This window comes from Listeria sp. MAN/IMW/UF464 (assembly GCF_058683955.1).
The window spans coordinates 230687-346029 of record NZ_JBZWZP010000003.1; the positions used below are offsets into that span (position 1 = coordinate 230687).

Consider the following 115343-nt stretch of genomic DNA (forward strand, 5'->3'; position numbering starts at 1 on the left):
TAATAAAATCGCCTTGGTAGATGTCATTTTTTTATGACCTAAAAGTGCATAGATTAGCGCTACAAGTAAAACTGGTACCAGTGAAGGCATAATTTGATCGAGCATGTCTTGCATTTTCAGTTCTACTTTTCCTGATTTATAAACGAATGGGACCGTTGCTTTGATTACGGTTGGTATGAGAGCCCCGACGACTGTGACACCGAGTAATATTGCTGCATCGGTTAACGCGTTAAGTCGGTCTGCAAATTCAGTTACCAGTTTCGCCCCTTGCTTATATCCAAGTGGAAGTAAGGTAAATCTAGCTCCTACAACCAAAATATTAACTAAAACCCAGATAACTACACCCGTTACATTACCTTGAAGGCCCATATACGCTGCAATTGATCCAAAAATGGTTGGTAAAATAACCCCGAAAATCGTATCACCAACACCAGCAAAAGGTCCCATCAAACCTGTTTTCAAACCTGTTACGACCTCTTTTGACGCTTTCTTTTCTCGCTCTTCAATCGCCATATCCATCCCTAAAATCAAACCGCCAACCATAGGATTCGTATTGAAAAATTGGTTATGCATATTCATCATATCTTTTAAATCATCGTCTGTTTTATAAAGTTTGCGAAGCGTTGGCAAAATACTATAAAGATAACCAGTCGACATCATTCGCTCATAGTTCCAACAGATTTGGCTGGCAAACAACCAACGAAAGTTTGCTGCTATTAAATCGCGTCTCTTGAGGACTTTCTCAAAATCCTGCTCAGTCTTCGTATTCGCCATCTTCATTCTCCTCCCCAACTAGCGCTGCACCATTTGCTCCGGCAGCCACTGGATTTTTGAAATTTTGTTTGAAGTAGATGATTGCCAAAGCCACGCCAATTAGCGCCACACCTAGCATTGGTACTTTTAAATAAGCCGCTGCTACAAAACCGATAATTAAATAGGCGACGAATTTGTTTGTTGGCAAATAACGAAGAAGAATCGCGATACCAACTACTGGAAGAATTCCCCCAGCTACACGAAGACCGCCCATTAGCCATTCTGGAATTTCATTTAGAATAAAATCAACCACGCTTTGCCCGAAAGTCAACATGATAAATACCGGAACTGCGCGTGATAAAGCCCATGGTAGCGCCCCATACCAAATGTTCCTTTTTACCGCCGAAATGTTGCCCGAAGCGATATTAGAATCAATCCGATGTAAGAAAAATGTATTTGTAAATCTTGCTAAAATGTCTAATTGAACCATTAAAAGCCCCACTGGAATTGCAAGTCCAATCGCAAATTCCGCATCTTGACCAGATAAAACAGCAAATACTGTTCCTACAATTGCTCCCGTTGTAAAGTCAGGAATCGACGCGCCGCCGTATGTACCGACACCAAGCACCATCAGCTGTAACGTTGCCCCAATTGCAAGTCCGAGCACCATGTCACCCATAATGATTCCAGCAAGTGTTCCTGTTATTACAGGGAAATTAAGTCCTATTACTAAAGTTAAAGCATCAAGAATGGTACAAGCCGCAAGTATAACTAACAATATAATCTGCCAAACCGCTAAATCCATTGTAGTTCTCCCTTCTTATTACTTATTTTTTTAATAAACTTGCAAAATCAACTGCATCCTCACTAGGCACCATTTGAGCGGTGATTTTAATCCCTTTTTCAGCCAAATAATCAAAATCTTCCAAATTTTCATCTGTCACGCTTACTGATTTTTTGACTTGGCGGCTTCCTGCTTTGGTTGACATATTTCCTACGTTGATTTGGGGAAGTTCTACACCCGCATCCACTAAACCGCGAAGTGCATGTGGCGATTTTACGATTAAGAAAACTTGCTGACCTACGTACTTATCGTTATTAATATTATTTGCAGCACCTTTTACTGTCAAAATACTTAGTTTTACCCCAGCTGGCACTGCTGTTTTTAGCGCAATTTTTTCCATGTCATTTTTTACAACGGCATCGTCAACAATCATGATTCGAGTTGCTTTTATTGTATTAGTCCACATTGTCGCTACTTGGCCGTGAATTAGTCTTTCATCTACGCGAACGTGTTTGATTCCGTTACTTCCCATCAGTCCTCTTCCTCCCCATCATCGCTTATTATCGTATTATTTACTTTTAATTCCACAAATTGAATATTTTCTTGCGCGCCAAGCATTGCTCCTTCTAAAGTTTCCCCTAGACTAAGCGGAATGATTAATCCGAGTGACAACCCAGACACAACCTTCACTTCTGGGTGTTTTGCATGAAACATTTGCGCGGCATTACACGGAGTTCCACCGACAATATCCACAATGATAGCGGTTTCATTTCCAGGTGAATAAACTGCCGCGTATGCTTCTAATACATCTTTCACCCCCATTTCTTCAGTAAAAGTAACTGCTTTGATATTCGTTGTTTGGCCAGTAATCATTTGGCAACTATTCTTCACTTCCTGCGCGTACCGGCCATGTGCTGCGATAATATAATCCAAGTAATTAACTCCCTTCTATTGTTTTTTCTTTTCGATTTCAATAGAGTAAAAATTATGCCGTAAATAACTTTCAATATATTCATAGGGTTGCCCCTCTGGCACATAAGTTATTCTTTCAATGTGGTAAAGCGGTAGTTCGGAGTCAATTTCGAGTAATTTAAAATTATTTTTGTCTTTTACTGGAAATTCGACTTGAATTCGCTCTTTCATCGCTTCGTGCAGAATATTAATACCATAAAGCTCTTTAATTACTTCTGATAAAGAATTAAATCTTTCGAAATTGGTTAAATCTACGTTGATCAAATTGGATTTTGCCATATAGTTGTTTTGTACTGTCCAAGGCACATCATCAATCAGACGAATTCGTTGAAAATGAACAATCATGTTTTCAGGTGGAATTTGCAAGTTTTTGGCAATTCTCGCATCCTGAATTTCATTAATAGCTACAACTTTTGTGTGCTCGTTAGCAATTTTTGTTTTTCGGTTGAATTTACCATTAGGAACGGTCGTATATTCATTAAAAATAACTTCTTCGTTAATAATAGATTTACTAACATAGGTTCCTTTCCCTTGATAACGCGCTAAAATTCCAGCTCTTACTAATTCATGTAAAGCGCGAACAACTGTAGTATTACTAACATTGTATTTCTTTTTCAGTTCATCTTCTGAATAAATTTTTTCTCCTGGCTTAAAAGTTCCGTCACTAATTAATCGCTTAATATCATTGATTATAATAGCGTATTTTGGTTCTGCCATAACAATTTCCCCCTAAAGCATCCCGCGCGTTAACACGTTAAGTTTTAGGTTAATGGTACCATGATACATTTTTGATTGCAAACTTGAATTCGCCTGCTATCACTGAACTTTATACTAATAACCGGTTAACACGTTAAGTTCATTTTCATAGTACCACGGCCATTCTATTTATGCAAGCGTTTTCTTTTCATTTTAAAAAAATAGGGTATAAATAAGTAATCTGAATCAGAGGGGGATATAATGGGGACTTTTTTTGGTAAATGGGGGAAATGGATACTTGTTCTTGGGTTAGTTTTAAGTGTATTTAGTGTAGCAACGACCGGTCAGGCAGCGGCGAAAGAAACTGTGATTAATAAACAAATGGTAACAACCGCAAGCCTTAATGTCCGTTCAACTAATGCGACATCTGGGAAAGTTATTGGTTGGCTTAAAAATAATACTAAATTTAAAGCAATCGCAAAAACATCCAACAACTGGTATCGCTTTAGTTTTAAAGGGAAAAATGGCTATGTATCTGGGAAATATGTAAAAGCCGCAACCGCTGCACCTACACCAGCGCCATCAACGCCAAAAATTGTACAAATGAACGTGCCATTAATTGTTCAGCGTCCACAATTACCAACGGGCTGTGAGATTACTAATATTGCGATGATGCTGCGCTATGCTGGGAAAAATGTCGATAAAGTCAAACTTGCCAAAGAAATGAAACGTCATAAATCCAATCCAAATTATGGTTTTGTTGGGAATCCGTTCTCTAAAAGTGGCTGGACGATTTATCCACCGGCTTTAGTTAATCAAGTAAAAAAATATACTGGTACTGCGAAGAATATGACTGGGACAAATTTAACTGGTATTAAAAATCAGTTGAATAAAAAACGTCCAGTTGTAGCTTGGGTTAGTAAATTCCACGGTTTTTCCGTTCACGCGATTACTATTACCGGTTATGATAAAAACAATTTTTACTATAACGACAGCTGGTCTGGTCAAAAAAATGCGCGAATTTCGCAAAGTTACTTTAATACTTGTTGGAGCAAACAAGCAAAACGCGCGATTTCATATTGAGAAAAACGCTGCTATCATAATAAGATAGCAGCGTTTTTACTTATCTAATTTGAGAGAAGCTTTGGAGTCATAGATTAAATTTTCATTTGGAACAATTTGATAGCTACGATATTGTGTCATCCATTCTTTTACAGCGTGCCCTGTTTTAGACTCAAATGAGTGCTCCATTTGCATTACAATATCCGCATAATCGGCAAGTAAATCTACCCATAACTGGTCAATTCTTGCTAACTCCTGTTTACCATCTTCTATTATTTCCGTTACTTTTTTAGGGACTTCTGAACGTAAATGTTGCTTCTGCATTTGTCTTTCTAGTGCTCGTTGCGCGGCAATAATATCCGCTCTTTCTTGACTACTTAATTCTTTATCCTTATTGTCTAATTTAGCCTGAAGTCGCTGTTGCTCTTGTTTCGCATAATAATCATAGCTCTCTATTTTGCTTGATCTTGGTGAACTCCCGTACATATCTACCATCCTTTACTGTTTTCTTTTATCCAACTTCCTAGCTCTTTATCTTTTTTATTAAAGGAAAGTGCAGCATTAATTACTTCTTCTTTAAAACCACTTAATTTTTGAATTGCTTTTCGATTTCCATCATAAAATTCTTCAAATTTATCTGTGTCGTGAAATCTATATATACCATCTTTATATTTCCGCGAAGCTTCCGTAAGAACATCATCTACATCCCAAGTCGTTAATTCGCTGTATATGCCACCTTCCCAGGTTTCTTCATCCAGCCAAGATCGTAAGCGTTTTGACTGACTTTTCTCCCATTCTTCATAATCTTGCATGATATTTTCTATTTGGCGCATTTTCATAAAAATATCATCTAATCGTCTAATTTGATTGATGATTTCATCAGGTTTAACTAATAATTCAGCTGAACCATCTTCTCCAAAACACCCTGTAAAAGTAGACTGCATATGTCCACCAATACCTAGTTTATCTAATTTATTTTTACTCGTATTTCGTTTCATTAAAAATTGCTGGTAAAAAACGGTTGCATTAGGAGGTAACATCCCAACAACATCATCTGAGTGGTAATAATCTTTTATTAAGTCCCAGTATTCTCCCCGTAGAGCTTTTTCTTGCTCTTCTTCTGTTAATTTGTTAAACGAGCGCACAGCAGCAAATGTTACGGCAGGCTTTAAATGTTTGACTGCTTCATATTGAGCCAACCCACCACCTAAACTATGGCCGGTGAAACTATAATCCATCGTTCTATATTTTTTCAGTGTTTCATTAACAAATTTATCATAGGATTTAAACTGACTTTGCTTACTACCATCCTTATCAAGCAAACCTACATTTTCTTTCCAATCATCTAACTCTTCTGAACCTCTTGAAACAAAAATAATATGATTATATGCTTTTAAATTTCCGTTATTATAGTTTTTGTAGTCTTTTAAGGGCACCACCGCAATTGCTTGAAGACCGTTGTTTTGGTTTGTGGAGTTGATTGTTACCCAGGTTTCATCATTTTCTAAAGGTAGTATACTGCCCAGTTTCAAATATTTATCCTCATACGCTGCATCCGCTAAATAAAAGTTTGTATTATCTTTCACTTTCACATCCATCTCTCCCTAATCTATGTTATTATTTTTATGAGGTGAAGAATATGAGAAGAAAAAACATTCTAATTTTTTCAACTATTATTATTATTATAATACTTAGTTTTATTGGAGGCTACTTTATTATGCAAAATTATAAAAAACAAGAAGCTGCAAATCAACTTTTAAAAGCAGAATCCCCACGAATCGAAAAATATTTAAAATATAACTATAATAATATTGAGAACGTAACCTTCACTAAGGTTGATTATACAGGGATGGGTACTCCATACATAGAAGGATATGTTAATGGTGATAAGGATCTATACTTCACGACTTCTATTTATAACGATCATTTTGAAAAAAATGTTGGAATGCCAATAGAAATGTATGAATGGGCTAAATATCCCGTAGATAAAACGGTAACCGAAATCCAACAAGAAGAAAACTCAAAAAAACAATAAAACAACCCCCACCTTCATCACCGAAAGTGGGGGTTTACTATATCCTAGTCGATATCTTTACCATTTGTTTCAATTACTTTTTTGTACCAGTCGAATGATTTTTTCTTCGAGCGGTTTAGAGTTCCGTTGCCTTTGTTATCGCGGTCAACGTAGATGAAGCCATAGCGTTTTTTCATTTCGCCAGAGCCAGCGCTGACAAGGTCGATGCAGCCCCATGGTGTATAACCAAGAAGTTCCACGCCATCCTCGATTGCTTCGCCCATTTCGCGAACGTGTTCACGCATATAGTCAATTCTGTAATCATCATTAATTGAGCCGTCTTCTTCCACAGTATCCACTGCACCTAAGCCATTTTCAACGATGAAAAGAGGTTTTTGATAGCGGTCATAAATTGTATTCATTGTAATACGTAGACCTAGTGGATCAATTTGCCAACCCCATTCGCTTGCTTTTAGGTATGGGTTTTTTAGTGTTGCGAAAACGTTGCCTTCTGTTTCTTTGTTTTTCTCTGGATCTGCGCTTGTTAGACGAGAAGAATAGTAGCTGAATGCCACATAATCAACTGTGTGATCGCGTAATGCGTCTAAGTCGCCATCTTCCATTTTGATGTTGATGTTGTGTTCTTTGAAGAAACGTTTAGTGTAGCTTGGGTAGTATCCGCGTGCTTGAACGTCAATGAAGAAGTAGCCTTCACGGTCCGCCTCGATAGATTTCCAGACATCTTTTGGATTACAAGTCATTGGATACGTGTTACCCGCTGCAAGCATACAACCGATTTGATTTTCAGGGTTGATTTCATGACCAAGTTTTGTCGCTAAAGCAGATGCAACTAATTGATGATGCGCAGCTTGATATTTAACTTCCTCTGGATTAGCTTCTTTAGTAACGTCTAAACCTCCACCAATGTATGGAAGATGAAGAATCATGTTGATTTCATTAAATGTCATCCAATATTTTACTTTATCTTTATAACGCGTGAAAATTGCTTCACAGAAATTTAAGTAAAAGTCGATACATTTACGATTTTTCCAACCACCATATTTTTTGAAAACTTCAAGCGGAGTATCAAAATGGTTGATTGTAACAACTGGTTCGATGCCATATTTATGACATTCATCAAAAACTGCATCATAAAACGCTAAACCTTTTTCATTTGGTGTCGTTTCGTCACCATTCGGGAAAATACGTGGCCAGCTGATGGACATACGGAAACATTTGAATCCCATTTCTGCCATTAATTTAATGTCTTCTTTATAGCGATGATAAAAATCAATTGATTCGTGACTTGGATAAAAACCATAATCTGTAGCAAGCGCTTTCGATGGATTGAATAAAGCTTCCCAGCGCCCATCCTCTACTGTTGGAAGGATGTCAACAAGTGAAAGTCCTTTACCGTCTTCAAGATAAGCTCCCTCACATTGGTTGGCAGCAACTGCTCCGCCCCATAAGAAGCCTTTAGGAAATTTTGATTCTGTCATTTTTGTGTATCTCCTCTCACGGATATAATTTTACTTCTCCACTATAGAATATGTAATGCATTACATAGCAAGCAATAATTTTAAATTTTTTTAGAAAAGCTGTTAACCCCTTTAAAAATGCAAAAAAACTGGCACAGAAAATGAATTCCATACCAGCCTTTTTTAATTATAACAAGTGATTCATATGGCCAATTTCCATTACCCAATATGAACCAATAACTACGACAATCGCAATAAATGCTGCGAATAAAATATTACCAATTTGAATTTTGCCATCGCGGCCTTCAGTCATATGCATGAACATCAGAAGCTGTAGGGCTGCTTGAATGAACGCAAAGATGAAAATAATAACTACCTTAACATTTGTTGTTAGCGTCGAATAAATGGCTACCCAGACTGCTAGAAGCGTCAAAATAATTGATAGCGCGAAACCAACAATATGTTTCCAAGGAATGCCACCTTCAGCATGAGCTGCATTTGATTTATTATTTTGTGCCATATTAGTTCACCATCCCTAGCAAATAGACACCGGTGAAAATGAAAATCCACACAACATCAAGAAAATGCCAGTATAAACTGGAAATAAATACTTTTGATGCTGTTTTTGGCGTCAAACCATGCATTTTAATTTGAATTAGAATAAAACTAATCCAGAAAATCCCGACTGTTACGTGAAGTCCATGTGTCCCTAGTAGAACGAAGAATGCTGACCAGTAAGAACCGATTTGCATTGTAACGCCCTCTGTCACATAGTGTGCAAATTCATAAAGCTCAAAGCCAACAAATCCCGCACCAAGAATTAATGTGATAATCGAGTAAATCGTCAACATTTTCACATTGCCTTTACGCATCTCACCAATTGCTAGACCACACGTAAAACTACTTGCTAATAGTAAAAATGTCATTATTAGTACTAGCCAAAGTTCGAACATTTCTGCTGGCGGATGACCCGCATTCGAGCCAGCCTTTCTCATAACAAAGTAAGTCGCAAAAAGCGTCGCAAACAATGCAATTTCGGCGCCAAGGAAAATCCAGAATCCAAGAATATTTAATCGACCTTGTTCTGATCTATATTCAATTGGCAGATTTTTATTTGTTTCTACAGATTCCATGGGTTACCCTCCTTCACACCAGTCGCAAGTTCGCGCGCATTATGTTCTTCTGTTGCTTTAATTTCGTCCACTTCGACGTGGTAACCATCGTTATTTTGGAACGAACGATAAATCATACATCCTAAAATACCAACTAGACCAAGAATTCCCATCCAGTACCAGTAGAAGACTAGTCCGAAACCTGCAATGAAGAAGAAGACAGACATTACAAACCCAACCATGGTATTACTTGGCATATGGATTGGTTTATAATTTTTATCATTTACATATGGATCGCCTTTTTGTTTTCTATTCCAGAAATCATCCAAGTCATTCCATTCTGGTAAAACAGCAAAGTTATATTTTGGAGGAACTGCAGAACTTGTAGCCCATTCAAGCGTACGAGCATCCCACGGGTCACCAGTAACTTCACGTTTAGAGTTTTTATAGCTGTAGTAGATGTTGTAGCAAAGAACTAAGAATGCTACACCCATCAAGAATCCGCCCACTGTGGAAATAAAGTTAAGCGTTGTCCAGCCATCACCTTGTACGTAAGTGTAAATACGACGCGGCATACCATCTAGTCCTAGGAAATATTGCGGGAAGAAACAAACGTTAAATCCAACAACGAAAATCCAGAAGAACCATTTACCAATTTTTTCATTTAGTCTGTAACCGACCATTTTTGGATACCAGTATGTAAGCCCAGCAAAGCAGGAGAACACGGTTCCAGCAATTAATACGTAGTGGAAATGGGATACTAAGAAGTACGTATTGTGATATTGATAATCGGCCGCAGCCATCGCAAGCATAACCCCAGTTACCCCACCGACAACAAAGTTAGGGATAAAGGCAAGCGACCAAAGCATTGGCGTTGTAAAGGTTATTCGCCCTTTGTACATTGTAAAGAGCCAGTTGAATATCTTAATCCCGGTCGGTATCGCAATCATCATCGTTGTAATGGAGAAGAAGGAGTTAACAAGCGCCCCTGATCCCATTGTAAAGAAGTGATGGACCCAAACTAGGAAACTTAGTAAAGAAATAACTGCCATCGCGGCAACCATCGCCGGATAACCGAATAATTTTTTCCTGGAGAAAGTAGAAATAATCTCTGAGAAAATACCGAAAGCTGGCAAAATAACAATATATACTTCCGGATGCCCCCAAACCCAGAACAAGTTGGCCCACATCATTGGGAGCCCGCCATTCGTGAGTGTGAAGAATGCTGTCCCAAACAGTCGATCAAATGACATCAAAGCAAGTGCCACTGTTAAAACTGGGAAAGCGAAAATAATGATCAAACTTGTAATTAATGAAGACCAAGTAAACATTGGCATTTTCATTAACGTCATACCTTTTGTACGCATTCTTAAAATCGTAACGAAAAAGTTAATCCCCGTCATCAGCGTACCAATACCAGCGATTTGAACACCTAGAAGATAGAAATTAATTCCATATCCAGCGCTAAAATCTGTCGCAAGTGGCGCATAGTTTGTCCAACCAGCATCTGGTGAACCACCAATTACGAATGATAAGTTAAATAGCATCGCTCCCATAAAGAACGTCCAAAAACTTAAGTTGTTTAAAAATGGAAATGCTACATCACGCGCACCAATTTGAAGTGGTACGGCAATGTTCATCAACCCAATGATAAACGGCATCGCCATAAATAAAATCATAATCGTTCCATGTGTAGAAAAAACTTCATTATAATGCTGTGCGTCTAAAAATTTCATATCCGGTAAAGCGAGCTGGGTACGCATCATTAGCGCATCCACACCGCCACGGAAAAACATTAAGACAGCAGCAAGCAAGTACATAATACCTATTTTTTTATGATCAACGGAAGAAATCCACTCTTTCATGAGCCACTTCCATTTTTTTGTATAAGTTAGTAACGCGACAACACCAATACTTACAAGTACGATAGAAATCTGCGCACCTAAAATCATCGGGTCACCAGTTACGATAAACTCATTCCATTTCATGCCTTATGTCCCCCCTTTTAGTTCCCTGCGTCATCCGATTCTTTTTTATTGAATTCATTTGTTTGGATGTCTTCTTCCATTTTCTTCATTTCATCTTCGCGGTGTTTATCCTCATGGTAACCTTCGCCGTTTTTAATAATTTGTGGCTTCATATCATGACGCTCAAATTGCGGATTAGTCACTGTCACAGGACGAACCGGAAGCATTGGTTTATCAGAGATGGTTGATTTTGTGTTCGGATTATGTGGATTTGTCATTTCATAACCAAAACGTTTGTAGGCATAGAAAACATACTCTGGATCAGCTGCTACATCAACAAATGCTAAATGCGTACCAGAATAAGTCTTTTTCTTGGAGCTTCCAGGAATTAAAAGACGGTCATATGTGTCTTGCGTAATAACTGGCGAGTTCGCTTTTGTTTCTTTTGCCCATTTCTTGAAATCTTTTTCAGATTGAGCTACTACGTCAAAGCGTTGATCCGCAAAACCTTCACCATTGAAGTTTGCGTTACGGCCTTTATACGTACCAACCTCATCTGCTTGTAAATATAAATTCATCGTCATTCCAGACATCGCATATTTTTGTCCACCTAATTGTGGTACCCAAAAACTTGTCATTGTATCTGCCGAAGTTAATTTAAACAGTACAGGACGGTCGGTTGGAATATTTACATAGTTGACTGTTTCAATTGACTCATCTGGATAACTAAAAATCCATTTCCAGTCTGCACTTGTTGCGTAAATAACAATTGGATCTTTATGCGAAGTCACTTTTGGTGCTTCTTCCCCTGCATAAATTGTTTTTACAGTCGGAATAGCCAGAGCAATAACGATTGCAACTGGAATCAATGTCCAAAAAATTTCCAGTTTTTTACTACCTTGCATATCCGGCTCATAGTTTGAAATGTCTTTCCGTTCGCGGTATTTAACCAACATAATCGTAAACAATACAAAAATCGTCAAAACAATAACCAGCATAAATATAATCGAATAAATAATTAAGTCCGACTGACCTTTTGCAACTGGTCCTTTTGGATTAAGTACCGTCAAGTCACCACAACCACTTATAAGGCCGGTAACCCCAAGTAGTGCCGTAAGTAGCAAAGATTTAAGTACCTTTGACACCCGAATCCCCTCTTTTCCTTTTGATGTTTTCTAATGTGTATTTTTGCGCAAAAATACCATTACCGGAGTGCTGAAAGAAGCTTTTTAGAACTCCTATGTAACTGAAAAAATGCTTTACTATTTGATTCTTTTAAAAAAGCTCACAAACTTTTTTCTGAACTGATTAGCATTTTTAGAATCACTATGTTCATACTCTAACTCATTATATCTGATTTAATACCTTAGTTCAAAAACCTGATATATTAAATATTTCACAAACTTTTATTCTGTTCACTATTCCCTAGTTTGTGAAATTCGAAACAAAAAAGCAACAAACTATTTATTTTAGTTTGCTGCTTAAAATTTATTCAGTAATTTGAACTCTCCCTGTATGGAAAGGTAAATGTTTAATACCAAGCTTTTCCCACTCATTGACAAGTTTTTCGGCTAGTTCTTTCGTTTTCGAGAAAGCTATTCCGCAGTCGCCGCCACCAGAGCCAGATGATTTTCCTGCGCCGCCCATGTTTTCGGCTGAGTCCGCGAGTTCTTTTAGCAAGCTTGTTTCAATATTTACGCCAGCTTTTGTTCCGAGTTCTTGAAGAATACGCCGATTTTCTTTAATAGATGAATAGAGCAATTCCTCGTCTTTCGTATGGAAAGCTTGAATTATTTGCTTCATAATCTCATTATTTCTAGTTAAAAAATGTTGATAATTCTTGCTATCTTCTTGCTTAAATGCATGAATTTGCGAAACTAGTTTCCCGGTACTTACAGGTGTGCCCGTCCAACCTACAGAAAAAGTCGGTACTGGTTCTTCTAATGTTTCAATTTGAAGCATTGGCCAAGGCTCTTTCATAAACCATTCGAGTGATTTATAAGCTAAACGATGCTTCACCCATTCCTGATCAAACGTCGTATAAGCAATCCAGCCACCATACATACAAGAAGCAATATCACCACAAGAACCATTACCTTGCACAACTAAATGTGAAAGGGCAGCTAGTTTGAATTTTTTAAGCATTGATATTTCTGGATAAAATTTCGTCATTAACGCGTTAATTACAGCAACCGTAGCCGCTGCGCTTGAACCGAGTCCATATTTTGCGCCAGATTGGTCGATTAGTTCTGTTTCAATGACCATCTTCACAGGAGTTAGTTCTATACCTTCTGATTTTAGGAAAGTTGTCGCGATATTAATTGCTTCAGCTGTAAATGTCCAATGTTCCCCGTCTGGTTTAAGTTCTCCGCCAATTGGCCATGAAACTGGATTTTCATAATGTGGAATCCATAATTCATTGCGTTCACTATCTTCAAGAGTTAGCGTTATATAACGATTAACTGCAGTTAGAATGGCTGTGTGACCGGATTCTACCACCGCATACTCACCAGCAACATATAATTTTCCGGGTATTTTAACCTGTAGTTTATTTTTCATCTGATATAACACTCGCTTCCTTACCAGCGTGGCAAATTAGAACGTTTTTAGCCAAACCTGACAACTTCTCTGCTACAATATTTTCATTTTCACGCTCACAAATAACTTTAACATTTGGACCAGCATCCATTGTGAAATAGGCTGGTATGCCGTTTTCACGCAATTCTCTAACTGCATCCATTATTTCTAGCGACAAAGGTTGAAAATAAGTGAAAGGAGGCTCTGCACCAAGCGTTGTCGCATGCATTTTCATTCCATTTCGCTCTGTGATTTCGCCCACTTTGATGAAATCTTCATCCAAAATAGCTTGCTTCATTTCTTCTAAGTCTGTTTCAGCAGCAGAAACCCATTTTTCGAAAAACGGAGATGTTTCCACAGTTAGGCGCATTCCATCCCGACTAGAAACTTTCTTTTCTTTATCAGAAACGACTGCGACTACAAGAGACATTTTATCACATAATTTATTGGTGAAAGGTACTGCAAATGAATCACTACCGTCCGCGCGTTCACCTTTTTCCCAAATGACAAAATCGCCGAAAACGGAACGAGAAGCAGAACCAGACCCGAAACGAGCCAGTCTGGAAATATATTCTTTTGTGTCTTTTCTGCCAGCAGCACTAGATCCAGCGAGCGCGAGAGCTGCAAATGCAGAAGCCGATGAAGCAAGCCCGGCCGCAGTTGGAACGTGATTTTCGGAAGTGATTTTTGCTTTTGCTGAAATACCGAATTCTTCACGCATTTTATCTATAAAACGAGCTACTTTTGCATCCGTTTTTTGTTCATTATTTAAAATAAATGTATCCTGGGCTAAGTTTTCGTCCCATTCTACCGTTGTTTTTGTATAAAATTTATCTACCGTGAAGGATAAACTACTGTTTGCAGGTAGAATCAAGTGTTCATCGCGTTTTCCCCAGTATTTAATTAGCGCCACATTCGTGTGTGCGATGGCTGTCGCTCTCATAACTACCTTCTCCAATCGTAAAAATCCATTCTTGTGCAGCTCCAGCATTATGAAGCGCCGTCGTTATTTGTTTAGCGATTTCTTGATTTTTTGCTACAGCGATAATACATCCGCCTCTACCGCCACCTGTAAGTTTCGCCCCGTCCGCGCCATTACTTCTAGCTACTTTAATTAATTTCTCTAAACTGCTATCACTCACTGTCAAAGTTTCCAAATAAGATTGAGCTTTATTCATTGCAGCACCTATCTTCACAGTGTCAGCATCGCCTTCTAAATGCAACTTTATTTCCCGGGAAATATCACCGAGTTGGTGGATTATTTTCCCTATTTCAGCTTGATTTTCTTTGTATAAAATTTGCACATCTTTTACTGCATCTCTGGTTTCACTTGGAACGCCAGTATCTGCTACTACAAAAGTAATTTTTTTAGGAAAATGCATAATTTCTAGTTTTCGATCTCGCTCATACCATACGGGCTTTTCACTCACGACTGTAATCGCATCAACTCCACTAGCATTTCCGTGGGCAATTTTTTCTGCTGCATTTACAATTGCTAATAGTTTTTTAGAGTCTAATTCTTGATTGAAATATTTATATAAGCCACGCGCAATACTTGTTGCTACTGCAGCACTTGAACCTAATCCTCGGCCAATCGGAACGCCTGAAGTTACATGAATAGATACATTTTCACCATTACCAATTTCATTTAAAACATCTACTACTAATGCTTTGATTCCTGCTAAGAAATCAGGCATATTTTCTAAATCACCTGTAAAAAATGCCGAAGAAAATTTGGTTTTTGTAGAAGTTTCTACATTTGTCGTTACTATTGCTTGTGTAAATGGGACTGAAATCGCCGGTTCTCCGTATACAACTGCATGTTCTCCGCATAATATCATTTTAGCTGTCCCAATGCCTGTAGCCAATGCACGCCAATCCTTTCTCCATCAAAATAATACAAACTTTAATACTTCATGATACCATAATTTTTTCACTAAAACCTTATTATAGAACTTTTTTTGACCCAAAACAATGACTGGCGCAACTTTTCCCACGCCAATCACCTTTTAAATATCCATTTCTTGATATTGATGTTGAAAAATACACATTCGAATTGCATCGTGGTATGTTCCATCAACAAAAAATTCATCAATTAGCTCGCCTTCACGAATAAAACCAACTTTTTCATAGACATGAATTGCTTTTTCATTTACTTTATCAACTACTAAATATAGTTTATGCAGGTTTAGTACGTGAAAAGCATATTTCATCGCGAGTTTTGTGGCAGAAACAGCGTAACCATGCCCCTGAAACTTAGGATCAATAATAATTTGAAATTCCGCTCTCCGGTGAATATAATCAATTTCCATCAATTCGACAAGTCCAACCATTTGACCATCTAATTCTAAAATAAAACGGCGCTCTGATTGGTCGTGAATGTGCTTATCATATAGCTCCTGAAGCTCGACAAATGCCTCATATGGCTCTTCAAACCAGTAAGACATAATTTTCGCATCATTATTTAACCGGTGAACAAATTTTAAATCTTCTCGTTCAAGCGGTCTAAGTTTTAAATCTCCACTCATTTTTCCACTCCTAAATTATAAAATTGGTGATAGTAAACTGGATAGAACTTCTTTTATACGAGTCAATAATGGTTTATTTTCCATATCTTTCATCGTAAATAGTCGGCTATCTTCAAAATCTTTCTTAAAGTCACGTTTTAAATGAAGCATAGCCTCACTTTCATCATATAAGAATACCATTAATTCATGATTCAATCTAAAACTACGCACGTCAAAATTGGCAGTTCCAATAGCCGCACGTGTTCCATCTACAAGCATTGCTTTAGCATGAACAAAAGAGTCATCGGCATAAGCATACATTTTCGCGCCTGCTTCAATCATCGTTTTTACATAAGCATTACTTCCGTGGAATGAAATCCCGCGATCGCCTTTTCCAGGAATAATAACTCGCACGTCGACACCACTCATTGCAACCCGGCGAATAACCGCAAGAGCCTCCTCATCTGGAACAAAATAGGGCGATACAATCCAAACTGATTCTTTAGCGGAATCAATCAAATCAAGCATCGAATCACGAACCCATTTTTCTTTATCATATGGTCCGCCGTATATCACTTGCGCCCATTCATCACCTACATCAACTGGTGAAAAATATTGTTGTAATCCAGCTTCACTAATAAATTGATCTGCAGCACCAGCTTGGTTTTCCATATAAACCCAATCATTTAGAAAAGATTCTTGGAGTTCGATTACAGCTTGGCCTGTGATTTTAATATGTGTATCACGCCAGACACGAAAATCTGGTGTATTAGAGCGATATTCTTCCCCAATGTTAAGTCCACCTGTAAAGCCAATTTGTCCGTCAATCACAACAATTTTACGGTGATTTCTTAAGTTGGCTGTTCTTACAATCCAAGGGGAGGCAATTGGGTCAAATGCGTGAATACTAACTCCAGCTTCTTTCAAAGGAGCTAAAAAGGCTTTACTCAGTTTGCTTGATCCAAGACCGTCAAACATAAACCTAACCTCAACACCGGATTTCGCTTTTTCCACCAAAATATCACGAATCTCTGTAGAAATCGCATCCGTTTTAAAAATGTAATATTGAATGTGAATATGGTTTTCAGCCTTTCTAAGCGCGTCTAGGAGCATTGGAAAAGTTTCCTCACCATTTGTTAATATTTCAATTTTATTTCCCTTAATCGGCTCTATGGACGTTAAATGCGCAATTCTTTTAGAAAGCCTTGGTAATTTTTCATTGGTGTTGTTTGGAATTGCATGAATCGCATTAATTAATTTAGCTTTTTCCATCACTTGAGCTGTACTGAATTTTCTAGTTGCTGGATTTCTACCAAACACAAGGTAACTAATTGTTCCAAGCACTGGCAAAATGAAAATAACGGCAATCCAAGCGACTTTTGAGCTAGTATTCCGCTGATCGAACAGAAGTAGCCGAATTGCGATAATAACCCCGCATAGTTGGATGATTCCACTTGTTATTAAGAATAAGATAGCTGCTTGGTTGATTAAAACATATTCCACTAAAAATAAAACTACTGCTATAAACAGAAATTGGACCAGTTTGCGCATTTTTTCAACTCTTCTCTTTTTTAGACGTATTAAAGATATTATACATAAAATACAGCCAAAAAGCGCTTTTTAATGCTGAAAAAAAGCTGGAAAATCATTCTAATTCATAAATTAGAGTCATTTCCAGCTTCGTTTTATTCTTCTATGTCGCTTCCAGGAGCATCTTCAAAACTTTCATCAGGAACTTGTGTGATTAGAGTTTCGTCGATTTCTTCCTCAAGCTCAACTTCATCTTCTTCTTTTGGCACTTTTGCAACAGTAGCTACTTTTTCATCTTCATCAAGGCGAATTAGTTTGACACCCATTGCGCTACGACCAGTTTGAGAAACAGTATCGATTTCAAAACGAATTAATACGCCACTCACGGTCATTAACATTAAGTCCTCTTCACCAGTAACAGTTTTCATTGCTACTAAATTACCGTTTTTCTCAGTAATTGTAACGGTTTTAACACCCATACCACCACGATTACGTAGCGGATACTGGGAGGCTGGCGTTTGTTTACCATATCCTTTTTCTGTTACAACGAGTACTTTTTCATCGTCTTCTAGTACTTCCATACCGATAACTTCATCGTCTTCACGAAGTCTAATACCACGGACACCGGCAGCTGTACGGCCCATTACGCGGATATTTTCTTCTGGGAAGTAGATAGATTGGCCATGTTTCGTTGCGATAATCATGTTTTTGCTACCATCTGTCATTTGAACAGAGATTAGTTCATCGTTTTCGCGAAGTTCTACAGCACGAAGACCACTTTGACGGATTTTCGCAAATTGAGAAAGGGTGGTACGCTTCACGACACCGTGTTTAGTAGTGAAGAATAGGTAGCTGTCATCAGTGAATTCGGATAGATTTATCACGGCATTCACTTGTTCTTGGCTTTCGATTCCAAGTAAGTTGATGATTGGAATACCTTTCGCGGTACGACCGTATTCAGGTACTTCATAACCTTTTGAACGGTAAACTTTACCCGTGTTAGTGAAGAATAGTAACGTATCATGCGTGCTCGTTGCAACAAGGTGCTCTACGAAATCATCTTCATGAGTAGACATACCTTGAATACCACGACCACCTCGACGTTGGCTGCGATAAGTTGATAATGGTAAACGTTTAATATAGCCACGTTTAGTTAGCGTAATCGCCACTTCTTCTTCAGGGATTAAGTCTTCATCTTCAAGGCTCACTAAATCACCAGCCAAGATTTCTGTACGACGTTTATCCGCATATTTAACTTTGATTTCTTCTAATTCTTCACGAATAATTTCAAGAATACGCTCATCATCAGCTAAAATGGCTTTTAAATCGTTAATTAATGCCACTAAGTTTTGATATTCTTCTTCAATTTTTTCGCGTTCCAAACCTGTTAAACGTTGCAAACGCATATCTAAAATGGCTTGCGCTTGTTTATCAGAAAGGTTGAATTGAGTCATTAAGCCTTCTTTGGCTACATCAGAAGTTTTTGATCCACGAATTAATTTAATAATCGCATCAATATTATCAAGCGCAATTCGTAAACCTTCTAAAATATGAGCACGCGCTTCTGCTTTACGAAGCTCAAATTCCGTACGGCGACGAATAACTACTTTTTGATGTTCTAAATAATGATAAAGGATTTCTTTTAAATTAAGTACTTTTGGATGATTGTCGACAAGTGCCAGCATATTAATACCAAAAGTGGTTTGAAGTGCTGTCATTTTGAATAAGTTATTCACGATAACACTTGCGCTAATATCACGACGAACTTCAATAACAATGCGCATTCCGGAACGGTCAGATTCATCGTTTAGGGAAGTAATTCCGTCAATTTTTTTCTCACGAGCTAGTTCGGCAATACGCTCAACTAGGCGCGCTTTATTTACTTGGTAAGGAATTTCAGTGATAACGATTGTTTCTTTACCATTTTTCTTTTCTTCAATATCAACACGACCGCGAACGGTAATAGAACCACGACCGCTTTCATAAGCACGGCGAATTCCGCTACGCCCCATAATCATCCCAGCAGTAGGGAAGTCGGGTCCTGGAATATGTTCCATTAGATCACGAATACTAATTTCTGGATCATGACTAAGGGCTAAAACGCCGTCAATTACTTCACCTAGATGATGAGTAGGAATATTCGTAGCCATACCAACCGCAATACCTGACGAACCATTGACAAGTAAGTTAGGGAAACGTGCTGGCAAAATAACTGGCTCACGTTCTGAACCATCATAGTTATCAGCATAATCAATTGTGTCTTTGTTAATATCTCGCAGTAGTTCCATCGAAATTTTTGACATACGTGCTTCCGTATAACGCATCGCTGCCGCCATATCACCATCGACAGAACCAAAGTTACCATGTCCATCAACTAGCATATTACGATAACTAAAATCTTGCGCCATCCGAACCATTGTAAAATAAACCGCTGTATCGCCGTGGGGGTGATATTTACCAATAACTTCCCCAACAATACGTGCTGATTTCTTATACGCTTTATCAGAAGTCATACCTAGGTCATTCATCGCATATAAAATTCGACGGTGAACTGGTTTTAATCCGTCACGAACATCTGGTAGGGCGCGGGCAACAATTACACTCATCGCATAGTCTAAGAATGATGTCCGCATTTCTTTATTCAAGTTTATCTCTGTTATTCGTTGATTTGGTGTTTCTGCCATTGTTAGAGAAACCTCCCTTTCAAAAGTAAGGCTGAATCTAGTTCATACCTTTTAAAAACAATTAATAACCCAATTATTACCCGGGAAATATTTATTAAACATCCAAGTTTTTAACGTATTGCGCGTTGTCTTCAATGAATTTACGACGAGGTTCCACGCGGTCACCCATCAACATTTCAAAAGTTTCATCGGCATCAATAGCGTCTTTGATATTCACTTGAAGTAGTGTACGGTGTTCTGGATTCATGGTTGTATCCCAAAGTTGCTCTGGGTTCATTTCTCCAAGACCTTTATATCGTTGAATGCTGTATTTAGTGTCTCCATCAAGGCTTGCTAGATAATCTTCTAATTGTCCGTCACTATATACGTACTCGATTTGTTTACCATGCTTAATTTGATAAAGCGGTGGTTGTGCAATATAAATATAACCTGCATCAAGCAGAGGACGCATATAACGATAAAATAGCGTAAGAAGTAGTGTACGAATATGTGCACCATCAACGTCGGCATCAGTCATAATAATTAATTTGTGGTAACGAGATTTAGAAACATCAAAATCTCCACCAAAACCAGTACCCATCGCTGTAAAAATAGTTCGAATTTCTTCGTTAGCTAAAATACGGTCTAAACGAGCTTTTTCCACGTTCAAAATTTTACCACGAATCGGCAAAATCGCTTGGAATAAACGGTCACGACCTTGTTTAGCTGAACCACCAGCTGAGTCACCCTCAACGATGTAAAGTTCGCTAATTTCAGGGTTACGGGAAGAACAGTCAGCTAATTTACCAGGTAAGCTAGAAATTTCTAGACCACTGCTTTTACGAGCAACTTCACGGGCGCGCTTAGCAGCCAGACGTGCACGAGAAGCCACAACGCCCTTCTCAACGATTTTTTTAGCTACATCTGGGTTTTCCATCATAAATTTATTTAAAGCCTCAGAAAACAGCTTATCCGTGATAGAACGAGCTTCTGAATTTCCAAGTTTTGTTTTTGTTTGTCCTTCAAACTGTGGATCTGGGTGTTTGATGGAAATAATAGCAGTTAAACCTTCACGAACATCTTCACCGGAAAGATTATCATCACTATCTTTAAATAATTTATTTCGGCGCGCATAGTCGTTAATAACCCGCGTTAAAGCCGTTTTAAATCCAGATTCGTGAGTTCCGCCCTCATACGTATGAATATTATTCGCAAATGAAATGATATTACTTGAGAATCCAGTATTATATTGCATGGAAATCTCAACCATAATGTCATCGCGTTCGCCTTCCAAATAAATTGGTGGCTCATGGATAACGTCTTTTGCTTTATTTAAATGCTCCACGTAAGAACGAATTCCGCCTTCATAGTGGAAATCTTTACGAACTTTGTGCTCTTCACGTTTGTCTTCAATCGAAATAGTTAAGCCACGATTCAAGAAAGCAAGTTCGCGCGTACGAGTACGAAGCGTATCAAAATCAAATTCTGTTGTTTCAGTGAAAATTTGTGGATCTGGCGTAAAGTGAACAATAGTTCCACGGTAATCTGTTTCACCTTGTACTTCCATATCCATGACTACATCACCGCGTTCAAAACGTTGGTAATATTTTTGTCCTTCACGGTGAACGTATACTTCAAGGGATGTGGAAAGGGCATTAACTACCGATGCACCAACTCCGTGAAGTCCGCCTGATACTTTATATCCGCCGCCGCCGAATTTACCGCCGGCATGAAGAACTGTAAAGATTACTTCTACTGTTGGACGGCCGATTTTTTCGTTAATCCCAGTTGGAATTCCACGTCCGTTATCGCGAACAGTAATGCTGTTATCAGCTTCAATTGTAATTTCAATTTCAGTACAGAAACCAGCAAGGGCCTCATCGATTGCATTATCAACAATTTCCCATACAAGGTGATGGAGTCCACGTTGGCTAGTTGAACCAATGTACATACCAGGTCTTTTTCTTACTGCTTCTAAGCCTTCTAGTACTTGTATTTGATCTTCGTTATAATCTGAAGCACTTTCATGTACATTTGTAATATTTTCTTCTGACATTAATTATTCCACCGCACTTTCTTTTTCATCAAATTATATTAACCTAAATTAGGATTTTTTTACTGTACCTTTTTCTACATAAAATGTTGTTGCTTGTTTAAGCGTATTATGGTCGATTCCGCTCGTACTTGTGGTTGTTACAAAGGTTTGTACTTTTCCTTCAATAGCTCCGAGCAAATGCGATTGACGATAATCATCTAGTTCACTGAGCACATCATCGAGTAAGAGAACCGGATATTCACCAGTTTCTTCATGGATAAGGTCGATTTCCGCTAATTTCACAGAAAGTGCCGTTGTCCGCTGTTGGCCTTGTGAACCAAAATCTTGCACATTTTGCCCATTAATATAAAACAGAGAATCATCCCGATGTGGCCCAATAAGTGTGACACCACGGTCGATTTCTCTTTGTTTGATTGATTCCATTTTTTGAAGTAAATCAGCTTTCCACACTTCGGGATCGTCCCCATTAAGGGTGACAGAAGCTTTATACTCGATTTTAAGTGTCTCTAATCCTCGTGAAATTTGGTGATGAATTGGCGCTGCATATGCCTCTAGTTTTTGAATAAAATCAGCGCGTCTTTTCGTCAAATTAATGGCGACATCTGCAAATTGCTCTGTTAAAATATCAAGCAACATTGGATCAACTTTACGTTTCATTTGCAACATCTTCAAATATTGGTTTCGTTGCTGCAAAATCCGCTGATATTCACTTAAATTATGCAAATAAATCGGCTGCATCTGTCCGATTTCCATATTTAAAAATCGGCGCCTAACTCCTGGAGCACCTTTCACAAGCGATAAATCTTCTGGGGCAAAAATAACCACATTTAAATTACCAACATATTGGCTCAATTTCTTTTGTTCCAAATGGTTGACCTTAGCTCGCTTGCCTTTTTGGGTGATAGCAAGCTCTAGAGGCACTGTTTGCCCGCGCTTCACTACTCGCCCTTCCATTTTGGCTTCTTCTTTTTCCCACATAATAAAATCTTTATCATTGGTTGTCCGATGTGATTTTGCAAGAGCAAGCATCAACACAGCTTCCAAAAGGTTGGTTTTACCTTGTGCATTCTCTCCAAGGAAAACATTCACAGACGGGGAAAATTCTAGTTCTAAGTTTTCATAATTACGGAAATTTCTTAAAACAATGCTTTCTAAATGCATCTGCTATTATCCTTGCTCAATTTTCACTTTTCCAACACCAGGAACTAAGATAACATCGCCATTACGAAGCTTTTTCCCCCGGCGATTATCTTGCTCTCCGTTGATGTAAATCGTATTTTCACTAAGGTACGCTTTTGCCATTCCTCCAGTTGAAACTACATCAATCATTTGTAAAAGTTGACCAAGCGTTACGAACTCACTATTTATCTTTACTGTTTCAGCCAAAAATTTCACGCCCAATCTTTTTTTATCACTACCTTCTATTTTACTAAAGTTTTGCTAATAATACAAAGAATATTTTCATATATTCGTTTTTCAGCTTTTTTTAGCAAAACTAATGGGGGGATATTATTTATTAAAAAAAAGAAAATATGAGCTTCTGTGGCGTTTTTTTATTAAAATGGTTATTTTCGCCGAATAACTGCCTTTTTTTGCCAAGCTCCTGATTTATATCGCCATACTCCGAGCATCGTCGCAGTAATCCAAGCAACTGGGGTCGCCCACCAAAGCCCAACATAACCAATATAAAGGGATAAAATAAATCCGATAGCAAGCCTTGAAACTAACTCGAAAATCCCCATTGCTAAAGGTACCATCGCATCTCCAGTACCACGCAAAGTTTCCCGCACAACAAATAAAATCCCTACAACGACGTAAAATAGCGACACTATAAGTAAGTAACTCACACCAATATTAATAACTTCTGTCTCGCTAGAATCTACAAATAGTAATAAAAATTGCCGAGCGAAAAGTTGAACTAAAATCGTTATTCCAATGCTGATGGCTGTAACTACTTTTATTCCTGACCAAAAACCTTCGCGAACACGATCAATTTTTCCAGCACCGATATTTTGACCAGCAAACATCGAGGAGGCAGCTCCAAAGGCAATTCCTGGTTGATATGTAAGTGAATCAATTCGACTCGCTGCAGTATATGCCGCAACAACGGACGAACCAAAACCATTAATTAAACTTTGAAGTGCCATATTCCCGATAGAAATAAATGATCCTTGTAAACCAGAAGGAAGCCCAATTCGCACCATTTCTTTAAGTAGTGGGGTAGAAAGCTTGAATTTGGCACGCTCTATTCGCATAAAAGGCACGTGGCAATAAGCATAGTAAATAACGGCAATTGCTGCAGCTGTTTGGGATAAAACCGTTGCAATCGCAGCACCGCGAACGCCCATACCCATATAAACAACAAATAAAAAATCTAATGCAATATTCATTAAAGACGATAAAATCAAAAAAATCAGCGGTGTAATCGAATTTCCAAGAGCTCGAAGTATCGCGGCCATCCCGTTATACAGACTCATCGGTAAAATCCCAATAAAAAGAGTGGTTAAAAAGATAGTAGAATCATCCAAAATATTAGCAGGTGTTCTCAGTAAAATAAGGAGTGGCTTCGCAAGTAAAACGCCAGCAATAGTTAAAATAATCGCCGAAAAAACCACCGCATACGTTGCAGTAGCAATTACATCTTTTAAACGATCATAATCTTTAAAACCAAAATACTGCGCCACCACGACAGAAATACCGCTCATAAGTCCAATAATCAAAGAAATCATAAAAAAATTGACTGAGTTTGTCGCCCCAACAGCAGCAAGGGCATCTACACTTACAAATTTCCCGACAATAACGGCATCAATCATCGTATAAAATTGCTGAAATAAGTTTCCAATCAACATCGGCATCGCGAATAAAAAGATTAATTTTGTCGGGTTACCTGTTGTCATGTCTTTCATCATGCTAAGAATTACCTCCATTTGCATAAATATACATTTTTATTCAAAATCTGTACTATAACAAAAAAAGAATCCGCCTTGAAACCAAGACGGATGTGCTTTTTTGCGAGATTAGTAAGTTCTAACCGGCGTGATTAATTGTAAAATTTCATTTGGATTAGTAGCATCTTTTGGTCGAAGTACGAAAGGTCTCATTGTGCCAGAGAAGGAGATTTGAATATCATCGCCTTCAAATGCGCGCAATGCATCCATCATGTATTTACCGTTAAAGGATATTTTAATTTCTTCACCAGTAAAGCTTTGACTAAAGACATTTTCCGAAACATTCCCAACTTCAGGAGAGTTAGAGGATACTTCAACTTGTCCATTTTCAAGGGTCATTAATTTAATAACGTTATTACGGTTTTCGCGAGCAAGTAGGGAAGCACGGTCAATCGCTTGTAAAAATGCTCTGGAATTAATGACAAGTTCTGATTTAGTATCAGTTGGAATTAAGCGTGATGTATCTGGGTAACTACCTTCCAGTAAACGAGAATAAAATAATAAATCTTTTAATTTAAATAGGATTTGATTATTTGCGAGTGTCATTTCAATGGATTCACTTGCATCGTCTAAAATTTTATTTAGTTCAGCTAAGCTTTTTCCTGGAATAACAATGTTGTATTCTTCATCAATATTTGTTTCAAGTGGAATTTCACGTAATGCTAAACGATGACTATCGGTTGCAACTGCGCTAAGTTTGTTATCTTTAATAATCCAGTTAACACCTGTAAGCACTGGGCGAACTTCGATAGCAGAAACAGCAAAAACAGTTTGTCTAATAATGTTTTTAAGGACATTTATAGGAATTTTAATATTTTTACCATCTGTAACTTCTGGTAATTTAGGGTATTCCATTGGATCTAAGCCGTTTAGTGTAAAGGAAGCTTGGCCAGAACTAATGTTAGTTTGATAATTTGTAGTAACTTCAATTTCGACATTTTCTTCAGGTAAACGACGAACAATATCACCGAAGTACTTGGATTGAAGAACGATACCACCAAAACTTTCAACTTCTACAATTACTTCATCATTTTCGATTAATGGAATAAATGCTTCGATGGAAATATCAGAATCGCTACCGGTTAAAGTAACACCTTCATCATTTACGACTATTTTTATCCCCGTTAAAATTGGAATCGTTGTTCTTGCAGAGATGGCACGAGTAACTTCATTGACTGCTTGGACAAGACGATCACGCTCAATAACAAATTTCATGAGTATCCCCCATTTTTTTATATTTTGTAAAACCTCAAAAACCTTTAATTAATTAATAAAAAATCGTAGTAATAGTAATAGGCACTGTGGATTTGTGGATAAGTATGTTTTAAGCTATGCGACATAAAGTTTTCCACATGTTGATAACTTGTGGGTAAGTATGTTCCAGTTATCCACATTGTACACAGGTCTATTAAAACATATTTTGTGACTTTCTTAAATTTTTTTCAATTTCAGCAAGGTCATTTTTCAACACTTGATCGGTTTTTAGTAGTTGCGATATTTTTTCATGTGCATGGATGACGGTTGTATGATCTCGTCCACCAAATTCATCACCGATTTTTGGTAATGAGGCATCTGTAAGCTCTCTTGATAGATACATTGCGATTTGGCGCGGGAATGCAATACTTTTCGTCCGTTTTTTTGCTTTAAAATCTTCCAAACGAACGTGGAAATATTCGCCCACTGTTTCTTGAATCCCACTAATCGTAATAACTTGTGATTTAGAAGAGGGGATAATATCTTTTAAAGCCTCAGCCGCAAGACCAGCTGTTATATCTTTATTAACGAGGGAAGAATAAGCAACTACTCGAATGAGTGCACCTTCTAGCTCGCGAATATTCGAATCAATTTGGTTTGCAATATAAAGCATGACTTCATTTGGAATATCAAGTCCGTCTGCTTTTGCTTTTTTACGTAAAATGGCGATCCGTGTTTCTAAGTCTGGTGGCGTAATATCAGTAATTAAGCCCCATTCAAAGCGGGATCTAAGCCGATCTTCCAGTGTAGGAATTTCTTTTGGTGGTCGGTCACTGGAAATAATAATTTGTTTTTGTTCATCATAAAGCGTATTAAATGTATGGAAAAATTCCTCTTGCGTTCCTTCTTTACCGGCTAAAAATTGAATATCATCAATAAGTAAGACGTCAACATTCCGGTATTTTGTACGGAATTCTTCGGTTTTATTATCTCGGATGGAGCTAATAAACTCATTAGTGAATTTTTCGCTGGAAAGGTACATTACTTTGGCATTATCTTTATGTTGTTGAACGTAATGGCCAACTGCGTGCATTAAATGTGTTTTACCAAGGCCAACTCCGCCATAAATGAAAAGCGGATTATACGCTTTCGCTGGTGCTTCGGCTACTGCAAGTGATGCTGCGTGGGCAAATCTGTTCCCTGAACCAATGACAAATGTATCAAAAACATAACGCGGATTAAGCATATGTTTTCCAATTTCAATACCATCTTCATCTAATGCTGGATTTGGTTTAATCACAGTGTATTCAAAGTTTTCTTCCTGCTCGCCATCAATAAAGCGGACATCAAATAAGCGACCAGTTATTTCTTGCAAAATGTTAGCGATAAATTGTGTGTAGCTCTTCTCTAACCAATCGCGTACAAAATTATTGGGCGCTGAAATAATAAACGTGTTACCTTCAAGTGAATGAGCGGTTGTTGATTTCATCCATGTATCGTAACTAGGTTTACTCATATTTTTTTTGACGATTTGCAGTGTTTCCTGCCAGATGTCTTCAATTGATTGCACTAGTAACCCCCCTTTTTTGTGTAATGTAAATGGATGCTCTAAAGTTATCCACAGATAGAAAAAGCCATGGATAAGGTTATCCAAACACTGTTAAAAAATTATCCACAAAGTGAAAATGTATTGTGGATAACTTTATTTTTCCCCAGCTATATTTCTATTCGACAGGAATTATAATATCAGAAAATCACTCTGATAGCAAGGACTTACAAAATCTATCCACAAAACTGTCCAGATGTGAAAAACGGTTGTCCACAGCCAGTTAACTTGTGTATAACTTGTGTGTAAAGAAATCTGTAACGAAATTGTTAGAATTAATTATCCACAAGTCAATGTGTGTAAATAACCACTAATTGTGTATAAGTTTAAACTTAAATAAAAGGTTATCCACAATAAAAAGCCGTTATTAACTACTTATCCACACTTTCTGGGAAAGGATTTCATTGCGACAATGTGTTAAACTATTTAGCAGAATACGAAAAAAAAGACAAAAGATGAGGTTGTGAAAAATGATATTTCAACGGCTTTTGAAAACAAGAGATACAGAGTTTTACCGAGTTATCCAAAACGGGAACATTGATGACGTGTTTGGTTATTTACTTATTCACGACAAACGGGAACCAGCAGAAATTGATGATTTTAAAGTATTTGCGAAAAGTAATATAAATAAAGAAGCTTTTTCCGTAAATATTAAAAAAAATCATGTTTACACGATGTTTTTTCACTTTACTGATTTAGAAGAAGAGCAGGAAATTCCGAAATTTACCAAAGTAATTCGTTTTATAGAAGGACTTCTATCTTTTCAGCCTGAAACGAGCCATTATGTCGATAATTATTTAATAGAGGAAAAACTAATTTTTGAATATCCTGCTGAATTTGAGAAAATTGGTGAGTTTGCGCGATATTTAGTAGAGGTTTCTGGACGTAAAATAGCTATTCCGGATACTACTAGAGAAAAATATATCTATTTGACACAATAAATTTAGAAAAATGGTTTTTCTCTCTATAAAAATATGATATGATAGTGAACGGAGTCTAAATAGAAATTCGTCTAAATAGTATTGACAAAAATGACCAGTTCACGTACAATATCTAAGACTGTCTAATAGATAAATTCGATTGGACCCTTTCATGGGAGGTGTAATTAATGAAAAGAACATATCAACCAAGTAAACGTAAAAGAAAAAAAGTGCATGGTTTCCGTACGCGTATGAGTACTAAAAACGGACGTAGAGTTTTAGCAAGTCGTCGTCGTAAAGGAAGAAAAGTTTTATCTGCGTAGACCACTGAAAACGACTCAGTGGTTTTTTTTTTGAAAAATCTCTGAGTCAAACGGCCTTATACTAAGATATGTAAGAAGATGGAGAATGTATGAAAAAAAAATATAGAATTAAAAAAAATGACGATTTCCAAAAAGTATTCCGAAGAGGAAAATCTTTTGCTAACCGTCAATTTGTTGTTTATACTTTAAAGCAAGAAGAAGCAAGTCATTTTCGAATTGGTTTATCCGTTAGTAAAAAAATTGGAAACGCTGTCTGCCGAAATAGAATCAAACGATACATAAGACAATCTTTCCATGAGCTAGAAAGCCAAATCAATCCTGAAAATGAATATATTATCATCGCCAGAAAACCGGCGGCCAATATGGATTTTCATGAAGTTAAGAAAAGTTTGATTCATGTTTTAAAAGTAGGGCGTGTTTTAAAACAAAAACCAAACAATTCAAAATGAGTGGGAATTTGAAAAAGGCGAAATTGGAGGTTACATCAATTTGAAGAAGAAAAAGCGATTCAAACAGAAGTTGCTCATCGCAAGTCTTGTAATCGGATTAGTAGCTGTACTTTCGGGTTGTGGCTATTCAACTGATCCAATTACAAAAGATTCAACTGGATTTTGGAGTCACTACATCGTGTTTCCGTTATCTTGGGTTATTACATGGTTTTCCGATTTATTCGGGGGAAATTATGCAGTCGGAATTATTGTCGTTACAATTTTAATTCGACTACTAATTATGCCTTTAATGATCAAACAGCTGAAAAGCCAAAAAGCTATGACCAGCTTACAACCGAAAATCAAAGAACTACAAGAAAAATACTCGTCTAAAGATAATGAAACAAAACAAAAATTACAACAAGAAACAATGCGCCTATATCAAGAAAATAGTGTAAATCCAATGATGGGTTGTTTACCATTATTGATACAAATGCCTATTTTACTAGGATTTTACCAAGCGATTAGTAGAACTGCTGAAATTAAAACAGATACATTCTTATGGATGCAACTAGGAAATCCGGATCCATATTATATCTTGCCAATCGTAGCAGCACTAACAACATTCTTATCATCAAAAATTTCTATGATGGGGCAAACACAGCAAAATAAATCAATGGCGATGATTGTTTATATCATGCCAGTAATGATTCTATTTATGGGTATCACATTACCTTCTGCACTTGCTCTATACTGGATTATCGGTAACATTTTCACCGTATTCCAAACACTTTTAATAAATAATCCTTTTAAAAACAAACGTGAACAGGAGGCGCTGGCGGCTGCTCAACTTGAAGAAGAACGTTTGAAGAAAAAAGCAGCTAACATGAAAGCTTCCAAAAAAGGAGGTAAGAAAAGAAAGTGAGAGATATAACTGCGCAAGGCTCAAATGTTGAAGAAGCAATCCAAAATGCATTAGCGACTTTAGAAACAACACGCGACAAGGTCGAAGTAGAAGTTCTAGACGAAGGTAAAAAAGGTATTTTCGGAATTGGTTCAAGACTAGCTATGGTAAAAGTAATTGAAAAAGAAGATGGTATCCAAGTAGCGATTGATTATCTTTTAGATGTTGCTACCAAGATGGGTGCAGTAATCACGATTGATGTAGAAGAAGTAGGTAAAGACGTGAAGTTGCAAATTAAAGGTGAAAGTCTAGGAATGCTAATTGGCAAACATGGACAAACTCTTAATGCACTTCAATACTTAACACAATTAATTGCTAATAAAACAACGAGCCAATACAAAAACATTATTGTTAATGTAGGGGACTATCGTGAAAGACGTCATGAAACGTTAGTACTTTTAGCAAATAAAATGGCGGATAAAGCTCTTAAAACGAAGCGCGCTGTTCATTTAGAACCAATGCCTTCATTTGAAAGAAAAATTATTCATGCTATTTTAAGCGAGAATGAACAAATTGAAACGCATTCTGAAGGACGCGATCCTTATCGTTATATTGTGATTAAGCCAGTGAAAAAATAAAGCTAAGACTGAGGTTTTTAGGAATCTCAGTCTTTTTTTTAGGAGGAGACTTAAGTGACAATATATAAGAATTCAGTTAATGTAATGTGGCAGAAATATCGAGCAGAAAACCCGACAATCTCAAATAAGTTTGAAGCTTGGGCGTTCGGAAATTCTCCTAGTATGGCGGATGAACTTGGTAAACTTGTTATGAATGGAATTAAAACAGGGACTAGCAGCTTGTTTTATTGGTATGACCAGGGCTTGGAACCAATGCCTTCAGTTGGTTCGCACGTCGTTCTTTTAGATGGTGAAGAAGAAGCGATGGGTATTATTAAGTTAATAGGAGTCAAGATTATGCCTTTTAATGAAGTACCTGAAACATTTGCTTATTTGGAAGGAGAAGGTGACAGATCGCTAGAATATTGGCGTAAAGTACATACTTCCTTTTTCACGAATGAATGCGACGAGCTTGGAATTCCATTTGAAGAAGATGCTTTGGTGGTTTGTGAAGAGTTTGAGGTTGTTTATAAATAGAATGTTTCACGTGAAACATTTATAAGAGTACTGCGACTAATGCAGTACTCTTATTTTTTATTGCGCACTTCGTTGGGTAAAAGATTAAATGTTTTTTTGTATAAGGAGTAAAAGTAAGTCTTGTTACTAAAGCCAACTTTTTCAATAATCAACTCGATTGGAGTGGAAGTGGTTTCGATTAAAAGATTTGCTGCGAGCATTTTTTGTTTATTGACTAGTTCGGTAAAAGTGAAATTGGTATTTTTTTTAATAAAGTTACTGAGATAATTTTTATTGTAACCTAATGTATCCGCGGCACTTGTTAGTGTGATTGTCCGATAGTTAGATTCTATCAGCTTGATGACTTCGAGCATGGTGGAAGTGGTGCTTGATTGTGCGCTGGTAAGATCATCAGCTAAATATGTATCGCATTTACGGACTAATTCAGTGAATAGGATTGGTAAATAGAGAGTGATAATTCGCGATGAAAATTCTTCTTCTAAAAAATATTCCGTGATAATTTGGTTTAAAATTTGTTGGATATGCGGAATTTGCGCACTTTGAAAAATAATATATTTCTTTAAAGATTGCTCGCTTACGCTGGAATGAAGAAGAAAGTCGAATAGAAGGCTGTTTTTTTTCTTTATACTCGTTAGCCATTCTAGGCTGATTTGTTGGTCACGGAAAAGGATGTTGATGAGAATGTCTTTTTCGCCTGTTGCTTTGATGGAATGGTGGCAGCCGCTGTCTAAAAGTAAAAGTTCTCCTTCATGTAAAGTTTCTTTATTTCCTTCAATGACTTGTTCGGAGCTTCCTGAATACATGTAATTTAGTTCAAGAAATTGATGTGTATGATAAGGGTAGTCCGCAAATCGGTTGTGTTTGCTTATATAAATGTCTTTGTTTTTGAAGAAATAATCATTTAATAATTCCATGCTGCCGTTCTCTTTTAAAAAGGATCCATTGGGTAAATCGGGAACAAAAGTGCCAGTGCTTTTTTGGATTTTTTCTTTTGAATTTAGACGAAATAATTTTTTGTTAAGCGCTTCCATTTCACAATCTCCTTCTGTAAATTTGATACTTTAATTATAAACACAGGATATTGTAAAGCGCAATCATTAATTGTTTAATATAAAGTAAGCGCTTAACTAAAATAAGTAGGAGGGTTAAAAGAATGGCTGGATCGAGTACAAGTAAAAAAGGAACGATAGCGGTATCTTTGACGAACTATTTAGATTCTGGATGTATTGTAGCGGGAGCAAGTGGACTAACTTTGTGGGCAACACAATTCGGACTTAGCAGTTTTGCAGTGGGATTACTTGGGGCGGTGAGCGCAAATGCGTTTGGTTCTGCAATTGGCGCACTTATTGGTGGTCATTTAGCAGATAAATATGGACGGAAATTTATTTATACGTATAACATGTTGGTATATATGCTTGGGGTTACAATCATTATGTTTGCGATGAACTTCCCAATGCTATTAATTGGATTTTTAGTTACAGGTCTTTCTGTTGGGGCTGGAGTTCCGGCTTCATGGACATATATTTCTGAAATGGCGGACCCTAGTATAAGAGCTAGAAATATTGGTATATCTCAATTTGCTTGGTCATGTGGGCCAGCAATTATCTTTACTTTAGGAATTATTGTATCTCCACTTGGACTTTTAGGTAACCGCTTACTTTTCTTATCTTTATTGATTGTAGCGTTTGTGGCTTGGCAGTTGCAACGTAAATTAGAGGAGTCGAAGGACTGGGAAGCGGAGCAAGTGAAAATGAAAGAAAGTGGTAATCGTTTGGAACATCCTTTTAAAACAGCATTTTCTAGTATGGTAAATGTAAAATCAGTACTTTTCTTAGTGGGTGTGTACTTGTTTTGGAATTTAGTAGCAGGTGCAATGGGATTCTTTATGCCGTTTGTATATGAAACGGTGGGTGGTCTTTCTAATACACAAGCGAATTTATTGCAAGCTGTATTATGGATACTCACAGCAGCTTCTACATACTTTGGCTTTGCTAAATTTGGTGATCGAGTAAGTCATCGTGGGTTGTTTTTTGTAGGGGCTTTAATGGCAGTTGCCTCTTGGGTTGTACTTACTTTTGTTGGAATGTCTTGGGTTGGCTTATGGACATTTGTTATTTTATGGGGTATTTCAGCAGGGATTGGTGCACAAGCTTTTTACGCACTTTGGTCAACAGAACTTTTTCCAACAAAATATCGTGGTGGGGTTCAAGGTGTGATGTTTTTCTTAGTTCGTGGTAGTACAGGTGTCTGGTCGATTGTGTTCCCAGTGATCTTGGCGAATCTTGGCTTTACTGTGGCGGGTACAATCATGATTGGTTTACTTACAGTGTCGCTTTTAATTGGTGTAATTTGGGCGCCGAAAACACGTGGCAGATCACTTGATGATATTACGAAGGAACGTTACGGAAATACAATTGATTAAAGAAAAGGAGCTAGACCAGTGAAACATTATGTTGCAGTAGATATTGGTGCATCAAGTGGTCGATTAATTCTAGGAAAATTGGTAAATGAAAAATTACAATTAGAAGAAATCCACCGTTTTAAAAATGGCTTTACGTACCGAGATGGGCACGAACGCTGGGAAATTGATCAATTGATGCAGGAAATTTTTATTGGCTTGGAAAAAGTAAAACAACTGGGGATTTCGGAATGTGTGCTTGGAATTGATACGTGGGGCGTTGACTATGTTTTGATAGGTGCTTCCGGAGAAAAGTTGGCAGACCCAATTAGTTATCGTGATAAACGAACTTTAAATGCGGTGCAGAATTTAACGAGTGAGTATCCACGAGAATATATTTATAAAAAAACAGGTATTCAGTTTATGGAATTAAATACTCTATACCAGCTGTACGTGGAAGAGCGGAATTTACTAGAACGAGCGGAGAAAATTTTGTTGATTCCTGACTATATTGGTTATGTGCTCACGGGAGTTAAGGTGGCAGAAACAACAAATTCATCGACTACTCAAATGCTTAATTTGCGAGAACAATTATTTGATAAGGATTTACTTTCGCATTTGAACATTGATGTGGAAAAATTTGCACCACTGACGGATGCAGGGACGTATTTAGGTAAAGTAAAAGCGGAGTGGCTAGAGGAGTACGATATTCCTAATTGTGATGTAGTGACAGTGGCAACACATGATACAGCTTCGGCAGTGGTTGGAACTCCGGCAGAAGGAGAAAACTGGGCATTCTTGAGTAGCGGGACATGGTCGCTAATAGGGATGGAGCTAATCGCGCCAATTAATAACGAAGCAGCTTTTAAAGAAAATTACACGAACGAATGGGGCGCATATGGAACTTATCGCTTTTTAAAAAACATTATGGGACTTTGGATTGTTCAAGAAATTGCGCGCATGGACGACTATAAGCATAGTTTTGCTGAGATGGCTGAGGAAGCGAGTAATTATCCTTATTTCAAGCAAATTATTAATGTCAATGATGCGCGGTTTAATAACCCGGAAAACATGGTGGATGAGATTAAATTGTATTGCCAAGAAACTGGACAAACTGTACCGGAGACAATTGGCGAACTGACAAATTGTGTGTATGGAAGTCTAGCACTCTATTATGCACTAGAATTGGAAAAAATGACTGAAATTACTGGTAAGAAAATCGAAAAACTTTATATTGTCGGTGGTGGAAGTAATGTAGCTATGCTAAATCAATTAACAGCTAAACTTGCAGGGATAGAAGTGTTTGCGGGACCTTCAGAAGCAACGGCGATTGGAAATTTAGTTGTACAAATGATTAATCAGGGTGAAATCGAATCCATGCGTGCAGGAAGAAAAATTATTCGAAATTCATTTGAAATTGGCGAATTTTCTTGTGGCGATGTGAGATTTGAGGAAATAAAAGAAAGATTTACTAAGGTACTTGAATTTAATTAGGAGGCTTTTAGAATGGGACAAGAAACAGAAATTAGTAAACGATATCAAGTGGCGAAAGAACGTTATCAAGCAATTGGAGTTGATACGGAAAAAGCACTTAAAACACTGAAAGACATTAAAATTTCGATGCACTGCTGGCAAGGCGATGATGTTAAAGGTTTCTTAAATCCAGACGGCGAACTTACAGGCGGAATCATGGCGACTGGGAATTATCCGGGTGCTGCTCATACTCCTAAGCAATTACGCCAAGATTTGGAAAAAGCTTATTCACTTATTCCCGGAAAACATAAACTTAACTTACACGCAATTTACGTAGATACAGATGAAAAAGTAGATTTAAATGAAATTGAACCTAAACATTTCACTCCATGGGTAGAATGGGCGAAAGAGCAAGGATTGGGGCTCGATTTCAATCCAACTTTCTTTTCACATCCAATGTTTAAAGATAATTATACTTTAGCTTCACCAGATAAAGAAGTTCGCGATTTTTGGATAGAGCACGGGAAACGCTCGCGGAAAATTTCTGAGTACTTTGGGAAAGAACTTGGTCAAACAAGTATTAATAATTTCTGGGTGCCGGATGGTATAAAAGATTGCCCGATTGATCGCTACACCCCGAGAAAACGTTTGATGGAAGCTTTAGATGAAGTTTTTGCAGAAAAATTAGATGAAAAATATACCCAAGAAGCTGTAGAAAGTAAGTTGTTTGGCTTAGGCGCAGAGGCTTATACAGTTGGCTCGCATGAATTTTATATGGGTTACGGAATTACGCGGGACAAATTGATTTGCTTGGATGCGGGACATTTCCATCCAACTGAAGTTATTTCTAATAAATTGTCTTCTTTAGCACTTTTCAGTAAAGGTGTAATGTTACATGTGAGCCGTCCAGTCCGCTGGGATAGTGACCATGTGGTGATTATGGATGATGAATTAATTGAAATTGGTCGCGAATTGGTGCGCAATGATTTACTCGGAATTACAAATATTGGTCTTGATTTCTTCGACGCAACAATCAACCGAATTGCTGCATGGGTTGTTGGGACTAGAAATACGCAAAAATCATTACTTAAAGCCCTTTTAGAACCTACAGCTGATTTGAAAAAAATGGAACTGGAAAATGACTTTACATCTCGTATGGCAATTACAGAAGAATTAAAAGACTTCCCATTTGGCGATGTATGGAACTACTTCTGTGAAATTAATGGTGTCCCAGTTGGTCTTGACTGGTTGAAGGAAGTAAAAGCTTATGAGAAAGATGTATTACTAAAAAGATAGGAGATAGTGACGATGACAAAGGATATACTTGATGCTGATTTTATTAAGGAAATGGCAAAAACTACTTCAAATTTATACCGGTTAGGCTGGGATGAAAGAAACGGTGGCAATATCACTTATTTGCTTGATGAAAAAGAAGTTGCGGAATACTTAGATGTAAAACAAATCATCCGCACAATTCCAATGGACTTTGACGGTGAAAAGCTTGCTGGCAAGTATTTCTTAGTAACTGGTTCGGGTAAATATTTTAAAAATGTTGAAGAAGCTCCAGCTGTGAATTTAGGTGTAATTCAAGTGAGTGAAGACGGGAAAGCTGTTCATTTGTTGTGGGGATACACAGACGGCGGACTGCCAACGAGTGAACTTCCAGCGCATTTTATGAGTCACATTGCAAGACTTTCTGTGGATCCGGAAAACCGCGTTGTTATGCATTGTCACGCTACTCATTTGCTCGCGATGACATTTACACATGAGCTGACTGAACGAGCATTTACAAGAACTTTATGGCAAATGTGTACAGAATGTTTAGTCGTTTTTCCAGAAGGTGTTGGGATTATTCCTTGGCTGGTTCCTGGTACGAATGACATTGGAAAAGCTACATCAGAAAAAATGAAGGAAAATCGTTTAATCGTTTGGCCTCATCACGGGATTTATGGTGCGGGACAATCAATGGATGAAACATTTGGATTAATTGAAACCGCCGAGAAAGCAGCAGAAGTTTATACTATTGTGATGTCACAAGGCGGTATTAAACAAGCGATTACAGATGAACAATTGAAAGCACTGGGTGAAAGATTTGGCGTTGAAGCAAAGGCAGGTTATTTAAATAATTAGGAGGTAAGAATAATGGAACGAGTGGCATCTATTATGTATTTATATCCTGGTAATCAAGAAGAATATAAAAAAAGACACGACGAACTTTGGCCAGAAATGAAAGAGGCCTTAAAAGCGCATGGAGCAGCTAATTATTCGATATTTTTAGAAGAAAAAACGGATACATTATTTGCTTATGTGGAAGTCGAGGATAAAGCCATTTATGACAAAATAGCAGAAACAGAAATTTGTCAAAAGTGGTGGAAATATATGGCTCCAATCATGAAATCAAATCCTAATAATAGCCCGGTCGCGGTTGATTTAAAAGAAGTTTTCTATTTAGCATAAGAAAAGAGACATGACTTTAACTCAAAGTCATGTCTTTTTTCTAAATACTTTTTGGTAAGCGGAATATGAGTAGGAAACAAACTACGAGTAGAAAAATATTAACGTACATACTCATTTGCAAACTGTCGGAAAAGGCACTTGCTTTTGAGGTGGCTGTAGTATTACCGAGAGTGCGGAAAAATACTGATCCAACAACTGCAATCCCAAAGGACGAACCAATTCGTTGCGCTGTATTAAACATACCACTAGCTCCACCGCGATCTATACCAGTCACGGTGGAAAGGGTAAAACTATTCAATGGTGCAATAGTCAAACCGCTGCCAAGTCCCGCAATGAAAAGTGGTAGGAATAAGAGCCAAGCAGAAAAAGCGCCGTCATTGAGATGGAAAACTATAGAAACCGTGCCAAGACCGACAATAACGAGCGAGACCCCAAGCATTAACAGTTTTCTTCCTAGTAGCGGGATAAATCGGTAACTATTGGATGCCGCCAGTACGCTACCTAATGCAAAGGGGCTAATTGCAAGTCCAGATAAAATAGCTGAACGATTGAAACCAGTTTGCCAAGTTAGCGATAGAACGAAGAAAATACTAGTAAATGCAGCAAAATATACGAGTGATAAGAGCATTCCTGAGACAAATTGATTGTTTTTAAGTAAGTTTGGCGCAATTAATGGTTGATTGCCTTTCTTTTCTTGGTAAACACTCCATTTATAAAGGATGATGAAGAGTGGAATAGAAAGCGCCATTAAAAGGTAATCTATTGGTTTGAAATCATTTGCACCATTTGAAATAAGTGGGAAAAGTAATAGTAAAAGTGCGATTGTCAGTAGGCCAACTCCAGGCAAATCAAAGCTGATTTTTTTCGTGGAGACGGTTCTTTTAGGAAGGTAAAGCATTGCTAGGACAAGTGTTACTAACACAAAAGGTACGTTAACGAAGAAAACTGCGCGCCAACCATTTGTAGTGCCGAACAGTTCAATTAAAAGTCCTCCTGTAAGAGGTCCGATGGCAGTACCAACACCAATAACTGAACCAAGAATGCCGAAGATTTTCCCGAGGCTTTTTCCGGAATACATATCCATAATCGTCGCATTGATTTGCGGGAAAAATAACCCGGCAGCAAGACCTTGTATTACCCGGGAAATAATTAGGCTATTTTCCGAAGCCGCAAAACCGGCAGTAACACTCATAATTAGAAATAGAGTAATCCCGATAATGTAAATGTTTTTTCGACCAAATTTATCCCCAAGTCGTCCAGCTAAAATAAGCACAAGGCCAAATGCAAGAGCATAACCTGAAATAACCCATTCAATCGTCTCGCTTGTCGCATGTAGGGCTGTCGTAATATCAGGCAAGGCCACATTAACAATTGTCGTATCTAATAATGAAATAAAAGCTCCAAGCATTATTGAAATAAGTGCTAAAGTTTTACGTTTATCCGTTTGTTCCATGAATCATTCTCCTTTTTGAAGCTTTTTGAGATATTTTTCATTATAAACCTAAACGTTACTATATTAAAGAAAGAGCCAATGTTTCACGTGAAACATTTTACTTTGAGGGCAAGATTTGATAAGCTTTTTTTATTAATAATGCGGGGGTAAACGTATGGAAAATCGGAAGCAAATGATAAAAACCGAACGACTTTTTTTAAGTGAAATGACGTTGGCTGATACGGAAATTTTATTTGGATACTGGTCAGATGATTCAGTTACTAGATATATGAACATTGAGCCTTTCCAAAGTTTACAGCCTGTAGAAGAAATGATTCGGATGCTAAGGCAACTAGAGATAGAAGGAAAAGCACTTAGATGTGTAATTATTTTGCAAGCAACAGGAGAAATTATTGGTACATGTGGCTTTAACTATATTGATCATGAAAATCACCGAGCAGAAATCGCTTATGATTTAGGAACACGATTCTGGAAACGAGGATATGCTACAGAAGCTGTAAAAGCCTTGATGGAGTGGGGAAAAGAATCTTTTAAATTACACAGGATTGAAGCAAAAGTAGACCCGAGAAATGAGGCGTCAATTACTTTGCTAGAGAAGCTTGGTTTTTTAGAAGAAGGATTACTTAGAGATTATGAAAAAATTGGCACGGAATATCAAAGTTTGAAGTTATTTTCTTGGTTAGATACAGGTAAATAACTACATTTAAAGAGCGCTGTATAGAGCTCTTTTTTTGTACATAAGAATGATAAATGTGTCGAATTTTTTACTAAAAAATGGAAAGATAGTAATCATATAAGATTATTTCTTGTTTATTATATTTAGTTATTGCTAAAATAAAAGGAGCTATAAAAAATACAAACTCAAGGAGATTATCCAATGACAAAAGAATATTATTTTATAAAACCTGAATTAAGCTCTCCTGAAACAAAGCAAGAAAACATTTCTTCTTGGTTAGATACCCAAGATACAGATTTTTATAATGCTCAAATTGCCCAAGAACGGGATTATTGTTTTTGGTGTGATATTGTAGAAACGGCTAAAACGAATTCACGGGAAAGTTATACTTCTATGGCTTATACTTTGAATGATCCTAATATGCTCAACTCCGCTGCAAAAACCAATTTTATTTTGGCAGAAGATGAAGTGTTATATATACACACTCTGTCCGTCATTCGCGACGGCAAAGTCATTGATAAAATAAATGATATTAATGTGAAAGTCTTGGATTATGTTCGTGATGAAAATCAAGCTAGTTTTAATGATGAGAAAAAAGTAACGGTTCTAATTCGTGATTTACATTTAAATGATATTTTCTTAATTGAAACAACTATTGAACGTAAATATGAAGAAAGCAGCATTCGTAACCAATTTTTCCGCTGGATTTATTCGGCTCCAAATTCATACTGGGCTTACGGAAAGTATCGTTTTGAATTGAAGAACGAGACAGGACAGAATTTAGAAACGAATTTCCATTATTTCCGCGATGAAGCAGGGGCAATTTTAGATAAAGAAAAAGTTATTATTGAAAATAGCCAATCTTATACAATCGAAAAAGAAGACTATATTGGAAATGATCCAAAAGAGTTTGAACTTACGCCATTTATTGATTTTGTTACTGAAAAGACCTATCCAGAAATTACCAAAGCAATCAGTGACGTTTATCAGAAATTCTATCAAGTGGATTTAGCTAGTTTTGCTGGTGATTTGGTTTCTGAATTAGATGCATTACCTTCTTTAAAACATAAAATTAGGCATGCGATTGATTTTGTTCAAAAAGAAATATACTATTTGTATAATGAAACGGAAATGGATGGACATGAGCCTCAAGCGGCAGAAGTAACTTATCAGACGAAACAAGGTGATTGCAAGGCGAAAACGGTTCTTTTAAAAGTGATTTTAGATTATTTAGAAGTCGATTCAGAGCTGATTTTGGTTAATTATGGCAGTGATGTCTTTTTACCGGTTTATACGCCGTCACCATTTAATTTTAACCATGCGATTTTAAAAGTAACAGATGATAATCAAGTTTATTTTATTGATGCCACAATGAGTAGTGACCAAGGTTTTTTAGCTAACCGCCAAAGAAATAGTTTCATGTATTATTTGGAAATTAAACCAGGAACAGAATTACAAAAGCAAGAGCCTTTTCAAGATAGAACGCCTTCTGTTGAAGAAATTTTCCGATGTGATGTTAAAGGAAATGAAGCCGAGGTTGTTTTTGAAAGAAAATTACGCGGTGGAATGGCAAACGGATCACGTGAAATGTTTAAAAATGAATCAAATAAAGATATTGTTAATCGCTATAACTTCGCGATTTATAGCAATATGACTTTATATAAAAAATATGAAGAAAATGAGATTGATAAGCACTTTAATAACACGTCCATTCAAATTGTGGAAGATAATAAGGAAATGAATGAGATTTCGCTAGTTTATAAAGCAACAATAACTGACCCATATATTGTAGAAAACAAAAAACGCTTTTTACATTTTTGGAGTTGGGGTAATTTTATTGATGATGGCGCGGAAAAACATTTCCATAAAGATTTCCCGTATTGGGTTGATCGAAATATCATCAAAATGGAGATTCATTTAACGACTGACCACTCGATAGATCAGACGGATTCCTACACACGTCAAGAATGTGACATCAAGTCTAAGTATTTAAATCATCGTGTGACGAAGAAAATTCACAAAAACGGTGCTTCGTGTTATTTAGAGTATCGTCCATATCACAACCTTACTATTTCTGGTAAAGATCTAGAAGAATATATTAAAGCTAATAAAAAAGTTCTAGATAGCAACTGGGGAATTGGTATTGATATCATTGAAGATGGTCTGTTTAAGAAATTAGGTAAGCTATTTAAATAAACGTAAAAAAAGCATCCCTTTCTATAAGGGGTGCTTTTTTATAAATGGTCCCGACTGGTCTCGAACCAGCGACCCCCACCATGTCAAGGTGATACTCTCCCAACTGAGCTACAGGACCAACTAAACTCAGAAAATAAGCTTAATCGTTTATTTTCTGAATGGATTCACGTTCAATCATTTCGGTTTTAATGATCGTTGTTTTTGGTACGTTTTTATCTTGATGGATTAAGCGAAATAATAAGTTAGTGGCTTTTTTTCCTAGTTTATTAATTGGTATGTCAATAGAAGTAAGTGGCGGTGACAAGAAAGATGATGCTACTTTATCATTATAGCCGATGACAGAAAAATCTGCAGGTATTTGTAAATTTTTATCGGCTGCCATTTTATAAATACTAAGTACTTTTAAATCGTCGGTTGCGAAAACTGCGGTTGGTTTATCGGTGCTTTCCATTAGGCGTAATGCGGCTTTGTAACTGTCTTCAATGCTATAACCGCTATCAATAATCCAGTCATTGCGAAGGTCTAATTGGTGGTCAAATAGGCAGCTTCGAAAACCAGCAAGGCGATCAATCGAAACATGATAATCAAGTGGCGCGTGGATACAAGCAATTTTCTTATGACCTTGCTTGATTAAATGTTTAGTTAGAGCATAACTATCACCAAAATTGTCTGTGTCAACGGAATAAATATTTTTGTAATGTCCTTCTACTTTTCCGGTAACGACAATGGGGATATTATACGGGTCTAATTGATGGAAAAAATCTTCATCAGCCGGAGAACTTAGCATAATTATACCTTTAATCATTTTTTCTTGGATTTTTGAGAGGCATTTTTTGAGTTCGTCTTCGCTGTTTTTGGCGGTCTGAAGAATAAGGTCGAAATTTTCCAACTCAGCTTGAGTGGAAATGGATTGAATTATTTCGGAAAAAAATGGATTTCCTGTTGTTGTGGTTGTGGAGCGATTTGAGATAACCATGATAGCATCAAAGCCTGAAGAAGTAAGTGCGCGAGCTAGTTTGCTTGGCTGGTAGTTGAGTTCATCAATCGCTTCTAATACTTTTTGTCTTGATTCTTTGGAAATATTAGCTTGATTGTTTAGTACTCTGGATACCGTTGATTTTGAAACTCCCGCGTGTTTTGCTATGTCATAAATGGTAGCTGCCAAGGTAATCTTCCTTTCTCTATTGTTTCCGGTATCGGTTCCGGTCATTATCATCCATGTTTATATTACTCAATTTTACGCTAAATGTCCAACTAGATGTTATATAGGGATAAAAACTCAATACTGTCAACATGTTAGGAAATTCCTTTTAAATTGTGTTTGACAGAAAGCGCTTTCCATACTATAATTCTTTTTGTGGGAGCGCTCCCGGTTAGGAGGTAAATGATGACGAATTTAAGAAAACGACTTTCGCGGTTATATTCTGAAGATGTAGTTGAGAGTTTAGCAACGAGAATTGAAGCCCGGGTAAACCAAACGAAACAAAGAAAGTTAGTACGAAAAGACAAATGGGACGAGAAAGATATTGTTTTAATTACATATGGAGACCAATTTAAAGAGGAATCCAAAAAAACTTTACCAACCTTTAAGAAAATGTATGATCGTTATTTAAAATCGACTTTTGAGGTAGTACATTTCCTACCTTTCTATCCTTATTCCTCGGATGATGGGTTTTCGGTTATTGATTACAAAGCGGTTAATCCGGAGCTTGGCGATTGGGAAGATATTAAGGAAATGGAACAGTCGGCGCGATTGATGTTTGATTTTGTTTGTAATCATATGTCGGCGAAAAGTGAGTGGTTTAAGAGATATTTAGCGGGCGATAAGGAATTTCAAAACTTTTTCGTGGAAATGGATCCCGATACTGACCTTAGTTCGGTTACAAGACCACGTGCAACACCAGTGCTCACGCCGTTTCAATTTGCTTCTGGTAAAGAGGGTTATATTTGGACGACGTTTAGTGAGGATCAGATTGATTTAAACTTTGCTTGTCCGGAAGTGCTTTACAAGATGATTGATGTGTTGATGTTCTATTTAGAAGAAGGTGCGGAATATGTGCGACTTGATGCGGTTGGCTTTATGTGGAAAGTGCCGGGAACGAGCTCGATTCACTTAGATGAAACGCATGAAATCGTGAAATTATTTAGAGATTTAGTAGATATGGCAGCTCCGGGGACGATTATTATAACTGAAACCAACGTGCCGCATGTTGATAATATTAGTTATTTTGGAAATGGTGAAAAGGAAGCGCATATGGTTTATCAATTCCCGCTTCCACCACTCGTGCTCCATGCGATACATCATGGCAATGCGGAGTTTTTGAGCAATTGGGCGAAGAATTTAGAGCTCCCAGAAGGCAAGCGTACTTTCTTTAATTTCCTTGCTTCACATGATGGAATTGGCTTAAATCCAGTGCGCGGAATTATTCCAGAAGCAGACATTTTAGCATTGGTAGATGATTTGGAAAAAGAAGGAGCACTCGTTTCTTATAAACAAAACCCAGATGGCACGAAAAGCCCATATGAAATTAATGTGACGTACATGGATGCGCTAAGTAAACAGGCGGACACGGATGACTTGAGACTATCGAGATTTCTTGTCGCTCATGCAGTATTAATGTCTATCCCAGGCGTCCCAGCCGTTTATGTTCAAAGTATTTTAGGAAGCCGCAATGATTATTTAGGCGTAGAAACAACAGGGCACAATCGCTCTATTAATCGAAAAAAATACGACTTAGCGGAAATTACAGCAGAGCTAGAACAGGCTGACTCCTTACGAAAAGAAACTTATGATGCGTTAACGAAATTAATTAGCACACGAAAAGCGGAATCACTTTTCCATCCAGAAATCGCGATGGAAGTTTTAGAATCTACGGCGGAATTGTTTGTTGTTAAACGTTCATCCGGCGCGGAATCGATTATATTGATTCATAATTTATCAGAAAAAGAAGTGCATTATTCACTAGACAGCGGTGTTTATACAAATCTTTATACGGGCTCTGCAGTAACTGGGAGCGATTCCATAAAGCTTAGAGGCTATGAATTCTGCTGGCTAAAAACCAAAAATTACAGGGAGGAACAAAAATGAAGAAAAAAAGTCTTGTATTACTTGTTGTTGTGTTGGTTCTAAGTGCGGTATTAGCTGCATGTGGAGGGAAAGAGTCTGGTAGTAAGGAAGTAACAATTGAATTTATGCATTCATCCGTTGAAAAAGAGCGTTTAGATGTTATTAATAAATTAATTGCTGATTTTGAAAAAGAAAATCCAACGATCAAAATCAAACAAATTCCAGTTGAAGAAGATGCTTTTAATACAAAAGTTGTCACACTTGCTCGTTCTGGTAAACTTCCAGCAGTTATGGAAGTAAGCCAAGATTTTGCCAAAGTAATGGATAAAGATGAGTTAATTGACCAAGATGCAGTAAAAGAAGTTATCGACTCGGTTGGAGAAGATAAATACTATGAAGGTGCAACAAACTTAGTGCGTTCTGAAGATGGTAAAAGCTATATCGCAGCACCATTAAGCGGTTGGGTTCAAGGTATTTGGTACAACAAAAAAGCTTTAGCCGATGCTGGTTTTGAAGAACCAAAAAACTGGGCGGATATTGAAAAAGTAGCGAAAAAATTCACGAATAAAGCTGATAAAAAATACGGTATTGCAATTCCAACAGCAGAAAGTACGATGAGTGAGCAAGCTTTCTCTCAATTTGCACTTTCTAACAAAGCCAATGTTTTAGATGCAAAAGGAAATGTAACGATTGATACACCAGAAATGAAAGAGGCTCTTCAGTACTACAAAGATCTTTCAGCGTACACAATGCCTGGTTCAAATGACGTAACTGAAATTAAAGATGCGTTTATGAATGGTACTGTTCCAATGGCAATGTACTCTACGTATATTCTTCCATCTGTATATGAAGAAGGCGACCCATCTAACATCGGATTCGCTATTCCAGAAGAAAAAGAAAAAGCAGTTTATGGAACAGTTTCCGGATTGACTATCTCTGCTGGTTTGGATGATGACCAAAAGAAAGCAACGAAGAAATTTGTTGAATACTTGTCTCAACCAGAAAATATGGCAACGTGGGTATTAATGTCTCCAGGTGGCGCACAACCAGTAAATAAAGAAGTAGTAGAACAAAAAGCATACAAAGAAAATGAAGTGATTAAATCATTTGGTGATCTTCCAAACGAAATCGCTGCATCTTTCAACGACATCCAAGTTTTCGGACTTGTTGATGGTAAAAACCTAACAAAAATGGGTGATATAACTAGTTCAGGTATTATCGCACAAATGGTTAACAACGTAACTGTTGGCGGTGGGGATGTTTCAGCGGACTTAAAAGCAGCACAGAAAAAGGCAGAAGAAGGTAAATAATCAAATAGCGGGGAGGTGAGTCTCCCCGTCTTTTTATACAGTTTAGCACGTCGCTTTTTGATTTAAGGAGGCATTATGAAAACAAAAGTATATAAAAGGTCCGACTTTAAGTTAGCAATGATTTTACTTGCGCCAAGTTTTGTTTTACTGGCAGCACTTGTGTTATATCCGATGATTTCAAATATCCAGATTAGTTTTTTAGATATGCCGCTAAATCCGAATATTAAATCGGTCTTTATCGGTTTACAAAACTATATAGATATTTTGAAGGATCCAGAGTTTTATAAATCACTAGGTCTTACCGTGGCTTATACAGCGCTTGTAGTAATTGGGAGTACGGGGATGGGGCTACTTGTAGCGATTTTCTTTAATCGTGAATTTCGTTTTAGAAGAACGGCTCGGTCGCTTATTATTTTGTCGTACGTAACACCATCTATTTCTCTTATTTTTGCATGGAAGTATATGTTTAATAATGGTTATGGTGTGATTAATTTTATGACAGTGGATGTGCTTCATATGTTTAAAGAAGCGCCACTATGGTTTGATAATCCAGTTTCTAGTTTCTTTTTAGTAACCTTTTTTGCGATATGGCGTTATTTCCCGTATGCATTTATTTCGTTTTTGGCGATTTTGCAAACGGTCGATAAGTCGCTTTATGAGGCGGCTGATATGGACGGAGCGAACATTTGGGATAAATTCAAAATTGTTACTTTGCCAGCGATTATGCCGGTACTTGCAACAGTTATTACGCTTCGTGCGATTTGGATGTTCTATATGTTCACCGATGTATACTTACTCACGAATAAAGTAAATATCCTTGGAGTTTATTTATATAAAACAGCATTCGCATTCAATGATTTAGGAAAAGCAGCAGCGATTTCTGTCATATTATTTGTCATTATTTTTGTTGTGATTATTTTTGCAAGAAAGCGGGTGGATTTGAATGGCGGTAAGTAGTAAAAAGTCAAAAAGAACAAAGAAAATCGCGTTTTATGTGACGATGGTTGCATTTTTATGTATTACATTGTTCCCATTTGCGATTATGTTAATGACTTCATTTAAGAGCAGCAAAGAAGCCATTTCTACGCATCCAACATTTTTCCCGAAAGATTTCACTTTCCAGCATTATATCGATATTTTTAATCCAGATATTTTTCCGTTTTTAACGTATTTTAAAAATAGTTTGGTTGTTTCGGTTTTTGCGGCGGGAATTGCGGTCGTTTTGGGGATTTTAGGAGCTTATGCGTTGTCTAAATTACGCTTTAAAGGGCGAATGACGATTAACGCGAGTTTTTACACGGTTTATATGTTCTCCGGAATTTTGTTAATTGTTCCGTTGTTTAAAATAATTTCGAGTTTGGGGTTATATGATACAGAAACAGCTTTAATTATCACGATGGTTGTACAAACACTACCAACTGCGGTATTTATGCTAAAAAGTTATTTCGACACGATTCCAACTGACATTGAAGAAGCCGCAATGATGGATGGGCTAAATCGCTTCCAGATTATTTTACGAATTATTGTTCCGCTTGCGATTTCAGGTATTGTATCAGTGTTTGTATATTGCTTCATGGTAGCTTGGAATGATTATTTGTTTGCGTCGATTTTCCTATCTAGCTCAGAGAAATTCACGTTACCAATTGGTTTAAATACACTATTTAGTACACCAGATTATATTTGGGGTAGAATGATGGCTGCATCGCTTGTTACGGCGCTTCCAGTCGTTATTATGTACGCAATTTCAGAACGATTTATCAAAGGAAATTTAACAGACGGTGGAGTTAAAGGATAAGAAAGGAAGTTTTTTAAAATGAAAAAATTAGTTGCGACTGCCCCTCGTGTGGCGGAATTAGTAGAATATCATGATCGTGAAGTTGTAGAAGATGAAGTAAAAATTAAAGTTCAATTCGCTTCTCCAAAACATGGTACAGAAGTAGTTGATTTTAGAGGAATTAGTCCTTTTATTGATGAAGAATTTTCTCCTGAATGGAATTTATTTGTTTCACGTGAAACAAATAGTGCGCGAGGTATTGTGTTTGGCGAGTTTCAGCTAGGCAATATGGTCGTCGGTGAGATTGTTGAATGTGGGAGCAAAGTGACGGAATATGAGCTTGGAGACACGGTTTGTTCGTATGGTCCAATTATGGAAACTGTTATTGTAAAAGCTGTCGATAATTATAAACTACGTAAATTGCCAAAAGGTGCTAATTGGAAAAATGCGGTGTGCTATGATCCGGCTCAATTTGCGATGAGTGGCGTGCGAGATGCACATGTTCGTGCGGGGGATTACGTTGTCGTTGTTGGACTTGGCGCGATTGGCCAAATTGCAATTCAACTGGCGAAAAAAGCTGGTGCTAGTGTTGTTATCGGGGTTGATCCTCTTAGTCATCGTCGTGAAATTGCTGAAAAACACGGAGCAGATGCTACTTTTGATCCGATTACGACAGATGTTGGTTTAGAAGTAAAACGTCTGACTGGTAAGCTGGGTGCGGATTCGATTATTGAAACAAGCGGGAACGCGGCGGCACTTCAAGCAGCACTACGCGGAATTGCTTACGGCGGAACAATTTCTTATGTAGCCTTCGCGAAACCTTTCCCAGAAGGATTTAACCTTGGGCGGGAAGCTCATTTTAACAATGCGAAAATCGTCTTTTCACGTGCGGCTAGTGAACCAAATCCGGATTATCCGCGCTGGGATCGTAAGCGTATCGAGGAAACGTGTTGGGAACTACTGATGAACGGTTACTTGGATTGTACGGACATCATTGATCCAGTTGTTCCATTCGCTGATTCTGCTGAAAGTTATATGAAATATGTCGACCAACAACCTGATTTAAGTATTAAAATGGGGATTACCCTTTAAGGAGCGATAATAATGAAATTAGGCACACAAAACCAAGCATTTTTCCCGGAAAATATAGAAGAAAAATTTGCTTATGTAAAAGAAATGGGCTTTGAAGGTTTTGAAATTGATGGTAAATTGCTTGTTGAGAATTTGGATGAAGTGAAGAGTGCTATCAAGAAAACGGGGCTACCTGTTAGTACTGCATGTGGCGGTTATGACGGTTGGATTGGTGACTTCATTGAAGAGCGCAGACTGAATGGTTTAGAAGAAATTAAGGCAATTTTAGAAGCTTTAGCAGAAGTTGGCGGGCAAGGGATTGTTGTTCCAGCGGCGTGGGGAATGTTCACTTATCGTCTTCCACCAATGGTTTCGCCGCGTAGCCAAGCCGGAGATTTCAAAGCAGTGAGCGAGTCGTTAATTTATTTGGATAAAATTGCTGGTGAAACTGGGACGAAGGTTTATCTTGAGCCACTTAACAGATACCAAGATCACATGATTAATTTGCTAAGTGATGCGCAGAAATATATTGATGAAAATGAACTTAAAAATGTAGAAATTATCGCTGACTTCTATCATATGAATATTGAAGAAGATAGCATTCCAACTGCGCTTGAAGAGCATAAAGATTCCATCGGTCATATTCATGTTGCTGACAATCATCGCTATCAACCAGGAAGCGGTAGCCTTGATTTTAAAACAAGTTTTGATCAACTGAAAAAGAATGGTTACAACGGATTTTTAACTTTTGAATGTCGTGTTCGTAGTGAGAATCCAGAACAAGCTTATAGAGATGCGTTGGCACATTTAAAAAGCTGTTTAATTTAAAATAGAAAATCCGTCCCAATCAAAGCGGACGGATTTTTCTAAAAGGAGTTTCGGATATGAAGAAAAGAGTTGCAATCATAGGAGCAGGACAAGTCGCTGAGAAGGTTCATGCTGCATATTATAAGACAAGAAATGAGTTAGAACTTGTGGCAGTTTGTGATCCTAGTATGGAACGAGGCGAAGAGTTTCGTTCAAACAATGGTTTTTTGAAGCATTATGCCACGGCGGAGGAAATGTTTGCTACAGAAAAAATTGATATAGTTAGTATTTGTACGCCTAATCGGTTTCATTTTGATAATGTGATGTTGTCTCTTAGGCACGGGGCTGCGGTTATGTGTGAAAAACCACCCGCAATGAGTGCAGCAGAAGCGAAGGCGATGTGGGATCTTGCTAAGGAAAAAGAAGCTATTTTAGCGTATGATTTTCATCATCGTTTTTCTAGTGAAGCACAGTTTTTAAAGAAAAATTCGGCGCTTTTAGGTGAAATTTATTGTGTGAAAGCAACCGCGCTTCGTCGTTCTGGTGTGCCAGGTTGGGGAACTTTTACGAATAAAGAAATGCAAGGTGGCGGTCCGCTGATTGATATGGGAATTCATATGCTTGACGCGGCGATGTTTGTCCTTGGCTTTCCAAAAGTGAAGAAAGTTACGGCAAAAAGTTTTCAAAAAATCGGAACCAAGAAAAGTGCGGGGACATTTGGTTCATGGGATCCGGAAAAATATACGGTAGAGGATTCTTTATTCGGCTTTATTGAACTGGAAAATGGCGGATTAATTGAGCTGGATACTTCTTTTGCGTTACATATTAAACCCGAGAGCGTATTAAATGTCGACTTTTTTGGGGATTTAGCTGGTGGAAGTTTATATCCGGCTGAAATTTATACGGATAACGCAGGGGAATTTCAGTTGTTGGAAAGCTTAGGTCAACTGGAGGAAAATAAACACGATAACAGCATGAAAGCATTTGTTGATAGCGTTCTTGGCGAGGGGGATTTAGAACTTGCTGGCGCTGAACAAGGTTACAGAATACAAAAAATCGTTGAAAGTTTATACGAATCGGCAGAAAAAGGTGAGAGTGTTTTTTTATGAGGAAAATAATCGAGAAGGAATTTGCATTAAATTATCTAAATAAATATGGGAGCCAAATGACTGTCGGAAACGGCTATTTGGGTGTGCGCGGTGCTCTTGAAGAAGAATATCCGGAGCAAGTTCGTGGTATGTATGTGGCAGGAATTTACAATCGTCCGAGCGGTTCAGTGAGTTCGGAGCTAGTGAACTTGCCGGATGTGACACGGTTCCAAGTGACGCTTGACGGGGAAGTTTTTTCGATGCAAGCAGGGAAAGTCCATGGGTATGAACGATTTTTAGATATGAATACAGGAGAATTAGTTAGGAAAATTATTTGGGAAAACAGCGCCGGCGACAAGTACCAACTAAATTTTTATCGATTTGCTTCAAAGGTTGTGAAACATGTTATTGCGGCAAGAGTGGAGATAACGCCTTTAAATGGATGTGCGAAAGTGAAAATAAAAACGGGTATTGATGCACAACAAACCAATTTTGGAACGCAACAGTTGGCAGAATCTAGCTTACGGATTTTTGACGAAGAGCTGATGGTTGGTGAATATGAAACGATTGAAAGCAAACAGCGAATTACAGTGGCAACAAAAGTCAGTCAAAAAGGGGTTTTCACTGCTAAAAATCGCCAATTAATGACTGAAGTTGAGCAAGAAATCGCAGCCAACCAAACATTCGCTTTGGAGAAAATAAGCCTGGTTAAAACATCTCTTGATGAGGTGGACGTGGAGCTTCCAAATGAAACCTATGCTGAACTGAAAGCAACTTCGGAAAGAGCTTGGGCAGATTTTTGGGAGCATGCGGGTGTTCGCGTTGAGAGCACGAATGATTTTGATCAGTTTGCGCTAGATTTTGCGTGCTATCATTTAGAAATTATGACGCCGAAAGATGATTTTCGTTGTAGTGTTGGTGCGAAAGGGCTGACCGGGGAAGGTTACAAAGGACACGTTTTTTGGGATACGGAAATTTTCATTATGCCATTTTTCCTTTATAATAAGCCGGAAATTGCCAAACAACTGCTAGAATATCGTTATCTTCATTTGAAAGAAGCGAAAGAAAAAGCGTTGAAAAATGGATATAATGGGGCGCTTTACCCGTGGGAAAGTGCCTTCTCTGGTGAGGAAGAAACGCCGGAATTTGCAGCGATTAACATTCGGACTGGAACACGGCAAAAAGTAGCTTCTGCCATCTCAGAGCATCATTTAGTGGCGGATATTGCTTATGCCGTTTGTGAATATGAAGCTGCCACAGGTGATGCTCAGTTTATGAGTGACTGTGGTGCTGAACTGCTCCTCGAAACAGCAGAGTTTTGGATAAGTCGAGCAACTAGCCGTAATGGTCGACTGGAAATTCTCGATGTGATTGGGCCGGATGAATATACAGAGCACATCGATAATAATACTTACACCAACTACATGGCGCACTATAATGTGAAAATGGCGCTGGAATGGAACCGCGATAATGAAGCTTTTCAGTCACGTGCGAAAGCGTTTCTTAAAAACTTATATTTACCGGTCAGAAATGAAAAAGGTTTAATTCCGCAAGATGATACTTTTTTACAAAAAGATTGGATAAATTTAGATAAATATAAGGCTGCGCAAGGAACACAAGGGATTTTGCTAGATTATTCGCGACAAGAAGTGAATGAATTACAGATTTTAAAGCAAGCTGATTTAGTGATGTTATTCTATTTGTTTCCTCAGATGTTTGCGCCAGAAACTGTGAAGAAAAACCTAGATTATTATGAAAAACGAACCATTCACGATTCATCTTTAAGTAAAGCGATTCATGCCATTGTGGAAAATCGTACGGGAAACCGCGAGCAAGCCTATCAATTTTTCCAAGAAGCGTGTTTAATTGATCTTGGGGACGAACCACATTCATCCGATGACGGGCTTCATGCGGCTTCTCTTGGGGCAATTTGGCTGGCAGTGGTTTTTGGATTTGCAGGCATTGATACTAGTGGAGAATTATTAGAAATAGCGCCAGATTTGCCAGATGCATGGCGGTTTGTTAAATTTGAATTCATGTGGAAAGGTGAAACAATTCTAGTGGAAATAGCGCCAAACACGTTACAACTTTCAAAAAACACAAAAAGCATGCTAGAATTAGTTATCTACGGAGAAAAACAGCAATTAACGGATACATTAACGATTAAGATGGAACAAAAGGATGTGTCTTTATGAAAATTGTCATTGCACCGGATTCATTTAAAGAAAGTTTGACGGCGCACGAGGTGGCAGAGTATATTAAAGAGGGCTTTCAAGAAGTTTATCCGCATGCAGACTATCATTTACTCCCAGTTGGAGATGGGGGCGAGGGTACGCTTGATGTTTTAAGTAGAGCCGTGGATGCGAAAACGACGAAAATCAATGTTTCTGGTCCGTTTGGCGAGCCTGTTTCAGCAAAAGTTGCCTTTACAGAGGGCAATAAAAAAGCGCTGATCGAAATGGCTGAGGTTTGCGGTTTGCATCTAGTTCCAGCAACTAAACGTGATCCACTTCAAGTGAGCACAAAAGGAGTGGGCGAACTAATTTTGCACGTAATGAAAAAAGGTGCGACCGAGGTTATCATTGGCATAGGTGGAAGCGCTTCAAATGATGGCGGAATAGGCATGGCTAGCGCGCTTGGCTATGAATTTTTAGATTTAGAAAACAATGTCGTAAATCCAATCGGCGCCAATTTAGCTAGCATCGCAACCATCCGCTCTGAAAATGTTCCTACTGAGCTCAAAAACATCACGATAAATATAGTAACCGACGTTGAAAATCCGCTTTGTGGAAAAGAAGGCGCATCCTATGTATTCGGCCCACAAAAAGGATTAGCTGCCACTGATCTCGCGAGCGCAGACGAGGCAATGCGTCATTTTTATCAGCTGGCCAATCCAGCGATGATAACAATGGCACGAGCTGGTGCTGGGGGAGGAATTGGCGCTGGACTTGCAACATTTGCAGAGGCGAATTTGCTGTCTGGCATTGATTTTGTAATCGAGGCGCTTCAAATTAAAGCAGTTTGCAAAGATGCCGATTTAGTCATCGTTGGTGAAGGGAAAATGGACGGACAAACTGCTCAAGGAAAAGCACCAGTGGGCGTGGCGAAAGAAGTACCTGATGGAACACCCGTTTTTGCAATTTGTGGAAGCGTAGGAGAGGGTCTTGAAGCTGTCTATACGGCCGGAATCCACGCGGTATTTCCCTCAATTGCGAGTCCAACAACTTTAGAAAAAATACTTAAAGAAACCCCAAATAATCTAAGAAGAACCGCACGAAATGTTGCGGCAGTTTGGAAAGGACGAGTAGAATGACAACAGCATTAAAAGGAGTAGTATTCGATTTAGATGGTGTCATCACAGATACAGCGCATTACCATTACTTAGCTTGGAAAAAAACAGCAGAGAGCATTGGAATTGAATTCGATGAAGCATTTAATGAGAATTTAAAAGGAGTGAGTAGAATTGACTCCCTACTTCTTATTTTAAAGAAAGACGGCCGCGAAAATGACTTCACACAAGAACAAATCGAAGCACTTGCAGCAGATAAAAATGAATTCTATGTGAGCTTGCTCGAAGAAATTACGCCGGCAGATGTTTTACCAGGAATTAAAGAACTTATAGTAGCTCTTAAAAAGCAAAATCTTAAATGCGCGATTGCATCTGTTTCAAAAAATGCTCGTACGGTATTGAGTGCGCTTGAAATGGAACAAGAATTTGATTACATTGTTGATGCTGCTAAAATTACTAAATCAAAGCCTGATCCCGAAATTTTTGTGGAAGCATGTCGCGGTTTAGGCTTAGAACCATCAGAAGTAGTTGGAATTGAAGATGCCCAAGCTGGAATTGAAGCAATTAACGCAGCTGGAATTATAAGCGTGGGTGTTGGTTCTGGACTTCGTGATGCGGATATGACAGTGAAAAATACTGGTTTGCTAGATTTACGTATTTTAGAGATATTACATAGCAAATAAAATGTTTCACGTGAAACAAAAGTGTCAAAAAGTGAACAAAAAGCAAGATATATTGCTATTCTAAAACCCTTTGCTTGACCACGATACAACTTTGGAATATTCTGAATGTGAGGTGGATATGTATGGCGATTATTTTTGCAAAAGAAGAGAACTTGGAAGAGATTATTAGTAGCCATCCTAAAATATTACTTAATTTTTGGGCAGAATGGTGTGCTCCGTGCCGCTGTTTCTGGCCAACGCTTGAGCAATTCTCTGAGGTGGAAGAAGGTAATGTCCAAGTTGTGAAAATTAATGTAGATAAACAACGTGCATTAGCTCAAAAGTTTGATGTAAAAGGGATACCGAATTCGCTTGTTCTTGTTGATGGAGAAATTAAAGGCGCAATTGCTGGTATTGTCAGTTGTGATGAACTTAGAAGTAGGTTTAATAGTCTAGCAAAATAAAAATTCCGCGATCCAATTTAATGGTCGCGGAATTTTTTGTTTCACGTGAAACATTTATTATTTGAAAACGCGGAAACGGTCAGCGTCATCGATGAATTCTTTTTCGCCAGCTTCTTGAACGATGTTACCAAACGGCATTTGAGCGCGTAAGTTCCAGCTTGCAGGAATATTCCATTCAGCTTTAACAGCATCGTCAATTAGTGGGTTGTAATGTTGTAGAGATGCACCAATTCCAGCGTTTGCAAGAGCAACCCATACTGAATGTTGTGCAATACCTGAAGATTGTTCAGACCATACAGGGAAATTATCTGCATATAGTGCAAAGTTTTCTTGTAGACCTTCAATAACAGCAGTATCTTCAAAGAAAAGAACTGTTCCGTATCCAGCGCGGAAAGAACCAACTTTTTCTTCAGTAGCTGCAAAGTTTTCAGCAGGTACGATAGCGCGTAATGTGTCTTCTACGATATTCCAAAGTTTATCATGGTTTTCTCCTAAAAGAATAACAGCGCGAGAACTTTGAGAGTTGAAAGAAGATGGGCTGTATTTAACTGCGTCTTTAATGATGTCTTCAATTTTGGAATCCTCTACGGAAACGTTTTTATCTAGTGCATAAATGGAACGACGAACTTTAATAGAATCTAAAAATGTATTAGTCATAATAATAAAACTCCTTTGTTAATGTTATTTACTTACATAAGTATAGCAACTATTTATTAATTTGCAAGTGTTTTTGTCGGAAAAAGATTATGTAAGCGCTAAACCGATTACAGCCCATATGAAAAAACTTTTTAAGTAAAAAACTTGCTTTTAAGAACATTTGTTCGTATAATAAAATTAAGAGGTGATAATTATGGTTACGGCAATTCAGAAAGAGCAAGTGCGGACAGAGAAGAATGCTGCTTTTTTAACGAGTCGGCCAGAAGTGGATTATTTAGAACGCGAGAGCTTCTTTATCACATTAAAAGACGCCATGAAGCGAGAATGGGTCGTTCGAATAAAATTTTTTCAAGAAGCAGATGTTTCTTCTTTACGTCTAGCATCATTTGAATATCCTTCCGCCTTTCTTGGGCTAGGAGAAATTGAAAAACAAGATTTGGTGCCACTTGAAATCGACATGTTAACGGAAGAAGTTATTTTTACAGATATTGTTGGACATGAATATGTAATTGAATTTAGAGATATTATAGATGTTGAATTATTATAGAAGCAGTCGTTTATTCGGCTGTTTTTTCTTGTCAAAAAAGGAATCCATATGTATAATGGTTGTTATGACAATTATTGTTACGACAATAGAAAAGAGGTTAGAAATGCGCGGATATTATGATGAAATCTCATTTGATGTGAATACGACTGCGAAGAAAATGCACTTGTTTTTGATGCGTTCTATTGCAAGCTATGATGTAACGCCTGAGCAGTGGTCTGTTTTAGAGGGAATTGAGGCGAACGAACCGATTTCTCAAAAAGAAATTGCGCTTTGGACAAAAAAAGACACGCCCACAGTGAACCGGATTGTCGATGTTTTGCTTCGAAAAGAGCTTATTGTGAGGGAAATTAGCACAGAAGATAGACGAATTTCACTTTTGTCATTAACGGATAAAGGGAGAAAAGAAACGACAGAACTTCGGGATATTGTGGAGGCGAGTTGTGAAAAAATGTTTGCTGGGGTTACTCGCGCGGATTTGGAGCAATTCACGGCTATTTTAAAGAACATTTCTACTAATATAGAGTAAAGAGGGGTAAATTTTGGAAAATAAGACAAGACTTTGGACGAAGGACTACGTATTTTTATTATTAGGTAGTGTGCTTTTATATATTGGGTTTATGGTGTTTATGCCGACGTTACCAGCTCGAATTATTGAACTTGGCGGAACACAAATGGAAGCTAGTTTAGCGGTAGGGCTATTTTCAATTGTCGCCTTACTTATGCGGGCGATTGCAGGAAGTTGGAACGATAAATTTGGACCTAAAGTATTAATTATTGCAGGTTTTTTGATTTTAATTTTAACGACTGTGAACTTTTATTGGTCGACGGCGGTTGCGGCTTTGCTTATATTACGGCTTTTTCACGGGGCTGGCTGGGGTATCGGCACGACGTCAATTGCGACAGGGGTATCTAAATTAGTACCGCCGAGCAGAACGGGAGAAGGAATTGGCTTTTATGGGCTTACGACTGCGCTTGGAATGTCACTGGCACCGATTATTGCTATTTTAATCATGAATTATTTTTCTTTTGATGTTTTAGTGACTTTTTCGCTTGTTTTGATGGTGTTTATTTTACTTTTAATGACACAAGTGAAAATTCCAAAATCAGAAAAGATCGTCCATCAAAAAATGAAATTGTTCGAGAAAACGGCGCTACTTCCGGCAGGGCTATGTTTGCTAATGGCTATTCCGCTTGGTGGTATTCAGACGTTTATGATGGTATACGGAACGGAAATTGGGATTTCGACAACGTGGGTTTATTTTATTGGGCAAGCAATTATGGTGCTTATTAGTCGGTTGTTTGCTGGGCGTCTTTATGATACAAAAGGACATCGTTTTGTTATTATTCCGGGTGCGCTATCCATGATTATTGGAATATTAATTCTTTCTTTTGCAACCGGAGCGATCAGCTTATTTGTCGCATCACTTTTTTTTGGACTAGGATACGGGATGGCACAACCGGCACTCCAAGCACTTGCTGTTGACCGAGCTGCGCCACATAACAAAGGAACTGCGAACGGTACTTTTCTTTCAGGAATGGACATTGGGATGGCTGTTGGTAGTTTTGGTTTAAGTATTGTGGCGACTTACTACAATTATGCTATTATGTACCGCACAGCAATTATTGCGCTTGTCATATTTTTTGTGGTGTATTGGTTAACTTTAGGGCGAAAAGTGAAAAATAGCTGACATCTCTTGTGAAGCTGTTTTCAAATTTTTGTATGTGCGAGAATCGCTTTAAATAGCGGATTCTCGCACTTTTTTAATGTCAGAATGTTTAAACATCACATTTATTTGGAGATTTAGTATAAATTTTCTGAAAAACAGCTCTATTTCTGCTATAATATACAAAAGTACAAAAGGCAGTGTTTACTTTTAAGCGCTGAAAAATCCGAATATTGTGTAGAATATCACAGGTTCGGCTTTTTTATTTCTTAAGAACAGAACTTCGAAAAGCATAAGTGTAACGAGGAAGGCTCATATCCGGCCAGTAGTTATGAATTACTGGTGAAAAATTTTTGTAAGTAATTGGGGAAATTTGATGACAGGAGAGATGTTGAGTGGAACGTGTTTATAATTTTTCGGCAGGTCCGGCAGTTTTACCAGTACCGGTACTTGAAAAGGTTCAAAGGGAGCTACTCTCTTATAATGGTTCAGGAATGTCAGTAATGGAGCTGAGTCATAGGTCAGAATTATTTCAAAACATCATAGACGATGCGGAGAGTTTAATTCGAGAATTGATGGGGATTCCAGAAAATTACAAAGTACTATTTTTGCAAGGTGGCGCGAGTTTGCAGTTTGATATGGTGCCGATGAATCTTGCAAATGGTAAAAAAGCAGTCTATGTAAACACTGGATCTTGGGCGAAGAAAGCAATTTCTGAAGCTAAAAAAATTCAGGGTGTTGAGGTGGAAGTAATTGCCTCATCGGAAGACCGTAATTTCAGCTATATTCCTGAAATTCCTACAGTTTCAAATGATGCTGCTTACTTACATGTAACAACAAATAATACAATCGAAGGAACAGCAATGTTTGATGTGCCAGACTCAGCTGTCCCGGTCGTTGCAGATATGTCCTCTAATATTTTATCAAGCGTTTATGATGTGAAAAAATTCGGTTTGATTTATGCAGGAGCGCAAAAGAACATTGGTCCTGCTGGGTTAACGCTTGTCATCGTGCGTGAAGATTTAATCGGACAAGTAGAGGGACTTCCTTCTATGTTAGATTTTAAAGTACAGGCCGAAAATGGTTCCATGTACAACACACCACCAACTTTTGCTGTTTACGTAGCAAAATTAGTATTCGAATGGATTAAAGAACAAGGTGGCGTTGCTGGAATTGAAGCGTTAAATCGCAAAAAAGCGGCATTATTATATGATTATATTGATCAATCGGATTTCTTTTCTTCACCGGTCGAGCCTTCTGCAAGATCGCTCACGAATATTCCTTTTGTGACGAATTCTGCAGAGTTTGATAAAGCTTTTGTTAAAGAAGCTGAAGCAAATGGTTTTAAAAACTTGAAAGGACATCGCTCCGTGGGCGGTATGCGAGCAAGTCTTTACAATGCATTTCCAATTGAAGGGGTAGAAGCACTAATCGCCTTTATGGAAAAATTTGCCAATGCAAGAAAAGGGGGAGAAGTACGTGTTTAATATCCAAACGTTTAATGCTATCGCTAAAGAAGGCTTAAAGACATTTGATCTTGAGAAATATGTGATCGATGCGAACCAGCCAGCAGACGGGATTTTACTACGGAGTTATAACTTACACGATTTTGACTTTCCAGAAACAGTGAAGGCAGTTGCTAGAGCTGGTGCAGGAGTTAATAATATCCCAGTAGAAAATTGTTCTGAAAAAGGTATTGTCGTATTCAATACGCCTGGCGCTAATGCCAATGCTGTAAAGGAACTGGTTCTTGCAAGTTTATTCGTTTCGGCGCGTCCAATTTTGGAAGGTACGGAATGGGTGAAGGAACTACCGGCTGAAGATGATGTGGAACAAAAAGTTGAAGCTGGGAAGAAAGCTTTCGCGGGAACAGAACTGGCTGGCAAAAAACTTGGAATTATTGGCCTAGGTGCAATTGGAGCTTTAGTGGCAAATGATGCGCTATCTCTTGGGATGGACGTGGTCGGTTATGATCCATTCGTTTCCGTAGATACTGCTTGGAGAATTTCTAAAGAAGTGGAACGCGCGATGACGATTGAAGAAGTTTTAGCAACATGCGATTATTTAACGGTTCATGTGCCATTAACGGATAAAACTCGTGGCATGTTCAATGCAGAAACGTTACAATTAGTGAAGGATAATGCGGTCTTACTAAACTTTTCACGCGGTGAGCTAGTGGATTCAGCCTCTGTGAAAGAAGCTTTAGATGATGGACTTTTACGTTTATATATTACAGATTTTGCGACAAAAGAATTATTAAACCATAAAAAAGTGCATGTATTTCCTCATTTAGGCGCATCAACGGAAGAAGCCGAAACCAACTGTGCTAAAATGGCTGCAAAAGAATTACAATATTACCTTGAAACTGGTAGCATTAAAAACTCTGTTAACTATCCAAATGTGGAAATGCCTTATAACGGGCATCCGCGAATTGGTATTTGCCACAAAAACATTCCGAACATGGTCGGGCAAATCACGACAGAGCTTGGGAAATATTCCCTAAATATTTTAGATATGATCAACCGTAGTAAAAATGAATATGCCTACACATTAATTGATATTGATAAGGAAACGCAAGCTAATTTGGAACAACTGAAAAGTGATTTATTGGCTGTCCAAGGGGTTTTGCGTGTTCGAGTTATTGAACCATTAGGTGTGACAGTTTAAAATTATTACCCGGGAAATAATGAGAGCATGAAACTTTATGGTTATTGCCAGATGGGTTCATGCTCTTTTACTAAAAAGGAGGATAACAATGGTAAATATACGTCCATTTAAAGCATTACGTCCAATTAAAAATCTAGCGGAAAAAGTGGCTTCGTTGCCATATGATGTACTTAATTCGGAAGAGGCGCGCGAACTTGGCGATGCAAATAAGTATTCTTTTTTACATATTGATAAGGCGGAAATTGATTTAGATCCGGCAATCTCCCCTTATGACCCAGCTGTTTATCAAAAAGCGGCTGATAATTTGGAGCAATTTGAGCTGGATGGTTGGCTTGGAAGAGAAGCAAACCCGGCATTTTATATTTATCAACTGACGATGGATGGTCGTCCGCAAACGGGACTGGTTGTTTGTACGTCGATTGATGATTATTTGAACGGCAAGATTAAAAAACATGAGCTGACTCGGGAAGAGAAGGAGTTAGACCGGATTCGCCATGTGGATGTTTGTGATGCGAATACAAGTCCAATTTTCCTTACTTATCGTGGAAAAGAAGCGATTAATACGCTTATTGAGTCTTGGGTGAATGAAAATGAACCTGAATACGACTTTGAGAGCTTCCACGGGGTCACTCATAAGGCTTGGGCAATTACGGACGCTCATATTCTAGAAGACCTGTCAGCGGCGTTCTCGGAAGTCCCAGCACTATATATCGCAGACGGGCATCATAGAACGGAATCTGCTGTAAAAGTTGGCTTGAAACGGCGCGAAGAATTCCCTGAGGCTGGACCAGAAGCAGAATTTAATTTCTTCTTATCGGTTGTTTTTCCAGAAGAGCAATTAGAAATTCTTGATTATAATCGGGTTGTGAATGTGCCTATTGAAGCAGATTTCCTTAGTAAAGTTGAGGCTAGTTTTGATGTGGAGAAGGTTGGGAAAGAAGCATTTAAACCTGAGAAGCCAAAACAAGTTGGGATGTATTTAGATGGAAATTGGTACAAGCTTACGGCGAAAAGCGATGTGATTCCGAACGATGTTATCGGTCAGTTGGATGTTTCGATATTACAATCGCAAGTTTTAACGCCGATTTTTGGAATTGAAGATATTCGTCGTGACAATCGTATTGATTTTGTCGGCGGAATACGTGGCTTAGAAGAGCTAACTCGTTTGGTGGATAATGGCAGTCATTCGGTAGCATTTGCGATGTACCCGCCGACAATGGACGATTTACTTGGTGTGGCAGATGCCGCGGAGATTATGCCACCAAAATCGACTTGGTTTGAACCGAAATTATTAAGCGGGCTGTTTGTCCATGATTTAGAAAGTAAGTAGTTTTTATTATGAAGCGAATTAGTTACTTTTATTCTGCGGAAAATGAGTCTGAGATTAACCTAGAGATATGGAAAATGTTTATGAATCAAAGTGAAGCTGAGCGAAAAATCCATTTTGATCATACAGGTATTGTGTTTGATATTCAGCTAGGAGAGGTCGGGAAAGTGGACTTGCCAGAGCGGGTTCAAGCGCTAATTGATAAGAATGGAATGGAATCTTTGCCGATTTTAGTTGTAGATGGAGCGATATACAATTATGGGGAGTTTTCTGTGATTGATGCGGTTGAGGAATTACTGGATGTGGGTGTTTCTATTCAAGTGGAAGAAGATTGAAATCAGGAGCCAGTCGGAGTTAGTTTCGGCTGGCTTTTTGCATGAGTAAATTAAAACAAACCAATCAATTTCCGCTATTTATGATAATATAAAAGTGTCCGATTAAGTTAAACGAAGGAGTGAATCGAGTGTCTCATTTAAAAGATTATACGATTGGTATTCAACACATAAAGCAGCTGACGTCGGAAATTTCACTTGGAACTAAATTGGTATTTGCTATTTCTGGACAAATAACAATTAAGATTTCTGAGCAAAAATTTTACTTGCAAGAAGGCGATATTTTAGTCCTTGATCGCAACACTTTTTATACAATTGAAGGAAATGAAGCTAACTTAATTATTGATTTAACGATTTCAGATACATTTTTTGCGCATTATTATGAGGATTATTTTCAGCATTCTTTTAAATTTTTCTCGAAGGAGAGTGACCCTGGGAGAGAGCGGGTTGTTGGGTCGTTGAGGAAGTCGGTGAGTGAGCTTTTGATTGCTTCGGCGACGAAGAAACGAGCGAATAAATTAGAAGCGCAATCGGCGTTGTTCCAAATCTTATTATTACTTACGCGTTTTTTGAAAAAAGGGATTCCATCTTCTGCTAGGAAAGAAGTCAATGATAAACGGATTTCGCGCATTATTCGAGAAGTGGAGGAGCGGTTTGATGAAGCCTTGTCGCTTCGTGAGTTTGCGCAAAAAGAGTTTTTAAGTGAGGCGTATTTATCACGTTATTTTAAAAAGACGACGGGGCTTGGATTCTTGCAGTATTTGACGGAAGTTCGATTGAAGCATGCGATTCAAGATTTACTGCATTCGGCGGAAAGTATTACGGAAATCGCGTTAAAAAACGGTTTTTCGAGTCAAAAGCATTTTTCGGAAGTGTTTAAGTTTCATTTTGAGCTAACGCCAAGTGAGTACCGATCCGAACATCATGTGGAAACGAATTTGTTAATAGACAATAAGACATCCGAGCTGGGCGCTAGTATAGAGCAAATTGTGCCATCTCCGGAAATTTTAGTGAATTTGTCGCGGCTTTATCATGATGTGGAGCCGGGTAAGGAATTAAATAAAGCGCCATTTGAGAAAAAGAAAATTGATATTACGGAAAAGGCGGCTCGTTGCCTTAGCGAGAATATGAATATTTTAACCATTGGTGAGCTTAAAGAAGTGCTTAAAGCTAACGTGCAAAAGCAGATTATTACGACACGCGATGAAATTGGGATTAATTATATTGGCATTCGTCATTTGTTTAGAGGTTCGACATTCTTGCCTGAAACGGAAACGGACGAGCTAGTGCCAACATCTTCGCCGTATGCTAATGCGGATTTGGCGCTCACATTTTTAAAACAGCAAAATTTACAGTTGTTCATTCGCATAGAGTATCAAGATATTGTAGGTGAGGAAGCCGCTGTTTTTGAGCGCTTGGATCATTTTTTAAAGCATTGTATGCAAGTTTTTGGGCGGGAATTTGTTTCTAAGTGGCATTTTATGTTTTTTGAACCGAAAAATACATATGCTGATAAAGACGAGCTGAAAAAAATTTATTTGAAAATATATCATATTATAAAATCGCGTTTTCCAGCTATCCAAGTCGGAAATTTTGTCCCGTTTTCACTTTCTAAAAATGAAGTTCCAGAACGGCATACGTGGTTTTTAGATGTGGCTGATGAAATTGACTTTGTGGCCTATAATGCGAATCAAAATGAAGCGGTGGATTTTTCGAAAGAAGATATGAAGTCGTTTATGATTTCCGAAGATTATTGTTTATCTAAAACGCGGAAGTTGAAGGCTTTTTTGAAACATCATCATATTAATAAACCTCTTATGCTGGTGAACTGGAATACGCTCACGGGAAATACGCGGTATACGAATGGTACGTTTTTCCGAGGTGCGTTGGTTTTAAAAACAATGCTAGATTTGGCGCCAGAAGTGGATGCGTTAGGGTTTTGGATTAATACAGAACTGCATGAAGGTGATGACAGCCAGTTAAATATTAGTTTAGATGGGATTGAAATGTTCCACTTTTTTGACGGAAAAAGACCGGCGTTTTATGCGGTGAAGTTTTTGAGGAGGCTTAAGGGTGTTGTTGTTGCTGAGGGTGCGGATTTTATTATGACGAAGCATACAGACGGATACCAACTTATTCTGATGAACTGTGCGAATATTAACCCGAGATATTCTGTGGAAGAGAGATTTACTAAGGAAGAGCAGAAAGAAATGCATATTCGAATAACGGGGCTTCAAGCTGGGGAATACCAAGTGTGTAAATGGCAATTCGACCGTGATAATGGGGCGCTTTATTCGAAGTATTGGCAGCTTAATAGTAAGTATGGACTGGATAAAGAGATTTTGGATTATATTGTTGATGCCTCTCAGCCGACACTTACGGTGAGCGATGAGACGATTACGGAAGATTGGTCGTTTTATGCTTATTTAGATATTAATGCGATTCACTTTTATGAGTTTAGAAGTACGATTTAAAAAGTTCAACTCTTGCAGTTGAGCTTTTTTTATGCCCTGAACACCGAATTTTTGACATTGGTTGACGCGGTTTAGAAAAGAAGAAAATTTCAAGCTAAAACTAAGCAAAAAAGCAAACTTCTTTTAGTTTGTTTTTTTTTATAATAAAGGTGTAGTTAAAAATACGGATGTTCTGGCCAGCAGAAGTATTAAAAATGGAGGTTTGGATAATGAAAGAGAAGTTATTTCAAAAACTAGACGAAAAACGAGATCGAATGATAGAAATTCGTCGTTACTTACACGAACACCCTGAACTTTCTTTTCAAGAGGAGAATACGGCGAAGTATATTGCGGATTTTTATAAAGAAATGGACTGCGATGTGCGGACACATGTTGGCGGGAATGGCGTTGTAGTAACGATTGATACAGGCAAGCCGGGCAAGACACTGGCAATTCGCGCTGATTTTGATGCACTTCCTATCCAAGAAGAAACTGGCTTAGCTTTTGCATCTAAAAATCCTGGTGTAATGCATGCTTGTGGTCACGACGGTCATACTGCTTATATGCTTATTTTAGGCGAAACACTTATTGAAATGAAACAAGAATTAACAGGAAAACTTGTTATTTTACATCAGCATGCGGAAGAAACTCCTCCTGGTGGCGCGATTCAAATGATTCAAGACGGGGCGCTGGATGGTGTAGATAATGTACTTGGAATTCATGTGATGTCTACAATGAAAACAGGCGAAGTTTTCTACCGTGAGGGTGCGATTCAAACTGGTCGTTCTTATTTTAAACTTAAGGTACAAGGTCAAGGTGGACACGGCTCATCTCCGCATTTAGCGAATGATGCTATTGTTGCGGCAAGTGAATTTGTAGTAGCTGTGCAAACTGTTATTAGTCGCCGTTTAAACCCATTTGATGTTGGCTCGATTACGATTGGTTCTTTTGACGGAAAAGGTAGTTTTAATGTTATAAAGGATGCGGTTGAGATTGAAGGCGATGTGCGCTCGATGTCTGAAGAGGCACGCAACATTATTCAAAAAGAAATTACCCGTATCGTTAGCGGCATAGAAGCAATGTTTGGCGTTACTTGTGAACTTGATTACAAAAATGATTATCCGGTTTTAAATAATGACGAAGCTTTGACTGATTTCGTTGTTAAATCTATTAAAGGGGCGAAAATCCCTGAAATCACGGATGTTGTGCGTTGTGAACCGCAACCACCTTCAGAAGACTTTGCTTATTATGCAAAAGAACGCCCAAGCTCATTTTTCTATGTGGGAGCAATGCCGGCAGATGGTCATTTTTATCCGCATCATCATCCAAAATTCGACATCAATGAAGATTCATTATTAATTGCATCAAAAGCAATGGGAGCTTGTGTTGTAGATTACTTAAAAGGAGAGAATAACTAATGACTTCAACAGCGTATAAAGGTACAAATAAACTAATCGTTGGGATTGTTTTTGGGGTTATCACGTTTTGGCTTTTTGCTCAATCAATGGTGAATATCGTTCCGGCCGTGCAATCTGACCTTGGAATTTCCTCTGATTTACTTAGTATTGCCATCAGCTTAACCGCGCTATTTTCAGGTATTTTTATTGTTGTAGCGGGTGGTATGGCTGACAAATTTGGTCGCGTGAAATTAACTTATATCGGACTTATTCTTAGTATCATCGGTTCACTGCTACTCGTTGTCACTCAAGGGTCGACGCTACTTATTATCGGCCGGATTATTCAAGGTCTTTCAGCTGCTTGTATTATGCCAGCAACTCTTGCCTTAATGAAAACTTATTTTGACGGGGCAGATAGACAAAGAGCACTTAGTTACTGGTCGATTGGCTCATGGGGCGGATCAGGTATTTGTTCGTTCGCAGGTGGCGCAATCGCAACATACATGGGCTGGCGCTGGATTTTCATTATTTCCATCGTATTCGCACTACTTGGAATGCTACTAATTAAAGGTACTCCAGAAAGTAAAGTCGTTCAAAATACAAAAGCAAAATTTGATTCATTTGGTCTTGTTCTTTTTGTTATCGCAATGGTTTGCTTAAATCTCATCATCACTCGTGGCGCAACATTTGGTTGGACAAGCCCAATTACTATCGCGATGCTCGTTGTTTTCCTTATTTCTGCGGGATTATTTTTCCGGGTGGAACTACGACAAGCAAACGGATTTATTGATTTCTCGTTATTTAAAAATAAAGCTTATACAGGCGCGACACTTTCCAATTTCTTATTAAACGCAGCTGCTGGAACACTGGTTGTTGCAAATACTTATGTGCAAATTGGTCGCGGTTTTACAGCATTCCAATCCGGTTTACTTTCTATCGGTTACCTTGTCTGTGTGCTTGGAATGATTCGTATTGGTGAAAAAATTCTTCAACGAGTTGGCGCGCGTAAACCAATGATTCTAGGATCTGGTATTACGGCTGTTGGTATTGCTTTAATGGCGCTCACTTTTATTCCAGGAACATTGTATACGGTGCTTGTGTTTGTTGGATTTGCTTTATTTGGTATCGGACTTGGTATGTATGCAACTCCTTCAACAGATACAGCTATCTCTAATGCTCCAGAAGATAAAGTCGGAGTAGCTTCTGGTATTTACAAAATGGCAAGTTCGCTAGGTGGCTCATTCGGTGTGGCAATTTCCGCTACGATTTATGGTGTGATTGCACTATCTGGAAATATTGATTTAGCCGCAATGGTGGGGCTTTTAACTAACGTCGGTTTTTGTGTTGTTTCACTTATTTCCGTCGCTGTAACAACACCGTCAGCGAAAAAAGCGCTCGAATTAAAAGCCGCAAAAGAATAGGAGGTTGGATTTATCATGCGTACCAAGTTAATGAATATGCTTCAGGAACGAAAAGATGAAATCACTCAGATTAGACGTCATTTGCACGAACATCCTGAATTATCGTTCCATGAAGCAGAAACCGCAAAATTCATCCAAGATTTTTACAAAGGAAAAGACGTAGAAGTTGCAACTGAAGTGGGTAATGGTCATGCCGTTGTTGTAACGATTAAAGGCGGAAAACCGGGGAAAACAATTGCGTTACGTGCCGATTTTGATGCCCTTCCCATCGAAGAACAAACTGATTTACCATTTAAATCTAAATACCCTGGCGTAATGCATGCATGTGGTCATGATGGGCATACTGCTTATTTACTTGTTTTGGCAGATTGTTTAATTCAACTAAAAGAAAATATCCCGGGAACGATAAAAATTGTTCATCAACATGCTGAAGAAACACCACCCGGCGGAGCGAAAAGCGTTGTTGAATCTGGTATTTTAGATGATGTGGATCAAATTTTTGGTATTCACGTATTTCCATTTGGTGAAAGTGGACAAGTTTATTATCATAGTGGCTACGCGATGGCTGGTCGCACTTATTTTAAACTTAAAATTCAAGGCGTTGGCGGGCATGGTTCGTCTCCACATATGGCAAATGATGCGATTGTCGCAGGCGCTTATTTTGTGACAGCCATTCAAACAGTAGTGAGCCGCCGTTTGAACCCATTTGATACTGGCGTTATAACGATTGGTTCTTTTGACGGTAAAGGTAGTTTTAACGTTATTAAGGATGCGGTTGAGTTAGAAGGCGATGTGCGTTATATGAACACGGAAAATCGTGATAAAATAGACGCAGAGATTCACCGTATTGTTGCTGGTATTGAGGCGATGTTTGGCGTGAGCGTGGAACTCACTTATACGAACGATTACCCTCCGCTATACAATGATCCAGCAGTGACAGAACAAGTTGTCGCTAGTTTGCAAAAAGGTCTAGGAGAGTACTTAACAGACATCTCCACGTATGATATGCTTTCAGGGTCAGAAGATTTTGCATATTATCTACAAAAAATCCCGGGTGTCTTTTTCTATATTGGTGCGAAACCGAAAAACACCCCGCACGCTTATTTTAATCATCATCCAAAATTTGATATTGATGAAGATGCGTTGTTAGTTGCTGCTAAATCAGTTGCCGACGTCGTTTTAGATTATTTTAAATTGAATGGATAATAGCTTTGAAAAGAGCATAGTCAGAAAATGAATCTGGGTATGCTCTTTTTTTAGTAGTGGGACTATAGAAGAGTGGAGTGAGGTCAAATGAATCAGGTAAAAGGAGAAAAGCATTCGTTAATGGTATTACTTGTTCTATTTATAGGCTATACCAGTGTATACGTGGATAAATATACTATCGGAATTTCACTTGTGACTGTTTCTCAGGATTTAGGATTTGATCCAAGTCAAAAGGGGTTGATTTTAAGTGCCTTCTTTCTTGGTTACACGCTTTTTCAAATTCCAATGGGGTATTTAAATAATCGGATTGGTGCACGTCCTGTTCTTGCTATATCGATAATTATCGTTGGGCTGTTTCTTATTATTTTTGGTTTTGGTTATTCCTTGCTGTTTTTGGTTGTGATTCGTTTCTTGTCTGGAGCGTTCGGGCATGCGGGTTATCCGCCATCTGTTAGCAACTATATTTCTCTTCATATTCCATTAAACAAGCGAGGTTTTGCGCAGTCAGCAATGCTCGCTTCCTCTGGTTTTGCGGCATTTATTGGTCCGCTTTTGATTGCGCAACTATTGCTATCAGTTGGCTGGCGTAATACTTATTATTGGATTGGTATTGTGGTGATTTTCATTGGATTATTAATTTTATTAGTAGTTCCAAAAGCGCCAAAAATAGATAAAAGTACGCAAAAAGAAAAAATTAAAGTACCTTTCTCAGAGCTTTTAAAGGATAAACAGCTGTGGATTCTTTTATTATCGGCACTCTTTATAAATGCAGCGAACTACGGTTTAACAAGTTGGCTTGCTTCTTATTTGAATGAGGCGAGGGGAATTTCTATTAGCGAAGTGAGCTATATTAGTTCTTTAGCCGGACTTTGTATTTTAATTGCGGGTGTTATTGGTGGCTATTTTATTAGTCGTTTCTTCAAAGGGAAAGAGCCAATCGTCATTTTTACATTTAGTGTGCTCGGAGCGTTTACGGTTTACGGGGTGTATTTGTTTGATCAGTTGATGCTTTCGATTATTTGTTTATGTTTATGTAATATTTTTCTAATTATGGCCTTTACGACTTTAATGGGATTGCCGCATAAATTATTTAAACAGAGCCATATTGCGACAAAATACGCTGCTATTAACTCGGGCGGAGTTTTAGGTGGCTTTTTCGCACCGATGATTATTGGGGATTTAGTAAATGCGACGAACTCTTATCAATCAGCTTTTCTCTTCTTGGCGCTCACTTTCTTAGTATCAGGAATTATTGTTCTAGCGATAAAAAAACGTTCGGTAATCAGTGAATAAAAAATGGGAGGAAGACCAGATAGACTAGGTTTTCCTCCTATTTTTATTAAGCTAATCCTCCATTGGTGAAAATTGTTTGGCCATTTACCCAGCGTGCCGGTCCAGCTAAAAAAGCTACTGTTTCAGCAATATCATCAGGTTGTCCTAGACGTTCTAACGGGGTTGCTTTTGCTAAGTTTTCAATTGTTTCATCATCTTTTCCGGTTAAAAATAGCGGGGTTGCGGTTGGTCCGGGTGCGACGGTGTTAACGGTAATATCTTTCCCACGAAGCTCGCGCGCTAAAATTAAAGTGAGCGACTCGACTGCGGCTTTACTAGCAACATAAGCCCCATATGCCGGAAAACTGGTGCGCGTTACCGAAGTGGAGAAATTAATAATCGCGCCACCTTTTCGAACGCTTAGGGCAGCTTGTTTGGAAACGACGAAAGTTCCTCGCACATTGGTACGTTGAATCTGATCGAAATCTTCCATATCCAAAGTAGCAATGGGACTTAATTTCATAATACCTGCCGTATTTATTACAACATCTACGCCACCAAAATGGGCTGTAATTAAATCAAATGCGTCAATCATTTGCGCTTCGTCAGCCACGTCACCACCAACGCTAATCGCTTCACCACCAGCTTTTATTATTTCTTCGACAAGTGTTTCGGCTTTTACTTTGTTACCTGAATAATGGACAGCAACCGCAAAGTTTTGCTCGACTAACTTTTCGGCAATGGCTTTCCCAATACCGCCAGATCCCCCTAAAATAAATGCGACACGTTTATTAGTCATAATCTATTCGCTCCTTTAATTGCAAATTAGTTACTTTTTTTGTTTTAAGTAACTTTATAGTTGGAAGTATACTCCTTTTGGTTACTTTGTCAAGGATTTGTAACTTTTTTATTTTCCTGTATAATTAGAAACAAAGAATGAGTTGAATCGAGGTATTACAATGGCGAGATTATCCCAAGAAATTATTTTAGATATGGCTGAACAAATTATTTATGAAAAAGGGATGGAAAAAACGACACTTTATGATATTGCGGGAAATTTGAACGTCACGCATGCGGCGCTTTATAAGCATTATCGAAACAAGGAAGATTTATTTCAAAAGCTGGCGTTACGATGGCTAGAGGAGACATCGCGGGAGATTTTTGCTTGGACGAAAGAGAAAGATGCTTCCCCGGACGATGCGCTCCATGACTGGTTATGGCTCTTAGCTGACACCAAGAAAACCCTGTATAAAACCGACCGAAAAATGTTTTTACTTTACACCGATTATATTGAACAAAAGGAAGAATTAGTGAAAAATCATATTGAACATCTCGCGCAAAAAGCAGAGGAAGTTAGCGGCCGGGTGAACCAAGGTGACGCGATTATTACGGCATTTATTTATTTTCACAACCCTTATTTTGCGAGCCGCTGGGAAAAAGCGGGATACGTGGAATTATTCGAGCGTGTTTGGCAGGTTGTGAGATAGTAAGAGAGGAGAGTGCTACATGACAGAAAAAGCAACTTTGGCTAAACAAATATTACATTTTAACGAAACACTTTCGAGTAACTCAATGGATTTGCCGGCCGGGTATCGCGTAATTAACCCATATGAGGGCGATCAAAAAGAACTAGTGCGAAATATAACGACTAGGTTTTATCAGAAATACTACAATGATACAAAACCACGCCGGATAATATTCGGAAGTTCACCTGCTCGCCGAGGTTCTGCTGTGACAGGCGTTCCTTTTGAAGATGCCAAACATCTCCAAAGTGAAACAGGCATTTTTATTGATACATTTTATATAAATCAGTCTTCATCAGATTTTTTATATGATGTTATGAATGAATACGGGGGTTGTGAGCAATTTTATAGTGATTTTTATATGAATTTTGCCTGTCCGCTAGGGATTGTTCGTATAAATGCAAAAGGTAATGAAGTCAATTGTAACTATTACGAGAACAAGCAATTACGAGAAGCGCTAATGCCGTTTATTTTAGAGTCGATTCGTAGTCAGATAGACTTTGGAATGGATACTTCGGTTTGTTACTGCATTGGTAGCGGAGAGAATTTTAAATTTTTATCAAGAATAAATGAAGAACATCATTTTTTTGAGACGATTATACCTTTAGAACATCCACGTTTTATCATGCAATATAATTCTAAAAATAAAGATACGTACATGGAGAAGTATCTTTGTGCTTTAAAGAGGTGACAATGTACTATATATAAAGAACTTCTCTTTGATAAAGAAGTTCTTTTTCATTCCGCTAATTTTCCTTAAACCCAATCCCCATCAATTTTTCCGTATCCTTAAAACGTTTCTCCGCAGTATCCGCATCCAAAACAATTGAAATAACACGCTTTCCATCGCGCTTTGCTGTTCCGATAAAGCAATAGCCGGCTTCATCCGTAAAACCAGTTTTCAGTCCATCTAAACCTTGTATTGAACCGATAGAGTCATTGGTTGATTCAAGGGTTGCTCCTTCTTCGGTTATGATGCTAGATTTGGAAGTTGTCTCTAACACTTCGGGATGAGTGGAAATTAATTTAGATGATAGCAAAAATAAATCCTTTGTGGTAGAAACAGCCATTTTACCATCAACATCGAGTCCGCTGGCACTGACAAATTTGGTTTTATTCGATAATCCTAATTTTTTAGCTTCATTATTCATTTTTTGGGGGAAATTAGCATCGTCTAAACGGTTGCCTAGTGTCTCGGCGGCATCATTTGCTGACATAACGAGCATAGCGCTATATAAATCCCTGACTGACCATGTTCTTTTTTGTGTAATTGCGTAAAGTGAAACCGCGGAAGGATCATCCAGACGAATGAGATCTAACTCCTCATCCCAAGATAATTTTTTGTTATCCACAGCCTCAAGTACTAAAAATGCCGTCATTAATTTTGTTAAACTCGCGATTGGCATAACTTTATCGGCATTTTTTTCGTAAAACGCCTTACCATTTTCGGTCGAATAAACCGCGGCGGCATTTGCTGATAAGTATACATTTGGTTGCTTCGTGGAACACGCTGAGAGTAGTAATAGCCCCATTAGTAGTATCCATGTTAGCTTATGTAGTTTCATTATTTCTCCTCCTTTTGACTTTAGTATAGAGTAGAAGAGTTGAGTTAAATCCAAGGAAGTGGAAGGATATGTTAAAGCTTTAACGAGAAAATTTAAGTTTTCTTAACTAGTAGAGATAAAACTATTGTTATTCACATGTGGATAAGTTAAAATAGTAGGGATGAATTTTTATTAATGGTTTTTCTGTGGATATGTTAATAAATCTATGGATAACCTTCAAAATACTAACAATTTAATTGCTTTGGTCAAAGCGGAGCGTAAGTTGTTGAAAATGCACAAAATCACGTGCCAAAATTTATTCAAAATAGGATAAGGCTTATTTGAGCTGAACTTCTAATGAGAAAGGATGAGTAAAGAATGGAATTTGATACTATTGCTGCAATCTCAACACCGCCGGGAGAAGGGGCCATTGCTATTATTAGATTAAGCGGTCCAGAGGCGATTCAGATAGCGGATCGTATTTTTTATGCCAAAAATAGCTTAAGTGAAGCAGAAAGTCACACAATTCACTACGGTCATATAAAAGAAGACGGCGAAGTAATTGAGGAAGTAATGGTCACGGTTATGCGTGCGCCGCGTACTTTTACACGAGAAGATGTTGTGGAAATAAATGCACATGGCGGAATCGTTTCGGTCAATCGCGTCTTGCAACTATTACTAAGAAATGGTGCCAATTTAGCTGAACCAGGTGAATTCACAAAGCGGGCATTTTTAAATGGAAGAATTGATTTATCGCAAGCAGAGGCTGTGATGGATTTAATTCGCGCCAAGACAGACCGGGCGATGGGCGTTGCAATTAGACAAATGGACGGGAATCTTTCACGGTTGATTCGCAATTTGCGCCAAGAAATTTTGGATGCATTAGCGCAAGTCGAAGTAAATATCGACTATCCGGAGTACGATGATGTAGAGGAAATGACCCAGCGAATGCTACTGGAGAAAACAGAGCTAGTTCGCGCTTCCGTCGAGCAACTTTTACAAACAGCAAGCCAAGGGAAAATTCTACGTGAAGGCCTTGCAACAGCCATTATCGGTCGACCAAATGTCGGGAAATCATCCTTGCTTAACCAACTAATTCAAGAAGAAAAAGCGATTGTCACAGATATTGCTGGGACGACACGAGATATTATAGAAGAATACGTCAATGTTCGCGGCGTACCACTACGTTTAATTGATACGGCCGGAATTCGCGAAACAGAAGACATTGTGGAAAAAATTGGTGTAGAACGTTCAAGAAAAGCCTTGGCGGATGCAGATTTTATCCTGCTAGTATTAAATCAAAACGAAGAGCTGACAGTGGAAGATGAAGCGTTATTTGAAGCAGCCGCGGGTCATAATTATGTCGTTGTTTTAAATAAAACAGATTTGGAAACAAAGCTTGATATAAATAGAGTGCGTGAACTTGCTGGAGAAAACCCGATTGTTTCCACTTCTCTAGTAAACGATGAAGGTTTAGAGGCTTTGGAAGAAGCGATTAAAGCACTATTTTTTGCTGGGGACATTGATGCCGGTGATGCCACGTATGTTTCAAACGTTCGACACATTGCGCTCCTTCATCAAGCACTTGAAGCTTTAAATGGCGTTACAACAGGGATTCAGCTCGGCATGCCAGTGGATATTGTCCAGATTGATATGACTCGTGCATGGGATTTACTAGGTGAAATTACTGGTGATTCTGTCCAGGATGAATTACTCGATCAGTTGTTCAATCAATTTTGCCTTGGAAAATGATTTTTTAGGAGATGTTTTTATAAAATGCAAACCTATGATGCAGGAACTTTTGACGTCATCGTTGTTGGTGCAGGCCATGCGGGAGTAGAAGCAGGTCTTGCCAGTGGTCGAATGGGCGCCAAAACGCTGATGTTAACGATAAATTTAGATATGGTCGCTTTTATGCCATGTAATCCTTCTGTTGGAGGCCCAGCAAAAGGAGTAGTTGTGCGCGAAATTGATGCACTTGGCGGAGAAATGGGCCGTAATACAGACAAAACTTACATTCAAATGCGGATGCTAAATACAGGTAAAGGTCCCGCTGTTCGCGCATTACGTGCCCAAGCAGACAAATGGGATTACCAACACGAAATGAAACACACGATTGAAAAAGAAGAAAATATCACTTTGCGCCAAGGTCTTGTTGACCGTTTAGTGATTGAAGATGGCGTGTGTAAAGGCGTTATTACAAACAGTGGCGCAATTTACTACGCGAAAACAGTCGTTATTACTACCGGAACTTTCTCACGTGGCGAAATTATTGTCGGTGAACTGCGCTATTCAAGCGGTCCGAACAACCAACAACCATCTGTGAAACTTTCAGAGCACTTGGAAGAACTAGGTTTTGAACTGCGCCGCTTTAAAACAGGAACACCACCGCGCGTAAAATCAAGTACGATTGACTATTCAAAAACAGAAGAACAACCGGGTGACGATCATCCGCGCGCATTTAGTTTTGATACAGTAGAAATGATGCTAGAACAATTACCGTGTTGGTTAACTTATACAAACGAAACAACTCACGAAATAATCCAAGCGAACTTACACCGTTCACCAATGTTTACAGCAACGAAAAAAGGCACTGGCGCAAGATATTGCCCATCCATTGAAGATAAAATTGTTCGTTTCAGCGACAAACCAAGACACCAAATCTTCCTTGAACCAGAAGGGAAAAATACCGAAGAAGTATATGTCCAAGGTCTTTCCACCAGTTTGCCAGAAGAAGTGCAACGCGAAATGCTAAGAACTATTCCGGGACTTGAAAATGTTGAAATGATGCGTGTTGGCTACGCTATCGAATATGACGCAGTAATGCCAGACCAACTGTGGCCATCACTTGAAACTAAATTAGTTGAAGGACTTTTCACAGCCGGCCAAATTAATGGTACAAGTGGTTACGAAGAAGCAGCCGGACAAGGCTTAATGGCAGGAATCAACGCAGCACGCAAAGTTTTTGAAAAAGAACCAGTTATCCTCGGTCGCGATCAAGCTTATATCGGCGTTTTAATTGACGATTTAGTAACAAAAGGAACCGAAGAACCATATCGTTTACTTACATCTCGCGCCGAATACCGTTTACTATTACGTCATGATAATGCAGATTTACGTTTAACAGAAATCGGTCACGAAATCGGCTTAATTAGCGACGAACGTTATGAACGCTTTTTAGCAAAACAAAGAGCGATTGAAGCAGAAAAAGAAAGACTACAAAAAACACGCATTAAACCAACTGCTGAAGTTCAAGCAATGTTAAAAGAAATCGGCTCAGGTGAACTAAAAGACGGAATTCTAGCAGCAGATTTACTTCGTCGCCCAGAAATAACTTACGACAAAATCGCCCAAATTGTTTCACGTGAAACATTTGTCACCGACGAAATCGCTGAACAAGTAGAAATTCAAATTAAATACGAAGGCTACATCCAAAAATCAAACCTTCAAGTAGAAAAAATGAAACGCATGGAAGACAAAAAAATCCCAGAAAACATCGATTATGATGCAATCAGCGGCCTCGCAACAGAAGCCCTAGAAAAATTAAAGAAAATCGAACCCCTTTCCATCGCCCAAGCTAGCCGTATCAGCGGGGTAAACCCAGCCGATATATCTATATTGCTAGTTTACATCGAGCAAGGGAAGATAGCGAAAATAAGTAAATAAGAACACGGATTACTATAATAACTGAAACCACATGTTCACGGAAACTTCAAACTTACCGTTTAAGTTGAAAGTTTCCGTTGAATAATGTGGTTTTTTCTTGTTTTTAATTAAGGTAGAATGGGATTGCATAGAAGAAGGCATACTGCAGAGGTGAATGTGTGAAAAAGAGAGGGATAATACTATTTGGAATTGCAATAATGATTATTTTTGGCTTAGGGGTAAAATTTTATATGGATGAAGAGAAATTAAATAAAGAAATGGAGAAAGTAGTCTATAGTGATGAAGCGAAACAAGTATTCGAAAAGAGGCTGATAAACTTGGATGCAAAAGCATTCACGAAAGAAGGTATAATTCAATCATATGAAATTAATAAAGAAAGTATAGAGAGAAATCCAATGGGAGGAATAAATGTTACTTTAATTATAAATAAGGATTTAGAGTGGAATGTTACCTATACTTTAGGAAAACAGAACGGCAAATTAGAGGGTGGAGGTGCTAGTATCTCTAAGGAGCTTACAAAGAAATTAGGACTTAAAGGGAGTTAAGATAGTCCAGCCAATACTAACTAAGAAATTAAACAAATGTTAAAAGACTGAAAAAAAAGAAAGTGAAAATTTCTAACATGTGATAAAATAGACCTACAAAATAAAAAGCATACAGCAGAGGTGAAGAGTTGAAAAAAAGATGGATAATAGCACTAGCAATTACAGTAATAACCATTTTTGGTTTAGGGGTGAAATTCTATATGGACGAAGAGAAATTAAATAAAGAAATGATGAATGTAGTTTATAGTGATGAAGCGAAACAAGTATTTGAAAAAAGGCTGACAAACTTGGATGCAAAAGCATTCACAGAAGAAGGAAAAATACAGTCTTATGAAATCGATAAGAACAGTATCGAGCGTAATCCTATGGGAGGGATAAATGTTACATTAATTATAAATAAGGATTCAAAACTAGATATAACATATACCCTGGATAATTTTGATGGCAAGCTAAATGGAGGTGGAGCGAGTTTGTCTGAAAATCTTTCCAAATTATTGGGGAGATGGAGGGAAAATAAATGAATCAAGTCATTACAGATGAAGACAGAGTCAGACTGGCAAAAAAAGAGTATGATCCATTGAAGATTAAGAAAGAAGTGATTATCTCTGTCTCTGATGAAAAAGAAAAAACCATCGGAATCGTATCCCAAAAAATCAACAACAAATCAACCGGGGAACAATCCTACATCATCACAGACAAATACACGCCACCCACAGCCTCCATCAGCGAAAGAAACAAAGTAAAAGAACTAACAATCCTTTACAAAGGTTCTACCGCACCGGCTAATGGAAACTTTAATGTTCCAAAACATCCAGATTATAAAGATGTGAGGAAGGATTGGTTAAGTAATGATATTCCAACTGCAATCCAAATCACAAATGGCGGAGGATCCACAGTAACACCCCAACTAAAAACCTCCGCAGAAACCTTAAAACAAACCATGAAACTCTACCCAAACGCCCAAATCTATGTATACGGCCATTCTCTAGGATCCATGAACGCCCAGTACGCTATCGCAGACTTAGATAAAAAAGACATCAAACGCATCAGCGGCGGTTTCTTCTACCAAGGTCCGAATATCTACTCCAACCTAACGCCAAAACAACAAGATACCGTAAAAGCAATAAACGCTTTAGATAGATTATTTAATTTTATTGATAGGAAGGATTATGTGGCAATTGGTTATGGTACTGGAGACCCGACAATTGGTCATTTAATAGAGGTTGAGTCGAAAAAAGCTGGTTTGGTTGAGCAGCATATGTGGGGTGGTTATCAGTTTGACAAAGAAGGAAACATTCTAACAAATAAAGAAGGCAGCCTTCAACTAGCCAAATACGCAACAGCTCAACAATTAGCAGCAATCAACATTATGCGAACCAGTTTTACAAAAAGCGGTGGTGGCCTATCCTCATCCGAAGAAATATTCTTGGATGCAGCGGAAGCACTAGCAATTACGCAAGGGATGAAACAAACGATTCAAGGCGAAATTAGAGCTTTAAAAGATGTTTTTGATAAAGAAATCGAGAATGCTGAAAAGTTGTGGCGGGATACGCTTTCAGATGCAAGGGATATCGGCTCCAATCTATATGAGTCAGAAATACTCGCCGCACTTGCTTGGGGCGGGGCGACTGAGCCGAAAATTGTGATAGACACAGTGCAAGATTGCGAAAAATCCTTAGTCGAAGCAACCAAGATAGAGCAAGAATATGATAAATTACTAGAACAAATCAACGAAGCGATAAAAAGCCAGCTAAAAACCGACCAAGAATTAGCCAAACAGATAGGGAGCATGTATGGATAAACAAAGACAACTACTGCTAAAACTAGAAAATTTGGACGATGAGTTTAATAGAAAAAGACGTCAATTGGATGAAGCGATGGACGATGCATCCCAAGAAAAATGGCGGTTTCACCAAGAACTAGAAAACCTTTCTGAACAAATCAGGTACATCCATCAAAAAAGAGCTTACGAAACATCTGAAGACTTGCAAAAAGCCTACCATTTAATCAGTTCTATCCAAGAAGAAGGCGATTGGACAGTAAAAAACACACTAACAAAACTAGAAAATGAACACGAAGAGCATCAAGCACTTTATAAGAAACAAGCGAATTCTTATGAAGAAGAACTACATCAGCTAAAAAAGGATCGTGATCTATAACATGATAGATAAACTAAAAGCAGAATTATTAGAGTCACGCAGAAATCTAGAAAAAAATCTTATTGGGATGTTTGTGGCGAGTCAAACTCATGCAACATCAGAAAATCGCAAACGAATGTTAAAAATGATCAAGCAGGACAAAATAGCCGATATCGAAAGCAATTGTCAGGGTTACATAGATGGACTTTCTACTACAGCAAAAGGAAAATGGGTAAATCAAGCCAAAAAAAGTTTTAAAGAGAATGCCAACAAGTTTGATAATTGTTAAACGTAATACGAACTTGCTAAAAAGAACGAAAATACTTATACTTGAAAATAATGAGCTAAAATATACGGTACAAGCCTGTTTAAAAGTATAAACCAAACCCGTCTATCATCCTAAACACGGCAAAAATCGCGAAAATAAAGTGAGGAAAAAATATGAATCCAGAGCAATTCCAAATGGCGCTCGCTGAAAAAGGAATAGAACTAAGCGACGACCAAATGAAACAATTCCATGATTACTTCGAAATGTTAGTAGACTGGAATGAAAAAATGAATTTAACAGCTATTACCGACGAAAAAGAAGTGTATTTAAAGCACTTTTACGATTCTATTTCTGCCGCGTTTTATGTAGACTTTACTAAATTCGATACTATTTGTGATGTCGGGGCTGGCGCTGGTTTTCCAAGTCTCCCAATTAAAATCTGCTTCCCGCATCTAAAAGTAAGCATCGTAGACTCCTTGAAAAAACGCATGACTTTCCTTGACGCGCTAGCAGAAAAATTAGGCCTAACCGATGTGCATTTCTACCATGATCGCGCCGAAACATTTGGCCAAAACAAAGCGCACCGCGAAAAATACGACCTTGTAACCGCACGTGCCGTAGCAAGAATGAGCGTATTATCCGAACTGTGCATGCCACTTGTAAAAAAAGGCGGTTCATTCCTAGTAATGAAAGCAGCCCAAGCCGAACAAGAGCTGCAAACAGCCGAAAAAGCCATCAAACTATTCGGCGGAAAAGTCGAGGAACATTTCGCTTTCGCATTACCAGTAGAAGAAAGCGAACGAAACATCTACGTCATCACTAAAACAAAAGAAACCCCTAATAAATATCCGCGCAAACCCGGAACACCCAACAAATTACCAATCGAATAAGCTAACAAAGTCCTTTCAAACGAAAGGACTTTTTATTTTTAACAGCAACGTCATTTTTTAAAGCTAGTTTCCATAAGCAACCACACCCAAATATGAAAATCATTTTCATTTAATCGATATTGATAAAATCATTTTCTTATGATATAGTCTGTTTGAAAACGCATACTTTACACTGAAACACAGTATAGAGGAGGAGTATCAGTGGGTAATTCTGTTATGGAAAAAATCAAAGGCGGGTTAGTGGTTTCCTGCCAAGCTCTAGAAGACGAACCACTTCATAGTGCATTTATTATGTCGAAAATGGCTCTGGCCGCAGTTCAAGGTGGTGCTGTTGGTATCCGAGCAAATACCGCAAAAGATATTCGGGCAATTCAAAGCGAGGTGGACGTCCCAATTATCGGTATTTACAAAAAAGATTACGATGATTCCGACGTATTTATCACACCAACCTTAAAAGAAGTCAGAGAAATATGTGAAACGGGAGTAGAAATTGTTGCGATGGATGCAACAACGAGAAAAAGACCACATAACGAAGACCTCAAAGACATACTAAGCGCCATTCGAAAAGAGTTTCCAAACACGCTTTTCATGGCAGACACAGGCAGTATTGAAGACGTTTATTACGCTGATTCCCTTGGCTTTGACTTAATTGGCACGACACTTTACGGCTACACCGAGGAAACGGCGAATAAAAATATCAGCGACCACGATTTTTCCCATATGAAAGAAGTATTGAAAAGTACGAAGCGCCCAGTAATTGCAGAAGGGAAAATCGACTCGCCTAGTAAAGCACGACAAGTTCTTACGTTAGGTTGTTATGCCGTCGTTGTTGGCGGCGCAGTAACTCGGCCACAGGAAATAACCACCCGCTTTACAAATGAAATTAAAAAAATCTAAGAAGAAAGAGGTAAGTGACATGACAAAGCAAATCAAAGTTGGCGTAATTGGTGTTGGACAAATGGGGCAGTATCATGCAGAAATTTATCAAAAACTTCCGCAAGTTGAGTTAGTGGCAATTTGTGAGTATAACGATGAAAGACGCGCAGAAATGGCAGAAAAATTTCAGTGTAAAGCATATAAAGACTACCACGAACTTCTAGCAAATACTGAGATTGAAGCTGTGAGCATTGTTTTACCTGATAATATGCACCGTGATTGCGTGGAAGAAGCTGTAAAATACAAAAAACACATTTTACTCGAAAAACCACTTGCAAAAGAACTGGAAGACGGCAAAGCAATGTATGAACTTACAAAAGACTACGACAAAGTATTTACAGTTGGCTTTTTACTCAGATTTGATCCTCGTTTTAATATGATTAAACAGCGCCTCGATAACGGCGAATTGGGTGATATTATTCATCTTTATTGTCGTCGTAACAGCCCAATTACCGGACCAAAGCGTTACATAGGTGCTTCTGATTTAAGTATGCACGTAATGATTCACGATATTGATTATATTAACTGGTACATGGATAGCGAGCCAGTCAAAGTTATCGCCAAAAGCCGCAGTGTTTTACTTAAAGAATACGGCATGAATGACGTAATCTATGCCATTGTTACGTATGAAAATGGCGCAATTGCTTGTCTTGAAGCTTGCTGGGTGTTGCCAGAAAATTCGCCAACCATCATTGACGACAAACTAGAATTAGTCGGAACGAAAGGTGTGGCATATGTAGACTCTTGTGATCACGGCGTTCGCTTTGTTAGTGAAAAAGGGGTATCTTATCCGGATTCAAGACACTGGTATTACACAAATGGAGAAGTTTCCGGCGATTTAGCTGAGGAGGTAATGGCATTTATTAATAACGTTGCGAATAACACAAAATCAATCATTACACCAAAAGAAGCGTATGATTCCTTACGAGTAGTAGATGCGATTGAACGTTCCATTGCTGAAGGAAAAGAAGTATCACTATAAAATAGCGCCACACATATGATTGGAGGGGGAAATATGTCTATTCGGGTACATGTACAGAAGTTTGGGAGTAAGCTAAGTGGTATGGTCATTCCGAATTTGGGAGCTTTTATGGCTTGGGGGATTTTAACGGCGATTGGGGTCGCAACGGGCTCTGAAATGTTAAAAGGCTTTATTGCACCAATGCTTAATTACTTGTTACCACTGCTTATTGCTTTTGCTGGAGGTCGAGCGGTTCACGGTTACCGAGGAGGAGTTATTGGTACCGTTGCAACAATGGGAGCAATTATTAGTTCGGATATAACCATGTTTATCGGCGCAATGATAATGGGTCCGCTTGCTGCTTGGGTACTTAAAAAATTTGATGAACGTATTGATGGAAAAATTCCAGCTGGCTTTGAACTATTAGTTAATAACTTTTCGATTGGGATTATTGGAGCGGGATTAGCGCTATTTTCTTATGTGGCAATTGCTCCGATGGTTGAAACTGTAACAAAAGTATTAGCAAGTGGCGTGGATGTGTTAATTAACAATCATTTGCTCCCACTAACGGCTTTAATTATTGAGCCAGCTAAAGTCTTATTTTTAAACAATGCGATCGGTCAAGGTATTCTTAGTCCGCTAGCAACATTGCAACTCGCCGAAACAGGAAAATCGGTGCTTTACTTACTAGAATCAAATCCTGGACCAGGTCTTGGAATTTTACTCGGTTATATGTTCTTTGGAAAAGGAAACTCAAAAGCATCTTCCTACGGGGCAAGTGTTATTCACCTATTTGGTGGTATTCACGAAATTTACTTCCCGTTCGTTTTAATGAATCCAATTCTTATTTTACCGCTAATTCTTGGTGGTATGACAGGAACATTTATTTTAACAATGACAAATGCGGGACTTGTTGGTGTGGCCTCTCCTGGTAGTATTATCACAATCATGATGATGGCAGCACCCGGCGATCATATTAAAATCATTATCGCGGTGTTATGTGCGGCGCTTGTTACATTCATTACCGCCATACCATTTATTAAACGCATGGGGAACAAAGATTCAGAACTACAAGACGCGGCGAAGAAAATGGAAGGTCTTAAAGGCAAAAAAAGTAGCATTTCCTCTGTTTTCGAAGCTCCAGTAGATGATTTTAATTTTAAAAATGTTAAAAGAATCGCTTATGCTTGTGATGCTGGGCTTGGATCAAGTGCGATGGGCGCGACCGTGCTGCAGAAAAAAATCAAAAACGCTGGCTTAGACGATATTAAAGTGTTCCATATCGCCATCCACGAATTGCCGACCGAATGCGATGTGGTCGTGACGCATAAATCCCTTATCGACCGAGCCAAAGAAAAACAACCAGATGCGTATTATGTGGAAATAACGGATTACCTCGGCGCGCCAGAATACCAAGAACTAATAGATAAAATAGTTGCAGACCGAGAACAAAAGAATTAACTTATTTGTAAGCGCTTCTTTTTAGGAGCGCTTTGAATAGTAAAGTGGGTAGGAGGAAGATGATGTTAAAAGCAGTTGTGATGGATTTTGATGGAATTGTTATTGATACAGAAGTAGTTTGGTACGAAATTTTTAAAGATTGGTTTAAAACAAAACAACATTATGATCTTTCTATTGAGGAATTTTTACAGTGCGTCGGATCTAATGTGGACGATTTATTCCGTGAATTAAATGAGACACAGCAAATGGATATTAATCGCCAAGCATTCGAAGCAGAAACACAAGCAACTTTCATTGAAAATAGTAAAAGCTTACCAGCCAAAGAAGGCGTGGAAAGTTTTATTCGTGAATTAAAAGAGCGCGGCTTAAAGTTAGCGCTTGCGACATCATCGCAGCGACCAAAACCGCTCTATCATTTGGAACGACTAGGTTTACTCGAATATTTTGATGCGATTATTACGGCGGAGGATGTTACACGAATTAAGCCAGAGCCGGATTTATTTTTAGAAGCGTTAAGAGCGCTTAATGTAAAACCCTCGGAGGCGCTTATCGTAGAAGACTCGCGCAATGGCCTTTTGGCGGGGAATAGTGCGGGTGTAAATGTTCTTGTCATCCCAAATGAAGTAACGAAACATAGCGATTTAACACCGAATTATATGGAACGAGAGTCGCTGGCGGATGTAGATTTAACAGAAATAATAGCTAAGTATAATAAATAAGGGGGCACGAGCATGTTATTAGACCGAGTAACTTTGGAAGATATTGAGGTAAATTTAAAGGCAAAAGATTGGCGTGAAGCCATCCAAACATCTGCGAGACTTCTACTAGAGCGAGGTGCCATCAAAGAAAGTTATATCGACGGAATGATTCAAAGTGTAGAAAATAATGGACCATATATAGTGATTGCCAAACATATCGCCCTAGCACATACGCGACCAGAATTTGGCGTCATTCGCGGCGGTTTAACCTTCGCAACACTTGCTGACGGCGTGGATTTTGGGAGTGAAATGTTCGACCCAGTGAAACTAATTATTACGCTCGCGGCAACAGATTCAGAAAGCCATTTAGAAGTATTGTCGGAGCTTGCTGAAGTACTCATGGACGAGGAAAAAGTAGCTCGTTTGATTGCAGCGAACTCAGAGCAGGCATTTTACGAGGAGTTAACAAAAGAAGGATAATAATTTCACTAAAGAGGTGAAGAAATGGAAAATTATCTTTGTGTTGATATTGGCGGAACTAGTATTAAATATGCCAAGTTTAACCAAGCAGGCAAGCGGATAGGTGAGCTTATGTCTTGTGCGACCCCTATAAGCGACGGAGCGAATCAAATCATGCCGGCGCTTATTCAGATTGTCGAACAGGAAAAAACGGGCATAGCGGGCGTCTGTGTTGCTTCAGCGGGTGTTGTAGATCCTCTGAACGGCAATATCATTTATGCGGGCTATACAATTCCCGAATACACAGGGACAGAAATAAAAGCAGAATTAGAGCACCGATTTAACCTTCCGTGCGCAGTAGAAAATGACGTAAACGCGGCCTGTCTTGGCGAGTTTTGGTTAGGCGGAGCACGGGGACGAACGAGCGTGCTCTGTTTGACAATTGGTACTGGTATCGGTGGAGCAATGCTTTTAAATGATGAACTAATAAATGGCTACTCTTTTACAGCGTGTGAAGTGGGTTATATGCAGCTTTCGCAAGGAAAATTCCAAGATGTGGCTTCAACCAAAGCATTAATTAAACAAGTTGCCTCGCGAAAAAATATCGAGGAAAATGCGTTAAATGGTCGTCAAATCATGGAATGGGCATATAGCGGAGATGCGGCTGTGCTGACCGAAATAGAGCAATGGATTGAGAATTTAGTCGAAGGTGTAGTAAACTTAATCTATATTTTCAACCCAGAAGTGATTGTGCTTGGTGGGGGATTAATGGAAGAAGAGTCATTTTTCAAACCTCGCCTAAAAAAAGCTATTTCAGCTAAATTAATCTCACCAATGTTCGATACAGCAGATCTTACTTTCGCAAAGCTGGGAAATGAAGCAGGGATGATTGGCGCGCTCTATCATTTCTTAAACCAGAAAGAGGCCAAAAAAGATGACGATTTTAAATGAAATTCAGCAAAATTACAATCGATTACCGAATAAAGAAAAGCAAATCGCGAAATATATTTTAGAAAAAAGTGATGAACTCAAGAATATTAATATTAAAGAGCTAGCTGAAGAAACCGGCACATCCATTTCGACGATAACGAGATTTTGTCGGCACGTGCGTTGTGATAGTTTTGTGGATTTGAAAATGCGGGTTAATACTGCAGCAACTATGGTTCCGTCACTTGGTTATGATGACCTTTTTGAAGAGGTTTATTCGTTTTACCATAAAGTGATTGATAATACGGTGAAGCTGATTGAACCAGCGAAGATTCGTGAAGTGGTGCAGTATATTCAAGAAGCCAAACGAGTCTATATTTGCGGCGTCGGAAGTTCGGGGCTCACAGCTGTTGAGATGTCACAGCGACTTATTCGGATGGGGTTAAATGTTATTAGTGTCAACGATCCGCATATGATGATTATCACCAGCTCAATCACAACAAAAGAAGATTTCGTTATTGGTATTTCCAATTCAGGTAATACTCCAGAGCTAGTCACCGCGCTAAAAATCGCTAAGAAAAACAAAAGTAAAGTAGCTACATTTACAAGTTTTGAAAATAGTGAAATGACCGAAATCAGCGACGTAACCATCCCGGTTTACAATACTTTATTCGTAAGTAAAAGATATTTTGCCAACAGCCAGTTTTCGATAATGTATGTGATGGACATTATTTCCATGATGCTACTACAAAATGAATCTTACCGAGAAAATATGGAAAAAACTATCAATACGGTAACGGACGAATTTCATTAAGATAAATTAGGAAAATAGATGGAACTGGGGAATTTTAGCAGCTCTGTCTATTTTTTCGCATTTAAACTGTAGAATAAGCGTGTTTTTCTCTGACATTTCTGCTAAAATAGTTTAAGAGACTTGCGGATAAGTAACATATTTAAAGAAGCGCCCAAGATTTTCCGGAAAGGAAGGACCCAGATGCCTTTTTCACGTTTATTTGGAAAAAAAGATAAGAATCAAATGGATGATATAGTAGAAGAAGGAGTACAACGCGTACTAGAACTTCCTATGGATAAGATTTTCCCGAACCAATTCCAACCACGGACAGTATTCGATCAAGATAAAATTGATGAGCTTGCTCGCACTATCCGAATTCACGGTGTTATTCAGCCGATTGTGGTTAGAGAAATGGAACCGGATTATTATGAAATTATTGCGGGAGAGCGCCGTTTTCGTGCTGTACTTTCTTTGAAATTGGAAAAAATCCCAGCAATTATTCAGAATTTAGATGATGAAGAAGTAGCTGCGATAGCGTTAATTGAAAACTTGCAACGTGAGGAATTAACGCCCATTGAAGAAGCAAAAGCATATCGGAGCTTACTAGACATGCAGGACGTGACACAAGAAGCCCTTGCGCAACGTGTCGGGAAAAGCCAGTCTGCCATCGCAAACAAAATGCGTCTTCTAAAACTACCAGAAACTATCCAAGAAGCCGTTCTTAACAAACAAATTTCAGAGCGCCATGCTCGTTCTTTATTAGCTTTAGAAACGGAAGAACAGCAAGTGAGCCTTTTACAAGAAATAGAAGAAAATCACTGGAACGTCAAACAAACCGAAGCAAGAATTCAAGAAATTTTAGGCGTGAAAAAACCAGTAGCTACTAAAAAAACCAAACCAAAACGCCAAGCTATTAGTCGTGACGTACGTATCGCCATGAACACGATTAAACAGTCGGTCACAATGGTTAAAGATAACGGAATGGACCTAGATTTCACCGAAGAAGAGACAGATGATTTTTATCAAATTACCATTCAAATTCCTAAAAAGAAATAAGAGGTGTAGCAGTGAGGTTTTTGAAGATAATTGGACACGCAGTTGGTGTCATTAGTTGTTTGATGGTACTTCCATCATTCGTAATAGCGATTACAAGTGCTATTATAAGTTTTAATCCACTATATATTACCTACTTTTTCACCAGCCCCTATGCCCGAGCAGTAGCCGTAGCAGAAGAGTCTGGTTGGGGAAGTGGCTTCAACATTCTATTAATTAATTACGGGGCATATCTCATCGCGTTTGGCTATACTTTCTTTGCGATAGTGAAGATTTACAGTTGGTACCAAATTGCGAAAGAAGCGAAAAAATAGTTACGAACCTTGCTTACTAGAGCAGGGTTTTTCTTTTTAAATTTAAAACAACTCGATTTGAGTGGAATGTAAACTTTCTTACGGTTTTACAAAAATTAGAGAAAATAAGTGCAATTTTGAGCAGAAAAAAGTACAATAGAATTAGGTAAAGTTGTAAAGGAGGGAGTGATTCACTCAACTCTGGGTGGAATCACGAAACGAATGGCAAAGATCATTTTTGTGAAAGACGAACAAAATGAGTTCCAAGCGTATGATTTCTTACAAAATTTAATTGTGGAAGAACCACTAATGGCCACTTTAGTATTTCAAGGCCTGTTACAACTAGAAACAGCAGAAACAAGAAAACTTAGCACTGGTAAGCAAATTCTCCCCGATGTCCATTTAATTATCGGTAAAAGTCAAGCTTACTCACTGCAAACAACTCGAGTGGAAACAACTGTAGACCAACCGATTCAAGAGATGAAAGCACATTTTAAAGATAAAAATTGTCGTTTAATTTACTTCACTGCATTTAGTGGAGATGAAACCTATTATTGCTTTGTTAAAGGCTATTTTAAAGATAAAAACCCGTTCACTGATCAAATGAGCGCTTACCGCGAAGAAGTAAAACGCGTATTCTTGCGTCGTATCGAAGCGGAAACAAGTATTGGTCATGCAGATTATCAATTCGAAACACTAAAAAATCAAGCTTTAGCAAATGAAGGCATTGCTCATTACTTAGATAGTTTTTCAGCAAGCCTTGGTAAATATATTTTCTCTAAACGAATGGAGAAGAAATGGTCGCAACTAGATTTAGCGCTTAAATCAGATTTATCTCCTGTTATTATTGGACGTTTAGAAGCAGGGGATCCAGATTTAACTCTTAGAATGTATCAAAAAGTCTGCACGGTTCTAGGTGTTAAGACAACATTCTCTGTAGATTGAAGATAGAAAAGTAATCAGCTTAGGTTGGTTGCTTTTTTTATTTTAAAATGTTTCACGTGAAACATTTCTAGGTTTTAAGAATATCATTTTCACCATTTTTAAGCTTTCAAAATACGAATTTCAATTTATTTTTACTTTTTGTAAGACTAAATGAAAATCTTTTGGTAGAATAGAAGATAAAAGAACCGGAAATCTCGGTACAAAATAAGGGTTGGTGAAAAAGATTGAGCAAAGTGATTGCACTAGCAAACCAAAAAGGTGGGGTTGGTAAAACGACATCATCCGTTAATTTAAGCTCTAGCCTAGCTTTTTTAGGTAAAAAAGTATTACTAGTAGATATTGACCCACAAGGAAATGCGTCAAGTGGTGTTGGTGTAAACAAAGGTGAAATCGAACACTGCATTTATGATGTATTGGTTGATGATGTGGCGATTCAAGATGTGTTACAAAAAACAGATTTAGATAATCTGAATGTTATCCCAGCTACAATTCAACTTGCAGGGGCTGAAGTAGAGCTAGTTCCAGCTATCTCACGTGAAATTAGATTGAAAAAAGCAATCGACTCAATTCGTGATGATTATGACTATGTAATTATTGATTGTCCGCCATCACTTGGGCTTTTGACTTTAAATGCTTTAACAGCCGCAGATTCTGTTTTAATTCCTGTTCAATGTGAGTATTACGCGTTAGAAGGTTTAAGCCAGTTACTAAATACAATAAGAATCGTCCAAAAGCATCTTAATGAAGATTTACAAATTGAAGGTGTTTTACTAACAATGCTTGATGCTAGAACAAATCTAGGTATTCAAGTAATAGAAGAAGTGAAAAAATACTTCCAAAACAAAGTGTTTAATACAATCATTCCACGTAATGTTCGTTTAAGTGAAGCACCTAGCCACGGAAAACCGATTTTGTTGTACGATGCAAAATCAAAAGGGGCAGAAGTTTATTTAGAATTAGCAAAGGAAGTGGTTGCACATGGCTAAAGGTCTAGGTAAAGGAATTAATGCGCTATTTAACAATGTCGATACGAATGAAGAAACAGTACAAAATATCGCTATCAAAGAAATTAAGCCAAATCCATATCAACCACGTAAAATTTTTGATACGAAAGCAATCAATGAATTACGTGATTCCATTAAAATCCACGGTGTTTTACAGCCAATTATTTTAAGAAATGCTGAAAAAGGATATGAAATTGTTGTAGGTGAACGTAGATTCCGTGCAGCAAAAGAAGCTAAACTAAAAGAAATCCCAGCAGTTGTACGTGATTTAACAGAAGAAGAGATGATGGAGCTTTCCGTCATTGAAAACTTACAACGTGAAGATTTATCTCCACTTGAAGAAGCTGAATCATATCAGTTCCTTATGAAAAAATTGGGCTTAACGCAAGCCAAATTAGCAGAACGCGTTGGGAAAAGTAGACCATATATTGCTAACTTTGTACGTCTTTTGACCTTGCCTGAAGAAGTTCAAGTAATGTTACGCGACGGCTCATTGTCAGCCGGACATGGCCGAGTGTTGCTAGGTTTGAAACTTAAGAAAAATATTATCCCAACAGCTAAAAAGGCTGCGACTCAAGGTTTAACAGTTCGCCAACTGGAAGATGTTGTGAACAACTTGAACGAAAATGTTTCACGTGAAACAATTAAGCCTGCCAGAGTGCCTATTTTTATTCGTGAAAGTGAAAGTCAATTACGTGATAAATTTGGTACGGCTGTCTCGATTAAACGTCGTGATAAAAAAGGTAAAATTGAAATTGAATTTTTATCAGATGATGATTTGGATCGTATTTTAGAGATTTTAGATATTCAGTTTGATGATGAATAGGTTGTGATGTTTATGGAAAAAAAGCATTTCGATTTAAATGATATAGTAGAAATGAAAAAGCCTCATCCTTGTGGTACCAATCGATTTAAGATTATTCGTATGGGTATGGATATTCGGATTAAGTGCGAAGGTTGCGGACATAGCGTCATGATTCCTCGACGTGAATTTGAACGAAAAGTAAAGAAAATTTTAGTTAAGGCTGAAGAGTAATAGAGAGCAGACGATTTATACAGTCGTCTGCTCTTTTTTTAAAGCCTTTTAGTTGAAGTTTAGTATTTTCTTCTTTAAAATATAAATAGTATCATTTAATAATTATTATAATTAAAATGATATAGTATTTTATTGGAGGTATTTACATATGACAGAGAGAAAAAATTTAACAACGAACCAAGGTACGCCAGTTGGCGATAACCAAAATTCGATGACCGCGGGACTTAAAGGACCAACTTTATTAGAAGATTATGTTCTAATTGAGAAATTAGCGCATTTTGATAGAGAACGTGTACCGGAGCGAGTTGTGCATGCTCGAGGTGCTGGGGCTCACGGGAAATTTGTTACTAAAAAAAGCATGAAAAAATATACTATCGCTAATTTTTTACAAGAAGAAGGGACAGAAACAGAGGTTTTTGCTCGTTTTTCAACGGTAATTCATGGTCAGCATTCACCAGAAACTTTGCGTGATCCGCGTGGATTCTCTGTTAAATTTTATACTGAAGAAGGAAATTATGACTTTGTCGGAAATAACTTGCCGGTATTCTTCATTCGTGATGCGATTAAGTTTCCGGATGTTATTCATTCTCTGAAACCTGATCCACGCACGAATATTCAAGATGGTAACCGCTACTGGGATTTCTTTAGCTTGAGTCCTGAAGCTACAACTATGATTATGTATTTATTTAGTGATGAAGGAACTCCGGCTTCTTATCGCGAAATCCGTGGCTCTAGTGTTCATGCGTTTAAATGGATTAATGAAGAGGGGAAAACGGTTTACGTGAAACTGCGCTGGGTACCAAAAGCAGGAATTGTGAACCTTTCCACCGAGCAGGCTGCGCAAATTCAAGCAAAAGAATTTAACCATGCGAGCCGTGATTTGTATGAAGCAATTGAAAATGGGGACTACCCTGAATGGGATTTATATGTGCAAGTGCTAGATCCGAAAGACTTAGACAGCTTTGATTTTAACCCATTAGATGCAACAAAAGATTGGTTCGAAGACGTTTTCCCATATGAACATGTAGGGACAATGACACTTAATCGTAATCCAGATAATATTTTTGCAGAGACTGAATCTGTTGGGTTTAATCCTGGAGTACTTGTTCGTGGAATGCTTCCTTCTGAGGACCGTTTACTTCAAGGGAGATTGTTCTCTTATTCCGATACTCAAAGACACCGCGTAGGTCCTAACTACTTGCAACTGCCAATTAACAGCCCGAAAGCACCTGTTGCCAACAACCAACGTGATGGCTATATGCCATTTAAACAACAAACGAGTTCAATTAATTACGAGCCAAATAGTTACGAGACTGAACCAAAAGAAAATCCAGCTTTTATTGAACAAGAACAAGAAATTCGTGGGGATATTTCTGGCCGACTTATTGCTGAAAAACCAAATAACTTTGGTCATGCAAAAGAAGTATGGGACCGCTATTCCGATGCTGAACGTGCGGCGCTTGTGAAAAATATTGTTGATGATTGGTCTGGCGTTCGCGATGATATTAAAATCCGCAATTTGCGAAACTTCTACCAAATAGAACCAGAATTCGCTAATCGAGTGGCTGATGGGACTGGTGTTAATCTTGAAGAACATGTAGCAGATTTAAAATAAGTAAGCTTAAAACGAAAATCCTTTTAGGGTTTTCGTTTTTTGGTGGGTGGCTTTTTATTTGAAAAACCTTTATAATATACGTTAGTGAAAAAATGTCTATTTGACGGGCATTTTCAAAATGAAGTTAATGAAAAGGAGTTTATATATAATGGCACTTACAGCTGGTATTGTCGGGCTTCCTAATGTTGGGAAATCGACACTTTTTAATGCAATCACAAAAGCAGGAGCAGAGGCTGCGAATTATCCGTTTGCAACGATTGACCCGAACGTAGGAATTGTTGAAGTTCCTGACCACAGATTAAACAAACTAACGGAACTTGTAAAACCGAAAAAAACCGTTCCAACTACTTTTGAATTTACAGACATAGCTGGAATTGTAAAAGGTGCTAGTAAAGGCGAAGGACTTGGAAACAAATTCTTATCTCATATTCGCCAAGTGGATGCAATTTGCCACGTAACTCGTTGTTTTGATGACGAAAACATCACCCACGTAGAAGGCCGAGTAGACCCTCTAGATGATATTTCTACTATTAACTTAGAACTTATCTTAGCGGATTTAGAAACAGTAGAGAAGCGTATTGGGCGTGTTGAGAAGCTTTCTAAACAAAAAGATAAAGATGCAGTTGCTGAATATAATGTTTTAGTTAAATTACGCGAGGCTTTCGAAAATGACAAGCCAGCTCGTGCAATTGAATTTAACGAAGAAGAAGAAAAAATCGTTCGTAACCTTTTCTTGCTTACAAGAAAGCCTGTTTTATATGTAGCTAACGTAAGTGAAGAAGACGTTTCTAGCCCGGACGATAACAAATATGTCCAACAAGTGCGTGAATTCGCTGCGAGTGAAAACTCCGAAGTTATCGTTGTTTGTGCTCGTGCTGAAGAAGAAATTGCTGAGTTAGAAGATGAAGACAAGCTTGAGTTTTTAGAAGCGCTTGGAATTGAAGAATCAGGCTTAGACCAATTGATTCGTTCCGCGTATACTTTACTTGGCTTAGCGACTTACTTCACAGCAGGTGTTCAAGAAGTTCGTGCTTGGACTTTCATCAAAGGAATGAAAGCTCCACAATGTGCCGGAATCATCCATACTGATTTCGAACGTGGATTCATTCGTGCTGAAGTTGTTGCCTATGATGCATTACTTGAATATGGTTCAGAACAGGCAGCAAAAGAAGCTGGTAAAGTACGCTTAGAAGGTAAAGAATACGAAATGAAAGATGGAGATGTCGTTCATTTCCGCTTTAACGTTTAATATGTTTCACGTGAAACAATCTTTTGATGAGCAGATGCGTCAAAAGATTGTTTTTTTATAGAAATAGTGCGATTCTTGTAATATTTTTCGCGAATTCTACAAGCTTTATAAACACCTAGAGTGATATAATAAAAGTATCTTAAAACAATAAAAGTTCGTTTAGGAGTGTATATGATGGCTAGTAGTTTTCTTGAGGAAGTAGATCGGTTAATAACTTTAAGTGGAATAACCTTTCATGCTAGTGGTACTGGAACACCTGAATTAATTAAAATTTACCAAGATGCTTTAGGGAACGAATTTCCAGAGACATATAAGCTTTTTTTAGAAAAATATGGGACGTTAACTTTTAATGGTGTATCTTTTTATGGTATCTCTAAACGAGGCTTGAGTGCAGCTTCCATACCAGACGTCAAATTTGCAACAGAGCAGGCGCGTACATTTGGGGATATAAATAAAGAGATGATTATGATAAAAAATTCAGGATATGGTTCGATTTTCTCGATAGACACTTCAATTATTGGGAGTGAGGGCGAGCCTGTAATAGTTGAAACTAACTTATCATTCAAAGACAATACAGAAAAGAAAGTTGTTGCTAATAGTTTTGGCGAATTTTTACTGGAAGAAATAGAACTATCTTTAACTGATTTGGGGTAAGAGTGTCAATTTGCGAATGAAACGGTAGGTTACTTTAGTGATGCTAAAATTAAGAACTAAATGTTTCATGTGAAACAATTACAGTATAAAGTTGCTTTGTCAAGAGTTTATTTACTTCTATAGAGCTCCTCGCGATAATTAATTCACAAAATATACAATTTGCCAAGAGCTTAATAATGCTATAATTAACTATAAATTTTTATTATAGGAGTGTTATTTTGATACAATTAATGGTTATAGCATTTTTAATTGTTCTTCTTGTCATTATGCCAAAGAATAACAAAGAGGAAAGAACAGCAGCGCATTTACTAATTGATAGATATGGTATTCAAGTTGCGAAGAAAAATAATCCAGTTCGTCAAATGGCTTTGCTGGAAATAGAATTAGGTATTTCTACATATAGACGTAGCCGTAAGAAGACTTTTGCTTTTATCGGTAGTTTCTTTGTAGTAGCATTTATTTTAGGCTATCTAACGTACTTTTTTGCAATAAACCAAAATTTCCCAGCTACAATCATTGTAGGTATTTTTTTAGTTCTGTTTTTAATTGCCGGAACAATAATAATGTTTGTAATAGCGATTCGCCAAGCATCTTCATTACGTACAGACGCTTGGGCTAAAATCCTAAATACAATCGATCCCCAGTTTCCAATTGAATTCCTTAACGAGAAGAAATGGCAAAAAGCCTTCCTTGCTCAAATGGAAAGCATGGATGGAGAATTAGCTTAATCAAAGAAGTATTAGACTTTTAGGAGTTTAATACTTTTTTTATTCCCCGGGAAATATAAAATATTTTTAAATTGGGATGACATTTAAAATAAAACCGGAACCGCTTCAAGTTAGAAACGGTTCCGGTTTTTTTAGCGAGAATTTCTAGTAGCTATTTTTATACAAAGCAAGGCAATTAGAAGTAATACTAGGCAGAATGCAGGAAATACAAGCATTGATCCCGAATGCAAAACGCCAATGAAGAAAGTACAAAGACTGACAATTACATAATAACCTAAGCTTAAAAAGGCACCAGCCGTACCTGCAACTTCTTGAAATTTTACTAGTGCTAGACTTAAACAATTTGGTAAAGCCATGCCGATTCCTGCCAAGATAATAGAGATGAATAGAATATAAAATACAACTTGGCTCGTTAGCGGGAAAATCGCGACCATACTAAGAGCAAGTGTGCCGATAAGGGCTAATAAAATTCCTTCTTTGATGATTTTATGAGGCGAGTTTTGCTTTAGGCGCCAGTTCGATAGCCCAGCACCTAATATAGTTGAAACGGCCACTGCGCAACCCATAAAGCCATACTGACTCTGATTAAAATGAAACCTCTCAATAAAAATAGTGGGAGCTTCAGAGTAGTAACTAAACAATATCCCATTAAAAATGCCAATTAGCACCCCAAAAGCAATTGTATAGCGGTCAAATATCATTTTTTTACCAATTACTGCCATTTTCTGTACACTAAAGGAGGTAGCGTTCGCTGTCTTTGTTTCTGGTAATCGTTTTAAGCTCCAGAACAGCAATACCATTCCCATAACTACTAAAAATAAAAATACCACGCGAAAGCCGTAATATTGTCCGATAAACCCACCAATTAATGGCCCGATTGCCGGTGAAAATGCCAAAGCGGCTGAGATTTTTGCAAATAAGTGGTGGCGTTCATTGCCGTGGTAGTTGTCGCGCAAAATCGTCTGTGTTGTAACAGAACCCGTACTTGCCCCAAATGCTTGAACAAATCGACCGATAAAAAGCATAGTAATATTATTTGAAAGAAAGCAAACTAAGCAACCAAGAATATAGATGAATATCCCATAATTCATTGCTTTACGTCGTCCTAAATAATCCGAACTAACACCCCAAAAGAACACGCCAACTGCGAAAGCAAGAAAGTAAATGCTCAAAGTCATCTGAGCCAGGTTTAACGATACCCCGTAGCCCTTAGCAATTTCGGTTAAAGAAGGTGTATAAATAGTTTCACTAATTTGCGGAAACCCTACAAGACAAACAAGTAATGCCAAATTGATTTTCTTTGTTTCGATGTTTTTTTCCATAAAAAACTCTCCTGAATAATTTATTTATCTGGGAAAAAAACATCCTTCACAGGGAAATGGTGGGACCATGATTTTTATTCGCTCATAAAAAAGCATGCAGTCACCCCTTTCTATTTTAAACGGAGATGGTTCCGTTTTTTCGTTAAAGTTTATTGTAGTATATATAGGCGGAAAGATAAAGGGGTAGTTGATAGTTTGGATAAATATGCATTGAAATTACCGGAATTTGAGTATTTATGTTAAAAATTTAAATTAAATACTTATGAAAATGCGCGTAAATCGAAATTTTTGTGACTAATTGGTTTTGCGATGATTAGAAAAATGAATAATGAGCTAATTCAAAGAAAATCTATTAAATTTTTGCTGCTTTTTACACAATTTGAGCAGGAATAATATTAAATTGTTTTGATTTAAGCTATTAATGATGAGAATAAGTCATTTCATTACCATTTTGGTTATACATTGTCTATTCATGATACATTAAAAGAATAGAATTAAGATAAGGATGATGTGATGAAAAAGTTTCTTTCCACTATTATTTTAGTAACACTTGTCATTGGTAATGTAATGTTTTTTAATTTTATTACTAATACCTTGTCGCGTGATTTTCTTTTTAAAGACCAGACAGAAGTGCAGTTTAAATATAAAGATGACTTTCAGGTTTTAGAAATTAATAATTCTATAGAGCAATTTTCAAAAGCTAAAAATATTAACATAGCGCAGTATACATTTTTAGATGAACGCGATTTGAATATTTATGCCTCTAATTCCCAGTGTTCCCCAAATATAAAGCTTAAAAAAGGAGATTATCCCGATAAAAACCGTTTTTTGGCGAATCGGGAAAGTGGCGATGAAAAACAATCGGGTGTGATTTATCATCCTTCTAAGTATTGGTCTTTAAAGGTTTATGACTTTGGACAGATTAAAAATGTGGGTCTAAGTGATACTTTTTATGTAAGTGGTTTAGATAACCAGGATACGTATCAGGCTTTTTTAAAGGAATTTGAACAGTACGGGGAAATAACTACGAAAAGTGTTGACGTGAGCTGGTGGAAATATATTAATATCCCGTTACTTATGACTTTGCTTTTGTGTTTTGTCATTTTATTTATTTTTACATATTACTATTTAAGATACTCCAAACAGCGGTTATTTGTTAATCGTATATGGGGGAATTCTAAGTTAGTTACATTAAAGTCTTTGTTCAATAAAACTATTAAATTTATATTGTTTAGTGAGTTAGTGATTTTGGTGGTTTTTGTTGGCATAGTTTTAGTAAGAGGGCTATCCGCATACTCAGTAGAAATAGTATGGAAGTTGCTTTTGTTTAATGTGCTTTTGTTGATTTTTATTCTGTTTCCGATGTATTTCTTTGGTTTACTTAGAATACAGAAAATCGATCAACCAAAATCTGACCAACATATGCAGTCGGCAAAACAACATTTGGCTATCAATTTAGTTATTAAATTTGCTCTGCTTTGTGTATTTATTGGTACGATTATAGCTTCCTATCAATCGCTGCAGATGTTAAATACAAGACTAGCTAATATGGACGTGTGGAATGATGCAAAGAACATTTTTAAAGTAAATGTAGGAGTTTTACCCGAGAATATTGAAGACGATTTAAAAGCTGATAGAAAATTAAACGATAAGTTAAATGCTTTTTATAAAGAAGGAACAGCTAAAAAAGAGATGTTTTTAATGTATTCGAAAAATTTTACGCGGGTTGAAAATGATACTTTTTTATATGAAACCTATTTGAATAAGATCTCTGAAATAAATTCGCCTGAAGGGAATAGCGTAGAGATTGATTTTAATTACTTAAAATTAAACCCGATTAAAAGTGCACAAGGGCAGAACGTAGAAAATGAAGCAATAATCAATGATAAAGTTTTGAATATTATAGTTCCTACGAGCAAGAAGGAATTCGAGAAAGACATAAAAAAAGCTTATCTTGATCACTTCTATTTTCAAAAGGTAGAGGTGGCTAATATGTATAATGAGGCTTTGAATCGTCCTGTTTTAGAGCTAAGTAAGGACGACTTAAGTATCAATATTATTTATGCTCAAAATAACCAAGACTATTTTTCCTATGATAGTAGTGCGGGGGATTTACGAACGGGGAACATCACAGATCCAATAGCGATTATCTATACAGGGAACATTGATTCATCTAGTATTGGCGCTCTTGTAACTTCTTCTGTATATTTTGTTGATAAAACGAAGGGTGATGCGTTTAATGCTATTTTGCCGCTTATTAATAATTCAAATGCAAGAGAAATTACCAATGTAACGAGTGTTTATCAAGAAGTATCAAGCGAATTAACTGCTTTAAAATGGCAAATATATCAGCAATCGATAGGTACGATTATTTTAGCGATAAGCTCCTATTCTTTTATGATATTGCTTGTATTATCATATTACCGGGAGAACTTATATAAACAACTTATTTACCATGTATTTGGATATTCGTTTTGGAAAAGTAGTAAATGGTTTATTATAAGTAATTTGGCCGTGTGTGCTTTTGCGGGAGTCATTACTTTCATCATTACTAAAGAACCAATTGCTTTATATTTTAGTGTAGTTATTCTCCTCATAGAGCTATGTGTTATTTACTTTTTAAAGGAAAAAGTAATTAATAAAGATTTTAAAGCCATACTAAAAGGTGAAAAATATGATTGAATTAGTTAATGTCAGTAAAAAGATACAAGATAAATTGATTTTGGAAAAAGTCTCTCTTTCTATTGGAGCTGGCGAATTTATTGCAGTCGTCGGCGAGAGTGGTAGTGGGAAGACAACGCTGCTAAATGTTATCGGACACCTAGATTCAAAAGATAGTGGGCAAGTTATTATTAACGAGATGGAATATCAGACGAAAAAAGAAGTTATGACTCTAAAAAAAGAGGTTTTAGGTTTTATATTCCAAAATTATCTATTGATGGAAAATGAAACAGTGTTAGAAAACTTATCTATTTCAGGTGGGGAAAATCGCAAGCTGATGATAGAGCATTTGGAAGAAGTAGGAATGGATGAGAGCTATTTAGCAAAAAAAGTATACCAATTAAGCGGGGGAGAAAAACAACGGATTGCTATTGTGCGCATTTTACTCAAACCATTTCAACTTTTACTTGCGGACGAACCAACTGGCAATTTAGATGATAAAAACAAACAAAAAATCATTGAATTATTTCTAGCCTTGAAAAAGCAAGGTAAGACTATCGTTTGTGTCACGCATGACCCGGAAATATCAGGAAAAGCAGATCGGGTCATTTATATTGAGAAGGGAGAAATAAGATGAAAATTATCGGTATTTCTTTAGTAAATAGCCTTTTAATACTCTTAGTGGTACTTATTCATAAAGTTTTCTTTAGAGTTTTATTGCTTGGATATGAAAACTTGTTTATCTATTGGGGCTCCTTTGTATTAATTTATTTTATTTTGAATTTAATTACGAATAGGCTGCTGTTATCTAGGGCTTAAATAACAAAAATCCCAGCTACTAAACTAGTAGCTGGGATTTTTTTATTCAAACAAGAAATCTAAAATCTTATCACCAATTTTTTTCTTCTCACCTTGATAAGGGAAGCAGTGCATGTGCATCGCTGGATTGAAGTTTAGCTCGATGATAGCGTGCTTATCGCGGTCAATTGTTTCACGTGGAACAATTATGTCTACGCCGCAAATTTTGGCGTCAAGGACTTGGGTGGCGCGAATAGCTATTTCTTTGAAGTAGTCATCCATTTCTTCGGTATAGTCAATGCTGTCGCCACCTGTGCTGACATTGGAGTTTTCGCGAAGGTAGATGATTTCTTCTGCTTTAGGAATACTATCCCAAGAAAGATTTTGCATGGATAGCATTAAAGTTTCTTCAGGGCCAGTACGGATTTTTTCAAGTGGTTTTAAATGGTCCGTTCCGCGCAATGGATCGGTGTTTTTTTCTTCAACCAGTTGGCGCACTGTATGGATTCCGTCGCCAGTTACGTTAGCTGGTACGCGTTTTAAAACAGCCTCAACTTTGTCGTTAATGACTAAGAAACGGAACTCGTCGCCAGGAATGAACTCCTCGATAATGACGGAGCTATCGTAACTGAATGCGATATTTAAAGCTTCTTGGTAATCTTCTAGCGTAAATTTGTTTTTGAAAATGCTGATACCCCAACCATAGTTGGTGGATTTTGGTTTAACGACGATTTGCTTATCTTTAAATAAAGAGAAAGCTTCAAGTGCAAGCGCTTGAACGCTAAAACTATCGCCAAATGGTACGCGAATGCCGTGCTCTGCTAGTACAAGCTTGGTGACAACTTTATTTTCCATCATTAACACAGATACATAGTTGTCTTTAGAAGTTTTGCTGGCTTGTTTCACATACTCCACATGGTCGCCTTTTTGGAAACGAAGGAAGTTTTCGGCCCGGTCTAATACGTCAACTTTGATGCCGCGCGCGATGGCGTCTTTCCAAATGATTTGTGTGGAAAGTTCCATGTCTTCTGCGCCAACGAGTTTATAAGCTAGCGCCGCTGTTTCTTCCATATAAATTTTTGCTTGGTTTAAATGGAATTCGACGTAACCTTCTTTAGCTGATTGTGCTTGTACTTGTGCAGCAATCGTTTTTTCAGGGTGTAGCAGGCGTTCTTTTTGTTTTTCAATGATTGCTTGGAAATGGTTGTCGTTAGGAATTAGACTTTGGATGAAGTCGCTCATTTTGTCTAATTCTAAAAGTCCTGCATCAGCAAGGGACATTTCCTCGTTATCACAGTTTTTAATTGCGGGCTGTGCAAGGCCGTTTAACGCGATATTATTTTCGTTTTCGTCGGCTAGTTGTTGGTTGTTCGCGCATAGCTCACGATCTTCCGAAAGCAAACCTTTAATTAAAAATAGGTGGATAAAAATAAGTTCATCTTTGGAAATTCCGTTTGGTTCAAGTGGATTTAAGTCAATCGAGCGAATTTCTAGATATTCCACACCATGCTTAGCTAAACTTTCAACAGTTTGATCAGTATGGGCATTTTTTAAACGGATTGGATTATAAAATTCGCGCATACTTTCGATTTTACCAGCTTCAATGTAGTTGGAAATACTCGAAATATAAGCGTCAAATGAATTGTAATCGACGAAAAGCGATTCTTTGTTTTTATAGCCGGCATTACTATTGCGAAGGGAAATCCCGCGATGAAGCGCTTTGCTACCATCGTTCAGTACTTCTTCGCTTTTTGTTTTTGTAAAATCAGCGAGATAAACTGGACTCGCGCCAGTTAAATAAATAAGCAACCAACGATTTTTCATGAAATATTTAGCTACTTTTAAATATAAGCGATTTTTAAAGTCGCGTTTAGATTCGTTAGGATGGCTGATTTCGGCATAAAGCCCGTCAATTAGCGCTTCAGGAAAAGAGAAATTATAGTGAATTCCGGATAATAATTGGATTTTCTTACCGTAGCCTTTAGCCAAGTGCTCGCGATATTTTCTATCAGGGCTGTCGGGCGTTTTGTATTCTGCGATGGGAATATCTTCTTCTGCTGGTAAAATTGGCGGATTGCTAGAAGGCCAAAGCAGTTCGTTTTCTGCGCGTAATGAAACGATATTATGAAGATTTTCAAGCCATTCATATACAGCGTCAATCGAGTCGGTCACTGGCGTAATCATTTCAATTTGGCTTTCCGAAAAATCGGTTTTAATATAGGGGTTATCTTCTTTTGGGCCAAAAATTGCTGGATGAGGCGTAAGAGCCAATTTTCCATCAGAAGTTACGCGTATATTCTCTTTTTCCAAACCAAAATGACCAGAAAATAAGTATTTCCGGAGAGCTTCGTTTTCTTTAAAAGAATCGAGCATCGTCATATCAAGTTTTATCATGTTTTCACCTCAGGGGTTTTAAATAAGTTCATATAGAGATATTTTACCGCAATATGTGAAATTAGTATAATAATTGATTTGTGATTTACAATAGTGCAGAAAATTTTAAAAAATGTAGAAAAAATACTACTGAACTTATATAATGAGTGCAAGAGGTGAAAAAATGGAGATTCGGAACTTAACTAAAAAGATGGAAGACAACTTGGTTTTGAAGGATATTTCATTTGGTTTGAAAGCAGGAGAGATAACAGCACTTATAGGAAGAAATGGTGTTGGGAAAACGACGCTTTTTTCCACAATGACGGGAATTTATTTGCCTGATGAGGGAGATGTTTTTTTAGACGGGAAAAGTATTTTTGAACATCCTGAAGTCAAGCAGCAGTTGTTTTTCTTGGAAGACAATATGAATCACTTTAATACATATAGTGTACAAACCGTCGTCAAGATTTATCGGAAAATTTATCCGACTTTTGATGAAACTTTTTTCAATGATTTAATGCGACAATTCGAATTACCAATGAAAGCGAAATTAATGTCTTTTTCGAAAGGACGAAAAGCTTTATTTTTCATTATTTTAGCTTTTTCTTTAGATGTTCGTTATTTATTACTAGATGAACCTATGGATGGGCTAGATATTATTATTAAAAAGCAAATTTTAGCGATTATAAAAGACACGGTGAAAAAGCGCGAAATGAGCGTGGTAATTGCTTCTCACCGTTTGGATGAACTAGAAGCTATTGCCAATCGGGTCATTGTTTTAAAAGGGGCTCATTTGGAGCTTGATTATTATTTAGATGACATGCGAAATGATGCAGTGAAAATCCAAGTAGCTTTTAAAACAAAGAAAATACCTGATTTCGTAAAAAACAATGCGCAATTATTATATCGAAATGGGAGAATTTACACGCTTTTAGTTACAAAAAATGCCAGTGAATTTGTTCGGAAATTGCGATTAGAGGAACCAGTTTTATTTGAAGAAATGGCTATTTCTATAGAGGATATTTTTACGGTTCATTTAGCGAATGACAAGATTGATTATTACGAGATTTAAAGACATATAAATGAGGATGAAGCGAATAATGTTTAATCGAGGGTTATGGTATCGAGAGTGGCGTAATATGAGATGGATGCTTCTAGGCGTAGCGATATTGTTTTTTCTGGGGATTGCTTTAGGGCTCGTTTCAGATGCAGAACGGTGGCAAAGTCAAAAGGATTATTACGAATCTAGTGACTTTATAAAACAACAAAAAGAAAACCCGGAATTTAAAACTTCTGATGAAGAAATGAAAACGAGTTTGACAGTAGCTTATTTAGCTATTCCGATGTATACAAATTTTGTTCAAAAAGAATATGTTGAGTACATGCCTTTTATGTTTTATTTTCAAGTAGAGATGTTTTTCACTTTAATTAAAGCAAGTGTATTTATTCTTGGGGTGTTAGCGGTTATCTTTGAGCGATATACTCGGGCAAATCGATTTACGACATCTTTGCCATATAAGCGGACACATATTATTGGCGTTAAAATGATTATGGGGATAGCTACGATTACGCTTAGTTATCTTGTGTCTATTGGAATTGGTTTAACTTACTTTTTCAGGCATATACCAACAGAGTATATACAGTTAGAAATGGCGAAATTTTGGACAGATATTGTGGGTGGGTTATTTACTTATATTCTTATCTTTTTAGTCGCTATTTTAATTGGACTACTAATTGGATCGCCTATTGCAGCTGCTGTGGTGGCGTTTGGTGTAATGTTACTACCAAATGTGTTGAATCCAACTTTGGATAATCTATATAAATATATTTGGCCACACGGAGGAGAAGATGGTATGACTAATCTCCTTAGATTTGAGGACTATGTGAACGTCTTTTCTCCATTTTCTTTTGAATCGGCCTCGCTCGGAGCGGTTATTTTTAGCGGGGTGTTAAGCGTTTGTATGGTCCTTGCTATTTTAGTTCTATACAAAAAACAACATATCGAGCGTAATGGTTATTTATTTGCTTTTTCTTGGGTGAAATGGCCGTTTCTTATCTTGTTCTCACTGTTTATTGGTATGGCAACAGCTAATCTAGCGGTGGCTGATACAGAATTAAGTTTTATTGGTTATCTTTCGTGGGGAATCGGGGCGACGATTGCCAGTTTTGTTTTAGCACTTTACATTTTGAACAAAATGCGCGGACTTTTCCAAATGTCTAAAACGAATTAAAAAAATAGCTTTTTTATAGTAGGTAAGTCCGGTATAATAGAGGGTAGAATAAGTGAGGGAGGATTTAGCATTGACCACAGAAATGAATAAACCGCCAGTAGCTGATTTAAAGGCTAGTTTAACAAAGCGGAATTTGCAATACGTAATGGAAGTTGAAAAGCATTTGCGAGGAACTCATTACGATGAAGAGCAACAAGAAATCATTATTTACGAAATGTGTGAAAAGATTTTAGCCGAACAGAAAAAAGGCATAACAGCGCGAAAATTATTTAATTTAACACCAACAGAATATGTTGTTTCTTTAGATGTAAAAGCTGCACCAGTTGAGCAAAATACAGACAAATGGTGGCTTGTACTTGACGGCGGACTCCTTGTACTTGGAGCGATGATGCTGATTTCTGGAATTAGTGCTTATTTCCAAAAAAATGCACAAACTTTAGGAATTATTGTCTTAGTAATCACTGCTGTTGTCGGTGGTTTTGCAATGCTTATCTTACGTAAATACGCATCTAATATGCGTGCAGGCCAAAAAGGTGGAACGATAAAATACTTACTAGTAGCAGTTGGAGTCATTGCGGTATGGATGTTTGTAATGACAATTGTTCAAGTGACAATTCCTCCAAATATCAATGTAGCGTTAAGTCCGATTGTTAACACAGTTGGTGGTGCAATTATTATTGCCCTACGTTTCTATGTGAAGAAAAAGAAAAATATTCCATCCTTATAAGAAGATGGACACGGACAGGTGACCTAAATTGCATATTGCGAGGTGGTCACCTGTTTTTATTTCCCGGGAAATACTGATACAGATGAGGTGAATAAATTTATGTTTTCGTATGAAGTGATTAGGCAATTTACAGAGACAGAACACCATTTATACCGTTACATAATGGACAATCGGGACAAAGTTATGTTTATGAGAGTGCGCGAACTTTCGGAAGTAACGCATGTTTCGCCAGCTTCCATCGTTCGTTTTACTAGAAAATTGGGCTGTGAGGGCTTCTCGGAATTTAAAGTGAAGCTAAAACAAGAAGCGACACGCGAGGTAAAGAAAAAAACAGCAGATACAGTGGAAGTTTTAGAGGAATTCTTTGAACGGACAATGAATCGAGATTACGATCATGTACTAGACGCGGCGGCGGAAATTATTAATGAAGCCGATTTAGTCGTTTTTTTCGGAATCGGAACCTCAGGAATTTTAGCAGAATATGGCAGTCGTTTTTTCTCCAATATGAAGAAGCGAACTTTTTATATTAAAGATCCATTTTATCCTAACCCGGGAGAGCAATTTAAAAATAAAGCAGTGATGATTATATTATCTGTGTCTGGTGAGACGGACCAGGTTCTTGAACAGGCGCAAAATATGCAGCAATATGGCAGTCGGATTATTAGTATCACCAATACAAGCCATAATACGCTTGCCGAGCTATCTGATGTCAATATCCCGTATTACGTCACGCAAGAAATGGTTGATAAGACGAATATTACGACGCAAATTCCGGTGTTGTTTTTACTAGAAGCGATGGCGAAGAAAAATTATAATCAAGAACAGCTAGAATAATAAAAAGCGTGTAGATTTTGTCGTCTACACGCTTTTTTATTAGCTTATTTTCTTGTATACGTGAACAAACTCAGTGACAACTTCTCTTAATGTTTCTGTTGTGATGAGTAAGTCTTCTGCATGAATTAGCAATAACTGAATTTCCACTTTTTCACCGGAAGCTTCTTTTTGGATTAGCTTATGATGCTCGTGGTGACCGTTTGCGAGAGTTTCGCTGCCTTCTTGTAGTTTTGCTTCCGCTTCCTCGAAATTGCCTTCACGAGCCGCACGAAGCCCTTCTAAGTAACTGCTTCTCGCAGAACCAACTTGACTAATCATGCCAAAAATTACTGTCTCCATTTCATTCATGTCTATTTTCCTCCTGTAAAAAGTGATACACTGCGCCGAGTAGGCCAGCTTGGTTTTTATGTGTTGCTGTTTCGATAATCGTGTCACGCAGCCCAAAGCTCGCCATATGATGCTTTAGTTCCGTGATAAAAGTAGGGCGACTTGTAATTCCGCCACCAATAAAGATATGCGTTGGATCGAACAGGTAAATTAAATTATAAAGTCCCGTACAAATTCCGGTATAAAACTCATTAATAAGTCGTTCTGAGATAGGATCATGCGCATCATAATTTGCAAAAATCTCTTCTCCAGTAATTTCTTTCAACGGTCGTCCGGTTAGCTGGGCATATTGTCTGCGAAGAACGAGCATAGTAGTAGTTTCATTTAATGTATATTTTCCAGGACGAAAAGCACCTGGGCGTTCACTAAACATATAACCAAATTCACCAGCCCGGAAACGACCACCACGAACTAATGCGCCATTAGAAAAAATACCGCCACCAATCCCAGTTCCGATAGTTAAACAAAGAAAATCATCCAAATCTTGTCCTTTTCCAAGCCATTTTTCGGCGAGTAGGGCGCAGTTGGCGTCATTTTCGATGGCAACAGGAAGACCGGTTTCCGCTTCAAGCCATTCTTTCAAATTAAAGTTATCAAATCTGCGGATAGCGCCGCCCATTGTGATGAGTCCGGTTTTTGGGTTGACGTAGCCGGGTGCGCTAACGGCAATCCCTGTCACGTCCGTATTTTCAGCAAGAAACAGCTTCATTTCTGCTAAAATCTGGTCACCATCACTAGCGATTATTTCGGCTGATTTTGTTAATATAATTTCACCATGCGGCAAAACGACCCCCATTTTAAGGGCCGTTCCACCAATATCAAATGCTGCAATTTTCATTTTGTCACATCCTATTGTTCCGTTGAGGCTGTTGCATTTTTATCCATTGCAGCATCACTCGCGGCAATTTTGTTAGATACAAGTACGAATGGTAGATAAATGACTGTTGCGACGGCTAGACAGAGTAAGCCGACCAGAAGCGCGAGCCAGTTTCCTCCTGTACCAAGGAATGGAATCAGTGGTCCTGGAGTTGTCCAAGGCACTTGATAGGCGACAGGTGGAATAAGTTTTGTTGAGATAAAGAAGTAACCAATTAATGTATTGATTGCTGGTGTAATGATGAAAGGAATAACCATAATTGGGTTTAATACGATTGGTAAACCGAAAATAACAGGTTCATTGATGTTGAAAATCCCTGGTGCAAGAGAAAGTTTCGCAATATCGCGGTAGTCTGCACGACGAGAAGCAATGAAGATGGCGATTAATAAACCTAATGTCATACCAGATCCACCATAGTTTGCAAATCCGTCATTTAAACCAGCCCATGTTGCAGGGTATGGAGCGCCCCAAGCAGAGCCGTGTTGTGCTACGTAAGATAAGTTATCTAAGTTTGGTTCAGTGAAGATGGTGTCACGAATAGCCGCAACTGTGTTAGGTCCGTGAATACCAAGAACCCAAAGTAAGTTAGAAACAAGTCCAATGATAATTACAGAGAATACGTTAGTTCCCATGTCTTTAAGTGGCGCTTGAATAACTGTGTAAACAAGGTCATTTAAACCTTCAGGAGCGATTAATGTGATTAAGTAGTTAATTACAGAGAAAAGAATCGTGATGATAATAACTGGAATTAATACTTTAAAAGAACGAGCAACTGCTGGTGGTACTTGGTCAGGCATTTTAATCATTAAACGAGGGGATCTAGCTAGACGACTAAATACTTCCCCAGTAATAATCGCTACGATAATAGCAACGAAAAGCCCTTGTGCACCTAAGAATTTGATTGTCATGTAAGATGCGTTATCAACAACTGTATAAGGCGTATAGACGATAAAGAATGCACCTATCGAGGTAAGCCCACAGAGCAAATCATCCTGTTTAAAGAAGATGGCGAGATTCCGTGCGACTAAGAATACAATCAGAATCGCCATAATATTGGTAGAACCTTGCATTACCGGCGAAAATACAGCCTGTGCATCGGCTAAATTAGGGAAGATTTTCCCTAGGAATAAAATTTTTGCAATAAAGCCATCTGGTGATAACACTGCAAAGTTAATCAAAGTGATAATTGAACCGGCCATAATTAATGGGAAAACTAAAATAAATGCATCACGAATTGCTGCAATATGGCGTTGTGAGTTCAATTTATTCGCTACTGGTACTAAAACACGTTCCATGCCGTGTTCGAATTTTGACATTATACTCATTTTAAAACCTCCCTATTTTTAAATGAAAATTCCTTACCCAATCTCCGCGAAAGCTTTTTCAAGAACGGCTTTCCCATTTAACATACCATAATCTTTCATATCAATTACAATAACCGGAATACGTCCCTGTACGAGTTCGTCTACTTGCGGTTTTTGGTAACGGACTTGAGGTCCAAGCATAACAATATCCATTTTATCTACCACGCTGCTAGCTTCTGATACTGGCAATGCTTCAATTTCAATTTCTTCCCCAATAGAGGTTGCGTGCGCTTTCATTTTAGTTACGAGTAAACTTGTCGACATTCCGGCCGCACATACAAGTAATATTTTTTTCATTAAAATTTCCCTCCCAAAATGGTTGAAGCAGAGAGAGAACAAGGCTTATTTGCCCTGTTCTTCTACTAAATTAGCTCCGTTTGCTTCGATTGTCTTTTTATACCAGTAAAAACTGTCTTTTTTATAGCGTTTCAATTCTTTTTCATCGTTTTCGTCGCGGTCAACATATACGAAACCGTAACGTTTTTGGTAGCCGTTTAGCCAGCTTAGTAAATCTGTGAAGCTCCAAGTGCAGTAACCTAGCATTTCTACACCGTCAGTGATTGCTTCTTGGATTGCTAGAGCATGGGCGCGAATGTATTCAATCCGGTACTCATCATGGATTTTGTGGTCTTCCGTCAAGCTATCATACTCACCAAGACCATTTTCTGTAATCATGATTGGTAATTTATAGCGGTTAGTAATTCTACGTAAGCCAATGCGCAAGCCAGTTGGATCAATGTCCCAGTCCCAATTCGTTTTTTCTAAGTATGGATTATTGGTGTTTTTGTATAACCCCGGTACACCAGTTTCCTCGGAAGTGCCTTTTTCACCAGTTGTATTCATTTTCCCAGAACCAACGCCGTCTTTCCCATTAAATGCATGAGTCATTGAGCGGTAATAGTTAACTCCCATGAAATCAGGTTTCCCTTTTTTCAGAAGTTCGGTATCGCCTGGTAAGATTTCCGGTGCAAGACCGTGCTCTTCCAGCCAGTTCCAAGTAGCGGTAGGATATTCACCCCATGTGTAAACATCCATCCAGAAATGGGCATTGAATTCTTCGGAGTTTTCAGAAGCTAACACGTTCGCGGGGTTGGCATCGATGGAGTAACTTGGTCCGTAAGCAAAACTTGGTCCAATTTTTCCAGAAATACCTAACTCGCGGAATTTAGCAATTGCAGAAGCATTCGCCAAGTTCGCATTGTGATTTGCCGCAAACATACGCTTGTCGTCAGAAACGCCAGGTGGGTGATACGCTAATTTATAACCGTGTGAGATAAATACGTTTTGTTCATTAAGTGTTACCCAGTATTTAACTCGGCCGTTAAAGCGTTCAAATAGAAGGGCGGAGTAGTTAGTGAAATCTTCAATAACTTGGCGCGACTCCCATCCACCATATTCGTCTTGCAGCCCTTGCGGAATATCCCAGTGGTAAAGTGTAACGACTGGCTCAATTCCATAAGAAAGAAGTTCATCAATCAAATTATCATAGAATTTTAGTCCAGCTTCATTAACTTCCCCGTTACCATGCGGAATAACGCGACTCCATGCGACAGAGAAACGATATGCTTTTAGGCCCTGTTCAGCCATTAGCGCGACATCTTCTTTATAACGATGATAATTATCCACCGCTACGTCTCCGTTTGTTTCTTTGAATGTTGTTCCAGGAATACGAACAAATTCATCCCATACAGATGGTCCTTTGCCATCTTCATCCCAGGCACCTTCTACTTGGTACGCTGCAGAAGCTGATCCCCATAGAAAATCTTTTGGGAAAGGTTTCAACTTATTATGTTCCATTATGGCACCTCCAAAAATTATGTGCGATTAGTCTGTTTTTTGTTTTGCTTGCCTTATTAATGTAAACGGTTTCGACTGATTGGTAAATAGATTTTGATGCTTTGGGTTCGTGTTTCATATCAATGGTATAAGTTTCTGAGTTGAAACGCTGTGTTTCGTGCATGTGATTGGGAGAACAATTGACATTTGAGGCAGCATCCCTTATTCTATATGTATTAATGAAAAGAGGTGAGATGACATGTTTCTTTTGAATGCGCGAACTAGTATAGCTAAATTTTTGTATATTGTCCGTGCAATTTTTTCCGGTATTGCAGTTACATTGGTGAAGTCTGCCCAAAAAACTGTATAACTAGAAAAAATGAGAGAAGCATGGAGTCACGCAATCGGTTTGTATAGTGCTAAATTAGTATTATACTTATAATTGGCGTCGGGCGCTTGTCTGACGCTTTTTTGTTGTCTGAAAAAATGTTTCACGTGAAACATTTTGCCATGCTTCCTTGGATAAATGGAGGATAAAATGACAATAGTTGCAATGAATGATGTAGTTAAAAGTTTTACCGGAGATATTATTTTAGAGAAAGTATCTCTTCAATTAGAGGAAGGCGAGCGTGTCGGTTTAATTGGTCGTAATGGCGAAGGGAAAAGTACTATTTTGAAGATTTTAAAAGGAACTGAGGGCGTTGATAGCGGGATTGTAACCAGCAAAAAGGGTGCGAAAATCGGGCTGTTAGAGCAATTATCCACGGTGGATCCTAATATAATAGTAGAACAATATTTACGAACTAGTTTTGGCGAGTTAGAGGATTTAGAAAAAGAATTACGAGCATTAGAAGAAGAAATGGCAACAAATTCAAGCGAAAAATTAATGAACCGCTACGGAGATAAAATGGCTTTGTTTGGTGAGCTCGGTGGATATGAAATGGATGCTAACTTGAGCAAAGTGGTCAACGGACTTGGTATTGGAGCATTACTGCCTCAAAAATGGGGCGATTTAAGTGGCGGTGAGAAAACAAAAGCAGCATTAGCCCATTTATTATTACAGAAAACGGACTTGTTACTTTTGGATGAGCCAACAAACCATTTGGATTTAATGGCAGTGGAATGGTTGACGACTTTTTTACAACATTATGCTGGAACTGTGTTGGTAGTTTCTCATGATCGCTACTTTTTAGATGAAGTAGTCCAGAAAATGGTAGAGCTCGAGAACCGCGAGTTAATCGTTTATCATACGAATTTTTCCGGATATTTAAAAGAACGGGAAGAACGACTATTACGCGAATTCCAAGACTATAAAGATCAACAAAAGAAAATCAAAAAAATGCAGCAAGCCATAAAAAGATTGCGCCAGTGGGCTATGCAAGCCAATCCGCCGAACGACGCCATGTTCCGCCGGGCAAAAAATATGGAACGAGCATTAGAACGGATGGAAAAAGTGAAGCGCCCTGTATTAACACAAAAACAAATGCAATTACAATTTGACGAAGCTAGCAGAAGTGGACAAGATGTAGTTGTGATGGAGAATTTAAATAAATCTTTTGGAGAAAAAGAAATTGTGCAGGGTGTTTCTTTACAAATTAGACAAGGCGAGCGAGTGGCGATTATTGGTGAAAATGGTGCCGGAAAATCCACTTTATTAAAAATAATAGAAGGAAAAGTGGAGCCGGATAACGGAATGGTGAAGGTCGGAGCAAGTGTGAAAATCGCCTCGCTGTCACAACAAATGGAAGAGTTGAATGAAGAAATGACAGTGCTTGAAGCGTTTCGAGATAAGGTGGCAGTGACAGAGGGAGAAGCAAGGCAAATGCTAGCTGGCTTCATGTTTTACGGGGAGATGGTTTTCCGAAAAGTGGCGAATATTAGCGGCGGCGAGCGAATGCGACTTAGATTAGCCCAATTTATTAATATGCCTGTGAATACACTTATTCTTGATGAACCGACCAACCACTTGGATATTGCGTCTCGTGAAGTGTTGGAAGAAGCAATCCGGACTTTTACCGGGACAATCATTACTGTGTCACATGATCGTTATTTTATTGATCAGCTCTGTTCTAAAGTAATTTGGCTCGAAAATAAGCAATTAACAGTGTATGAAGGTCACTACAGCTATGCCATTAGTAAACGAGGATAATCGCCTTGCTGGAAATCGCTCTCCAAATAAATTAGAATGAAGAAAAGAGGTGATGGTATGGATATAACAGTTGTAAAAGGCGATATTACAGAACAAAATGTGGACGTCATTGTGAACGCTGCTAATCCAGGACTCCTAGGTGGAGGCGGAGTGGATGGTGCTATCCATCAAGCAGCTGGTCCTGATTTATTAAAAGAATGCCAAGAGGTTATTAATCGCATTGGTTCTTGTCCAGCGGGTGAAGCAGTAATCACTTCTGCAGGTGATTTAAAAGCGCATTTTATCATTCATGCTGTGGGACCGATTTGGAAAGATGGTGAGCACCAAGAAGCTAACAAATTAGCATCTTGTTACTGGAAAGCATTGGATTTAGCGGCCGGAAAAGACTTAACTACGATTGCTTTTCCTAATATTTCTACCGGTGTATATGGTTTTCCTAAAAAACTAGCGGCAGAAGTAGCGCTTTATACCGTTCGCAAATGGGTAGAAGAAGAGTATGACTCAAGTATAAAAGAAGTACGCTTTGTTTGTTTTGACGAAGAAAATCTAACATTATACAACAAATTAATAAACAGTGAAGTCGTTTAAGATAACATTCTTAGACGGCTTTTTAAAATGTTTCACGTGAAACATTTTTTACTATATTTTCTGAATAAAACAACAACGGAAAACCTTCTTGACATAGCCCCTAGCTTCTTGTAACATCATATTCAATAACTAAAAATATACATTGGCTATTTCAGCATGATTATAGAAGACAAGTCGCATGATGTGGATATTTTCCACCATTTTTTCTTTATACAAATAAAGAGAAGATGATGCGTTTTTTCTATATAAAAAAAGCTAGTACCAATAAAAAAGGAGTGTTTGCGACCCATGTGGGAAACAAAATTTGCAAAAGAAGGCTTAACATTTGATGATGTTTTACTTGTTCCAGCGAAATCGGACGTATTACCAAATGATGTAGATTTAAGTGTAGAAATGGCTCCATCACTCAAATTAAATGTACCAATTTGGAGTGCCGGAATGGACACGATTACGGAAGCTAAAATGGCGATTGCAATTGCGCGCCAAGGCGGAATCGGTGTTGTTCATAAAAATATGAGTATTGAACAACAAGCAGAAGAAATCGAGAAAGTTAAACGCTCCGAAAGCGGCGTTATTATTGATCCATTTTATCTGACTCCAGACCACCAAGTTTTTGCTGCAGAGCATTTGATGGGTAAATATCGTATCTCAGGTGTTCCAATCGTCAATAACGAGAAGGAGCGCAAACTAGTTGGGATTTTAACCAACCGTGATTTACGTTTTATTTCAGACTACTCTACAGTAATTAAAGATGTTATGACCAAAGAAAACCTAGTGACAGCACCAGTTGGAACTACTTTAAAACAAGCTGAGCAGATTTTGCAAAAACACCGCATCGAGAAATTACCACTTGTTGACGAGGCGGGCATCCTAAAAGGTCTCATCACTATTAAAGATATTGAAAAAGTAATTGAATTCCCGAACTCTGCCAAAGACAAACATGGCAGACTCCTTGCAGCAGCTGCTGTTGGGATTACAAATGATACTTTTGTTCGTGTTGAAAAATTAATCGAAGCTGGTGTAGATGCGATTGTAATTGATACTGCGCACGGACATTCAGCAGGCGTTATTAATAAAATATCTGAAATCCGTCA

113 protein-coding genes and 1 tRNA gene (2 of these 114 running past the window's edge) are annotated in these 115343 nt (G+C 38.0%); 75 read left to right on the forward strand and 39 right to left on the reverse strand.

What is annotated here, in order from left to right; genetic code table 11:
- The 5 genes in view from AC4PG0_RS11100 to AC4PG0_RS11120 are tightly spaced (at most 22 nt apart) and all read right to left on the reverse strand, a layout consistent with a single transcriptional unit that may run on beyond the window.
- Positions 1–780, reverse strand: the 5' portion of a protein-coding gene (locus AC4PG0_RS11100; RefSeq protein ID WP_003728733.1) for a PTS system mannose/fructose/sorbose family transporter subunit IID. It extends 48 nt beyond the left edge of the window; 780 of the gene's 828 nt are visible here — the first part of the coding sequence; it begins with the start codon at positions 778–780; its stop codon lies off the left edge, out of view.
- Positions 755–1558, reverse strand: coding sequence for a PTS mannose/fructose/sorbose/N-acetylgalactosamine transporter subunit IIC (locus AC4PG0_RS11105; RefSeq protein WP_003725640.1), 804 nt, complete (start codon positions 1556–1558; stop codon positions 755–757). The genes AC4PG0_RS11100 and AC4PG0_RS11105 overlap by 26 nt, the downstream gene beginning before the upstream one ends.
- Before the next feature lie 22 nt (positions 1559–1580).
- Positions 1581–2069, reverse strand: a complete 489-nt coding sequence (locus tag AC4PG0_RS11110; protein WP_003772700.1) for a PTS sugar transporter subunit IIB — start codon at positions 2067–2069, stop codon at positions 1581–1583.
- A complete protein-coding gene (locus tag AC4PG0_RS11115; RefSeq protein WP_003772701.1) occupies positions 2069–2470 on the reverse strand; it encodes a PTS sugar transporter subunit IIA in 402 nt (133 codons plus the stop codon). Before AC4PG0_RS11115 ends, AC4PG0_RS11110 begins: the two co-directional genes overlap by 1 nt.
- Positions 2471–2485: 15 nt before the next feature.
- Positions 2486–3226 (reverse strand): GntR family transcriptional regulator, encoded by a 741-nt coding sequence (locus AC4PG0_RS11120; protein ID WP_045552720.1) that lies wholly within the window; start codon positions 3224–3226, stop codon positions 2486–2488.
- Between the two features lie 240 nt (positions 3227–3466).
- Here AC4PG0_RS11120 and AC4PG0_RS11125 point away from each other — a divergent pair, with 240 nt between their 5' ends.
- On the forward strand, positions 3467–4288 hold the full coding sequence (locus tag AC4PG0_RS11125; protein ID WP_112120503.1) for a C39 family peptidase: 822 nt from the start codon (positions 3467–3469) through the stop codon (positions 4286–4288).
- 36 nt (positions 4289–4324) lie between these two features.
- Here the strand turns inward: AC4PG0_RS11125 and AC4PG0_RS11130 are convergent, their stop codons facing one another.
- Together AC4PG0_RS11130 and AC4PG0_RS11135 are read right to left on the reverse strand one after the other, a co-directional pair.
- Complete coding sequence (locus AC4PG0_RS11130) at positions 4325–4753, reverse strand: restriction endonuclease subunit S domain-containing protein (protein WP_045552722.1); 429 nt, start codon at positions 4751–4753, stop codon at positions 4325–4327.
- Between the two features lie 2 nt (positions 4754–4755).
- Positions 4756–5859 (reverse strand): Tle-like phospholipase domain-containing protein, encoded by a 1104-nt coding sequence (locus AC4PG0_RS11135; protein WP_112120502.1) that lies wholly within the window; start codon positions 5857–5859, stop codon positions 4756–4758.
- 125 nt (positions 5860–5984) lie between these two features.
- Between AC4PG0_RS11135 and AC4PG0_RS11140 the strand changes: the two genes are divergently transcribed.
- Complete coding sequence (locus tag AC4PG0_RS11140; protein ID WP_228470550.1) at positions 5985–6302, forward strand: DUF1433 domain-containing protein; 318 nt, start codon at positions 5985–5987, stop codon at positions 6300–6302.
- A gap of 44 nt (positions 6303–6346) precedes the next feature.
- On the opposite strand, the gene AC4PG0_RS11145 is transcribed toward AC4PG0_RS11140, so the two are convergent.
- The 17 genes from AC4PG0_RS11145 to dnaA all read right to left on the reverse strand — a co-directional run bounded on the left by AC4PG0_RS11145 (position 6347) and on the right by dnaA (position 27883).
- On the reverse strand, positions 6347–7780 hold the full coding sequence (locus tag AC4PG0_RS11145; protein WP_010990157.1) for a 6-phospho-beta-glucosidase: 1434 nt from the start codon (positions 7778–7780) through the stop codon (positions 6347–6349).
- A 166-nt stretch (positions 7781–7946) separates the two neighbouring features.
- Positions 7947–8279, reverse strand: a complete 333-nt coding sequence (gene qoxD / locus AC4PG0_RS11150) for a cytochrome aa3 quinol oxidase subunit IV (RefSeq protein WP_003772708.1) — start codon at positions 8277–8279, stop codon at positions 7947–7949.
- A 1-nt stretch (position 8280) separates the two neighbouring features.
- Positions 8281–8892 carry a cytochrome aa3 quinol oxidase subunit III gene (gene qoxC / locus AC4PG0_RS11155; protein ID WP_003772709.1) on the reverse strand — a complete coding sequence of 204 codons (612 nt, stop codon included), beginning with the start codon at positions 8890–8892 and terminating at the stop codon, positions 8281–8283.
- On the reverse strand, positions 8880–10859 hold the full coding sequence (gene qoxB / locus AC4PG0_RS11160) for a cytochrome aa3 quinol oxidase subunit I (protein WP_003764714.1): 1980 nt from the start codon (positions 10857–10859) through the stop codon (positions 8880–8882). The genes qoxC and qoxB overlap by 13 nt, the downstream gene beginning before the upstream one ends.
- 17 nt (positions 10860–10876) lie before the next feature.
- The gene (gene qoxA, locus AC4PG0_RS11165; protein WP_492167549.1) at positions 10877–11983 is read right to left on the reverse strand and encodes a cytochrome aa3 quinol oxidase subunit II; all 1107 of its coding nucleotides are present in this window, start codon (positions 11981–11983) and stop codon (positions 10877–10879) included.
- Between the two features lie 343 nt (positions 11984–12326).
- Positions 12327–13397, reverse strand: a complete 1071-nt coding sequence (locus AC4PG0_RS11170) for a phosphomevalonate kinase (RefSeq protein ID WP_003743309.1) — start codon at positions 13395–13397, stop codon at positions 12327–12329.
- Positions 13387–14358 (reverse strand): diphosphomevalonate decarboxylase, encoded by a 972-nt coding sequence (gene mvaD, locus AC4PG0_RS11175; protein WP_280377002.1) that lies wholly within the window; start codon positions 14356–14358, stop codon positions 13387–13389. The genes AC4PG0_RS11170 and mvaD overlap by 11 nt, the downstream gene beginning before the upstream one ends.
- A complete protein-coding gene (gene mvk / locus AC4PG0_RS11180) occupies positions 14315–15283 on the reverse strand; it encodes a mevalonate kinase (protein ID WP_052690306.1) in 969 nt (322 codons plus the stop codon). Before mvk ends, mvaD begins: the two co-directional genes overlap by 44 nt.
- Before the next feature lie 141 nt (positions 15284–15424).
- Entirely contained in the window at positions 15425–15943 is a 519-nt protein-coding gene (speG, locus tag AC4PG0_RS11185) for a spermidine N1-acetyltransferase (protein ID WP_003725621.1), read from the reverse strand.
- A gap of 15 nt (positions 15944–15958) precedes the next feature.
- Positions 15959–17473, reverse strand: coding sequence for a cardiolipin synthase (gene cls, locus AC4PG0_RS11190; RefSeq protein WP_492167550.1), 1515 nt, complete (start codon positions 17471–17473; stop codon positions 15959–15961).
- Positions 17474–17607: 134 nt separating this feature from the next.
- Positions 17608–20136 (reverse strand): DNA gyrase subunit A, encoded by a 2529-nt coding sequence (gene gyrA / locus AC4PG0_RS11195; protein ID WP_003772715.1) that lies wholly within the window; start codon positions 20134–20136, stop codon positions 17608–17610.
- Between the two features lie 94 nt (positions 20137–20230).
- A complete protein-coding gene (gene gyrB, locus AC4PG0_RS11200) occupies positions 20231–22171 on the reverse strand; it encodes a DNA topoisomerase (ATP-hydrolyzing) subunit B (protein ID WP_003772716.1) in 1941 nt (646 codons plus the stop codon).
- A gap of 48 nt (positions 22172–22219) precedes the next feature.
- The gene (gene recF / locus AC4PG0_RS11205) at positions 22220–23332 is read right to left on the reverse strand and encodes a DNA replication/repair protein RecF (RefSeq protein ID WP_033533734.1); all 1113 of its coding nucleotides are present in this window, start codon (positions 23330–23332) and stop codon (positions 22220–22222) included.
- Between the two features lie 6 nt (positions 23333–23338).
- Positions 23339–23557, reverse strand: a complete 219-nt coding sequence (gene yaaA / locus AC4PG0_RS11210) for a S4 domain-containing protein YaaA (protein ID WP_010990152.1) — start codon at positions 23555–23557, stop codon at positions 23339–23341.
- Positions 23558–23736: 179 nt separating this feature from the next.
- Entirely contained in the window at positions 23737–25080 is a 1344-nt protein-coding gene (locus tag AC4PG0_RS11215; protein WP_194321637.1) for an MATE family efflux transporter, read from the reverse strand.
- Between the two features lie 108 nt (positions 25081–25188).
- Entirely contained in the window at positions 25189–26334 is a 1146-nt protein-coding gene (gene dnaN, locus AC4PG0_RS11220) for a DNA polymerase III subunit beta (protein WP_003772721.1), read from the reverse strand.
- 193 nt (positions 26335–26527) lie between these two features.
- Positions 26528–27883, reverse strand: coding sequence for a chromosomal replication initiator protein DnaA (gene dnaA, locus AC4PG0_RS11225; RefSeq protein ID WP_003759425.1), 1356 nt, complete (start codon positions 27881–27883; stop codon positions 26528–26530).
- Between the two features lie 506 nt (positions 27884–28389).
- Between dnaA and AC4PG0_RS11230 the strand changes: the two genes are divergently transcribed.
- The 6 genes from AC4PG0_RS11230 to AC4PG0_RS11255 all read left to right on the forward strand — a co-directional run bounded on the left by AC4PG0_RS11230 (position 28390) and on the right by AC4PG0_RS11255 (position 31648).
- Entirely contained in the window at positions 28390–28860 is a 471-nt protein-coding gene (locus tag AC4PG0_RS11230) for a ubiquitin family protein (protein WP_033533736.1), read from the forward strand.
- Positions 28861–29027: 167 nt separating this feature from the next.
- Entirely contained in the window at positions 29028–29162 is a 135-nt protein-coding gene (gene rpmH, locus AC4PG0_RS11235) for a 50S ribosomal protein L34 (protein WP_003718062.1), read from the forward strand.
- An 89-nt stretch (positions 29163–29251) separates the two neighbouring features.
- The gene (gene rnpA / locus AC4PG0_RS11240; protein WP_003759421.1) at positions 29252–29611 is read left to right on the forward strand and encodes a ribonuclease P protein component; all 360 of its coding nucleotides are present in this window, start codon (positions 29252–29254) and stop codon (positions 29609–29611) included.
- Between the two features lie 40 nt (positions 29612–29651).
- Positions 29652–30515 (forward strand): membrane protein insertase YidC, encoded by an 864-nt coding sequence (gene yidC, locus AC4PG0_RS11245; protein ID WP_010991489.1) that lies wholly within the window; start codon positions 29652–29654, stop codon positions 30513–30515.
- Positions 30512–31132: an RNA-binding cell elongation regulator Jag/EloR gene (gene jag, locus AC4PG0_RS11250; protein WP_003764678.1), complete on the forward strand. Its 621-nt coding sequence runs from the start codon at positions 30512–30514 to the stop codon at positions 31130–31132. The genes yidC and jag overlap by 4 nt, the downstream gene beginning before the upstream one ends.
- Before the next feature lie 54 nt (positions 31133–31186).
- Positions 31187–31648, forward strand: coding sequence for an ASCH domain-containing protein (locus tag AC4PG0_RS11255; protein ID WP_003764528.1), 462 nt, complete (start codon positions 31187–31189; stop codon positions 31646–31648).
- Positions 31649–31698: 50 nt separating this feature from the next.
- Here AC4PG0_RS11255 and AC4PG0_RS11260 read toward each other — a convergent pair whose 3' ends face one another.
- Positions 31699–32679: a helix-turn-helix domain-containing protein gene (locus tag AC4PG0_RS11260; protein WP_003764526.1), complete on the reverse strand. Its 981-nt coding sequence runs from the start codon at positions 32677–32679 to the stop codon at positions 31699–31701.
- Between the two features lie 122 nt (positions 32680–32801).
- Between AC4PG0_RS11260 and AC4PG0_RS11265 the strand changes: the two genes are divergently transcribed.
- The 5 genes from AC4PG0_RS11265 to rhaM are packed head-to-tail and all read left to right on the forward strand — an operon-like array spanning position 32802 to position 37976.
- Complete coding sequence (locus AC4PG0_RS11265) at positions 32802–34070, forward strand: MFS transporter (RefSeq protein ID WP_003725797.1); 1269 nt, start codon at positions 32802–32804, stop codon at positions 34068–34070.
- Positions 34071–34088: 18 nt separating this feature from the next.
- Positions 34089–35540 carry a rhamnulokinase gene (gene rhaB / locus AC4PG0_RS11270; RefSeq protein WP_003772728.1) on the forward strand — a complete coding sequence of 484 codons (1452 nt, stop codon included), beginning with the start codon at positions 34089–34091 and terminating at the stop codon, positions 35538–35540.
- 12 nt (positions 35541–35552) lie between these two features.
- The gene (gene rhaA / locus AC4PG0_RS11275) at positions 35553–36815 is read left to right on the forward strand and encodes an L-rhamnose isomerase (RefSeq protein ID WP_003772729.1); all 1263 of its coding nucleotides are present in this window, start codon (positions 35553–35555) and stop codon (positions 36813–36815) included.
- 12 nt (positions 36816–36827) lie between these two features.
- Complete coding sequence (gene rhaD / locus AC4PG0_RS11280) at positions 36828–37649, forward strand: rhamnulose-1-phosphate aldolase (RefSeq protein WP_492167551.1); 822 nt, start codon at positions 36828–36830, stop codon at positions 37647–37649.
- Between the two features lie 12 nt (positions 37650–37661).
- On the forward strand, positions 37662–37976 hold the full coding sequence (gene rhaM / locus AC4PG0_RS11285; protein ID WP_003764521.1) for an L-rhamnose mutarotase: 315 nt from the start codon (positions 37662–37664) through the stop codon (positions 37974–37976).
- A 40-nt stretch (positions 37977–38016) separates the two neighbouring features.
- Here the strand turns inward: rhaM and AC4PG0_RS11290 are convergent, their stop codons facing one another.
- A complete protein-coding gene (locus AC4PG0_RS11290; RefSeq protein ID WP_492167552.1) occupies positions 38017–39429 on the reverse strand; it encodes an MFS transporter in 1413 nt (470 codons plus the stop codon).
- Between the two features lie 154 nt (positions 39430–39583).
- On the opposite strand from AC4PG0_RS11290, the gene AC4PG0_RS11295 reads away from it, so the two are divergent.
- Together AC4PG0_RS11295 and AC4PG0_RS11300 are read left to right on the forward strand one after the other, a co-directional pair.
- Positions 39584–40126, forward strand: coding sequence for a GNAT family N-acetyltransferase (locus AC4PG0_RS11295; protein WP_010991486.1), 543 nt, complete (start codon positions 39584–39586; stop codon positions 40124–40126).
- A 180-nt stretch (positions 40127–40306) separates the two neighbouring features.
- Complete coding sequence (locus AC4PG0_RS11300; RefSeq protein WP_003772733.1) at positions 40307–42301, forward strand: hypothetical protein; 1995 nt, start codon at positions 40307–40309, stop codon at positions 42299–42301.
- Positions 42302–42346: 45 nt separating this feature from the next.
- On the opposite strand, the gene AC4PG0_RS11305 is transcribed toward AC4PG0_RS11300, so the two are convergent.
- Together AC4PG0_RS11305 and AC4PG0_RS11310 are read right to left on the reverse strand one after the other, a co-directional pair.
- Positions 42347–42419: transfer RNA gene (locus tag AC4PG0_RS11305), tRNA-Val, on the reverse strand.
- A 21-nt stretch (positions 42420–42440) separates the two neighbouring features.
- Positions 42441–43466 (reverse strand): LacI family DNA-binding transcriptional regulator, encoded by a 1026-nt coding sequence (locus tag AC4PG0_RS11310; protein ID WP_003764514.1) that lies wholly within the window; start codon positions 43464–43466, stop codon positions 42441–42443.
- Between the two features lie 222 nt (positions 43467–43688).
- Between AC4PG0_RS11310 and AC4PG0_RS11315 the strand changes: the two genes are divergently transcribed.
- From AC4PG0_RS11315 to AC4PG0_RS11365, 11 genes are all read left to right on the forward strand, one after another.
- A complete protein-coding gene (locus tag AC4PG0_RS11315; RefSeq protein WP_033533742.1) occupies positions 43689–45389 on the forward strand; it encodes a sugar phosphorylase in 1701 nt (566 codons plus the stop codon).
- Positions 45386–46678 carry an ABC transporter substrate-binding protein gene (locus AC4PG0_RS11320; RefSeq protein WP_003772736.1) on the forward strand — a complete coding sequence of 431 codons (1293 nt, stop codon included), beginning with the start codon at positions 45386–45388 and terminating at the stop codon, positions 46676–46678. The genes AC4PG0_RS11315 and AC4PG0_RS11320 overlap by 4 nt, the downstream gene beginning before the upstream one ends.
- Before the next feature lie 75 nt (positions 46679–46753).
- On the forward strand, positions 46754–47635 hold the full coding sequence (locus AC4PG0_RS11325) for a carbohydrate ABC transporter permease (protein WP_003764662.1): 882 nt from the start codon (positions 46754–46756) through the stop codon (positions 47633–47635).
- Positions 47622–48473, forward strand: a complete 852-nt coding sequence (locus AC4PG0_RS11330; RefSeq protein ID WP_003727583.1) for a carbohydrate ABC transporter permease — start codon at positions 47622–47624, stop codon at positions 48471–48473. Before AC4PG0_RS11325 ends, AC4PG0_RS11330 begins: the two co-directional genes overlap by 14 nt.
- Positions 48474–48491: 18 nt before the next feature.
- Positions 48492–49544: a zinc-dependent alcohol dehydrogenase gene (locus AC4PG0_RS11335; protein WP_185590559.1), complete on the forward strand. Its 1053-nt coding sequence runs from the start codon at positions 48492–48494 to the stop codon at positions 49542–49544.
- Positions 49545–49556: 12 nt separating this feature from the next.
- Positions 49557–50351 carry a sugar phosphate isomerase/epimerase family protein gene (locus AC4PG0_RS11340; RefSeq protein WP_010991483.1) on the forward strand — a complete coding sequence of 265 codons (795 nt, stop codon included), beginning with the start codon at positions 49557–49559 and terminating at the stop codon, positions 50349–50351.
- Between the two features lie 56 nt (positions 50352–50407).
- Complete coding sequence (locus AC4PG0_RS11345; RefSeq protein ID WP_194320309.1) at positions 50408–51439, forward strand: Gfo/Idh/MocA family protein; 1032 nt, start codon at positions 50408–50410, stop codon at positions 51437–51439.
- Positions 51436–53613, forward strand: coding sequence for a glycoside hydrolase family 65 protein (locus tag AC4PG0_RS11350; RefSeq protein WP_492167553.1), 2178 nt, complete (start codon positions 51436–51438; stop codon positions 53611–53613). The genes AC4PG0_RS11345 and AC4PG0_RS11350 overlap by 4 nt, the downstream gene beginning before the upstream one ends.
- A complete protein-coding gene (locus AC4PG0_RS11355; RefSeq protein ID WP_112119959.1) occupies positions 53610–54731 on the forward strand; it encodes a glycerate kinase in 1122 nt (373 codons plus the stop codon). Before AC4PG0_RS11350 ends, AC4PG0_RS11355 begins: the two co-directional genes overlap by 4 nt.
- The gene (gene pgmB / locus AC4PG0_RS11360) at positions 54728–55390 is read left to right on the forward strand and encodes a beta-phosphoglucomutase (RefSeq protein ID WP_003764497.1); all 663 of its coding nucleotides are present in this window, start codon (positions 54728–54730) and stop codon (positions 55388–55390) included. Before AC4PG0_RS11355 ends, pgmB begins: the two co-directional genes overlap by 4 nt.
- 122 nt (positions 55391–55512) lie before the next feature.
- A complete protein-coding gene (locus AC4PG0_RS11365; RefSeq protein ID WP_003764496.1) occupies positions 55513–55833 on the forward strand; it encodes a thioredoxin family protein in 321 nt (106 codons plus the stop codon).
- Between the two features lie 57 nt (positions 55834–55890).
- Here AC4PG0_RS11365 and AC4PG0_RS11370 read toward each other — a convergent pair whose 3' ends face one another.
- Positions 55891–56490: a nitroreductase family protein gene (locus AC4PG0_RS11370; RefSeq protein WP_203574730.1), complete on the reverse strand. Its 600-nt coding sequence runs from the start codon at positions 56488–56490 to the stop codon at positions 55891–55893.
- Between the two features lie 193 nt (positions 56491–56683).
- Here AC4PG0_RS11370 and AC4PG0_RS11375 point away from each other — a divergent pair, with 193 nt between their 5' ends.
- From AC4PG0_RS11375 to AC4PG0_RS11430, 12 genes are all read left to right on the forward strand, one after another.
- A complete protein-coding gene (locus tag AC4PG0_RS11375) occupies positions 56684–57037 on the forward strand; it encodes a hypothetical protein (protein ID WP_409353792.1) in 354 nt (117 codons plus the stop codon).
- Positions 57038–57140: 103 nt separating this feature from the next.
- The gene (locus AC4PG0_RS11380) at positions 57141–57563 is read left to right on the forward strand and encodes a MarR family winged helix-turn-helix transcriptional regulator (RefSeq protein WP_045553841.1); all 423 of its coding nucleotides are present in this window, start codon (positions 57141–57143) and stop codon (positions 57561–57563) included.
- Between the two features lie 13 nt (positions 57564–57576).
- Complete coding sequence (locus AC4PG0_RS11385) at positions 57577–58725, forward strand: lmo2826 family MFS transporter (RefSeq protein WP_033533749.1); 1149 nt, start codon at positions 57577–57579, stop codon at positions 58723–58725.
- Positions 58726–59096: 371 nt separating this feature from the next.
- Positions 59097–60188: a 3-phosphoserine/phosphohydroxythreonine transaminase gene (serC, locus tag AC4PG0_RS11390; protein WP_033533750.1), complete on the forward strand. Its 1092-nt coding sequence runs from the start codon at positions 59097–59099 to the stop codon at positions 60186–60188.
- Positions 60181–61368 (forward strand): phosphoglycerate dehydrogenase, encoded by a 1188-nt coding sequence (locus AC4PG0_RS11395; RefSeq protein ID WP_003764490.1) that lies wholly within the window; start codon positions 60181–60183, stop codon positions 61366–61368. Before serC ends, AC4PG0_RS11395 begins: the two co-directional genes overlap by 8 nt.
- 88 nt (positions 61369–61456) lie before the next feature.
- Positions 61457–62698 carry a DUF1015 domain-containing protein gene (locus AC4PG0_RS11400; protein ID WP_185511009.1) on the forward strand — a complete coding sequence of 414 codons (1242 nt, stop codon included), beginning with the start codon at positions 61457–61459 and terminating at the stop codon, positions 62696–62698.
- 8 nt (positions 62699–62706) lie between these two features.
- Positions 62707–63030, forward strand: a complete 324-nt coding sequence (locus AC4PG0_RS11405) for an arsenic metallochaperone ArsD family protein (protein WP_203574728.1) — start codon at positions 62707–62709, stop codon at positions 63028–63030.
- 128 nt (positions 63031–63158) lie between these two features.
- Positions 63159–65501, forward strand: a complete 2343-nt coding sequence (locus AC4PG0_RS11410; RefSeq protein ID WP_185505045.1) for a helix-turn-helix domain-containing protein — start codon at positions 63159–63161, stop codon at positions 65499–65501.
- 194 nt (positions 65502–65695) lie between these two features.
- A complete protein-coding gene (locus AC4PG0_RS11415; RefSeq protein ID WP_492167554.1) occupies positions 65696–66898 on the forward strand; it encodes a M20 family metallopeptidase in 1203 nt (400 codons plus the stop codon).
- Complete coding sequence (locus AC4PG0_RS11420) at positions 66898–68298, forward strand: MFS transporter (RefSeq protein ID WP_003768773.1); 1401 nt, start codon at positions 66898–66900, stop codon at positions 68296–68298. Before AC4PG0_RS11415 ends, AC4PG0_RS11420 begins: the two co-directional genes overlap by 1 nt.
- A gap of 15 nt (positions 68299–68313) precedes the next feature.
- Positions 68314–69504 carry a M20 family metallopeptidase gene (locus AC4PG0_RS11425; protein ID WP_492167555.1) on the forward strand — a complete coding sequence of 397 codons (1191 nt, stop codon included), beginning with the start codon at positions 68314–68316 and terminating at the stop codon, positions 69502–69504.
- A gap of 87 nt (positions 69505–69591) precedes the next feature.
- Positions 69592–70797, forward strand: coding sequence for an MFS transporter (locus tag AC4PG0_RS11430; protein WP_003772753.1), 1206 nt, complete (start codon positions 69592–69594; stop codon positions 70795–70797).
- A 46-nt stretch (positions 70798–70843) separates the two neighbouring features.
- On the opposite strand, the gene AC4PG0_RS11435 is transcribed toward AC4PG0_RS11430, so the two are convergent.
- Entirely contained in the window at positions 70844–71575 is a 732-nt protein-coding gene (locus tag AC4PG0_RS11435) for an SDR family oxidoreductase (RefSeq protein ID WP_003764474.1), read from the reverse strand.
- A gap of 160 nt (positions 71576–71735) precedes the next feature.
- On the opposite strand from AC4PG0_RS11435, the gene AC4PG0_RS11440 reads away from it, so the two are divergent.
- Both AC4PG0_RS11440 and AC4PG0_RS11445 read left to right on the forward strand, forming a co-directional pair.
- Positions 71736–72263 carry a TetR/AcrR family transcriptional regulator gene (locus tag AC4PG0_RS11440; protein WP_010991470.1) on the forward strand — a complete coding sequence of 176 codons (528 nt, stop codon included), beginning with the start codon at positions 71736–71738 and terminating at the stop codon, positions 72261–72263.
- A 19-nt stretch (positions 72264–72282) separates the two neighbouring features.
- Positions 72283–72990 carry an SMUG2 DNA glycosylase family protein gene (locus AC4PG0_RS11445; RefSeq protein WP_492167556.1) on the forward strand — a complete coding sequence of 236 codons (708 nt, stop codon included), beginning with the start codon at positions 72283–72285 and terminating at the stop codon, positions 72988–72990.
- 55 nt (positions 72991–73045) lie between these two features.
- On the opposite strand, the gene AC4PG0_RS11450 is transcribed toward AC4PG0_RS11445, so the two are convergent.
- Positions 73046–73864, reverse strand: coding sequence for a D-alanyl-D-alanine carboxypeptidase PBPD2 (locus AC4PG0_RS11450; RefSeq protein ID WP_194322776.1), 819 nt, complete (start codon positions 73862–73864; stop codon positions 73046–73048).
- A gap of 357 nt (positions 73865–74221) precedes the next feature.
- Between AC4PG0_RS11450 and mnmE the strand changes: the two genes are divergently transcribed.
- The 25 genes from mnmE to AC4PG0_RS11575 all read left to right on the forward strand — a co-directional run bounded on the left by mnmE (position 74222) and on the right by AC4PG0_RS11575 (position 96162).
- Positions 74222–75595, forward strand: a complete 1374-nt coding sequence (gene mnmE, locus AC4PG0_RS11455; protein WP_010991466.1) for a tRNA uridine-5-carboxymethylaminomethyl(34) synthesis GTPase MnmE — start codon at positions 74222–74224, stop codon at positions 75593–75595.
- A 24-nt stretch (positions 75596–75619) separates the two neighbouring features.
- On the forward strand, positions 75620–77509 hold the full coding sequence (gene mnmG, locus AC4PG0_RS11460) for a tRNA uridine-5-carboxymethylaminomethyl(34) synthesis enzyme MnmG (RefSeq protein WP_033533759.1): 1890 nt from the start codon (positions 75620–75622) through the stop codon (positions 77507–77509).
- Positions 77510–77667: 158 nt separating this feature from the next.
- Complete coding sequence (locus tag AC4PG0_RS11465) at positions 77668–78054, forward strand: DUF1310 family protein (RefSeq protein ID WP_492167557.1); 387 nt, start codon at positions 77668–77670, stop codon at positions 78052–78054.
- Between the two features lie 128 nt (positions 78055–78182).
- Positions 78183–78575 (forward strand): DUF1310 domain-containing protein, encoded by a 393-nt coding sequence (locus tag AC4PG0_RS11470; protein ID WP_045553767.1) that lies wholly within the window; start codon positions 78183–78185, stop codon positions 78573–78575.
- The gene (locus AC4PG0_RS11475; protein WP_492167558.1) at positions 78572–79855 is read left to right on the forward strand and encodes an Mbeg1-like protein; all 1284 of its coding nucleotides are present in this window, start codon (positions 78572–78574) and stop codon (positions 79853–79855) included. Before AC4PG0_RS11470 ends, AC4PG0_RS11475 begins: the two co-directional genes overlap by 4 nt.
- Positions 79848–80213 (forward strand): hypothetical protein, encoded by a 366-nt coding sequence (locus AC4PG0_RS11480; RefSeq protein ID WP_003772765.1) that lies wholly within the window; start codon positions 79848–79850, stop codon positions 80211–80213. Before AC4PG0_RS11475 ends, AC4PG0_RS11480 begins: the two co-directional genes overlap by 8 nt.
- A 1-nt stretch (position 80214) precedes the next feature.
- Positions 80215–80481 (forward strand): hypothetical protein, encoded by a 267-nt coding sequence (locus AC4PG0_RS11485; protein ID WP_492167559.1) that lies wholly within the window; start codon positions 80215–80217, stop codon positions 80479–80481.
- Between the two features lie 152 nt (positions 80482–80633).
- Positions 80634–81350, forward strand: coding sequence for a 16S rRNA (guanine(527)-N(7))-methyltransferase RsmG (gene rsmG / locus AC4PG0_RS11490; protein ID WP_003772767.1), 717 nt, complete (start codon positions 80634–80636; stop codon positions 81348–81350).
- A gap of 201 nt (positions 81351–81551) precedes the next feature.
- A complete protein-coding gene (locus tag AC4PG0_RS11495; RefSeq protein ID WP_010991457.1) occupies positions 81552–82247 on the forward strand; it encodes an N-acetylmannosamine-6-phosphate 2-epimerase in 696 nt (231 codons plus the stop codon).
- Positions 82248–82266: 19 nt separating this feature from the next.
- On the forward strand, positions 82267–83268 hold the full coding sequence (locus AC4PG0_RS11500; protein WP_003722159.1) for a Gfo/Idh/MocA family protein: 1002 nt from the start codon (positions 82267–82269) through the stop codon (positions 83266–83268).
- Positions 83269–83301: 33 nt separating this feature from the next.
- Positions 83302–84708 (forward strand): PTS mannitol transporter subunit IIBC, encoded by a 1407-nt coding sequence (locus AC4PG0_RS11505; RefSeq protein WP_010991455.1) that lies wholly within the window; start codon positions 83302–83304, stop codon positions 84706–84708.
- 62 nt (positions 84709–84770) lie between these two features.
- A complete protein-coding gene (locus AC4PG0_RS11510; protein WP_010991454.1) occupies positions 84771–85427 on the forward strand; it encodes an HAD family hydrolase in 657 nt (218 codons plus the stop codon).
- Between the two features lie 12 nt (positions 85428–85439).
- Complete coding sequence (locus AC4PG0_RS11515; protein WP_003764438.1) at positions 85440–85886, forward strand: PTS sugar transporter subunit IIA; 447 nt, start codon at positions 85440–85442, stop codon at positions 85884–85886.
- A gap of 24 nt (positions 85887–85910) precedes the next feature.
- Positions 85911–86816, forward strand: a complete 906-nt coding sequence (locus tag AC4PG0_RS11520; protein WP_153648520.1) for an ROK family protein — start codon at positions 85911–85913, stop codon at positions 86814–86816.
- A complete protein-coding gene (locus tag AC4PG0_RS11525) occupies positions 86800–87606 on the forward strand; it encodes a MurR/RpiR family transcriptional regulator (RefSeq protein ID WP_003772775.1) in 807 nt (268 codons plus the stop codon). Before AC4PG0_RS11520 ends, AC4PG0_RS11525 begins: the two co-directional genes overlap by 17 nt.
- A gap of 180 nt (positions 87607–87786) precedes the next feature.
- Positions 87787–88641, forward strand: coding sequence for a nucleoid occlusion protein (gene noc / locus AC4PG0_RS11530; RefSeq protein WP_070752216.1), 855 nt, complete (start codon positions 87787–87789; stop codon positions 88639–88641).
- An 11-nt stretch (positions 88642–88652) separates the two neighbouring features.
- Positions 88653–88952, forward strand: a complete 300-nt coding sequence (locus AC4PG0_RS11535) for a hypothetical protein (protein WP_033838389.1) — start codon at positions 88653–88655, stop codon at positions 88950–88952.
- A gap of 165 nt (positions 88953–89117) precedes the next feature.
- Positions 89118–89876 (forward strand): helix-turn-helix domain-containing protein, encoded by a 759-nt coding sequence (locus AC4PG0_RS11540; RefSeq protein ID WP_077918129.1) that lies wholly within the window; start codon positions 89118–89120, stop codon positions 89874–89876.
- A gap of 224 nt (positions 89877–90100) precedes the next feature.
- Entirely contained in the window at positions 90101–90862 is a 762-nt protein-coding gene (locus tag AC4PG0_RS11545; protein WP_003722150.1) for a ParA family protein, read from the forward strand.
- The gene (locus AC4PG0_RS11550; RefSeq protein WP_003772782.1) at positions 90855–91706 is read left to right on the forward strand and encodes a ParB/RepB/Spo0J family partition protein; all 852 of its coding nucleotides are present in this window, start codon (positions 90855–90857) and stop codon (positions 91704–91706) included. Before AC4PG0_RS11545 ends, AC4PG0_RS11550 begins: the two co-directional genes overlap by 8 nt.
- A gap of 6 nt (positions 91707–91712) precedes the next feature.
- Positions 91713–91916, forward strand: coding sequence for a DUF951 domain-containing protein (locus AC4PG0_RS11555; protein ID WP_077904843.1), 204 nt, complete (start codon positions 91713–91715; stop codon positions 91914–91916).
- 148 nt (positions 91917–92064) lie between these two features.
- A complete protein-coding gene (locus AC4PG0_RS11560) occupies positions 92065–93531 on the forward strand; it encodes a catalase (protein WP_492168004.1) in 1467 nt (488 codons plus the stop codon).
- Positions 93532–93679: 148 nt separating this feature from the next.
- Positions 93680–94780 (forward strand): redox-regulated ATPase YchF, encoded by a 1101-nt coding sequence (gene ychF, locus AC4PG0_RS11565; protein ID WP_003722138.1) that lies wholly within the window; start codon positions 93680–93682, stop codon positions 94778–94780.
- Positions 94781–94954: 174 nt separating this feature from the next.
- Entirely contained in the window at positions 94955–95434 is a 480-nt protein-coding gene (locus AC4PG0_RS11570; protein WP_010991448.1) for an SMI1/KNR4 family protein, read from the forward strand.
- A gap of 218 nt (positions 95435–95652) precedes the next feature.
- Positions 95653–96162 carry a hypothetical protein gene (locus tag AC4PG0_RS11575; RefSeq protein WP_194321620.1) on the forward strand — a complete coding sequence of 170 codons (510 nt, stop codon included), beginning with the start codon at positions 95653–95655 and terminating at the stop codon, positions 96160–96162.
- A 131-nt stretch (positions 96163–96293) separates the two neighbouring features.
- Here the strand turns inward: AC4PG0_RS11575 and AC4PG0_RS11580 are convergent, their stop codons facing one another.
- The gene (locus AC4PG0_RS11580; RefSeq protein WP_492167562.1) at positions 96294–97484 is read right to left on the reverse strand and encodes a multidrug effflux MFS transporter; all 1191 of its coding nucleotides are present in this window, start codon (positions 97482–97484) and stop codon (positions 96294–96296) included.
- A gap of 513 nt (positions 97485–97997) precedes the next feature.
- On the opposite strand from AC4PG0_RS11580, the gene AC4PG0_RS11585 reads away from it, so the two are divergent.
- From AC4PG0_RS11585 to AC4PG0_RS11595, 3 genes are read left to right on the forward strand one after another with little or no spacing between them, the layout of a single operon-like run.
- Positions 97998–100166, forward strand: a complete 2169-nt coding sequence (locus AC4PG0_RS11585; protein WP_492167563.1) for a bacteriocin-associated integral membrane family protein — start codon at positions 97998–98000, stop codon at positions 100164–100166.
- Positions 100159–100782: an ATP-binding cassette domain-containing protein gene (locus AC4PG0_RS11590; protein ID WP_045552754.1), complete on the forward strand. Its 624-nt coding sequence runs from the start codon at positions 100159–100161 to the stop codon at positions 100780–100782. Before AC4PG0_RS11585 ends, AC4PG0_RS11590 begins: the two co-directional genes overlap by 8 nt.
- On the forward strand, positions 100779–100964 hold the full coding sequence (locus AC4PG0_RS11595; RefSeq protein WP_045552755.1) for a bacteriocin-like WGxF protein: 186 nt from the start codon (positions 100779–100781) through the stop codon (positions 100962–100964). The genes AC4PG0_RS11590 and AC4PG0_RS11595 overlap by 4 nt, the downstream gene beginning before the upstream one ends.
- Before the next feature lie 42 nt (positions 100965–101006).
- Here AC4PG0_RS11595 and gshAB read toward each other — a convergent pair whose 3' ends face one another.
- Positions 101007–103337, reverse strand: a complete 2331-nt coding sequence (gene gshAB, locus AC4PG0_RS11600) for a bifunctional glutamate--cysteine ligase GshA/glutathione synthetase GshB (protein WP_492168005.1) — start codon at positions 103335–103337, stop codon at positions 101007–101009.
- A 163-nt stretch (positions 103338–103500) separates the two neighbouring features.
- On the opposite strand from gshAB, the gene AC4PG0_RS11605 reads away from it, so the two are divergent.
- From AC4PG0_RS11605 to AC4PG0_RS11620, 4 genes are all read left to right on the forward strand, one after another.
- A complete protein-coding gene (locus tag AC4PG0_RS11605) occupies positions 103501–104388 on the forward strand; it encodes an ATP-binding cassette domain-containing protein (protein ID WP_003764405.1) in 888 nt (295 codons plus the stop codon).
- A gap of 28 nt (positions 104389–104416) precedes the next feature.
- The gene (locus AC4PG0_RS11610) at positions 104417–105547 is read left to right on the forward strand and encodes a permease (protein WP_492167565.1); all 1131 of its coding nucleotides are present in this window, start codon (positions 104417–104419) and stop codon (positions 105545–105547) included.
- Between the two features lie 82 nt (positions 105548–105629).
- Positions 105630–106274 carry a DUF1129 domain-containing protein gene (locus tag AC4PG0_RS11615; RefSeq protein WP_033533809.1) on the forward strand — a complete coding sequence of 215 codons (645 nt, stop codon included), beginning with the start codon at positions 105630–105632 and terminating at the stop codon, positions 106272–106274.
- 99 nt (positions 106275–106373) lie between these two features.
- Complete coding sequence (locus tag AC4PG0_RS11620) at positions 106374–107108, forward strand: MurR/RpiR family transcriptional regulator (protein ID WP_010991441.1); 735 nt, start codon at positions 106374–106376, stop codon at positions 107106–107108.
- 39 nt (positions 107109–107147) lie between these two features.
- Here the strand turns inward: AC4PG0_RS11620 and AC4PG0_RS11625 are convergent, their stop codons facing one another.
- From AC4PG0_RS11625 to AC4PG0_RS11650, 6 genes are read right to left on the reverse strand one after another with little or no spacing between them, the layout of a single operon-like run.
- Positions 107148–107456 carry a PTS sugar transporter subunit IIA gene (locus AC4PG0_RS11625; RefSeq protein ID WP_003725346.1) on the reverse strand — a complete coding sequence of 103 codons (309 nt, stop codon included), beginning with the start codon at positions 107454–107456 and terminating at the stop codon, positions 107148–107150.
- On the reverse strand, positions 107449–108333 hold the full coding sequence (bglK, locus tag AC4PG0_RS11630) for a beta-glucoside kinase (RefSeq protein WP_010991440.1): 885 nt from the start codon (positions 108331–108333) through the stop codon (positions 107449–107451). The genes AC4PG0_RS11625 and bglK overlap by 8 nt, the downstream gene beginning before the upstream one ends.
- Before the next feature lie 11 nt (positions 108334–108344).
- On the reverse strand, positions 108345–109697 hold the full coding sequence (locus AC4PG0_RS11635) for a PTS sugar transporter subunit IIC (protein WP_003725316.1): 1353 nt from the start codon (positions 109695–109697) through the stop codon (positions 108345–108347).
- A 33-nt stretch (positions 109698–109730) separates the two neighbouring features.
- The gene (locus tag AC4PG0_RS11640) at positions 109731–110033 is read right to left on the reverse strand and encodes a PTS sugar transporter subunit IIB (protein ID WP_003725315.1); all 303 of its coding nucleotides are present in this window, start codon (positions 110031–110033) and stop codon (positions 109731–109733) included.
- A 45-nt stretch (positions 110034–110078) separates the two neighbouring features.
- Complete coding sequence (locus AC4PG0_RS11645) at positions 110079–111533, reverse strand: glycoside hydrolase family 1 protein (RefSeq protein WP_003772804.1); 1455 nt, start codon at positions 111531–111533, stop codon at positions 110079–110081.
- Entirely contained in the window at positions 111523–111870 is a 348-nt protein-coding gene (locus AC4PG0_RS11650) for a hypothetical protein (protein WP_112119976.1), read from the reverse strand. Before AC4PG0_RS11650 ends, AC4PG0_RS11645 begins: the two co-directional genes overlap by 11 nt.
- A gap of 180 nt (positions 111871–112050) precedes the next feature.
- Here AC4PG0_RS11650 and abc-f point away from each other — a divergent pair, with 180 nt between their 5' ends.
- From abc-f to guaB, 3 genes are all read left to right on the forward strand, one after another.
- On the forward strand, positions 112051–113661 hold the full coding sequence (gene abc-f / locus AC4PG0_RS11655) for a ribosomal protection-like ABC-F family protein (RefSeq protein WP_010991439.1): 1611 nt from the start codon (positions 112051–112053) through the stop codon (positions 113659–113661).
- Between the two features lie 57 nt (positions 113662–113718).
- Positions 113719–114249, forward strand: a complete 531-nt coding sequence (locus AC4PG0_RS11660) for an ADP-ribose-binding protein (RefSeq protein WP_207578811.1) — start codon at positions 113719–113721, stop codon at positions 114247–114249.
- A 288-nt stretch (positions 114250–114537) separates the two neighbouring features.
- Positions 114538–115343: the 5' portion of an IMP dehydrogenase gene (gene guaB / locus AC4PG0_RS11665; RefSeq protein ID WP_003722118.1), read on the forward strand. Its footprint extends 661 nt past the window's final position; the window shows 806 of its 1467 coding nt (coding positions 1–806); it begins with the start codon at positions 114538–114540; its stop codon lies off the right edge, out of view.

Excerpts from the sequence above, each read along its gene's own strand:
- AC4PG0_RS11105 (WP_003725640.1), bottom strand. The coding sequence starts at position 1,558 with ATGGATTTAGCGGTTTGGCAGATTATATTGTTAGTTATACTTGCGGCT.
- AC4PG0_RS11110 (WP_003772700.1), bottom strand. The coding sequence starts at position 2,069 with ATGGGAAGTAACGGAATCAAACACGTTCGCGTAGATGAAAGACTAATT.
- AC4PG0_RS11120 (WP_045552720.1), bottom strand. The coding sequence starts at position 3,226 with ATGGCAGAACCAAAATACGCTATTATAATCAATGATATTAAGCGATTA.
- AC4PG0_RS11125 (WP_112120503.1), top strand. The coding sequence starts at position 3,467 with ATGGGGACTTTTTTTGGTAAATGGGGGAAATGGATACTTGTTCTTGGG.
- AC4PG0_RS11130 (WP_045552722.1), bottom strand. The coding sequence starts at position 4,753 with ATGTACGGGAGTTCACCAAGATCAAGCAAAATAGAGAGCTATGATTAT.
- AC4PG0_RS11140 (WP_228470550.1), top strand. The coding sequence starts at position 5,985 with ATGCAAAATTATAAAAAACAAGAAGCTGCAAATCAACTTTTAAAAGCA.
- AC4PG0_RS11145 (WP_010990157.1), bottom strand. The coding sequence starts at position 7,780 with ATGACAGAATCAAAATTTCCTAAAGGCTTCTTATGGGGCGGAGCAGTT.
- qoxD (WP_003772708.1), bottom strand. The coding sequence starts at position 8,279 with ATGGCACAAAATAATAAATCAAATGCAGCTCATGCTGAAGGTGGCATT.
- qoxC (WP_003772709.1), bottom strand. The coding sequence starts at position 8,892 with ATGGAATCTGTAGAAACAAATAAAAATCTGCCAATTGAATATAGATCA.
- qoxB (WP_003764714.1), bottom strand. The coding sequence starts at position 10,859 with ATGAAATGGAATGAGTTTATCGTAACTGGTGACCCGATGATTTTAGGT.
- AC4PG0_RS11170 (WP_003743309.1), bottom strand. The coding sequence starts at position 13,397 with ATGAAAAATAAACTACAGGTTAAAATACCCGGAAAATTATATGTTGCT.
- mvaD (WP_280377002.1), bottom strand. The coding sequence starts at position 14,358 with ATGAGAGCGACAGCCATCGCACACACGAATGTGGCGCTAATTAAATAC.
- speG (WP_003725621.1), bottom strand. The coding sequence starts at position 15,943 with ATGAGTGGAGATTTAAAACTTAGACCGCTTGAACGAGAAGATTTAAAA.
- cls (WP_492167550.1), bottom strand. The coding sequence starts at position 17,473 with ATGCGCAAACTGGTCCAATTTCTGTTTATAGCAGTAGTTTTATTTTTA.
- gyrA (WP_003772715.1), bottom strand. The coding sequence starts at position 20,136 with ATGGCAGAAACACCAAATCAACGAATAACAGAGATAAACTTGAATAAA.
- gyrB (WP_003772716.1), bottom strand. The coding sequence starts at position 22,171 with ATGTCAGAAGAAAATATTACAAATGTACATGAAAGTGCTTCAGATTAT.
- recF (WP_033533734.1), bottom strand. The coding sequence starts at position 23,332 with ATGCATTTAGAAAGCATTGTTTTAAGAAATTTCCGTAATTATGAAAAC.
- AC4PG0_RS11215 (WP_194321637.1), bottom strand. The coding sequence starts at position 25,080 with ATGATGAAAGACATGACAACAGGTAACCCGACAAAATTAATCTTTTTA.
- dnaN (WP_003772721.1), bottom strand. The coding sequence starts at position 26,334 with ATGAAATTTGTTATTGAGCGTGATCGTCTTGTCCAAGCAGTCAATGAA.
- AC4PG0_RS11230 (WP_033533736.1), top strand. The coding sequence starts at position 28,390 with ATGATATTTCAACGGCTTTTGAAAACAAGAGATACAGAGTTTTACCGA.
- rpmH (WP_003718062.1), top strand. The coding sequence starts at position 29,028 with ATGAAAAGAACATATCAACCAAGTAAACGTAAAAGAAAAAAAGTGCAT.
- rnpA (WP_003759421.1), top strand. The coding sequence starts at position 29,252 with ATGAAAAAAAAATATAGAATTAAAAAAAATGACGATTTCCAAAAAGTA.
- AC4PG0_RS11260 (WP_003764526.1), bottom strand. The coding sequence starts at position 32,679 with ATGGAAGCGCTTAACAAAAAATTATTTCGTCTAAATTCAAAAGAAAAA.
- AC4PG0_RS11265 (WP_003725797.1), top strand. The coding sequence starts at position 32,802 with ATGGCTGGATCGAGTACAAGTAAAAAAGGAACGATAGCGGTATCTTTG.
- rhaA (WP_003772729.1), top strand. The coding sequence starts at position 35,553 with ATGGGACAAGAAACAGAAATTAGTAAACGATATCAAGTGGCGAAAGAA.
- rhaD (WP_492167551.1), top strand. The coding sequence starts at position 36,828 with ATGACAAAGGATATACTTGATGCTGATTTTATTAAGGAAATGGCAAAA.
- rhaM (WP_003764521.1), top strand. The coding sequence starts at position 37,662 with ATGGAACGAGTGGCATCTATTATGTATTTATATCCTGGTAATCAAGAA.
- AC4PG0_RS11290 (WP_492167552.1), bottom strand. The coding sequence starts at position 39,429 with ATGGAACAAACGGATAAACGTAAAACTTTAGCACTTATTTCAATAATG.
- AC4PG0_RS11295 (WP_010991486.1), top strand. The coding sequence starts at position 39,584 with ATGGAAAATCGGAAGCAAATGATAAAAACCGAACGACTTTTTTTAAGT.
- AC4PG0_RS11300 (WP_003772733.1), top strand. The coding sequence starts at position 40,307 with ATGACAAAAGAATATTATTTTATAAAACCTGAATTAAGCTCTCCTGAA.
- AC4PG0_RS11315 (WP_033533742.1), top strand. The coding sequence starts at position 43,689 with ATGACGAATTTAAGAAAACGACTTTCGCGGTTATATTCTGAAGATGTA.
- AC4PG0_RS11320 (WP_003772736.1), top strand. The coding sequence starts at position 45,386 with ATGAAGAAAAAAAGTCTTGTATTACTTGTTGTTGTGTTGGTTCTAAGT.
- AC4PG0_RS11325 (WP_003764662.1), top strand. The coding sequence starts at position 46,754 with ATGAAAACAAAAGTATATAAAAGGTCCGACTTTAAGTTAGCAATGATT.
- AC4PG0_RS11330 (WP_003727583.1), top strand. The coding sequence starts at position 47,622 with ATGGCGGTAAGTAGTAAAAAGTCAAAAAGAACAAAGAAAATCGCGTTT.
- AC4PG0_RS11335 (WP_185590559.1), top strand. The coding sequence starts at position 48,492 with ATGAAAAAATTAGTTGCGACTGCCCCTCGTGTGGCGGAATTAGTAGAA.
- AC4PG0_RS11340 (WP_010991483.1), top strand. The coding sequence starts at position 49,557 with ATGAAATTAGGCACACAAAACCAAGCATTTTTCCCGGAAAATATAGAA.
- AC4PG0_RS11345 (WP_194320309.1), top strand. The coding sequence starts at position 50,408 with ATGAAGAAAAGAGTTGCAATCATAGGAGCAGGACAAGTCGCTGAGAAG.
- AC4PG0_RS11350 (WP_492167553.1), top strand. The coding sequence starts at position 51,436 with ATGAGGAAAATAATCGAGAAGGAATTTGCATTAAATTATCTAAATAAA.
- AC4PG0_RS11355 (WP_112119959.1), top strand. The coding sequence starts at position 53,610 with ATGAAAATTGTCATTGCACCGGATTCATTTAAAGAAAGTTTGACGGCG.
- pgmB (WP_003764497.1), top strand. The coding sequence starts at position 54,728 with ATGACAACAGCATTAAAAGGAGTAGTATTCGATTTAGATGGTGTCATC.
- AC4PG0_RS11365 (WP_003764496.1), top strand. The coding sequence starts at position 55,513 with ATGGCGATTATTTTTGCAAAAGAAGAGAACTTGGAAGAGATTATTAGT.
- AC4PG0_RS11370 (WP_203574730.1), bottom strand. The coding sequence starts at position 56,490 with ATGACTAATACATTTTTAGATTCTATTAAAGTTCGTCGTTCCATTTAT.
- AC4PG0_RS11375 (WP_409353792.1), top strand. The coding sequence starts at position 56,684 with ATGGTTACGGCAATTCAGAAAGAGCAAGTGCGGACAGAGAAGAATGCT.
- AC4PG0_RS11380 (WP_045553841.1), top strand. The coding sequence starts at position 57,141 with ATGCGCGGATATTATGATGAAATCTCATTTGATGTGAATACGACTGCG.
- AC4PG0_RS11400 (WP_185511009.1), top strand. The coding sequence starts at position 61,457 with ATGGTAAATATACGTCCATTTAAAGCATTACGTCCAATTAAAAATCTA.
- AC4PG0_RS11405 (WP_203574728.1), top strand. The coding sequence starts at position 62,707 with ATGAAGCGAATTAGTTACTTTTATTCTGCGGAAAATGAGTCTGAGATT.
- AC4PG0_RS11415 (WP_492167554.1), top strand. The coding sequence starts at position 65,696 with ATGGAGGTTTGGATAATGAAAGAGAAGTTATTTCAAAAACTAGACGAA.
- AC4PG0_RS11420 (WP_003768773.1), top strand. The coding sequence starts at position 66,898 with ATGACTTCAACAGCGTATAAAGGTACAAATAAACTAATCGTTGGGATT.
- AC4PG0_RS11425 (WP_492167555.1), top strand. The coding sequence starts at position 68,314 with ATGCGTACCAAGTTAATGAATATGCTTCAGGAACGAAAAGATGAAATC.
- AC4PG0_RS11430 (WP_003772753.1), top strand. The coding sequence starts at position 69,592 with ATGAATCAGGTAAAAGGAGAAAAGCATTCGTTAATGGTATTACTTGTT.
- AC4PG0_RS11435 (WP_003764474.1), bottom strand. The coding sequence starts at position 71,575 with ATGACTAATAAACGTGTCGCATTTATTTTAGGGGGATCTGGCGGTATT.
- AC4PG0_RS11440 (WP_010991470.1), top strand. The coding sequence starts at position 71,736 with ATGGCGAGATTATCCCAAGAAATTATTTTAGATATGGCTGAACAAATT.
- AC4PG0_RS11445 (WP_492167556.1), top strand. The coding sequence starts at position 72,283 with ATGACAGAAAAAGCAACTTTGGCTAAACAAATATTACATTTTAACGAA.
- AC4PG0_RS11450 (WP_194322776.1), bottom strand. The coding sequence starts at position 73,864 with ATGAAACTACATAAGCTAACATGGATACTACTAATGGGGCTATTACTA.
- mnmE (WP_010991466.1), top strand. The coding sequence starts at position 74,222 with ATGGAATTTGATACTATTGCTGCAATCTCAACACCGCCGGGAGAAGGG.
- mnmG (WP_033533759.1), top strand. The coding sequence starts at position 75,620 with ATGCAAACCTATGATGCAGGAACTTTTGACGTCATCGTTGTTGGTGCA.
- AC4PG0_RS11475 (WP_492167558.1), top strand. The coding sequence starts at position 78,572 with ATGAATCAAGTCATTACAGATGAAGACAGAGTCAGACTGGCAAAAAAA.
- AC4PG0_RS11480 (WP_003772765.1), top strand. The coding sequence starts at position 79,848 with ATGGATAAACAAAGACAACTACTGCTAAAACTAGAAAATTTGGACGAT.
- AC4PG0_RS11485 (WP_492167559.1), top strand. The coding sequence starts at position 80,215 with ATGATAGATAAACTAAAAGCAGAATTATTAGAGTCACGCAGAAATCTA.
- rsmG (WP_003772767.1), top strand. The coding sequence starts at position 80,634 with ATGAATCCAGAGCAATTCCAAATGGCGCTCGCTGAAAAAGGAATAGAA.
- AC4PG0_RS11500 (WP_003722159.1), top strand. The coding sequence starts at position 82,267 with ATGACAAAGCAAATCAAAGTTGGCGTAATTGGTGTTGGACAAATGGGG.
- AC4PG0_RS11505 (WP_010991455.1), top strand. The coding sequence starts at position 83,302 with ATGTCTATTCGGGTACATGTACAGAAGTTTGGGAGTAAGCTAAGTGGT.
- AC4PG0_RS11510 (WP_010991454.1), top strand. The coding sequence starts at position 84,771 with ATGTTAAAAGCAGTTGTGATGGATTTTGATGGAATTGTTATTGATACA.
- AC4PG0_RS11515 (WP_003764438.1), top strand. The coding sequence starts at position 85,440 with ATGTTATTAGACCGAGTAACTTTGGAAGATATTGAGGTAAATTTAAAG.
- AC4PG0_RS11520 (WP_153648520.1), top strand. The coding sequence starts at position 85,911 with ATGGAAAATTATCTTTGTGTTGATATTGGCGGAACTAGTATTAAATAT.
- AC4PG0_RS11525 (WP_003772775.1), top strand. The coding sequence starts at position 86,800 with ATGACGATTTTAAATGAAATTCAGCAAAATTACAATCGATTACCGAAT.
- noc (WP_070752216.1), top strand. The coding sequence starts at position 87,787 with ATGCCTTTTTCACGTTTATTTGGAAAAAAAGATAAGAATCAAATGGAT.
- AC4PG0_RS11550 (WP_003772782.1), top strand. The coding sequence starts at position 90,855 with ATGGCTAAAGGTCTAGGTAAAGGAATTAATGCGCTATTTAACAATGTC.
- AC4PG0_RS11555 (WP_077904843.1), top strand. The coding sequence starts at position 91,713 with ATGTTTATGGAAAAAAAGCATTTCGATTTAAATGATATAGTAGAAATG.
- AC4PG0_RS11560 (WP_492168004.1), top strand. The coding sequence starts at position 92,065 with ATGACAGAGAGAAAAAATTTAACAACGAACCAAGGTACGCCAGTTGGC.
- ychF (WP_003722138.1), top strand. The coding sequence starts at position 93,680 with ATGGCACTTACAGCTGGTATTGTCGGGCTTCCTAATGTTGGGAAATCG.
- AC4PG0_RS11570 (WP_010991448.1), top strand. The coding sequence starts at position 94,955 with ATGGCTAGTAGTTTTCTTGAGGAAGTAGATCGGTTAATAACTTTAAGT.
- AC4PG0_RS11580 (WP_492167562.1), bottom strand. The coding sequence starts at position 97,484 with ATGGAAAAAAACATCGAAACAAAGAAAATCAATTTGGCATTACTTGTT.
- AC4PG0_RS11585 (WP_492167563.1), top strand. The coding sequence starts at position 97,998 with ATGAAAAAGTTTCTTTCCACTATTATTTTAGTAACACTTGTCATTGGT.
- AC4PG0_RS11590 (WP_045552754.1), top strand. The coding sequence starts at position 100,159 with ATGATTGAATTAGTTAATGTCAGTAAAAAGATACAAGATAAATTGATT.
- AC4PG0_RS11595 (WP_045552755.1), top strand. The coding sequence starts at position 100,779 with ATGAAAATTATCGGTATTTCTTTAGTAAATAGCCTTTTAATACTCTTA.
- gshAB (WP_492168005.1), bottom strand. The coding sequence starts at position 103,337 with ATGATAAAACTTGATATGACGATGCTCGATTCTTTTAAAGAAAACGAA.
- AC4PG0_RS11605 (WP_003764405.1), top strand. The coding sequence starts at position 103,501 with ATGGAGATTCGGAACTTAACTAAAAAGATGGAAGACAACTTGGTTTTG.
- AC4PG0_RS11610 (WP_492167565.1), top strand. The coding sequence starts at position 104,417 with ATGTTTAATCGAGGGTTATGGTATCGAGAGTGGCGTAATATGAGATGG.
- AC4PG0_RS11615 (WP_033533809.1), top strand. The coding sequence starts at position 105,630 with ATGAATAAACCGCCAGTAGCTGATTTAAAGGCTAGTTTAACAAAGCGG.
- AC4PG0_RS11620 (WP_010991441.1), top strand. The coding sequence starts at position 106,374 with ATGTTTTCGTATGAAGTGATTAGGCAATTTACAGAGACAGAACACCAT.
- AC4PG0_RS11625 (WP_003725346.1), bottom strand. The coding sequence starts at position 107,456 with ATGAATGAAATGGAGACAGTAATTTTTGGCATGATTAGTCAAGTTGGT.
- bglK (WP_010991440.1), bottom strand. The coding sequence starts at position 108,333 with ATGAAAATTGCAGCATTTGATATTGGTGGAACGGCCCTTAAAATGGGG.
- AC4PG0_RS11635 (WP_003725316.1), bottom strand. The coding sequence starts at position 109,697 with ATGAGTATAATGTCAAAATTCGAACACGGCATGGAACGTGTTTTAGTA.
- AC4PG0_RS11640 (WP_003725315.1), bottom strand. The coding sequence starts at position 110,033 with ATGAAAAAAATATTACTTGTATGTGCGGCCGGAATGTCGACAAGTTTA.
- AC4PG0_RS11645 (WP_003772804.1), bottom strand. The coding sequence starts at position 111,533 with ATGGAACATAATAAGTTGAAACCTTTCCCAAAAGATTTTCTATGGGGA.
- abc-f (WP_010991439.1), top strand. The coding sequence starts at position 112,051 with ATGACAATAGTTGCAATGAATGATGTAGTTAAAAGTTTTACCGGAGAT.
- AC4PG0_RS11660 (WP_207578811.1), top strand. The coding sequence starts at position 113,719 with ATGGATATAACAGTTGTAAAAGGCGATATTACAGAACAAAATGTGGAC.